The organism is Paenibacillus sp. HGH0039, from assembly GCF_000411255.1.
Taxonomy (GTDB): Bacteria; Bacillota; Bacilli; order Paenibacillales; family NBRC-103111; genus Paenibacillus_F.
In genome coordinates this window covers 2788457-2903799 of sequence record NZ_KE150413.1, presented here as the reverse complement: position 1 = coordinate 2903799, position 115343 = coordinate 2788457, and the positions used below count along the sequence as shown (strand labels likewise).

Sequence of the window (115343 nt, the reverse complement as noted above, 5' to 3'; positions counted from 1 at the left end):
TCCCGATATGCTAAATGATTATTTAAGTAAAGTCTTGGAGGAGCGGCTTACTCCTTATAGCAAAAAAGAAGACGCCTTTTTCGTATCCCAAAAGGGAAGACGACTCTCGATCAGACAGATCCAGAAGATCGCTAACCAAACGTTTTCAGCTTTTAAGGAGAAAAATCCAAAGGTAACGGACATGAATTTATCCTGCCATAAGCTGCGACACTCTTTTGCGACAATGATGCTAAAAAAAGGCCATGATATTCGAATCGTGAAGGAGCTTATGGGACATTCATCAATTGAAACCACCGCGCTCTATACGCATGTAAATGATGAGCAAAAGAAAAATGCGATGGCTTCTGTTAACATACCAATGGAGGCGATTGGATAGTGCATAATGGCAGCACTAGTATAGTAGTAGCAATGTCAACATATAGGATACTTAAAAGTCGCGTAATTGCGGCTTTTTTTATTTTGCTTAAAAAAATGAAGACAGAAGAACACAATGTACCTGTGCATCTTATCCAATCGCTTGCATAAAGAATAGTTTGGGACATAGCTTCACTTTACGGCATAGAAAGTGTTATTATAATAAGAATGATTCTCAATCTCAATTAGGAGGATGAAATGGGCTCACCCCCTATGTATAAATGTGATTGCTGGCCGCGGCAGTGGAGCGTGCAGTCACTTATAGTCATGGCCTTGATTGCAGGAGGTAAGGGAATATGGACATTAACAAGCTTGCAGAGCATTTTGCGCGTACCTCGTTTCGAGTAGAACAAGTCTGCCGATATATGCGGGATCCGGGGATGAGCTGTGATGATTATACGGAGCCTTTTCCGGGATTTGTTTTCCCGTTAAGAGGCAGGGCTGATTTTGATTTCAGCGGCAAAGTGTATACGCTGACTCCGGGTAACGCGGTTCACGGCGGGGCGCAAATGCCATTGAACCGCAGTGTTCTTGGCGATACGAAATGGGAATATTTGCTTGTTTTATATCGGATCTGCGCACCGGAGCCATCCAGTTTTTGCTTGTCCAACATGCATTTTCAACTGAACACGGGGCAAAGCCCCCGCCTCTTGGAATTGTTGGAGCTAATGTGGCGCTCATCGAGAGAACCCGGCGGAATCTCGACCTTTCAGACGGAGACGCTCTTCCGCTGCGTCCTGGAAGAATTGTTTGTTTGTGCCCGCAATCAAAGCAATGATGGAGAACAAGCGCTATTTGAGCAAGTATCGAAATACATACATGAGCACTATATGGATGGACTTAGCGTGCGTGCTTTGGCTGAACAAAATGACATCAATGAAAACCGTTTGTTCTATGTCTTCAAAAAGCATACGGGAATGGGACCAGGCAAGTATTTGATGGCCTATCGTCTGAATCGGGCAAAGGAGAGCTTGCTTGCGAATGACGCACCGATTGGCGAGATTGCGAAAAGTTTGGGCTATGAAGACGCGTTGTACTTCAGCCGTATTTTTAAAAAGCAGGTGGGTGTCTCTCCGGCCGAATTTCGCGGGAGGTTCAGGAATAATCCATATGAATTTCAGGATGGCCCCATTCCTATCTAAAATGCGTTTTGCTACACTGACCATAGTTTGATTAGTCAAGCAAAACTTACGTTACATAGGAGGAGTCAGAATGAAAACAGTCATAAGATTGGTTTTATCGTTTGTACTTTTGGCAGGCATTTTAGCGGGATGCGCTGGAACGCCGGAGCCTGGCAATAATCAAGCAGGGGCAGGAGCATCTGAAAAAGCTGAAGAAACCAAGAAAGAAGCAGGCCAATGGCCCAGAACGTACGTAGATACGCTTGGTCGTGAAATCGTGCTTGAAAAAAAACCGGAGAAAGTAGCACTCCTGTTCTTCCGTAACTTCGAGCATATGTTTTTGCTGGATGAAGCTCCTGCAGCGGCGACAGATTTGAATATTTTGGACGAATGGGAGTCATTGGCACCCTACAAATCGAGCCGAATAACGGATATCGGTTCTATGACAAACCCCAATCTAGAAAAGTTGCTGGAAGTCGGACCCGACCTGATTATTATGGTTTCGGCACGGTACGGCAGCTATGGAGACCAACTGGAGAAAATCGCCCCGGTCATTACGGTGGATAGCAATGAGAACAACTGGCAGGGAGCCCTGCGGGAATATGGAAAAATTTTCGGCAAAGAGCAAAAGGCTGAGACAGAAATTACACGGATTGAAGCATTGATCACGGATTCCAAAGAGCAGTTGAAGAAATTCAGTGACAAGACGTTTGGCGTCATTATGCTGGGAGACAAGCTATTTTGGGGCTTTACGACACAATTTGTTTTCAACAAGGAAAGCGGTCTTGCTTTACAGCCGCCAAGCCAATATGTCAATATGTCGACCAAAGGGGAACAGATTTCCCTGGAAGGGCTGGCAGCAATGAATCCCGATTATATGTTTGTAGCGGATATTGGCGGGTCTTCGAAAAAGCTGCAAGGCTATCTGAAAGATTTGGAAAGCAACTCCGCATGGAAATCGTTGAACGCAGTCAAGAACGAGCATATGTATGCGTTAGACAGCTCAATCGCAGCAGGTGGACCGCTCGGAATCGAGTTGGGGGTAAAGACCATTATCAAAAACATGTTGGCGCGATAGAAAACGACAAGAACATGTAGCATAAAGAAGTCGCATAGTTGCGGCTTTTTTGTTTTACCGATGAATACAAGCAAAAGGATAGTGCAGGAGAAATGGGCGACAGTCTACTGGGCTGCGGCTTCGAAATCACGCACAACCGGAATATGTTGACATTCCTTTTTTTCATCGCTATACTTTTAATTAGCCAGGGAAACTAATTGCTGAAGGAGCTTTTTTTGTGGAGAAACCATCTATTGCCATTCCCCCTAGCACAAGAGCGCAGTTAGGAGAAGTGCTGTTACAGATATCCGACGATATTCTAGATGCTATAAATGCTGCGCTGAATGAATTCCAAATTTCCGAAAGCAAATTCGCTTTACTCTTTATGCTATTCACTACAAGTAGAGACCAGCCCTTACAGCCTTCCGAAATTGCCGATCGGTTAGGAATCCGACGAGCATCTGTAACCAAGCAGTTAATTTGGCTGGAAGAACATCATTTGATTACAAGAACCATACATCCTGAAGATCAGAGAATGGTCCGTGTCACCATAACCGAAGAAGGTTATCGTCTTCTAGACCTCGCTTTACCCCAATATTGGCAGGCCTGCGCGAATCTCACTAACAAATTAACAGATGAAGAGACCGTTTGTTTGCTTAATTTGCTAAGAAAAATCGATGTATAAATTTTTTTGATCTATTAGTTAGCCTAGCTAATTAAAGATACCCAATTAAATGAAAGGTGGAAACACTATGAAAATGTCGGGCAACACAATCCTCATCACTGGTGGAGGTTCTGGAATCGGGTTGGCTTTTGCAGAACGCTTTATACAGGCGGGGAATCAAGTATTGATTTGCGGGCGGCGTGAAAACGTACTTCAAAAAGCCAAAGAACAATTTCCAGGCATCATTACGCGTACATGCGATTTGACGATAGAATCCGAGCGTATCGCATTATTTGATTGGGTCATCGCGAATTATCCGGAAGTAAATGTGTTAGTCAACAATGCAGGAATTCTACAGCATTTCAATGTGTTAAAAGTAGATGCGAAATACAATTGGAGCATCTTCAGTGAAGAAATTACAGCTAATCTTGAAGCGCCTATCCATCTTTCCATGTTGTTCGCACCATTCTTTGCTGAAAAAGGAGAAGCGGCGATGATTAACGTGACGTCCGGGCTGGCATTTACTCCGCTTGCGGTTACTCCGATTTATTCGGCCACAAAAGCGGCGCTTCACTCCTTTACGATGAGCCTGAGGCACCAGCTTTCAGCTACATCCATAGAGGTGATTGAAGTAGCTCCGCCGGCAGTAGATACGGATTTAAGCGCCTCATGGCTGCGTACGCATATAGAACCGTTAGATGCTTTCGCAGACGGTATTTTCAAAGGATTGGAAGAAGGCAAAACGGAAATTGGATACAGCACTTCCGCAGACCGCTTGCGGATGTCACGAGATCAAGTTGACGAGTACGCAGAAAAAATGTACAACGCAATGAAAGCTTCAATTGAATAGCTATAAAACTTGTCATGACCTTTAGTCTGCGTTAATCGCAGGCTATTTTTTTGTCGTTAAGCCCGTTGCGGTGAACCGTATCATAAGCCATATAGACAATTAGTTCAACTTCATGTATAGTTGGATACACGAGTAACCAACCGTTCAACGTAACAATCGTTCTTAGAGAAAAGAGGTCCTTGATGAAACCGACATTGGATGAATCTCAACCAATCTTTCAACAGATTGCCCAAATGATCATGGACGAGATTGTGGGGGGGGAATTAAACGAAGAGGAACAAATTCCTTCCGAAAATGAATTGTCGCGCTTCTATAACATCAACCGGGCGACAGTACGCAAGGGGCTTCAGGCTTTGGTGGATGCAGGGATAATTTATAAACAGCGGGGGATAGGCATGTTTGTAAAGAGCGGAGCGAAGCTGCAATTGTTGAAGGAACGTCAGCGTCACTATCGCGAACAGTTCGTCCTTCCCTTGTTGGAAGAAGCGAAAAGAATCGGATTAAGCAAGGAATCGGTCGTTCAGTTGATTCTGGAGGAGGAGTAACGATGATATACGTAAACGACGTGGCGTATTCATACGAGAACGTTCCCGTTCTCGAAAAAGTATCGTTCGAGGAGAAGGAGCCGGTGATCGCGGGGCTGTGGGGACGCAACGGGGCCGGCAAAACTACGCTGATGAGACTGCTGGCCGGTCATCAACGGCCTCACGGCGGAACGGTTCAAGTTATGGGCTCGGCACCTTACGGTAACCCGGAGGCAGTTCGGCATGTTTGCTACATGCAGGAGGATCATCCGTTCAACACGATATGGACGGTGCAGGATGCGCTTCGTTTCGGTCTATATTTCAATGCCAACTGGGATCAAGCTACGGCAGACCGCCTGGTCGAAACTTTCAGATTGGACCGCAAGAAGAAAGTAGCCAAACTGTCCAAAGGGATGAAGTCTGCGCTTCAGTTTATTATCGGGTTATCCAGCCACGCCGACGTAACGATATTCGATGAGCCGACGAACGGCCTGGATGCCGGGATGCGGAGAAAGCTGTATGAGGCATTAAGGGAAAGCCATGAGGAATCGCCTCGTCTTATTCTGATTTCGACGCATCATATTGAAGAAGTCCAAACGCTCTGCGAATCGTTGATCGTTATGCACAAGGGCAAGTTGCTGCATCATCAACCGATCGACGAGTTCCGCGAGCATGGCATATGGTTGGCTGGCGAACGGAGCGCGGTGACAAGCCTTATTGACGGTCATAAAGTGCTGGAGCAAAGCGCGTTGGGATCCAAAATCAGGGTGATGCTCGACGCCCCCTATTCGAAGCAATGGAAAGAGCAAGCGCAAGCCTGTGGACTTTCCATTGAGAAAGCGGACTTGCAAAATTATTTGCTGAATATAACGGAAGATGCGGAGGTAAACATATGAACGCACGGAGCGCGGTATTCCGATTGATCTACGAAGATGTGAGCTGGTATTTTGCCAAACTTATGCTGCTGTTCATTACCGTTCCGTTGACGATCGTATGGATCATCGTCGGCTTGGTCTTTGACCTCGATCGGCAAACGCTTGCCGCGATATCCGGGCCTGCGTACTTCTTTTTCGCCGGTTTCGGGCTCTTCGGGTTCAAGTCCCTTTTTCCGATATCGATCGGAATGGGAAGCACGCGCGAGCAATTCCTTAAAGCTTACTACGGCGTGGGGATAGGGGGCGTTATTTTCAGCGTCTTGTGTCTGAACATCTGCCAATACGCGCTAGTCACGATCTATCAACGGAATTCGGTAGAAGTCGGTATTCTGCATGCCGCAAGGTTGTTTCTGGAAGAGTACCATTTCTTCGCCTATTTGTGGATCGATCTGATGGTGGGCATGGCATGCTTCGGTCTTTCTTTTTTCGGCTATGCCACCGTGTATCGGCTAGGATTTATGCGCAGCGTCATCATGTTCATGATCGTAACGGTCACAGGCATCTTTCTTTATTATGGAGGCGCTATTTCCGCCTTGTTCGACTGGATGTCGAATTTCAAGATGAGTGCGATGGCGTTCGCTTCATGCGTCGGGGCGGTGAGTCTGGCCGCGTTATTCGCCACGTATCCGATGCTGCGCCATGCGCCATTGCATCCGATGCCGAGAAAAAGATAACCGGACCGCTCTCAAAAACACATAGCGTCCGGATCGGGGACACGAGCGGCATTCGAGAAGCGCAAACGGCAGAAATGCCGTTTTTTTTGCTTTTTAGGCAACTCCTAACAGAGTACAAGAACATATAACGTAAAGGAGTCGCATGGTTGCGGCTTTTTTTGTTTAAAAACTAACTCCCAAGAAAACCGCGCCCTGCGCGTTTTTTGCTGTGGATAGATGAATTATTTAAGACAAAGTATTTTATTTAAAACACTACCTTGACAGTCACAGTAATATGTCTTATCATACAAAGTGTGGAGGTGATTAAATGAGCGAGAACAAGATCACATCCGACCTGCTTCGCGGACATACCGATACAATGATTTTACGGCTCTTGTCCGAAGCTGATCATTACGGTTACGAGATTGTCAAACTGATTGCCGAGCGTTCGGACGGCGAGTATGAATTGAAGGAAGCCACGATGTACTCCAGTTTCCGGCGGCTTGAAGCAGACGGCGATATCGAGTGGTATTGGGGCGATGAATCGCAGGGCGGACGGCGCAAATATTTTAGGATTACCGAAAAGGGCAAGGATACTTACGCCCGCAACAAAAGCAATTGGGAGTATGCAAAGCGCGTGCTGGAAAACTTATTATAAGGAGTTTGATGGGATGAATCAGAAATTGACGGACTATTTGAACAGCGTTTTTACGCCATACGACGGGGTGAAAAGCGTCACCGAATTAAAAGCCGACCTGCTCACCGATTTGCAGGAGCGTTATAGTGAACTCAAAGCCGAGGGCAAGGACGATGAAACGGCGTTTAAGATGACGATTGAAAGCATCGGCGACATCGAGCAAACGATTCTGGAGGTCGCCAACCTCTCCCGCTCGCTGGAACGGCAAGTAGTGACAAACTTTAGCGCAAGCAACCTGGCGAAAAGCGACTTTGCAGGCGTTACGGCCCATAAAGGTCAGTTTAATGGCAGCGCGTTGCACGGTTCCGACTTTTCCGGCGCAGATTTGACCGGCAGTTCGTTTAAGAGCAGCGACGTACGTGAAGCCAATTTTGACGGCGCGAATTTGACGGACTGCGGCCTGTCCGCGCTTGACCTGGCAAATGCAAGCTTCAATAAGACGATCCTTGTACGAACCAATTTCAGCAAGTCGGGCCTTGCCGGAGCCAAATTCACAGGCGTAAGACTGACCGACGTCTCGCTATCGATGATCGATCTTAGAAAAACGATTTTTGAAGGTTGTTTATTTGACGGGGTTGACTTCAAGCACTCCGATCTGAGCGGGCAGTGCTTTGACGGACAGACGTTTATCGGCGTTAAGTTTGAAAAAGCGGCCTTAACCGAAGTTTCGTTCAAGGGAGCCACCTTTAAAAATGTTTCTTTCCAGCCTGGGTTTACCTTCACCAAAAAGTACTATCGTATGATCAAAACCATCTGCTTTGACGGTGCAACGATGGATAAACTGACCTATGCCGCTCTTAAAGGCATGGAAGCCGATTTATCAAAAGTTACAGTTATTTAAGGGAGGGAATCCGATGCAACCCGTGCAAACCAAGGCCATTGAAGTAAAAGGACTGCAAAAATCCTACAAGCAGCATGAGGTGCTGAAGGGCGTTGATTTCGAGGTGGAAAAGGGCAGTATTTTCGCCCTGCTCGGCTCTAACGGTGCGGGCAAGACAACGATTGTCAAAATCCTCGCCACGCTCCTCAAACCAGACGGCGGAACCGCGGCCATAAACGGGTTCGATGCTGTGTTCAGGCCCGATCATGTGCGGCAGGCGATCGGCCTGACCGGGCAATTCGCCGCTGTGGACGAAATATTGACCGGACGGGAAAATCTGATCATGATTGCCAAGCTGCGATACCTCGAAAATCCGCGACAGGTGGCGGATAACATGCTTAAACGCTTCGGCCTGACAGACGCCGCAGACCGCAAGGCATCTACTTATTCGGGCGGAATGCGCCGCAGGCTCGACATCGCCTTGAGCCTTGTGGGAAGTCCGCAGATCATTTTCCTCGACGAGCCGACTACCGGGCTTGACCCCGAGTCGCGCATCGAGGTTTGGAAGATCGTCAAGGAGCTGGCCGACGGCGGCACGACGATACTCTTGACCACGCAGTATTTGGAGGAAGCGGAGCAGCTTGCCGACCGGATAGCCATTTTGCATGAGGGCAAAATTATTGCTAACGGCACGCTTTCGGAGCTAAAAAAGCTGTTCCCATCCGCAAAGACGGAGTACGTTGAAAAACAGCCGACATTAGAGGAGATCTTCCTCGCAATCGTCGGCAAAAAGGAGAGGAAGTAAATGGAGGCGGTAAAGAAACATTATTTTAGCGATCTGGGCGTTATGCTTGGACGTTCCATGCGCCATATTTCCCGCAGTTTGGACACCATCGTCACAGTCACCATCATGCCGATCGCGATGATGCTGCTGTTTGTATACGTGTTCGGAGGCGCAATTCAATCCGGAACGGATAACTATGTAAATTACCTGCTGCCCGGTATACTACTGATTGCGATTGCCAGCGGTGTATCCTACACGTCTTTCCGCCTGTTTACCGATGTGCAGCGGGGCATATTTGAGCGGTTTCACTCCATGCCGATTTCACGTTCCACCTTACTGTGGGGGCATGTGCTGACCTCGTTGGTATCCAACGCCATATCGGTTGTCGTCATCGTTCTCGTAGCGTTGATTATGGGCTTTCGTTCGTCCGTGGGGATCCTGCCATGGCTTGCCGTAGCCGGCATACTCCTGTTGTTCACACTGGCGTTAAGTTGGGTTGCGGCGATTGCGGGACTGTCCGCCAAATCAGTGGATGGCGCAAGCGCATTTTCCTACCCGATTATCTTCCTGCCGTTTATCAGCTCGGCGTTTGTGCCGACCGGGTCGATGCCGACCGCCGTTCGCGTCTTTGCCGAGAACCAGCCGGTGACCGCGATCGTGGAAGCCATTCGGGCGCTGCTGGCAGATCAGCCGGTGGGCAATGATATATGGATCGCTCTTATGTGGTGTGTTGGGATTTTGTTCCTGGCTTATATCTTTGCAATGAGAGTGTATAAAAAGCGAGTGTAAAAAAAGATATTCAAGCAGGATAGACGGGGAAGGTCAATGGAGTAGTTATAACCCCTGAAAATGGTGAGCCTTGCCCATAAAAACGCTTCTACGGACGCATGTGGGCGGACAATAAAATGTATCGTTAAGAAGTCGCCGAATAGCGGCTTTTTTTGTTTTAACCATGCAAGTTCGTACCCTAATCGGGATTATGATCGCCGGAACTGTACTTGTGATCCTGGCCCTTATGTTGTCAGGCGGCGGAATTATACTCATCCTGCTCTCGCAAATGATTACAGGATTCGGTGTCGGCTTAGCCAACCCTACAACCGGGGCCATTGCTTTACAACATGCCGAGCCCGGGAAAGAGGGAGAAATGTCCGCGACTCTCCAATTCGTGGATTCCTTCTATATGGGAGTGAGCATTGGAGTATGCGGCGCTTTAATCGCCTTGGCCGAAACTTTACAGTGGGGCATATCTGCCGGGGTTTTGGTGGTGCTAACGCTCCAATTAGTCTTTGTCTTGATAAGTTTCTTAGCATCTTTAAGAATTACGGAACTCGTTCATCAAGAACATCAACCGATGAGCCATGCGAAGGACAAGCTTCCCATGTAACGCATAACGGATACGTCGTAATAAAACCATCATGAAGAGCGGGGGAATTTATTGAATTCGGAGGTGGAGTAGATGGCACGTGTGTTAGTTGTAATTACTCCGGCTGAAGGCCATGTGAATTCCGTCGTTAGGATTAGTCACTCAGTTGACGGACAATGGCGAGGAGGTTGTCTATGTGTGCACGGAGGAGTACCGTTCCCGAATTGAACAAACCGGAGCCCAGGTACTTACCTATCCATTTCCGCAAGATGCTTTCTCTCATGATCCGGTGTTAAAACCGCAGGAGTACAAACATCCTTATCCGTTCATTTATATGATGGTAGGCGGTATCATTCGGCGGATGATCCCCGAGGTGCTGCGAGTGATAGAAAATCAAAGGTTCGATTATTTGATCTTTGATTCCCTGATGGGATGGGGAGGGACTATTCTTGCAGAGAAGCTGGGAATTCCTGCGGTGTGTTCGATTGCCTCCTTTGCTTTCGTAGAGCCTTTGGGGACTGACCAAGGATTCAATGAGAAGGAGACGGATACGAAGGAGCTGTATGAGGCCACGATGAAGATAACCCGTGAGCTAGCCCAAGAGTTTCAAGTGAGTATTCCAGCCATGGAAGAGATTTCGGCACATGCAGGTCGGTTAAAGCTCGTGTATACAAGCCGTTATTTTCAACCGCAGGCGGAAAAGCTGGACGATAGTTTTATTTTCGCCGGTCCTTCGATCATACCGCGTCAAGATGCTCCGGACTTCCCGTTCGAGCTGCTACGTGAACGATTTCCGCAAACCGTGTACATTGCGATGGGAACTATTTTAAACAAAAACTTGGATTTCTACCGGCTTTGCTTTGAAGCATTAGGGAATTTGCCGGTGAATGTTGTTCTATCTTCGGGAAAATACACGGATATGGAGCCGCTGGCGGATCGAATTCCTACTAATTTTATCGTCAAAACATACGTTGCGCAGTTGGACATGCTGCAGCATACGGATGTTTTTATTACGCATGCCGGAATGAACAGTACCAGTGAAGCGCTCTATTACAACGTTCCGTTGGTGATGATTCCATTAACGTCGGATCAGCCTCTTGTCGCCAATCGGGTACAGGAGCTGGGAGCGGGTATCACTTTGGATAAGCATAACCTCAGCCCGACAGTTTTGAGAGAGGCATTGTCGGAAGTACTAAGCAATCCGCTTTATAAACAGCCGGCTTCCCCCGATAACAATAAACACGGGGACCAACAAGCGAAGCTTACGAATCCAGGTGAATGAATATTCTCTATAGATTATTGTGCTAACGGGGAACGATAGTTGAATCATCGATAATAAGGCCGCCGATTACTTCGGTGGCCTTCTGTGTATATTTATGGAAGTTCGATAATTATCTTGAATTAATCTTTGTTTAATTTAATGAGCAAAAACTGTTCGCAATCCTGTGCCGCGGCGCATTTCTCGCTGAAAGACCCGTTAAGCTGAACCGTATCATAAGCAGGGCGAAAAATAATGTGATGATTCGTGCAGATAAGGACGGTTTTTCATTGATGACTTGCGCTTAAGCTAAACTCAATTGGCCAGCGGTCGCAGCTTAATCTGCCCGAGGCAGATAGCCGACTGACAGATAGCTCCCGCTGTGCCACGGCACCAATCTTTCTATTTTACTCGGCAGAATGCACCTAATCCGGTGCCTGACGGCTTTCCACAGAAAATAAAGTAGTAGACTGGGGAATAAAACGTTAGACTAAGAACGAGAACGAGTAACTTACGTTACAGGCAGTTATACACTGATGTTGCTGTGAAGGAGGAAAGCTTTATGCTTTATATCTTTAGCGGGTTGCCAGGTACCGGGAAGTCCACGCTATCATCCGCTCTGGCTCGAGAGATACAGGCAACGTATCTGCGAGTCGATGTCGTGGAGCAGGCTATGCGGGTTGCCGGAACGTGGGACGATGGACCTGCGGGTTACATCGTATGTTATGCGATTGCATCGCAGAATCTCCGGCTGGGCCTTGACGTCATAGCAGATACAGTCAATCCTATCCATGAAACGCGTCAAGCTTGGCGCGATGTGGCGGAATCTCTTGAAACTCCGTTTGTGGAAATCGAAGTGATCTGCTCTGACGATCGTGAACACAGGCATCGGGTCGAATCGCGTGTAGCCGATATACCCGGTTTTGTGCTACCTACTTGGGAGAAGATCAGGAACCGGCAGTATGATGTTTGGGACCGAGATCACATCGTCATCGACACAGCTCATCAAACTGTGGCCGAAAGCTTGATGACGTTAAGTGAACTGTTGGATCGGGAACGCAGAAAAGGTTAATTGATTGAGCAAGCGAGGATATGAGAAGAAGACTTTGGGGTTCTAACAATGCAAGTTCTTGTCCCGCCAATCCGCTTCCTTTCGCCGCCTTACATTCATTATTTAATCGGTATCCAGATTTGGGGCGGATGATTAGGACCTGGATATACTTCGAGTTCGGGTATACCCGCATGCTCATAAGGATTCGAAGGGAACCATTCCGAAATAATCTGTTTCCATAGACTCTGCATACTCGCTGGCAGGGGACCTTCCACTTCAAATACACTCCATTTGGAAGAAGGAATCAGGAGTGTGGATAATCCTTCTGGTACTTCACCATCATAAGTCGTAGCAATCCAATATTCCATTTGTTTCTCTTGGATTTCGTTCTGATCCACACAGACTCCAAGTAATCCTTTAATAACACCATTATTCAGATGAAATAAACGATCTTCTGTACCGCTCGTATACACTTCTTGCCACATGTTCGGAATTCCTGATAAATGTTCTCCATCTACATAAGAGAAAGATTTCTTTATCCCCACTAACGAAAATCCAGCTTGTTCAACAATTTTATAATTCATCGGTTCTGCTCCTTTTAAACTTAATAGAATAACCAAACGATTATACGACTTGACAGAGGTAGTATTCTTGCGTGCCTCACTAGGTGTGATCCCGTGTTGCCTACGAAAAGCTTTGGAAAAAGATTCAGGAGTGTCATAACCATACCTGTGTGCCAAATCTATAATAAGGAGAAAATCGTCCTATCTTCGAGCAAATGGTCTTCCATATATTGAATGGCTGTTTGCAATGATTCGACCCAGTTCATACGGTTAATCACTCCTTGATTTCTATAATAGATGAATACGGATCCGAGAGCCTGTTATTTTGTGCTTTGATTTGTCCGGTAAAAACTAAAGTTTGCTAAGTAAGTATGGTTGTATAATAGAAACTAGGAAATTCCTGGCATGAAGGAAAATATGAGTTATTGTCTACATAAATGTTTTAGATGAGAATGAATAGGAGAGGTATATTTCTTGGCAAATCATTCATCCAAATACCAAATAAAGAAGAGCACTATGCTGGTAATGCTAGGATTGTTATTGATTCTTTTATCCGGTTCGCGCATTTTGTGGATGGAAATGTTTCGTGATCAAAAACATGAGCCGATTAAAAACGGGCAATTCGATTTGCGCAATTGGAATGCAGAAGACGGGGAAATTGTTTTACTTGATGGGGAATGGGAGTTTTATCCCTCACAACGGCTGATGGATGGCAGGCAGCTACAAGGATTTGGCGAGAGTAAGCCAAGGCTTATTCAGGTTCCGGGAAGATGGAATGAAGCTTTGCATGCCGGGAATTCAACTCCATACGGATTCGGTTCTTATCGCTTGCGAGTATATGTAAATCCGGAAAAGGACCTTAATTATAGTATTCGTGTGCCCAGCGTACGCACTGCATCAGAATTATATGTAAACGGTCGATTACTTACTAAATCCGGACAGGTGGCGACAATAAAGGATGAATACATTTCGAAGGATCTACCTTATTCTACAACCTTTACAGCAGATGACAACGGTGTAATCGAACTCGTCATTCAGGCGGCAAATTATGTGGATAGTCGAAGCGGGGGCATTGTCCGATCCATTAAATTTGGTTCAGAAGAAGCCATTGCCAAAGAGATGAAATCTTCCATTTTTATGCAGTTTTTGGCAGCGATTATATTTATTATGCATGCTGTCTATGCACTTATTTTGTATTTACTAGGAAATAAGGAAAAGAAGCTGCTTTATTTTAGTTTGCTTGCATTATGTGTAACGATCACGAGTGTCTTTAGTACGGATGAGAAGTTGTTCCATCAGTTATTTTACATTGGAAGTAATTGGGATTTCAGGCTGACTAATATTGCTTTCGTTATTGCAGCATATGCTTTGCTCCAGTGTACGAATCATCGCGAGCTTCCATATTGGCGTAGGATGTACCCTATCTATAAAGTAATGAATCTAGGGACTGCCGGCATCACTTTGTTTTTAGATCCAACTCAAGTGATTATGCTTTTTCCGGTTTATTATCTATTAGTTGGTATTGCTGGAGTTATCACGTTGATTACAATGTTTAAAAAAGTAATTAAAGATTTAAAGAGCAATCTTTTACTGCTTTTCTCTTTTCTTGCGTTGATGAACCATTCTCTTTGGTCGTTAATCTTGCTGGATAGCGGTTTAAGTCTTGTCTACTATCCGTTCGATATGATTATTGCCATGGGTTGTTTAGCCTCTGAATGGTTTAAGGGTTACTTTATCATGCATGCGAACACCAAAGAGCTTGCTGCAACCTTGCAAAGAATGAATGACCATAAGGATCAATTTCTGGCAAACACTTCGCATGAATTTAAAAATCCGCTTCATAGCATGCTTAATATGTCCCAATCCGTTTTAAAACGGGAACGGCATTTGTTGCAGGAAAGGAGTATCAAAGAGCTTGAAACTATTTTATCTGTAGGACGTCGAGTGACATTGATAATAAATGATTTGATTGATGTAATGAGTTTACGGGAGGGCAATCCACGGATACTGAAAAGAGTCCTATTTATTCAGCCGATTGTGACCGGCGTGCTTGATATGTTGCAATTAAATGCAGAAGTGAAGTCTGTACACATTGCAAATCAAATTCCTGAAGATTTTCCTCCCGTACATGCGGATGAGAACCGGGTTACTCAAATTATTTTCAATTTACTTCATAATGCAGTGAAATATACGAATGATGGGGACATTTCGATTCGAGCTTTTGTGAAAGAGGAGCGTGCCTATATCGTTATTGCGGATACCGGGATCGGAATGGATGAGAACATGCTTAAGCGCCTATTCCGTCCGTATGAGCAAGCCAGCACGAGTGAGACCATGATTGAAGGCGGCTTCGGGTTAGGTTTGAGTATAAGCAAACAGCTGGTTGAGCTTCATGGAGGTACGTTAGTTGTGTCCTCTGTTGTAGGAGAAGGCTCAACCTTTAAATTTTCATTAAAGCTAGCAGACTTGGAGGTGGAGGAAGAGAATGATAGGACGAGTTCACTTGAACCGTTCCCATTACGATCCATGCCGATTCAAGAAAATGCCTGGATAAACGGGGAAAAGGCGGATATCCCGTCGGCTGTGAAACCAACCATCTTATCAGAAGTGCATCGCGATCGTCCGCACTTATTAATTGTTGATGATGATCCTATCAACCTTCAAGTGCTTGAAACCATTCTACCGCCAGAAGAATATGAGGTGACGCTGGTAACGAGCGGTAAAGAAGCACTAGCAGTGCTGGATACCAAGGAATGGGATCTAGTCATCTCTGATATTATGATGCCGCAGATGTCCGGTTATGAGCTGACACGGATCATTCGTAAGCGATTTACACTCACTGAGCTCCCTATTCTGCTCCTTACCGCAAGAAGTCAACCGAAAGATATTCAGAGTGGATTTTTGGCGGGAGCCAACGATTATGTGACGAAGCCGGTGGAGGCCATAGAAATAAAATCACGGATCGAGGCACTAACAACGATTAAACAAGTCGTTCGTGAACAATTGCAATTAGAAGCTGCATGGCTCCAAGCGCAGATTCAGCCTCATTTTTTATTTAATGCATTAAATTCTGTAATAGCTTTAAGTGACATTAATTTAGAGAAGATGGGTAATCTGCTCCATGAGCTCAGCAATTTTTTGAGAAATAAATTTAAATTCGAAAATCCCAATGGACTTGTTCCGATTGAAGAGGAGCTAAGTCTAGTGCGCTCTTACTTATATATCGAAAAGATCCGTTTCGAAGACATGCTGCAGATCATTTGGGAGATAGATGACTATGGGGAATTAAAAATCCCATTTCTTACGATCCAGCCTCTCGTTGAAAATGCGATAAGACATGGAGTTATGAAGCGCACCCGCGGTGGGAAGATTGTTATTAGGGTTTCTGTCTATGACACGCATGCAGAGATAACCGTTGAAGACGACGGGATTGGAATGGACAAAGATCAATTACAAAGAATACTGGAAAGAAAAGCGGACAGCAGTTCGGGAGTCGGATTGATTAATACGGATCAGCGATTAAAACGGCACTTTGGAACAGGACTCGAAATACATAGTACGGTAGATACAGGGACAAAGGTAACTTTTCGTGTGCGTAACAGGACAAGTAGTGGAGATACGATAGACCCGTTAAACTGAAGGGTATCGCACATAGTTTCTATGCTTACGCTTATAACATAAAGGGAAGCTGCTTGCGGGAGAAAGTACGGTTCTCGGCGTTGCACGGCTGGCCAGCTTTAAAGCCATCACGGAGAGCAGTATGACAGGAAATATCGATACGAATATTGAGCTGAAAGCTAAACTGGTGATTGAAGAAATCACCCACAGTGATATGGTTTTGGTGCATTTTAAGGCGCCTGACCTGAACGGTCACGATAATGAACCGCTTGAAAAAGCATTGGCGGTACAATGAAATTGATTGTGCTTACAGAGGGTTAGGACATTTAACCGGAAATGAATTTGTCCGGGCGCTCCACGGTCTTATGGGCCTAGTGAAAAAGCTGGGGAATTAGCTATGTCACCATCCACATAGATGAGTCTACTTCGAAAGAACCTTAAACGTTATCCAAGAGAGGCCGGGAAATTTCCCAGCTTCTCTTTTTCATAAACAGTTTGAATAACGTACGATCTAGACGTGGAAACTTTTTCCTTGTTTATACGTAAGTAAAGCACGGATCCAAGAAATCGGCTTATCATATTCCCAGCAAATCATCCCACATCAGTAAGTTGTCTCTTGCAAATGCCTAAGTTCCGATAAGAACAATCATGCGAGAATAAAGTCGATAGATAAAGGGGATGGAGACTTGTTATGTTAGGCATTATCGTGATTGTACTGTTGTCATGGCTTTTGCTTCGCTTCACGATTAGGCAGCCGTTGTCCGTACTAGGGTACAATCCAATGGGTCTGCGCCTACGGCAATTTGGAATTGCTTTACTGATTGGACTGGTCGTTTGTGCGGTTGTCAAATGGACCGAGTCTTTGATTACGTCAGCGGGCTGGGAAGTAAACTCCGGCTATCGATGGACTGACTTATTCGCTGCCGGTTGGTGGAATTTTAAGTCTGTTTGGTTTGAAGAGCTGCTATTTCGGGGAGCACTGCTCGTTATACTGATCCGCTGGCTCGGTGCTCGGCCCGGAATTGTTCTTTCGGCAGCCGCGTTTGGGGCTTATCATTGGTTCTCGCATGGTTTGTTCGGCAACATCCCCGTCATGATCTTTATGTTTGCAGCTACTTTTGTGATGGGACTGGTATGGGCGTATGCGTACTCAAAATCGGATTCCATGGCGATCGCGGCGGGCAGCCATCTCGGTTGGAACGCAACTTCGGCAATCCTGTTCTCTGACAGTCCTATTGGTGATCAATTGTTTATTCCGTTTAAAGGTACCGAGTATGTGCCGCTTACAGGCTTGCCGTCGCTGCTGTTCTTTATCGCTTCGAACACAGCGTTGCCATTCATACTCTTTTTGTGGATCAAGTACAAGATACGAAAATCGACCCGCGGCGAAACTGCATTTTTTTCTGATAAGGAGTAGAACGGGAAAATAAAACATAAGACCCAGAACGAGAACGAGTACCTCCCGTTTTATAATGTTGCTGTGAAGGAGGAAAGCTTTTTGTTTTATATCTTTTGCGGGTTGCCAGGTACCGGGAAGTCCACGCTATCATCCGCTCTGGCTCGAGAGTTACAGACAACGTATCTGCGAGTCGATGTCGTAGAGCAGGCTATGCGGGTTGCCGGAACGTGGGACGATGGACCTGCGGGTTACATCGTGTGTTATGCGATTGCATCGCAGAATCTCCGGCTGGGCCTTGACGTCATAGCAGATACAGTCAATCCTATCCATGAAACGCGTGCAGCCGATATACCCGGTTTTGTTCCATCTACTGGGGAGAAGGTCAGGAACCGGCACTATGATGTTTGGGACCGAGAACACATCGTCATCGACACAGCTCATCAAACTGCGGCTGAAAGCTTGATGACGTTACGTGAACTGTTGGATCGGGAACGCAGCAAAATGGAATTGATTGAGCGAACGGACGTAAGCTGAATAACATGCTGAAACAGCAGCAGGTCAGGAGTTCTTCCTAAGGTTAATAAGAAGTTGTCGATGGACAATAAATTTATGCCTATGACATGGAGTGGATTAAGCTTAGAAGAACGGATTCAGTACCGTTCAAACATAAAGTGCGTGAGTGCGTTTTAATGACTTTACTCATTTAAAATAGGTATTTCTCCAAGCAGTTTCTTCAAGTTAATTGAATCCCAAGGTATATGCTCCGTTATCCCTAATCCAACTACATCTGTTTCTTCAGACAGCTCTTTAATCAGATTAAGGAGGCCGGACATTTGCATGGTTCCCGCAGCAGAAAATTCATAAGGGGCTTCAGGGTTGGCGAATAATAAAGAACGAAATGCTTTAGGGTCAAGCACATCTAAATCAAGGTGAATCGCTAGGTGCTTAATGTTACTTTGTTTAATCCATTCCTTTATAGATATAGTGCTGTTCATTAACTCTTGGGTTTCAGCAGTTTTAATACCTAGTCGTTGAATGATTTCTGTATCTAGATCTGTTTGTACATTTATACCCGCAATAAACACATTTTTAGGGTTTAAAGGAATTTTTACATGCTTGGCGAACTCTTCATCACCTTCTCCCAACAAATTCCCGAGAGGTAAGGTATGCCCATAATCATACCCGACAATTCTGCCTAAATCGCTGTGAGCATCAATCCAAACCAAACTTAATTCCCCATTGTATCGTTCGTTTAAATAGGCGAATGGGGCTTGTTCGACTAAGCAGTCACCCCCAAACATAACAATACGATCCGGTTTATGAGATTCAATGATATGATGAGCAGCCTCTAATTGCTCAAGCAGTTGTTGTCTTCCATACGTACCGTTCTCGTTTTCAAGCGGAATTCCGTCATAAGCCTGAACGGGGACATGAATAAGGGGCTGATCATTGTCAGGAGCTAGCCAAGCAAGGAGTTCGGCACCAAAAGAGTAGTTAGGGTTGTTTCCCCCTTGCCATTGCGGCATCAGTAGGCGTATGGTTTTTTTAGTCATTTTTTTCTCTCCTTTATTTAAAATAAAGCCAGTATAAAATGTAGACCCACAAAAAAACAGTACGCACTTTATAGATAGCTACTTCCAGAAAGGATAGTGTAAGCACTAAAACCGTGGCGATGCGATGAGTCCGGGGGATCCAGAAGGCCAAGAGCAAACGAACGGGCAATCTTCAGTCGCTGGCATTAAGCTTACGGGCAGTATAGTTGAAAAAGGAACTTAAATTTAAATCTCGAATATCTAAATGTAATCGGATTTAAAAATTTGATGAAAGACAGGAGTAGATACAATGATAAAAGGTTTCGGAGGCATCTTTTGGAGAACCAAGAATATGGAAGTTATAAAAAAATGGTACAGTGAAGTGTTGCAGATTGAAATAGCAAACTGGAATGGGACTGTGATAAAACCCCAATCAGGAAATAAGACTATCTTTTCTTTCTTTACCGAGAATGACGATTATTTTCCAACAGAACAACAAGTGATGTTAAATTTCGAAGTACATAGTCTAGACGAGACGATTAAGCATCTTGAACATATTGGTGTACCCCTTGCAAAGAAAAAAGAGGTTAGTGAATTCGGGAAATTTATTTGGATTGAAGATCCTGAAGGCCGACTGGTCGAGCTCTGGGAGAAATAACGAGTTTGGTTGGACAGAATGAATAGTGCCATGGAATAGATTAAAATAAACCTTCACCTGCTGAAGCTTGACGTAATAAAACATAATCGTTATTATAGACTTGTTAAGTCTGTGTTTGAGGTGATTATGAATGAAGTACTCCAAGGCTACCGATTATGCCCTCCATACGATGCTCTTTCTTACTGCGGCGACTCCCCAAAAACCAATTGGAGTGCAGCAGTTGGCGGAGCGGCAAAGTGTGTCTCCAACCTATTTGTCCAAAATACTGACCAAGTTGGTGAAAGCGGGCATGATTGAATCGATAACGGGAGTGAATGGCGGCTATCGGCTCAAACGTAATTGGGAAAATATTTCGTTCCTAGATATTATTCATGCGATTGAAGGCTCGGCCTCCTTGTTCGATTGCAGTTTCGAACATGGACCAGGATGCCCGATTCAAAAGGTGGTATTGTCGGCAGAAGAGAAGATGGAAGAACAGTTGAGAAGTCAGAAAATGTCTGATCTTGTGCGGGAACTGAATATAGTCATATAATCTTTCTTTTTTTAAGTTAATTAAAGATATTATTTATCTTTAATATCTTTAATATTGTTTTATAATGGCTAGGATTGAATCGATAAGGGGGTGAATGGCGCGGCTATTGACTTAAATGAAGTTAGGGAAATATTATTAGCCCGGTAAATGGGGAAGAGAGGAGACTATGAATATGAAAGCCATTGCGCTTGGACAATACGAGGGAGCGAAATATCATCCTTTCACGCATATCGATCACGAATTACAAACCATATTTGAACCTGTTATGGACGTTGAATGTACGGATGATTACGCCGTGCTTCAGGAGGATAAACTGAAGGGTTATGATCTGTTCATATCGTACACGGACTTTTCGGATCTGGAGATCCCCGAAGATCAGGTACAAGCGCTCCTATCCTATGTGAAAAACGGCGGGGGGCTGCTAGTTATTCACAACGGTATCTCTCTGCAGCGAAGCGAAGAGCTGGAAAAGTTAATCGGCGGAAGGGTTACGGGACATCCGGAATATACGTCACTACCAATTCGCTATCATCAAGGGAGTCACCCGATTGTGGAGAATTTAAGCGATTTTGCGATAGATGAAGAACCTTTCCGGTTCGAGCTGAGTCCGCATGAATCGGCGGTTATACTTGCCGAATATGACCATGATGGCCAGCGGTGGCCTGCAGCGTGGGCACATACCTATGGCTCTGGACGCGTGGTATATCTGATGCCGGGGCATCATCTTCCATCTTTCCGGGTAGAATCCGTGCGCAAGCTGATTCGGAATAGCGGAATGTGGGCTGCCCAGAGGTTCGTAGAGTAGTTAACCAGGGGGAGAAATCCCCCGTTTAACCCCTATTATCAAAAGGAGAGCGAGAAGATGGACGTACTCAGAAACCAGTATGAATTGATTCAACGCACAAGGGAATCATTATTTCGTTATTGCGAAACTTTTTCCCCCACAGATTATGTTAAAGAAGTTGAAACCTTAGGCGGGGTTTCTATTCGCAGTCTGCATGCTCATGTAGCCGATTGTTATCGGGTATGGTTGGGGAGTCGAGCCCTTGGTCAATCAATTCCCAAAATAAAACCGGAATCCGTTGACAATGTACAGGAAATGCGTGAAGTTTTTAAGAAAGCGGATGTCCTGGTCGATGAATTTCTGGGTGATTTTAAAAACAAATGGGACCCTTCCGTTCAAGCGCCCTGGCAGAGTGACAGCGTAGAATTAACCGAATTATGGCTATTTACGCACACCATCACCCACGAATTTCATCATAGAGGACAAATGTTAAAAATGGGCAGGCAGCTCGGGTATATCCCGCCGAAAATGAACCTCGCTAAACCTAAGTGATTTCATTGAACCGCGAACTGAGTATAGGTACATAACACTTTTTTTGAACCAATTAAAGATAACTAGTGTCTTTAAAGTCTAAAATATCGAATTTTAATTGGGAGAGTGGAGAGTATGCAAGCAGTGACGACAGAAGCACAGCATAGTGCGGTGCAAAAGTATAAAGTTATTCCAATCATGGTTTCCTTACTGCTAAGCGGATTTATTGGGATGTTTAACGAGACGGCTTTAAACGTAGCGCTCAGCGATTTAATCAACCTGTTTCATATCACCGCCGCAACGGCCCAATGGCTGACGACCGGTTACTTACTGACCCTGGGCATATTGGTTCCGGTAAGTTGTTTTCTACTCAATTTTAAGCCTGTATTATGAGAAAAAAGGGTGATAAATACGATGAGAAATGAACTATTTGATTCGGCGGTATGGGAAAAAGCCTGGAAGGAAGATCCGTATACGGGAGTAAACAAGATGAAGAGGGCTGGCATTGATCCGGCGCATTCACTTGATTCAGCGGCCAAGTCGTTCAATAAAGAAGTGTTCAGCGAAGAAGGCAGGCGAAGGACCAGACGGATTATGAACTGGCTAGAGGACCAAGGCGTTGAATTTCCGGGATCTTCTGTTCTGGATATAGGTGCGGCATCGGGTGGCTTTTCCGTACCTTTCGCGGAGCGGGGAGCGGATGTAACGGCGGTGGAAACTTCCCGCCCGTTGGTCGAGCTCCTGGAGCAAAATAGTTCGGGCTTGACGAATGGAACGGTCAAGGTGGTGAACGAACCTTTCGAAAACATCGATCTTGAGGCAAGGGGATGGGAGAGAGCCTTTGATCTCGTCTTTGTCTCCATGTGCCCGGTTCTAGTCGATTGGGCCAGTGTGGAGAGGGTGCTGAGCTGCGCGAAGGCATTCTGCTACATGAGCTTGTCGGTAGGTTCCAGGAAGCACAGCCTGGTTGACGAGGTATGGCCGCTTGTCACCGATCGCCCCCGAGAGACCGAGCATTTGGAGATGATTTACCTGACCCAATTACTGCTGCTAAAGGGATACTCTTATCAATCGCTGGTGACCCAAGAAATGAAAACAACGACAGTCTCCAAGGAGACGGCATTCAAGGATACGATCAATTGGCTGAACATGTACGGTATCGCGGCGGACGAGAGGGTTCGTCATATTGTCTCCCGTCATTTGGACACACGCTATCCCGGCGAACAAGTGGAAATCCGGCAAGGCGGCCGTTTCGGCAAAGTGCTTGTTCGTCTGCAAAGTCAGCATATGTACGACAGAGAAGACCGGATGTAGCCGCGGTCGCCATAAATATCGATAGCATACTAACGAGGAGGATTAAACAATCATGAACAAAGTGGATGTAGCGATTATCGGGGGAGGTCCCGCCGGTTTGAGCGCCGGACTTATGCTGGGACGCGCGAGGAAGCAGACGATTGTCATTGATGCGGGACGTCCCCGTAATGCCGTGACCCGGGAGGCGCACGGGTTTTTGACGCGGGACGGAATCAGCCCGGGTGAATTCCGACGTATTGCGCAGGAGCAGCTGCGCGTCTATCCGTCGGTTTCCCAGGCGGAAGATACCGTTGTGTCCATCTCGGGCGAGGACGGATCCTTCTTGCTGGAGACGGCCACAGGGATGAAGATCGCCAGCAAGAAGCTGCTTTTTGCCGCAGGCATGAAAGATCGCAAGCTCGAGATTCCGGGATTGGCCGAGGTCTACGGGAAGAGTGCGTTTGTTTGCCCGTATTGCGATGGTTGGGAATTAAGGGATGAGCCGCTGGTTGTCATTAGCAGAGGAGCGGCACTCATGCATTTCGCTCCATTGCTGTCGGGCTGGACGAAGCGGTTTGTCGTTTGCACGAATGGCCCCGATGAATTGAGCCAGGCTGAGCGCGATGAATTGCGGGATCATGGTATTCCGCTATTCGATACGCCGATTCGTGCCATTATATCCAGTGAGGGTATGGTGAATCATGTTGTGCTTGAGGATGGGACAGAAATTCCGTGCACGGGAATCTTCTTCAAGTCGGAACTGGTTCCGGGAACGGATTTGCCGCAGTCCCTAGGCTGCCGCATATCGGATGCGGGGGTGATTGCAGTCGACGAATTTGGAAAATCCAGTGTCCCCGGCGTTTACGCAGCGGGTGACGCATCTTCACTCATGCATCAATCCATTGCGGCAGCCGCATCGGGTGCTGTAGCCGCGGCAGCAATAAACGGAGAATTAAATCAGGAAGCTTGGCAGAAAACGCAATGAATGAAAGTAGGAGTTCAGTAAGAAACGATATAAATAGCCGCGCATGTCGCGGCTATTTACTATTTCCGGCACTGAAAACCTATTATTTAAAAAAGTAAGTGCCTGCTATTAGTAGGCACTTACGAGAGAATTTGGTCGGCTCTTTGGACGTCAAACAGAGTACGGCTTCTCAAACTGATCACCAAACTCGTAATGGCGGCGCCTGCCAGCGCCGCAAGCAGATCTACACCGTTGAAACACTGGAGATTAATTTGACGGTCTTCCGACCAAGGTTACAAGTGTCTCGAGAATGCTAGAATATAGCCCAATTGAGTCATTGTAACGAGAAACCGTATTGCTATAATAGGAAAAGGCTGAAAAGAAAAATGAAGGGAAATGATGATGGAGAAAACTAATTATACTCGTTTTTGGCGATGGCATTTTTACGCAGCATTATTTATTACGCCACTTCTTATTACACTAACATTAAGCGGTATTGGGTATTTGTTTTATACAAATGTAGAAAATAATTGGTACAAGAATGAATTTTTTAACAAAAGCAGCCAAACACAACAATTGACGATTGATCAAGGTATGGAGAAAGCAAAGCAAACATTCAAGGATTATTCGGTTTCAAAAGTTATTGTGTTAGAGGATCCGTACAATACGCGTTTAACGATGACAAATAAAGATGGCGATCAAAAATATGTATTTTTAGATTCGAATTATCAAATTGTCGGCAGCCAAAATCCAAAATATACATTTTCCAATGTGATGAGAGAGATCCATAGTTCACTCTTTGTGGGGGGAACGGTTGTTAACTACTTAGTTGAATTGGCCGCATGCTGGGCAATCTTCCTGCTTCTATCCGGTATTTATATGACTTTCAAAGGAAGGGCATTGAAGAAGGAGCCGAATCCAGGCAAGCGGCAAAAGAATCTGAAATGGCATGCGCTAACAGGTACAATCATTACAATTCCAATGGTTATCATTATTTTTACCGGATTGCCTTGGTCAGCTCTTATGGGTGATTTTATATACTCCGCAGCTCAAAAGTATCCGTCTATTGGAACTCCAGCATTAAAACAAAATCCGCCTACTTCGGATATAAACGAAATTCCTTGGGCTACTCGTAAAAATGAGGCGCCGGCTTCAACCGGAGGATCTCATGCTGAACACAACGGTATGGCTTCAATGGATAATACGTCCAACCCGAGCGGGATGATCACGGTCCAACAGTTGATGAACGAGGTTAAGCAAGCCGATATTTCTAAGCCATACTCCATTATTTACCCCAAAAATGAGCAAGGGGTATATACCGTTTCTAAAGGAAGTAATACGGGAGTGACCGGCTTAGACGTTAGCCCGTATGATGAAGTAACAACCTATTTTGATCAGTATAGCGGTAAAATGATTTCAAAGGTCGGTTTTGAAGATTATGGCATTCTAGCCAAATGGTTTACATGGGGCATCCCGCTGCATGAAGGTCACTTATTTGGCTGGCCTAATAAAGTATTGAACCTGGTTGTATGTCTTTCGTTCTTACTCGTTATTTTCTGGGGCTTTAGAACGTGGTTAACTCGAAAAAAGAAAAATTCCTTGTCGGCTCCGCCGAACCTATCAAGCAAGCTATCGGTTGGATTCATTATTTTTATGCTGTTATTAGGATGTATGATGCCGCTATTTGGCATTTCCTTAATTTTGGTAGTATTGATTGAAATTATTCTTTCTTTCAAAAAGAAATTTCAAAATGTGAATATTACCAAGTAGGCATTTCAAGTAGTACCTAGGAGCGGGAATTTTCCGGTCCTTTTTTATTATTCGATGAGCAAATATCAAATTGAAAATAAATGCGTTTTGCTATAATAAATGAACTGTTTTCTGGAATAGGATCGTTTGCCGGTTAAACAAGTGATGAAATTCAAGAGAATTCAGGGAGCAAGCCGATGAAACCTTGAGGAAATATAGTCTATGGACTTTTGGCGGAAAGAACGGGTTCGATTACGTTTCTGATATTCAAGGGTTTGGTAATCTTATGTACAGGCTTTAAACCAACATTCAAATGTGTCTTAATGACAAAGTAATATTAAATGATAAGTTTCGTTGACGAATCTATGAATCTACTGTATTTTCATACAGTGTTACACATCATATGTGGACATCCGTTTAAGAGGAACGGAAAGGTTCTCTTTTTTTTGTGAAAGGTTCCAGGGTACGCTGTAAACAGGAGGAATTGTTATGATATCTAACCGGGGCACCCAAATCGGTCCGCCGCGTTTCGGCGTTGCCGTGCATGCTTTGATTCTGCTTGCCCAATGCGAAGGAATGCTTTCCAGCGCGGTCATAGCCGGCTGTGTACAATCGCATGCTACCTTCCTCCGCAGAGTATTGGCGCAGCTCACTCACGCCGGTATTGTCGAAGCGAGGGAAGGGCGTGGCGGAGGCTACTACTTGAAGCGCCGGCCGGATCAAATTACGCTGGCGGATATATTTATGGCCCTCAAATCGGATTGCTGTGAACAGGGGGGTGAACCCGATTGCGCCGCGGGTCTGCAAATCGATGCGAAGCTCGAAGCGATTATGGGGGAAGTACAGAATCAGACTGTCGAACTGCTCAAGCAGCATACATTAGCCGATTTGATGTAAGGATAATTTCCGGATTGCAATGTGAGCCGGAACGTTATATACTGTAATAAAATACATTGCAGTTGTTCGTTCGGCTGCATTTTTATTTAAGATATACTGTGCCTATATTAAGCACAGTCATTATTGAGGAGGAGAGAACCATGTCCGTTTCACAACCATCTCTAACGGTGGAGCAGCAGTTTTTCGATGTTATTAAGGATCGCCGATCCGTCCGCAGCTATGATCCCGAAGTCAAGATTTCGCGGGAGCAAATAAACGAAATCTTGCAGCAAGCGACGCTGGCTCCTTCAAGCGCCAATTTGCAGCCGTGGAGGTTCCTCGTTATCGACTCGCCGGAGCTGAAGCAAAAGCTGCTTCCGATCGCGTATAATCAGCAGCAAGTGATCGAGGCTTCGGCCGTCATTGCCGTGTTAGGAGATAGGGAGACCTATAAATTGGCCGAAAAAATTTACGGAATGGCAGTTGATGCGGGCCACATGGATGCAGAGACGGCTAAATCGTTCGTGGAACGCTATCAAGGAATCTTTAAGAGCATGCCTCCGGAGAATATTCGCCGAATCGTTTCCATTGACGGTGGTTTGGTATCCATGCAGCTCATGCTTGTAGCCCGCGCCAAAGGCTACGATACGGTCCCGATGGCCGGCTATGACGAGGCCAAGTTCGTGGAAGCCTTCCATATTTCGGAACGGTACGCTCCTGTTATGCTTATCGCCATCGGCAAGGCTGCGAAGCCGGGGCATCCGACGGTCAGATTGCCGATCGAGGATGTCACTTTCTACAACGAAATGCCCAAGGCATAAAAATATTCAGTACGAAAAGACGCCAGAGAATTCAAAGGGATTGGCCATCCCCCGTCAAGTAGACGCGAATACAAAGACATGTCATTAAGCAGCAGCCGTTTCCCGGTATTCGACCGGGGAACGGTTGTTTATTTTTTCTGGAAACGACCATTAGTGTAAAACGAATTAGTGACCGTTCAGATGAAGTCAAATTTGATCAACCGCCGATTATCATGGATGGTCGAACACTTATTCCAATTCGTGCTGTTTGTGAGAAAATCGGCGCAACAGCTAAATGGATGGGATGATAGAACTAGAACAACGATTGTAAGTAAAGATAATCAGCCTTTAGCTTGATTTTGTTAAGAAAATAGCTATAATTACGTTTATATGTTTAAACCAATGAACTAAATAAGTGAACCGCATGAGCCAGCAAACCGAGGACCTTCTTCAACAATTTAAAGATTGCATCCCTCTGTTGGAAGTGCTGACCGATGAAAACCGCTATTATTATGCTGTTAGCACAGAACAAACCGGGATTCAATGTTAACCCAATAGCAGGCGATATAACTTTGTCCCGACCGGCTGTATCTCATCATTTAAAGGTGTTGAAACATAGAAAACTATTATGTATTGACTGTCCGTCAACCACTTGAACAAATCAAATCATTAATTACGTCCGTTGAAGACGAATGCAATGAACCTAAGTGAATGACCCAAATAACTAAGTGGATATTCTAATGAGATTTTATTCGGCCAATTTTTTCATATAGTTAAACCAATAATCATATTTGGAGTGATATTAAATGAAGGCTATGACCATCAAAAAGTACGGAAAAAATGTTCCCTTAATAATGACAGAACAACCCATGCCGAATATCGGTGAACAGGATGTGCTAGTGGAAATTCATGCAGCCAGCTTAAATCCTATTGACTATAAAATTAAGGAAGGGAAGATGAAATTACTATTGAATTATAGCTTTCCCCTAATTTTGGGGAATGATTTCTCCGGAGTTGTAGTCAAGGTCGGCAGCCGGGTGAAGACATTTAAACCCGGAGATGAGGTTTACGGAAGACCACGCAAGAACCGAATCGGAACGTTAGCTGAGTTTATTGCTGTTCATGAGGAAGATATTTGGCTGAAACCGCAGAATCTAACCTTTGAAGAGGCGGCATCGATACCCCTGATTGGACTTACGACTTACCAAGCATTTGTTGATATATTAAATCTCCAAAAAGGCCAAAAAATCTTGATTCACGCAGGTTCGGGAGGCGTAGGAACCTTCGCCATCCAACTGGCCAAGCTGATGGGCGCATACGTTGCCACAACTGCAAGCGAGAAAGGCTATGAATTGGTCAAATCGTTGGGGGCGGATCTAATTATTAATTATAAAAAAGAGAATTTTGAAGAAATGCTTACCGGATATGACGCTGTTTTTGATACTTTAGGTGGAGAAACTTTGGAAAAATCATTCCGCATACTGAAACCAGGCGGACAAATCGTATCCGTCTCCGGCATGCCAAACGCCAGATTTGGAAAGGAAGCAAAATTGGGTTGGTTAAAAACAACCATTTTGTCCATCGTGAGCCGTAAGATCAAAGTCCAAGAGAAGAAGAGCCAAACTAGGTATCACTTCCTTTTTATGAAACCGAGCGGAGAACAATTGAAGGTTATAAAGGAATTTATTGAAGGAGGCTTCATCAAGCCTACTATCGATAAGGTGTATCGTTTGGAAGATACCGGGCAAGCAATTGATTACTTGGAAAGCGGAAGGGCTAAGGGAAAAGTAGTCATCAGAATAAAGTGATTATGAGGAGAAAATCCAACCCGGACCTTTCTTAGGCCGGGTTAGATGCATGTATTAAATCTTCGCCGTTATGGTGATACGGCTAACCTTATCACAAGTAACGGCAAGTTTTTGGGTTGAAATGTAAAAAAGGACCGATTAAACTGTTTTGGAAAGATAACAGATTATGGTGAGAGCGAGTGATCTTTGATGATAATTAAATTGTACAGGGAAAAGGTGAAGGACAAATAACAGAGGAGGCAAATCTTTGTACAATCATAGTCTGGAAGGATCCCTTTATATAGTACATCGTGGGATAATTATTCTTCCCAGTCTATTGCAAAACGCCTCCGTTTTCACCTTTATGGAACGGACATTTCAATCTATTGAGGTGTGCATCAAAAAGAAAGGCCATCCCGCAAAGGGATGGCCTTAAAACTTTTAAAAGCGACAAAAACGTAACTCAAAAATGGAGAAAACAAGAGCTTAGATCGTTAAACGCAAAATGAGATTGGTTTTTGTGTAAATCATTACCTTGAATGGTAATGTGACGACCTTTTTAGGGTAATTAGATGACAGGATACATAGCTGTTCTTGAAATCGAAAAATTGTTATTGTATAATCAAATTGTAATATTTAGTAAATTATGAAATAAATGGTGGTGATGAGGATACGGTTGTTGCATCAAAATTTAATTCAGGTATTGGAGTAGTAAAGTTGTGGTAACTTATGAAATTCATTATGGATCCCTAAAAAAGGAGTGTTACAGAATGAAAAAAACTTTTTCAAAATTAGTGACTTCCGCAACTATCCTTTCTTCTGCTTTATTAATTTCCGTTGCACCTGCAAGCGCTACTACCGCATTTATTACTGGAGATTCTAGTGCTGTTTCGGCAAATGACAATTTAAAATCCATAGGGATTACTCCTCATGCAATCGGGAATACACTAACTTGGGATTTAAAAGGTAACGTAGTGGACCCAGTTAACAGTTTTAATGTGAAAAGTGGATATGGAAATGTTAAACTGTATGCAAAAAATACAGGAACAGCATCTTTTAGAGTCGAAGTAAAGTACAACGGCACTTCGAATAAGGTTATTTTTAATCAAACCGTTGAAAACGGTAAACCAGCAGTAGAAGTTATAAATAATAATAATAATCCATCTGTTCCCGCAGGCGATTATACAGTGACTATTTACGGTGGATCAGGTCTTCCAAAAGGAGAAGTTGTTCTTAAAAGTTCTGACACTCCGTGGTAATAAAAAAAGAGGTACGATAAAAGCGATACGATTTTGCAATGCAGATACGACATCCGTTGTATCTGCATTGTTTTTTTATGCAAAAGCTTCGCAGGACTGCGTGCTGAATCAGCTAGCTGTAAAAATAATAAAAGCGGAACGGCACGACAAACTGTACCCAATACAGTAGACACTTAAAGCAAAAGCAGCCCGCCCTCGGATGAGGAACGAGCTGTTTTTTTAGTTTTCACGATTTCATTCCCAATTCGAAAGGGGAGAGGAATGAGCCGAAGCTTGCGCTCACCGGGACGCCTACAAGCTCAGCTTCTCGAAACGGACTTTAATGTCCTCAACCAGCAGCTTGGCTGCGATGATGCCTCCCGATGTATTCCACACCGCTTCATCGACATTGAAAGTCCGTTGTTTTTTTACAACGTTCAGATTTTGTCCGAGAGGGCTTTTCAGCCATTCGTCCGCCGTTTTGGAGGCATCGGTTTCACCGTTGCGGTCGGAAGTAAAGTAGAAGAACACATCGCCATCAAGCACGTTCATTTGTTCCGTCGTAAGATCGTCGGTGAACTTATCTTTGTTTTGAGCCTCCGGGCGGGCAAAACCCAGCTGCTCAAGGACGACGCCGGCAAAATTGTTTTTGTAGTAAACGCGTACTTTTCCGGGCTGGAATCGGGCCAGCGAAACACGCATTTTCGTTTTATCGCCCAGGGCCGCCTTCGTTTGCTCAATGGCCTTGTTGTAGCTATCGAGAGCCGCTTTTCCTTCGGCTTCTTTGTTTAGCGCCTTCGCATACAGCTCGAAGTTTTCAATCATGCTATCGCCGAGATTTTCCGTAAAGACGGTGGGTGCGATAGCGGAAAGCTGCGGATATATTTTTTCGTGGCGGACCTTGGTTCCTAAAATAATATCCGGTTTCAGGCTGGCAATAAGCTCTAGATTGGGCTGCGTCTCGTCGCCGATAACTTTTACGCCGTCCATCTTATCTTTGATATGATCAAACCAGGGCTCGCCAATCCAAGACTTTACCGCAGCGACCGGTTTAATGCCAAGTTCCAGTAAAGATTCGGTGCCTTGGTTCGTCAACACGACGACGCGCTGCGGAGTTCCTGTAATGGGCGTGTCGCCCATCGCATGTTTAATCGTGCGGACCGGAGCTCCACTGTTCTTCTCTTCCTGCGGCTGGGATGCGTTCGGTTTGGCGCAGGCTGCGACAAGTAAGGATATGAGGAGGAGGAGAGACAACGCCATCCATTTTTTTGATTTTCCCAACAGTAATACCCCTTTCGGTTTCTAAAAATGATTATCATTCTCAATAGAAGTTTACAGACGACTCCCTTGATTTGAATGATGCGTCTTACCATGAAAACAGAAACGTTACAGCTGTAACACGTCTGATCCTTGTCTACCTTAATATAAAATCTTTTGGGATGCAATGCTTGTCGAGGAAATGAGAGTAAAAATAGACACTTAAGAGAATGTGTCACACTTTGAACGTTTACCTAACTTCGCGGATGGCCAGGTGTAACCTATGGTATAGTTGTATCGGTTACGATAATGCTTTTCATGCAGCGCCGGTTGAGTGAATAAGATCGAAATTTACACGATAAGAGGATGTGTCACACGTTGAACGCGCAGTCAGGCAAGCTTGCTCTACGATCGCAGGAATGGATTCAAACGGCTTTGTTTCAACTTATGGAAAAAAAAGAGTACTCCCACATATCGATAACCGAGATCGCGGATAGGGCCGGGCTTGCACGGCAAACCGTTTATCGAAATTTTCAAGACAAGGACGTCATTCTGCTAACCTATTTGGACGGATTTATGAAAGGGATGTGGCACGATTTGGGCGTCGGGATGAAGACCTCGTTCGACGAAGAGATGTTCGTCCTGCTGTTTCGCAATTGGAAACGCAATGCTCCTGCCGCCTTAATCCATAGTATCTTGACCAAAGACCGCAAGATCAGGCAGCTCATCTATAAAAGCATTTGTGACTACTTCGACGAGCTGCTCGCGAGCAGAAGAAATGAGCCGGGCGGAAACGGGGAGGGAGCGCTTCATTTCCATGGGCTGTACGCCGGCAAATCGCTATCCTCCATCGTGCATATGATGCTGATCGAATGGACTCTGAACGATTTTCATCTGACACCGGAACAAATCGGAAGTGTGGTTAGCGATTTGACCGCTTCGATCCGGGCGTACCTATAAAGCCGAAGCAGTCCTGATCGCTAGGAAGGGCAGGATCGGGGAGTGCCCTTATCCTGCCTTCTTGCGGTTGTATGTTTCTACTGTACTAAATGATCCAAATCCGGCTTCAATTTGTTCCGCAAAGCATACAGCATGATGGCACCGACAAGGAACGCGACGGCATCCGCAATAACGAGCGACCAGACCACCCCATGGAAGCCGTTCATACGATTGGCGATATAGAGCACTGGAATGAGAGTAATTCCTTGAATTACTGACATAATAAACGCGGCGGTTCCTTGCGCTGTTGCTTGGAAGATTCCCGTAAACAATGTGGTCATTCCCGTAATGAACAAGGATAAGAACGTCACATGCAGAATGTAGCTGCCCATTTCGATTAATTGCGGGTCATTCGTAAATAAACCGATCAAGTGGCCGGAAATCAAATAGACGATGATGCCGAACAGGACGGCTAACGCCACAATCACTTTGATCGTAAATCCAATCGTATGCTTCATGCGTAATTTATTCGCTGTAAAAGAGAAGGCAATGAGCGGCACGACACCCTCGCATAAGCCCATCAGAATAAACTCCGGGAATTGCAATAAACGGGATGAAATTCCGTAAGCCGCTACGGACTGATCCCCATATTCGACAAGGAAATGGTTAAAGATAAGCGACATGGCACCCAAAAAGATACTCATGATAAAGACGGGAACTCCGATTTTAATCACATTGCTCAAAATGTCCTTGGTAACCTTGAACCATTTTACGGAGACGGTTAAGAATGGGCTCTTATCTTTCATATGGAAGGCGTAGAATGCACTCGCAACCAAGTTAGAAATAACCGTAGCAGACGCAACGCCGATCACGTCCCAATGGAACACGAAGATGACTAACGCATCGAGAATAATATTTACGACAACACTAAGAATCATACCGATCATCGATGTGATGGCTGCCCCCTCCGAGCGCACGATATTCTCCAGCGTGAAAAATAATACGACGAATGGTGAACCCATAAGCATAATCGTGACATAGTCCTTCGTGAATCCGAAGGAATCAGGCGTTGCCCCCAGGCCATGAACGATCGGATCGATCAACGGGAGGCCGACGGCCATCACGATAACACCGAGAACCAAGCTGCTGTAAAAGGCGAATGAAGACACATGCTTTACATCCTCAACTTTTTTCTCTCCCAGCAAACGGGAGATGAATGTGCCGCTGCCCATGCCAATCAAGTTGCCCAGCGCCATAATGGCCGCGAATAACGGCAAGGTTAGTGCGAGTGCGGTTAACATGGCCGTATTGCCCAGTGTACCAAGGAAATAGGCATTCAAGATGGAATAGATGACACTCATTGACGTGCCTAGCATCATCGGTACAGCGAAGTGAGCTACGGCTTTTGCGATTGGCGCTTTTTCAAAGTAATGAAGGTTTTCTGCATCCATGCGGGTCACTACTTTCCTCATTTATTTTGGACCTTACTCTAACAGTGTTAGGTTGTGCCTTACAGTGTTAGATGATATCATGAAGCTATGAACCTGTAAAGTATAAACTTACACTGTTAGATAAAAGGGCGGATATCGATGAAAAAGCAGCAGCCTCAGATTTCGGAGGATAAAATTTTGGAAACCTCCTGGGAACTTCTAGGGGAAGGTGGCATCGAGAAATTCAGCATGAGACGATTGGCCGACCGGCTGGGGATTCAGGCTCCCTCTCTGTACTGGTACTTCAAGAGCAAGCAGGATCTTTACCAGCGTCTGGCCAACCAGGTATCGAAAATAATCCTGGAGGAGTTCCGTTCCGAGGGGGATTGGAAGGAGCAGCTGACGGGACTTGCGGTAACGGTACGGAGTGTACTCAGCCGGTATCCTTGCTCCACACAGCTCATGATGATGACGCTGCCCCACGAACCGGATATCATCCGGTTCACCAACCGTATGCTGCTCTGTGTGGAATCAACGCCGCTTGACCATGAGCAGAAGATGCAAGTAGTTCTCACCCTTGTAAACTATGTCTACTACTTCGTCCTGGACGATTATCAGCATGAGCGCAATGTCTCCGCTATCCTTAAGGACCAGGGAGCACTTCCGGGTGAGGAGATGATTCGCCTTCTGGACTCCATGAGCGAGAGCGAAGCGGGACTGTTCCGGAGGATGTTCACGAACGGGCTGTTCGAGCTGATGGGGACCGACGGAGCGTTTGAGTTCGGATTGAAGCTGATTCTGCTGGGGATTGAGCAGGTGATAAAGGAGCAGGAGAAGTAGGATGTACAAACGCTTATGCGTTTTCAATGAGATCAAAGAAAGGGCCATTCCGCAAAGGGTGGTCCTAAAACTTGCCGTTACAGATAGCGCGGTGAACCGTATCATAAGTGACGGCGAAAAATTTTGTTGTGGAAAGTTGGAGAGTGTTGTAGGGATGTGGAATAGTTCGACAGAGGGTGTCCCAAAAGTCATAAAATGACGGAGGGACACCCTCTTTTATTTTAATGAGGGAGCGAAGCGCGCAGGGAAGGAGCTGGAGATTGTGTTGGACGTACATGGCTATATCTCTTCCCTTGCAGAGGTCATTTCCAAAACTCAGGTGAAATGTAGGTAGACTCAGGACAAACAAACACTATAATGGAAATAAGAGACAAACATAGAACCAATCTATCGGTTATAAACAAGAATCAGGCTGAGTAAGAAAGTGATTAGAGGGGGCCATCTCGTGGGAAGATCATTCGCAAATTTGCATATCAAGTCGAAAAACCTGGAGAAGACTGTCGAAGCATTAAGAGAGCTAAGCGAAGCGCATGGCAACGTATTAGGCAAGCCAAATAATGAGGCTCAAGAGATCAAAGATGTCATGTACGTAAGCAAAAGCAACGAGAACTGGGTCAGCGTGCTCCACGACTATTTTGTATGGGGTACGGTGAAGGAGGTCGGCAAAACGTTGTCCCGGCTTATCGAGGGGCCAGTGATGACCGCCGCATATATGAATGAGGAAATATTCGAGTTGTCGTTTTTCGAGAATGGAGACATTGGGGGCGAAAGAATCTTTTGTGAACAGTGGACGAGGGATGAATATGAACAACTCAAAGAAGAGCGTCTTAATGACGACTACCTGCGGAAAGCGTTGGATATCCGTAATGAGGATTTTGACGGCTTCATTAGCATTACAAGTCCGGCACAAGCCGTAGATAAGCTGTCGGAACTCGTAAGAATGTCTTTATGGAGTGATTCGGAATGGATACCGCACGAAGAAACTCTCAGAGAACGATTTGAGAAATATGAATTTTGAAAGGCTGTGAAGGAGCAAAAGCCTTCTGTGCGTATAACCTATGATGCGATTCACGACTTGAGCGAATCGTGGATTTTCAGTAAATACGGACTTGTGATCTAGGCAACTAGGAGGATTTACGAATGCGCAAAATATGGAAAAGAAGGATTCTGATCAATAATCCTGTTGCGCTGGACCAGGCTCAGATCGAGCAGGACTTGCGCGGAGGCAACCAAGTCATTGTCCAGTTCTCTCACCCGGAGTTTTATGGCTCCATATTGGAAGAAGTGGATGAGCTTTGCGCGCGCTGGGATGAGGATTTCGGAGTCCGCTTCTACGCCCACTATTCCCTGTCTTTTGATTGTCATACTCTCTTGCGGGTTCCCCATGTCAAAATGCTGCAGCTCAATAGTCTCGTCCAGGCACATAATACCGAAGCATTGGCCAAGCTGGATAACCTGTCCAGTTTGAGCTTAGGCATATACGAGCTGGAGAATTCGGAAATTCTGGGGATTGATACGCTGCGCTCTCTAAAAATTTTAAACGTTATCTCGGATAAAAAGGTCCTCAACCTGCACTATTTTAAAGAGTTCTCTTATCTGGAAGAGCTGCATGTAGGGGGCAAGGTTAAAAACCTTGATGCTATAGGTTATCTGGAGGACTTGAATTATCTCGCGCTGCATTCGATCAGCAAACTGCCGTTACATTTTATTAACCGGCTGAGGAAGCTGAAGCACCTTCGCATTTTGCTTGGAGGCCGAGAGCATATTCAGGAAATTGAAGAGAATACAATCGAGAACCTGGAGATCAGTAGAGTGCGCGGCTTTCATGACCTGACCAATATTACGGCCTTTCAAGCGCTGAAGAGACTTGTTATTGAGGATCAAATCAAGCTGCAAGAAATCAGCTTTGACCAGGAAATGAAGGCACTGGAGGAGCTATCTATCAGGAATTGTAAAGGCTTGACTCGTTTGATGGGAATGGAGCAACTGCCTTTGCTGCACAAGCTTCGCATTTTCAAAACGGCAATCGATTTTGATTCCTTTATCAATCAGAAACTTCCAAGTTCTTTATCTTCAGTAGAGTTTGCAACTTTCAAAAGTAAAGCAGACCAGGAAATACAACAATCTTTATTAAAATTGGGTTTTCAATAAAAGGGAGTATTCTTGGCGGCCACTTCGTTTCTCCAGAATCCCTCTACCGCTCCATAAAAAATGTACGATGGTGAATAAAGCTTTTTGTTACATTTATCGATAGTTAATCACACAACCAGGCCGCCGATTCATTCGACGGCCTTCAGGCATATTGCGAAAACTTGATTGTAGCCATGGGGTTAGCCGTCAATAAAATCGGACTATCGTGCGGCAGAAGACCTGTTGACTTGAACTTATGTATAATTAAGGAAAACGGAGGAATGCCGAAATAATGTTGGCGTTAAAGTTTATCTGTACCTGGGTACTGCTCGTTGCATCATGTTCGGCGGTATGGTGGAGCTTCAAAACAGAAAAGCTTATAACCGTCTCTTGGCTGGCGTTTCTACTACCCGCCGTCTTCCAGCTCGCGGCCGCTTTCCGGATCGGCCCCGGCAAAGCGAAGTCGCTGATCGTGTTCGGCTGCATAAATCTTGTGTTCACTGCCCTTGTGGGTGTGGCTGTCTGGTATTTAGTCCAATTGGCTAATGCATATAAAAGAGGCAAATGATCGAAGCATTGTTCAGATATAGTGGGAAAAGCCCGCCATATCATTTGTAGAAGCAGTAGACTCATCCAAACTTACAATAAACCATGTATAGAGAGAGAGGATCGAACTCATGTATGAACGTTTGGCAGAAAAACTGAAAACGACTTCCGCTTTAAAATGGTTTCCTGGTCGTGGTGCGGAAGAGAGCTGGATAGCGGAAGCCGAAGAGGAATTAGGATTCCGCCTGCCGCCATCTTATCGCTGGTGGCTGGTTCATTACGGTAATGCCCTGTTGAGTGGCGGGAATATTCTAGTGATCGCTGCTCCGGAACACAGAGAGTATTACGACGGCGACCTTCTTTACATACACAGACTGAATAAAGCCGAGGAATGGTGGGTAGGGCGGTTTCCCCACAGACTGGACTTGTTCGTGCCGGATAGCGACGAACTTTATTTTTTTGATACGTCTACTAGAGATAAACAGGGAGAATTTCCGATCATGTGTTATGATCTCATGAATGATTTGATCGATGAGTATGCTTCAACGTTTGCGGAATTTCTAGAACGGCTGATTGACGAGCGTTCTTAAATAAGAATAAATGATAGGTAGGTTGGAAGCTTGCGCGCTGCGGCTGGATTTTGAGATCAGCCGCGCCCGGGTGATCTGGGCTCAATTGGAGACGAAATAAGACTGGAGCAAATAGAAGACGGCCTGAGCTGATCGACTAACGGAAAGGAGGACCATTGTCATGAAGCCGATGCAAGAAATAGAGACGCTGGCGATAGAGATCGCCGATGCGGCCAGAACGTCTTTTCGCGCTCTTTTTGAAAATGGCGAACGTTACTATTACTGTACACTATATACTACTGGCGAGGGACATGCGCCAAGCATCTCCGCCTGGTCGTGGGAAGCTTTGGAGATGGAATCGGCCAGGCAAGGAGACGAAAGTGACACACCGGGATCGACGATTGCGGAACTCATCAAATGGTCCTATGCCGATTCGCCCTATTGTTGTTTCGGGGATGAGAACTTCGATCACGTTAAACAACGATTTATCGAGCGTCCTTTCATTGCGGATCTTGATAATGACGAAGGGAATCGCGAGTTTGATTTGAGGCTGAAGGCCATGGAGCTGGCGATGAAAATGCTCGATGATGAAGGCGTGTTTGCCTTGAATCAACTGCGAGAGTCAGTATGCGTCCTTGTCGAAGTCATGCCGCCGGATGAGATCAATACCGAAATTGCCCTACGTTTGAATCGGGCGGAATCTCCGGCTATGCAAGTATGGTTGGCGGAAGCGGCGGAGTAGAAGCATCCGCTTTCGGGAACTCTGACCGTCTACTATGTTCCGATTTAACGGCGTATTTCAGGAACTTCCGGCGGACATTCATGAGGTGTTGATCGATGAAGTTTTTCTGGATATGGATGAGGAGGACACGGGCTTCCTTTTGCACGCTGGTGACCGTTATTGTAGAAGAGCGTTCCGTATTTAAAAAATAAATGAATCTCTCACGAGAGAGAAACCGCCGAAATGACTTGATATGTTTTAGAAGAAAGGATGATAGAAATGCCAAATGATAGCCAAGCTCGTCCTTCAACTGGTTCTGTTAGAGAAGTTGGTCGTTATTCTATCGACCTGACAGGACCACGCAGTCACACTCTTGTCATTCAGCCCGGTGTGGGCAGTCTATCCATTGGACCGTCGCAATTGGGGAAGAAGGCAGATCTTCATGTCGCGCCTGATGCGCACATCGATTGGACCGTATTCGATGCCTTTGCCACGCCGGCGGGCTCTCCCTGGCCGCGATTTCTGCATTATACAGGCAGTGACTCAGGCTTCTTTGACTGGGCGCAGAAACGTCCCATTGAAGAGATGACGTGGACTCCGATCCTGTCTGCAGACACGGTGGCGGACGCCAGTCAGTCCAATTTGCATGGCTTGCACATCGAGTTGGACCAGTCCGGCAAGTCTCTGCGCCTGAAGCTTCCGAAGCGGTATTTCCGCCTGAGTGTGTCCGGCGATCTATCACGCTTCTCGGCCACAGGCGATCTGCCATATTCTCTGACACTAGCACCGAGCACCGGTCGACGCAAAAATGATCCTCCTTTCTTGCTGCCCGACCTGGGTGAGCTGCATCAGGTAACGAGCTTGACGCTACAGAACACGCCGCTGGGACAGCCCATCTCGCTGGAGTGTCTAAATCGGTTCCCAAACCTTGACTCACTGAGCTTGTGGGGAAACTTCTGCGATCTGGACTTAATGACTCATCATGCCCAGTTAACGAACCTGGAGCTGCGCTTCATGCCTGATCTGGGGGACTTGCCGACCTTGAACGCATGGCCGTTACTTGACAGGTTTATCGCTTACAATGTGGAAGAGATCGCCGGCAAGCGTCTAAAACAGCAAATGAAAACACGCGCTGAAACCCGCCCTTGGACCGACCATGCTTCAGTGAGCCAATTACGAAAGCCTGAGTGGTGGACGACCGAGTTCGGCCGCCCGTTCTCGTCCTGGCCTAAACGTCTGGCCAAGCTGGCAAATGAAGCATACAACGTTGCACAGGCAACCTTGTCCGAGGCCCGCAGCTTTGCTGAAGCCGAGGCAGCCATTACCGCTTTCACTGTGCGCTTCAACAACCTCAAGGGCATCGAAACCACTGAACGAGAAGACCTTGGTGAAGCGGTATGGCAACTCAGCCAGTCTGACCACCTAATTGGCCAGCCTATAACAGAGGAGATGGCTCAACGCTGGTTCGATGCAGCGCGCGATTACTGAATGAAATGAGAAAATGAACGGGCACTAGGAAATTGGCAAATTGAAAATTGTCCTAGCACTCGATATCATGGACATATCTATAAAGCTTCGTAAAGGAGTGTTGACCGGTGAGCTTGTTGAATCTGCGCTCCTCCAATTATTAGCTGCTACATCTGCCGAACTGAACTGGGGGATTATTGAAAAATAATAGATTCAATCTGTAGGCATAATGATGATCTATCCGTTTGTACTAAGCGCCAACAAGTGTTTTAGGTTATCCTCAATAAATTGATTATCGGAATTGTTGATTCCGCGACCGGCAAAATGGCCCCAGATCGACTTGATAGGACTAAAAACAGCATTAGGTATACGTTTAGCCTCGTATTCGTTATCGTCCGCCGAGCAGAAAAGATCCGTGCTCCCTGGCATGATGCAGGCAAGCGCTTTAATGCTTTTGAGCGCCTTATCGAAATCTCCGTTATAAGAGGGGTTTGCACTAATATCTGCATTTTGTCCGGTCCATAACATGGCTAGGACATTGTGCGGATCCATCTTCATAAAGCTATCTTCCCAGACGCCAGCCACAAAATCTTCCAATGAGTCATATCCCAGCTCACAATAAAGTTCCTCTCTGTAAAACTCCTGCGATAATCCCCATCCCGCATAGACACGGCCAACAGCGCACATGTCGACAGAAGTCAGCTGGTTTAGTTTGCTTGGATCGAAGCGGACTGCAGCCATAAGTGCAGCTTTCATTCCGTCCAGGACCACATACGTGTGGGGCCAAGTCTTTGCAACACCGGCAAAAGGTGCAATTCGTTCCACCATGTCGGGATAACTTGCCCCCCATTGGAAAGATTGAATGCCTCCCATTGACCATCCGACTACGAGAGCGATCTTTTGAATGCCTAATTTTTCGGTCACCAGCCGATGCTGTAATTTAACGTTGTCATAGATGGTTACCTCCGGAAAATTAGCCCGGTCGAATGGGGGAGGCGTGTTGCTGGGAGACGAAGATAATCCGTTGCCCAGCAGATTTGGAACAATAATGAAATATTTCTGCGGATCCAGTGCCATGCCGTTTCCAATCAACCATTCATTCTGAACATGCTGGTCGCCAAACGCAGTCGGATAGACGATGACATTATCTTTCTTTTCATTCAATGTTCCATAAGTCTTATAAGCAAGAAAAGCGCTCGGCAACGTCACTCCTGATTGCAAGGTTACGTCACCCAACTCAAAAATCTCATAATCCATCGTATTGTCGCTCCCTTCAAGATGAACCCACACATTTAAAATGTATTTCTTGTACTTAGTATAGGCCTAAGGTATCATCAATAAAAGTGAATAGAATTCAAAGCAGTATTCAATAATATTGAAAGTAGAAGGGGGATAATAGGATGGAATTGCGCCAATTGATTACATTCCGCACGGTTGCGTTCACTTTAAATTTCAGCCGGGCTGCGGAAGTGCTGAACTACGTCCCCTCCAACGTCACGATGCAAATAAAAGCATTGGAGGAAGAGCTTGGCGTTCGTCTCTTTGACCGCTTGGGCAAGCAGCTCGTTCTCACAACGGCGGGTAAACGCTTTTTAACTCATATCCAAAGCGTTTTAGACAAATTGGACGAAGCGCGCAGCGTCGTTCATGACAATGAAGTTCTAAGCGGCACCCTAACGATAAGTGCCAATGAGGTTATTTGCGCCTATCGTCTTCCAGCTGTCTTTCAACGATTTCGTTCGCGCCATCCGGGAGTGCGTCTCATCTTCCGCTCCGTTCCCAATCAAGAGCTCAAGCAAACACTTTTTGAGGGAACCGCGGATGTCGTCTTTATGTTGGACGAGCCCATTCGCTCGACGGGACTTGCAGTGGAACCGTTGGTGGAAGAAACTTTCCGCTTGTTCGCTGCTCCGGATCACCCGCTCGCAAAACGAACTGTGATGCCGTTGGAAGATTTTCACGGAGAAGTGTTTCTGACGAATGAAAAGGGGTGTCCCTATCGAACCATGTTTGACCGGTCATTTGAGAAAGAGGGCATCGATAGTATTACCTATTTAGAGTTTCAAAGTGCCGAAGCCATTAAACAATGTGCAATTTCGGGAATCGGCATTGCCTTTCTTCCTGAAATCGTAGCGGGAGCCGAGGGTGAGCGGGGCGAACTTGTTGCTCTTCCATGGCAAATTTCGGGCTTGCACGTGCATACACAGATGTTATGGCATAAAGACAAGTGGCTTTCACCAATCCTATTATCTTTCATAGAGACAGCAAGGGAGGTTCTCGCTATAGAGGAGGAGAATAAATAGTGGTCATCTTGATCTTTCGAGCTCGTTATCCGTTTCACGGATCGACTTTATGACTAGTTCAGAAAAAGCTTTTACTGTTGGAGATAGCCACTTTTCTTTTTAATCAGCATATGGGAGTATATCGAATCGAACTCTTCGGAATGACTTACAATTTTAAGGTTTCCTCTATCCACGTCTTCTTTCCAAGTCCACTCATAACGGTTCGTTTAATCGCCTCTATACTCCATAACTCCATGGTTTGAAACGTGTGAATATCATGCTTAACAAGATATTTCTCAAACATGGTCCGATAACTACAGCCTTCTTCATTCGTAATAAAAAAATGGTTGGTGTTCTCTCGCTTAAATTCATCGAAATGGTCTGGGCCGTCATTGCTGCACACCAGGACAATGTTCTCCTGGGCCAAAGAATAATGATGAATGCATTTTTCCGGATGTATTTCCGGGTAGACCATCAAAGCCACATCCACACGTCCACTGATTTAGTCAACCTGGTTTTGTTCACATGTACCGTTGGTATCTGATAGTCTCTATCATTGAGAATGTGATGACCAACCCGTACAACTGATTACCGTCTTCAGAATACAGTGCCAGAGCTTGCGCTTCGTCTTTGATGAAAAGCGAGATTCCGAGTGAAAAACAGGAAACAATAAATCGGTATGGGGGAGGGGCATTTCTAGAGAAGAAGTATCCTTTTATGAAGGTAGTTTACCTATTTACATGCGTTCTCTTAGATAAAACGGGTATTGCCGCCGCTATAAGGATCATCCCCATAAAAGCGGGAGCGGCATGACCAAGTGATACATAGATTTGACCTCCAATGATAGGCCCAACCATTCTTGCCAAAGCCTGAATAGATTGGCTGCCTCCTTGAATCCTTCCTTGTTCACTGGAATCGACAGACTTGGAGAGCATCCCATTGAATGAGGGCCCAAAGATCGAATCGCCAAAACCGAATATAAACATGCCAGCGATAAGAAGAGGATAGAAGGAGAACAAAGCAGATAGCGCAAGCAGACTGTAGCCTATAATCTCCGAAACCATTCCAAGAATCGCTATTTGTTTATCATTAAGTTTTTTCAAAAGTTTCGGCATGATGAAACCTTGTGAAATGATGTCTTGGACGCCCATGATTGAAAACATAAGTCCGATCAGTGCAGGCTTCCAACTGAAAGTGTCCATTGTAAATTGTGAAAAAACGGCCTGCAAAGATCCGTTAGGTACCCAAAGTAAGAACGCTGAGACAAGCAGCCTTCTTAAGTTTTTCATGGAAAGCAGGTTTGCAAGCTGGGTAAACGGATTCAGTCTTACAAAGGTAATCTCTTTCAGTCTGTTATTCTTCTTAAGGCTCTCAGGCATAAAAAAGAATCCATAAATAACATTCACTAAAGTTATGACGGCTCCAAAATACATGGGTGCGGAATAACCAAACTTGGCAAGTAATCCGCCTAGAGTCGGGCCAATGACGGTGCCCACACCTACAACCGCACTCACCCATCCAAAGTACTTGGTTCTCTGTTCCGGAGGAATGATGTCTGCAAAATAGGCGAAGATGGTGCCTATGCTCCCGCCTGTTATCCCTTCTATTATACGCCCGGCAAATAGTACCCATAGAGCTCCTCCTATGCCAAAAACGAAGTACCCGATTGCGGAACCCAACAGGCACGCTAAGAGCAATGGACGACGGCCATATTTGTCGCTCAAGGCTCCAAGTACGGGGGCCGCAAAAAACACGCAGCACGCATAAACAGAGGTCAGCAGCGTAACAACTATAGCTTGTTCTCCCGGATGGCTTATATAAGGCTGCACTAAGAAGGGGACGACGGGCGTTAGGATACTGAAGCCTATTCCGCAAAGAAACACAGAGATAAGACCGAATGGTAAAGCGTGTTTATCTATAGTTTGTTCTGTGTTCCGTTCCTTGTGCGATCTACATTTAAACATCGCATTCTCCCCTCAAAAATCATGTTTTTGATTCCTAGGAAACAAACTTAGCTTATTACATTTTTGTTTCCTCGTCAACAAAATAAAAGCAATAAAAATGCAGCCCGTTCTCAATATAGCCCGGCTGCCTGTGGTTTCATTTTCATTATTCAAATTTATTCCGCCTTAATATCTAAACCCCGTTTCTTTATTTCTGCCTCCAAATGCCTGCTATACTTTTCCACGAAGCTGAGCATACTGTCAAATTGTTCCTCGGTCACCTGCTCGAATACGGCTTTATCCCGCTCTTGAAATTCTTTGTGCAGGTCCTCATGAATTTTATAAATAACTTTCCCTTGCTCAGTAAGCCTAAAATAAATTTCTTTCTTGTTATCCGGCTTCCGGTAACTTTCGATAAGGCCTTTTTTTAAGAGCTGCTTAGTTATTTTACTTATGGCGCCGCGAGTCATATAAAAGGACTCCGCAAGTTTTGTCACGTTGGAATCTACATTTCTTTCAATGTATTCGATGCAATGGACTTCAGAAGGCTTATAACCCTTAAGACTCTTTTCCATCTTACCCTTATTAAGCCAAACCAGCTTGTTAAATAAGTCCCTGAAACCCATTACGACCTGTTCTTCTTTGTTCATGGCCTGTCCTCCAACCCGTAGTGCATCAACAATAGTATATTCAAATTTTTGTTTCTATTTCAACACTATTAAAAAAATTATGTCAGGAACGGAGCCTTACATGAGCAGTTGATACCGGTCTTTCAAGGTTAAATGGGGGGGGCGGGAAGTACCTCATAAATTGCTTTTAGCCCCCGGTTGCGCGGGGGCTTCTTCTCTTTCACGATCGACGGGCTCCAGTTCGCCTCGCCAGCATCAATGCCAGTGGAAGGATGAGCGCAGTGGCGGCGGCCAGTACATATAAGCAAATGTTAAACGCATCGGGATAGGCGGAGATCGAGTCGGTATGGGCTCCAAGAGCGCTAAGCCAAACGATGCCGATCAAGGCGATTCCGATCGTAGAGGCAATTTGTATGCTGGTCGTCATGACACCGGATGCGGAGCCGATGTCCGTTGTGCGAATTTTCGCCAAAACGATATTCGTCAGCGGCGCGGCGACGAAGCCTTGACCGATGCCGAGCACAGCTAGAGCCGGGATCCACACGCCGATATCGGATGAACCCCCGGTCGTTCGTACCGCCCAGCTAAGCAGCAGGTAACCTGCTGTCGTCAAGATGGAACCGACGGTCAGCACATGGGCTCCAAGCTTCGCAGCGACTCGGGAAGAGAAGAGCGATGCGAGGAAGTAACCCATTCCCATCGACCCGATTACAAGACCTGCTTGCAGAGCCGAGAAATGAAGTCCAAGCTGAAGCATGTAGGCGGCGACAAGGAAGAAGGCGCCCTGCGTCGACATCAACAGCAGCACGACGAGAATGCCGGGCGTGAATACCTTATGTCTGAAGAGATCGACATTCATAAATGGGAGCCGGCCGCGGCGCAACAGCCGCCGTTCGTACCAGGCGAACAAAACCAACACAGGGGCCGACAAGAGCAAACTGACGACGAGGCCGGCGGGCCATCCTTGACGCTGTCCCTGCACGAGCGGATAGACGAGCATCAGCAAGCCGGCCGCGGCGAGTCCGGCTCCAATCCAATCCAGTCGGGCGCGATCCGGCGTGCCGGATTCCGGAATAAACGGAATCAGGGCCAATATGAGGGCCCCGAGCAGGACGCTGATCAGGAACACCGCTCTCCAATCCAGATCCCACAAATTCATGCGGAGAAGCAGACCGCCGATTATCTGCCCGGCCGTCGCCGCGATTCCCTGGGTCGCTCCATACATGCCGAAGATCGCACCTCGACGTTCCGAAGTATAATGGGCTTGAATGAGGGATAAAACCTGCGGCATAAACAGAGCGGCGCCGACGCCTTGCACAACGCGTGACGCAATGAGCAGAGTGACGTGGGCAGATAAGCCGCATAACAGAGAAGCGATCGTGAATAAGGCCACTCCGATGAATAGCATTCTCCGGCGTCCAAACCGATCGCCCAGCCGGGCGCCGATAATCAGCAGAACGGCGAACGTAAGAGTATACCCGGTAAGCATGAATTGTACATCGGCGAAGCTGGCCCCGAGCCCTTTCTGGATCGAAGGCGTGGCTACGTTCACGATGAACACGTTCGCCACTGCCATAAATACAGGCAAAAGCAGAGCCGGCAGCATCAGACGCGATCTGCGCCCGTCTCCTTTGGAGACGGGGTCGCGAGTCCGCGCCACCTGGGCGGAAGCGTCCGAAAGTGTATTGGGCATAGAAAGTTCCCCTTTCTCACTACTCGCTCGATTGACAGGAGGCGAGAGGATTTCATATAATGGAGTAGACAGGTCTGTCTCTTTACGATGAAAATGATACAGACAGATCTGTCTCATGTCAAACACTTTTTTCCAAACCTATAGAGACGGGGGTCGAATATGCAAAAAGAATCGGCTAGAGATCGTATACTGCGGGTCGCCTCCGAATTGTTTTACATGGAGGGAATACGGGCGGTCGGCATCGATCGGATTATTAAGGAGTCCGGCGTTGCCAAGGCAAGCTTCTATCGAAGTTTCGCGACTAAGGATGATCTGGCGGTTGCTTATCTCGAATCTAGGGATGAACTAAAAGTAGAAAAGCTGGAAAAACTGAGGCAGCTGTATCCGAACTCTCCTAAGGAACAGCTCGACACCCTCATTCGCGATGTGACCGAACAGATGGGGATGCCGGATTACCGGGGGTGTCCGTTCTTGAACGCGGCGGTCGAATTCCCGGATCCGGATCACCCCGCCCACATCAAGTTGCTGGGCATTCAGAGGAGTTTCTGGTCTCGGGTTCTAGAGCTTGCAAGGGAAGGCGGGGCACGACAGCCCGAGGAGCTGACTGCGCAGTTGAGAATGTTATATGACGGATTCGTCATGAAGAGCTACTTGGATAGGACCGAGTTTGATCCGGAGTATTTCCGGAAGGCAGCGGAGCTGCTCTTGGAGAAGCAGCTCGCTCCGGACAACCAGCGCGGGTAACGGACGATATTCAAAGAGCATTCCCTGTGAAAATCGAGTTACCGCATATTGACGTCGATGTATTCGAGTCGTCCGCGCAATTTGGCTGAAATTCCGGCCAATATGGTGGACGATGGAGATCCTTCGGTACCAACAAGGCTTTCGTATGAATCATGCGTAGGAGAAATATACCCCGAGTATTATCAAGGGGTACGTGGGCATGAGTACACAATTTCGGATATACGTACAACCTAAAGAGGACCGGAGGCAGCGCCTCCGGTTTTTCTTAAATAAAATGATTTCGCCGTTAAACCCGTTACAGTGAAAACTACTATTTGCAGGAAGAAGTCTTTACGTTTATGTCGGAAATTCTGAAAATGCTTAGAAAAATCCCAGCACTAAAGAGGACATGATGACGACAACCGGTAATTCGGATGACGTCAGAATGGTTCCCAACCCCGAACCGACATGCGGCATTCCAATCGAATACAGAAGGGGTGGGAGGACGCTCCCAAATATGCCCAGTGCCAGTCCATAAGGAATGATCCCCATGAATACATCCAAGTCCCCGCCATGACAATGTCAAGCGGTCCTGAAACAAGATATTGGCCGCCAAATCGGAACCAATTAAAAGCAACGCGATGGAAATAAGCTTCATTTTTGTGAGCTTTTTCTTCGAACATTGTCAACACAATATTTACCAGCCGACACGGATAATCAAGCCTTTCGGGTCGCTTACTTCAAGATAAGAGGATTGGCCGTTGACATCGTCATACGGAAACCCGTAGGCCAAGCGGTTAATGCTGTGATCGTGCCAAAATTTCGCGTAATAATTGGCCGGTGCCGCTTTATAGTAATTCGACACGTTATTCCAGTCGCCCGTCGTGTAAACATGACGATTAATGGCTGCACAAGTTGCCGCATTGGTTAAAGCGCCGTCGCACCGGAAAATATCCTGTGTATTGTAGGGAGCGTACCCGCCGAAATAGTTGGCATTAGCGCCACCCTGGGCGAAAGAACCGTGAATCGGCGCGACGATGCGATAAGGCGCTTGAACGGTGGCCAGCGATTTGAAAGCGGCAGGAACTTCAGCCTGGAATTTGGTGAAGATTCCGCTTCGGGTCTCGGATTCCAGTTCACCCGTGGTTCGATCGAAGGAACCGGATTTGTTGACCAGTCGATGCTGAATGGGGAAACCGAATCCATCGACGCGTGTCGTATTGCCATGATAGCCGGCTGCATCAATCGTGAATTCAGCGAAATCCAAATAGTTATCGCGGTTTGGATCGGTCGGGTTATTCAGATCGGGGCCGGCGAATCCATCGTTATAGGTTTTGATGTACAGTGGTGTACCGGCGCTAAGGAACATTCGGCCCCCCGTAATCTTGGGCAAGGTGGCCCAGGGAGCATCGCTGACCTTGTGGTAGATGTTGGCGTAATTGATGCCGTTTTTGGTTAAATGCCCCGGCGCATCGTTCAAGGCGGTGGAGATGGGGATCAGATTGCCGTTCAGGTCCAGATAGCTCCACTTATTGTTGGCGGGATTAATGCCGATAACGCCCCAGTATATCTGCTGGTCGGAGTAAGCGCCGTTGGTGCCGTTCATGACCTTGACTGAAACGGCGCCGCTTGCCGGTGAGGGAATCGAAGATGGAAGAATGTCATAAATAGAGCCGGAAGAAGAGGCAGGCGGCGTGGTACCCGCGGTGTAAGTAAAGACTTCGGTGTCGTAGGCTGGGGTTCCGTTATTGTAAGTGAACGAATACGTAATCACGGAGCCGGCGAAAATGTTTGAGATGGCTTTTTCATATCGGGATTTGCTGGCGTTGTAAGCCATTCTGAAATTTTGCTGTACGCCGCCGTTCACTTTGTAATGGACATCGACCCAACTCGAGTTGACGGCGGATTTGAACCATATGGTGGCTGCGCTTCCGGATAATTCGACGCCGCGCGTATAGTCCGCGGCTTCGGCTTTCGTAGCGAAGATGGAAAAACAGGTCAGAATTAACGACAGGATCAACAGGTAAGACATTCCCTTTCGCATGATCAGAGTTCCTCCTTTAAAAATGGGGATAAAATCAGCTCGCAATCGGGTTTAAAACGGCATCCCCCCTTTGATCTGACGGTATTTGGTTGTCTGAAGCCAAAACAAATGTATACGCTTACAAATATTATGAACCTAGGCATCCAAATATGGTAGACATTGGAATTTTGGAATATGGCCTACAATTTCGGATGCGCAGCAATGTCCTTGTATGTATCGAGCAAGCGAAGGACTTTTCGAACGAGACGACTTTGGGCTTCGGCACCCAAAATTCTTTCCCCTTTGAGTGGGCGGGCTGCCTTTTACTCAGAGGGGATTTTTTGATGGATACACTACGAAATCGCATGCATGCAGTTAATAGACAAAATCAAATTCCATTCCTTCAAAAATTTTGCTTAATAAGGCATGTAATTGGGTGCGCTGTTCTGCGGAAAACTTTTGCAAAATTTCATCCGAAATTTGCATTTGTACAGACCGAACACGAGAAATCTGATTCAGAGCTTCCTCGGTTAAATGCAGCAGCGTTGCCCGGCGATCATTCGGGTCAGGAGTTCGATGAAGAACACCATCACGTTCCAATGCATCAACCAATTCAGTCACGGTTCTGGGTTTCACGCCCAATTTGCTCGCTAATTCATTCATCCGAATTTTTTCTGCACGCCAAACCATAAGCAATAGGCGTAACCTAGGTCCTGAAAGCTGGAACGGTAAAGAAAGCGACTCCAGTTTCATTTCATATTCCTGTTGGATATGACGTGTGGCACGAAACAGCAGATCCAGAACTTCAACCGCTAAAACGGCATTTTCTTTTGAAAGACCCATCATTATTCTCCCTTGACAAAAAATAAATTCAGAAGTACGCTTGCTCTATATTAGTGTGGCGCCTCACTATTACATGGCTCATCATCAATCATTCTATCCAAAAACGGATGAGAGTCAAACGATATCGATATTAGTATAAGCCAAAGAGGAAGGAGAAAACATGGTTTTGGGCGATTTTTTTCCCCATCCCGGATGGATGACAGCAATAAAGCAGGAATGAACTTAAAGGAGAACATGGTGATGAGTGAAAAAAGCAGTCTTAACTTTAATAGAACCTTACTTGCATGTATTTTTTTAATAGGGACATTTGTAACCATCTTAAATCAAACGGTCTTGTTTACAGCTTTGCCCGAGATCATGATCGATTTTGGAATTAGTGCAGGTACAGGGCAATGGCTAACCACGGCTTACCTGATGGCTAATGGTATTCTTCTTCCGGTGACGGCATTCTTTATAAGCAAATATACGACTCGTCAATTAATGATCGTGGCTATGTCTTTATTTATTATAGGAACAACGCTTGCGGCTGTATCGCCAAACTTCACTTTACTTTTGATCGCACGCATCATCCAAGCCTGCGGAGCAAGCATAACTATGCTGCTTATGCAAACTGTATTTTTCATCATTTTCCCCAGAGAGAAGCGGGGGACGGCGATGGGGTTGGTTGGATTAGTCATTGCTTTTGCACCGGCGATCGGTCCGACGCTTTCAGGTTTGATTATGAACCATTTCTCGTGGAGATATATCTTTTTCATGGTGCTTCCTGTTGCCGTCATTGTGTTAATTCTTACCCTTGTCTACATGAAGAATGTCACAGAGGTAAACAAGCGGCAGAAGATAGATATTCCTTCTGTATTTTTATCCACGGTTGGTTTTGGCGCTTTATTGTATGGGATTAGCATTGCCGGCTCCGGTAGCGCTCTAAGCGCAGCGGTGTGTTGCATTGTTGGAGCAACAGGGTTAACTTTACTGATATTAAAGGGATTAAGGTCGGAAAAACCCATGCTTGAGTTTAGGGTATTTAAGTCGTATGCCTTTGTTTTATCGACAATAGCCGTGGTCATCTCATTTATTTGCTTAATGGGTCCACAAACGATGCTGCCCATTTATATTCAAAACATTAGGGGGATGACGGCTCTTGAATCCGGACTCATTCTGTTGCCCGGTGCGGTTGTAAACGGCATTGTTTCCATGATTGCCGGTAAAATTTACGATCGGATCGGTGGTAAATACTTGGGTGTAATCGGTTATATTCTGATTGCCGTCTCCGTAATTCCATTTATTTTCATGCATGCACAAACGGCACTTTGGATGATCGTATTGTTCTACGCGCTCATGATCGTGGGTATTTCTATGATCATGATGCCAATGACTACGGAAGGGTTAAATGCGCTGCCGGATCATTTAATCAATCATGGAACGGCAATGATTAATACGTTCCGACAGGTTGGCGGATCGATCGGGACTGCATTATTGATTACCATCTATACGGAAGTATCGAGTCACGCTGTTGAATCCGGACGATTTAACGAAGTTGCCCAGTCCCAGGTTCATGGAGTAAATTATGCTTTCATTGGAGTTTTTGTATTTGTGATCATCGGCTTAGTAGGTTCTTCTTTGTTAAAAAGCCGTAAGGGACAGGTAGCCTTAAGCAGCAAATAAACCGTTCAAAATTAGAAAGAAGAGAAGTAACGTGACAAAAAAACCGGATCCCGAAAAACGACGACACCCGTTACGATCGTTGGTGGTGGCTTGGGAGGCCTGACTCTCGCACGCGTTCTCCACGTCCACGGCATCCCCGCAACGATCTACGAGGCGGAGCCCTCGGCAGAGGCCCGCGCGCAGGGCGGGCAGCTCGACATCCACGAGTACAATGGACAACATGCGCTCCAGGCAGCAGGGCTGTTCGACGAGTTCCTCGGCCTGATCCACAAAGGCGGCCAAGCGGCGCGGGTACTTGATACGCACGGGAAGGTGCTCCTCGACAAACCCGATGATGGTAACAGAGGACGTCCCGAGGTGCTTCGCGGCGACCTGCGCCGCCTTCTCCTCGACTCGTTGCCGCCCGAAACGATTCAGTGGGGGAAAGAGCTCGTCGGAGCCGCCGCCCTCGGCGACGGCCGACATGAACTGAATTTTGCGGACGGCTCCACTGTGTCCGTACAGAACTCCTCGTGGGTGTGGACGGCGCTTGGTCGAAGATCCGCCCGTTGGTTTCCGGCGTGAAGCCTGAATATGTTGGCACGTCATACATCGAGACCTACCTGTACGGCGTCGATGAGCGGCACCCAGCCGCCGCCAAAACGGTCGGCGGCGGCTCGTTATATGCGCTCGTCCCGGGGAAGGGGATCCTCGTGCACCTCGAGCCGGGGAACATCCTTCACACGTACGTCCAATTAAACTGCACCGCCGAGTGAATCGCCGGCATCAACTTCACGGACGCCACCGCCACGACGGCCCGAATCGCGGCCGAGTTCGACGGGTGGGCGCCGGAGCTCACGGCGCTGATCACCGACGGCGATACCGCACCGGTCCTGCGCGTGATCCACGCACTCCCAATCGAACACCGATGGGACCGCGTACCCGGAGTGACGCTCCTCGGTGATGCCGCACACCTGATGTCGCCATTCGCCGGCGAGGGTGCGAACTTGGCCATGTTCGACGGCGCCGAGTTGGGGAAGGCGATCGCCGCGTACCCCGACGACGTCAAAGCGGCACTGAGCGCCTACGAAGAGGCGCTTTTCCCCCGCAGCGAGGCCGCCGCCACAATGACGCACCAAAACCACGAGGTATTCTGCTTCGACGACCGCGCACCTTTCGGACTCATCGACATCCTCGTTCAGAAGAAATGGTTCCTTCGTGAATTGAAGTGATCGTGAAAGGCATTGTGCTGCAGCGGAGCTAGATCAGCAACGCATGACGAAGGACAGTCCCGGCATAACAGGGCTGTCCTTTTTTCACGTGTAAGTGTGTGAGCACAGTGTAAAGCTGCTCAACCAAAGGTCGGTTTTTTTGTTTTGCTTAGCGATGGGCCGCATTACATAACTCATCTAATTGGAACTTCTCCGTAGGATTCAAGAAATCAATGTATCTCCTGAATTGTCTGGTTTAGTCGATAATACATCCCAGATTCGCATCAGTTGGGTGATGGCCGCGTCAATGCGTTCATACGGAACACCATCCCGGGCTTGTGTTGATATACCTTGAAGGAATGTATCAAATAAGGCAACCAGCACCGAAATATCCGCAGTAGGGGGCAATTCTTCATTTTCTACCGCCCGCAACAAACAATCTTTCAACCAGCCTCGCACCTTCTGCCGCTCCTTGGCAACCATCTCTCGTATATGATTTAGTTCAGGGGAACAGTTTACGGCCGACAAAACCAGTAGGCAGCCTAAAGGATGAGAACGGTCTGTCTGCATTCGTGCCGATCGTCGCAGCACTTGTTCGATTGCTGCTTTCGGAGTCAAACTTTTATCCCGGAAACTATCTGAAACCTGACCATATGTGGATTTATATAGCTTCATCGCCTCGTAAAACAGCGCCTCCTTGGATTCGAACGCCGCATAAAAACTCGCCGCCGATATACCTCCCATTGCTTCGCGGAGCTGTGTAAGCGAAGTCGATTCAAAACCGTATTCCCAAAATAAAAGCATGGCCGCAGCAACCGCCTCATCACGATTAAATGCGCGTGGACGTCCCGTTCGTGGCATAAGATGACCTCCTTCATTAATTCTATACTAATTGATCCACAAGTTATTGACAACTAAAGTTCGGATGGTTAACATATATGGAGTGATCGATCCATAAATCATATTCATGTAAAGGAGGAAGTTCATTTGTCACGACATTCATTATCTACAGGCACGGCTCAAGCGGCAGGCATGCCTGCCCGTCTTCCTTGGATGGCATTGCTGGCGCTGGCGATGACTGGATTTATATGCATTCTCACCGAAACCATTCCAGCCGGGCTGCTGCCGTTAATCGGAGATGGTCTGCATATTACAACCGCGATGGCAGGGCAGCTTGTCACCTTGTATGCGATAGGCTCGCTTGTGGCGGCAATTCCGTTCGCCATGCTAACCGGCGGAGTTCGGCGTCGTCCGCTGCTGCTTGCCATTATTGCGGGCTTTTTGGTGTTCAACACGATTACCGCCTTGTCGACCAGCTATGCGTTGACGCTCATTGCTCGATTTTTCGCCGGTGTTGCCGCTGGCGCGGCATGGGGAATGATCGCCGGTTACGCGCGGCGCATGGTTCCAGATGCCTTGAAAGGACGCGCTTTAGCCGTCGCAATGGTAGGAACGCCGATTGCTCTGACCTTCGGCGTACCTATCGGCACCTTGCTCGGTGACCTGATCGGCTGGCGCGCTGTATTCGTACTTATGTCTTTTCTCGCTCTTGTTTTAATCGGCTGGGTTCTGTGGGGAGTGCCTGATTACCCCGGGCAACCTACAAACCAAAGAATGAACGTAAAGCAGGTTTTCGTAATGCCCGGCATGCGTCCGATTCTCATCGTGGTGCTCACCTGGATGTTGGCGCACAATATTTTATACACATACATTGCGCCGTTCCTCGAGCGTTCCGGACTTGCCGGGCATGTTGATTTGGTTTTGCTGGTCTTTGGTTTAGCCGCTCTTGTGTCCATTTGGATTGTCGGTATCTTGATCGACCGAATACTGCGTATGCTTGTATTGATCAGCCTGAGTGGTTTTACACTGGTAGCCATTGCCCTATGGATCGGCGGCACCTCTGTGACGGTTGTCTACTCAGCTGTGGCGTTATGGGGATTCACCTTTGGCGGCGCAGCCACCCTGCTGCAATCCGCGCAAGCCAATGCAAGCGGTGAAGAAGGGGTAGATATCGCGATGCCGATTAATACGACCGTATGGAATCTGGCCATCGCATGCGGAGGAATTGTAGGCGGTTCCTTGCTGGAACTTTTTGGCGTTCAGTCGTTTCCGGGAGCGCTGCTGATCCTGCTCATCGTTGCGTTGATGGTCGCGTGGAGTGCGAGAAAGCATGGATTTCCTGGAAAGCAATGAATACCAGTCAGAATAATCCCCATTCTTAAACAGAATAGAAGAGCCAACGCCGAGATGAAAAGCCCTCGTTTGCTATATCACATACGAGTCATCAACGCTGATAACCCCACGGAATTCCGTGTTTGATCATGCAATCGACAAATTAGCCTGCTGAAATCAGCAGGCTGTCTTAAGGAGCAGCATAATAATTGCTGCAGTTATTTTTTATTGGAAAAATTATCGATTACATAGGAATTATGAAAATCCGAAACCATGAAGAATCGAAAGCTAAACTCGATGAAAAGCGAGGTAGAGTCCACGATACCGACTGCTAAAACTTTTAGGCAAGCTTCGTTAATTCTCCGGGAGCAGCTACCTGTAATTTGCAATACAGTCTGAGTTCACAACCGACAACACAGGACTGAGCTCCACAGTATCGTCATCTACTGGAGAACGTGAGTTAAGTCCTACCACAAGATCTCTCCACATATGACCTTCAACATTTAAGTCAACCATCATAGCCCCGCCACTACAACCAGGTCCTAAAAGATTCCCATCCATTGTCTTCCGAACAGCCAATTGTATGCATGGAATGCCCGTCTGGAGTGGGATCAGTGATAACGTCAGGCAAACTGGGCTGTGGGCCGGACGACCAGCTCGTTCACTTCGACGGCTGCGGGCTGCTCTATCGCATAAGTGATGGCACGGGCTATGGCGGAAGCCGGGAGAGCATCGCGCCGGTACGTTTTCATCATTTCCTTGGCCTCCTCGTCTGAAATGCTCTCAGCGAGCTCAGACTCCGTCACACCAGGAGAAACGAGCGTAACCCGGATATTGCTACCAACCTCCTGCCGTAAGCCTTCCGTGATGGCGCGAACGGCGTATTTGGTCGCACAATACACCGCTGCCGTCGGTGTGACCGCGTAGGCTCCTATGGAAGCCACGTTAATCATGTGACCGGATTGCTGCTCTTTCATGATGGGAAGACCCGCAGCAATGCCATGCAGAACCCCGCGGATATTGACGTCGATCATTCGGTTCCATTCGTCGATTTTCAAGGCTTCCAAAGGAGAGAGGGGCATCACACCGGCGTTGTTCACTACCACATCGACACGGCCAAACCGGTTCTGCGCCAAGCGGATGATCGCCTGCATCTGACCGATATTCGTAACGTCCAGTTGTTGATATAAGGCGGAACCTCCTTCGGCCTCAATTAGGGATGCCAGAGCTTCCAGCTTTTCCACGCGTCTGGCCCCAATGACGACATGTGCCCCTCGGCTGGCGAGAAGCTTCGCCGTTGCTTCGCCGATCCCGCTACTTGCTCCTGTAATCACAACTACTTTTCCATTGATTTCGGACATTGTACATTTCTCCTTTTGTATGGATTCATTCCAGTTGGTCTTAATAAATTAACACCATGATCAAAATGGTAATTCTTCCTATCTTTCACGGTAAAGAACCATGCCGGCGTGATAGAGCACCGAATCGCGGAAATCGCCGTCCGCTCTAAAGCCTGTATCATCCACATATTCGATATGATCGCCTACGACGGTATATCGGCCTTGATAAGCGCTCTTCCGTTTTCCGCGCGCTTCGTCATACCGGCCATTCGGCAGAAGTTCATGCCGTATGTAACCGTCTTTTGTCACCCACATTCCGACATAGGGATGAGGTTTTACGTTTTGAGTACTCATTCAAAATCTTCTCCTTCCATTAGTGAATCTAGGATTATGTCTACCTAGTCACCATCACCACGGTGTCGAACTTCGCACAGTGTAACGCGTCTGTTACATGTCCATTATCGTGCCAGCGGAAAGCTAGGCGGTAGCAGGATCATACGAGAAGATTGCCTAATCCTCCAGGAAAAGATAAAGTTTAATTAGTAGTGTGGATAAAAGCGAAGGGGGACGAAGAGAATGGATGAATGGTTCGAGAAACAAAGGAGAGAACTGTTGCAGATCATCGAGAAAAACACACCGGAAGACGGGGCCCATGACACGCAAGTTCCCGGTTTACGCTTGATTCGTGCTTCCCGGTTATCCGAGCCGGTTTACTCTGTCTATGAACCCTCCCTTTGCATCGTGGCGCAAGGTTCCAAAATGGTTATGTTGGGGCAAGAGGTTTACCAGTATGATCCAAGCAGCTATTTAACCGCTTCGGTACATTTGCCGATTACCGGACAAGTGATGGAAGCTTCGAGAGAAACGCCGTATTTAAGCCTCCAGATCCTATTCGATATGAACCAGATTCTTGATGTCATTCAGGTATTTGGAGAGGCCAAACGAGCAAGAAGTGAGGTCGGTCGGGGGTTGAAGGTGAGCCGGATGAACGATACGCTCTTGGATGCGGTGCTGCGGCTTGTGAAACTGGTCGAAACGCCGCAGGATATCCCGGTGCTTGCACCTTATGTCATTCGGGAAATCATTTACCGGGTGCTTCAAAGAGAAAACAATGCGTCTTTGAAGCAATTTGCTGCCATCGGAAGCCATGCGCAGCGAATCGCAGGGGTCGTCGAGAGGCTCAATCGCGATTTTGCCCAGCCCTTACGCGTAGACGAATTGGCAGCGGAGGCCCATATGAGCGCCTCGGTTTTGTACGATTATTTTAAGGAAGTCACGGGGATGAGTCCGATCCAGTTTCAAAAACATATCCGATTACAAGAGGCGCGTCGTCTGATTTTCTCCGGATCGATTAGCGCGGCTGAAGCTGCGTTTCAGGTCGGATACGAAAGCCCATCTCATTTTAGCCGGGAATATGCGCGGATGTTTGGACTGCCCCCAGTCAGGGACGTTAGCCGTTTACGCAGCTCCTTTAAGGAAATAACAGTTTCCGAGTAGATTAATGAAGGGAGACGTATTTATTGATTTTATAGACAAGGTAAGGAGGATTTGTGAGAAGGGTCAGCTTATGAAGAGGGCTCTATATCATATTTATCAAGTAATTTTTATTAAGGAAAGACTCCATATTCGATAATCAACTGAAGATAAAAACCTCCATCGCCACCGTAAGGAACAAAGTGGCTGTGGAGGTTTTAACGTTTAATTGTAGCCCAGATAGGCAATGACAGTGAAATCACCCGGCGAGTCTAAGACAAGTCTATACTGTCCGTCGGGTTGATTCGAAGCCAAAGGAATCTTGAGACGTGCAGATTGACCGGCCACAATGGTATTCGTCCAATTACTCCCTACCAGCACATCTTCGGTCGGGGTAACCCGGTACAGCTTAAAATTAACCCCGAGGCTGATCTGTCCGTCGTTTATGAAGTTGCCTTCGATATAAATGTTGCCATGGGCTTGGACCGGCGCCCAAGTATTGTTGCCTGTACCCGGTCCGCTAGAGGCCGCCAAACCAACGGAAGCAAAACTGAACAGCAGGACAAGCACGAAAGCGATAGACGCGATTTTTCTTTTCATACCATCTCAAGCTCCTTTTTTCATAGAGTGAACTCGACAAGCACTTTCTTTGTACCCGGCGGATGGTCTTTACCGTTGTGAATTCGCTTTCAATTTGAATGTCGTCGGTTTGCCGAACACCTCCCAATAGCAGAATAATTAGGATATTATGGGATGTTAGTTATAAATATACATCTCTTTTTATACCGGTGTCTATAAAATTTAACCCAGCTCATACGGTTAATGCAGCAGACGGGACATTTACAACGGGGAGGCGGAAGCAAATTTGACGGCCGTACTGACCGCATTAGTGCATCATTTTCCATCTTAAGCCAAATAGGGACTGAGGTCGTGCACGAGCGTCTTGGTGATTTTGTTCTTGTTTGCACTCGCTTTGACATGGGTCGCGTCGATGAACAGAATGTCCGGTTCCACGAAACCGTGCTGCATGGCTTCCTCCAAGATTCGCGCAAAGATCGATTCGAAGATGTCCGTGTCCCGAAACCGACGCACATAATTCTTACCGAAGGTCGTGAAATGAGGAATGGGCTGGGTAAAGTCGTAGCCGATAAACCAGCGGTAGGCGATATTTGTTACGATTTCTTTGATCGTCTGGCGCATGGAGCGAATACCAAACAGTTACTGGATAAGCACAATTTTGATGAGAACAACGGGATCTACGCTAGGACGTCCCGTCTGCGAGCTGTATGTATCTTGGACGAGTTCGTAAATGAAAGAGAAGTCGATGGCCTTTTCGATTTGACGAACCAGATGATTTTTGGGGACGAGTTCATCCAGTGAATGAACGGAGACCTGGAAACGGCCCTCGGAATTGTTTTTGCTCAGCATGTTTTTTCACCCCTCCTCACTACTTCCACAAAAAAGCCTGTAGACCCTGCTCCGAATGGAACTTTGTCTACAGGCTGACTCCGTGCTTTGGCACGGAGTTTTAGTTTTCATGGTACAGAGAGAGCGAATCTGATTATCCTAGTTGCTGCGAACCATTGAACCACACGGATTTGATCGACAAAGTATCCGAAATAGTAGTGGTCGGATCACCGTTTACGAGAATAAGATCAGCGCGCGCACCTTCGGTAATACGGCCGCGATCGTGAAGACCGAAGCAGCGGGCCGGTTTGCTAGTAGCCGACTGAAGAGCTTCGATCGGAGTGAACCCGGCCTTTACCAGCAGCTGCATTTCGTGGTGGACACTGGCCCCATGAGCAAGGCCGCCAAGGTTCGGAACGGGAACCGGCGCGACATCCGTCCCTACCAGAATATCAACTCCGGCACGGTGAAGGTCCATGACATTCTTAAAGCTGTTCTCCAAATTGCCTTGCGGGAACGTATTGAAGCTTGAGTTCAAAATATCGATCCAATCCGGACTTAATTTGGAATGAACACGCGGATCATTTGCCAATTCCGATGCCGGATTTCCAATAATCGATGAATTCAACACCAAGCACGGTGTAACAAAAGCGCCTGAGTCCGCTATGGATTTTACTAACTCGGACGTGTACTCGGGTCTGTCGATAAACAAGTGACCCAAACCGTCGACTCCAAAATCGATGGCTTCTTGCGATGAACGAGCCGTCAAGACGTGGGCGATGACCAGCTTATCGAACTTGTGGGCTTCTGTCACGGCTGTTTTTAGAATCTCGTCGCTTAGTACAGGCAGGCCAGGTGCACCCATGACCGTTCCTTCTTCAATCATGATCTTAATATAGTCGGCTCCATTCTCCACTTGGGTATGCACATGTTTAATCGCTTCTTCCACCGTCGTCACTTGCGGTATTTCTTCATGATCGTGAGCGTATGCGGCCAACATCGCTTCCCGGTCTTCCTCCGATAACTTCTCTAGTTCTTTTAAGACGAATTCCGGTATTTCATCTCCATCCGGCAGTAATTCATCTGGGTGTCCGCCCGGAGCGGTGATCGCTGTGCCGGCAGAACGGACGTCTGCGACGTCATTCACATTTTTCAACTGAATCTCGCGCCCTCTTTTAGTAAAATCGCCGTTCATTTCGAGTTCGGTTGTAACGCCGAATTTTAAGGCATCTCGTAATCCGCCGATTGAGGTGTGGACATGTGCATCAATCAGACCAGGCAGTAGAGTCGCATTTTCTCCATCGATAATCGTTGCATCGGTCGGAAGGTCTCCGCCCACTGAAATAATGGATTCCCCTTTAATGACAACATGTCTGGGCGCAATAATTTGAACTCCATCAAAGATACGTACATTTGTAATCGCCGTAACTTGTTCTAACGCAGCATTTTGAATTATCTTCTCCATTTGAATGCCTCCCAAGCGTTTGTTATTCAACAATTCGGAGTATAACTGTTAGATTTCTAACTGTCAATTAATTAATATTTGTTTGACAAGCCTATAGGATCACTGTATAGTTTATTTGCTTACAATTAGACTTCTATCAATCACAGGGGGGACGATCATGCAATCCCGAAAGGATACGCCTTATCTGGATTTGTTTCAGATTATCGGTCTTAAGTTAAAGAAAAGAGCGGACGAGAGTATAAAAGAGCTGGGGTTAAGCGCTCAACAAGGAAAAGTAATCGACTATATTTACGAGAACCAAAATAATCAACTTATTCAAAAGGACCTTGCAGATCGGTTTCATCTACGTGGGGCCAGCATTACAAGCATGCTTCAAGGTCTAGAGCAAAAAGGGTTCATCGAGCGCAAAATCCCGGCCAATAATGAACGGCAAAAAAATATATATGTATTGCCAAAAGCGATTGAATTGATCGAAGACTTTCAAGACTCATTCCAAAAGGTGGAGGAAGAAATCGTTCAAGTCCTTACCGACGAGGAGAAGCAAGTCTTAAAGAAATTGTTGATCAAAATCAATGAGCGCATATAAGGAAGACGATTCCCTATGAAATTATGGAGACATCTGCCAATGCGAACTGTGGCGCTCTGCCTAAATGAAGCGGAGGGCCTTTTGCGTTTCGGAAGGTTGAGAGCAAGCTGGCATATCCAGATTGGAATCAGGCACGTTTTTGACTCATAAGCAGGGCGTGCTTAAACCGCCGCATGCTTTTTGGACTTGACGGCTTCCTGCTTACGCATTTACACTCACGATGATTTAAGGCATCTATTTTGAAACGATTGGAGTGAAGCGAATGGAGCAGTTGATAAGCATTGTGATGCCAACGTATAATCGGGCGCAGATCATTTCCGGCGCGATCGAGTCCATCTTGCGCCAGTCTTACGCCAACTGGGAGCTGATCGTCGTTGATGACCGAAGCACGGATCATACGGAAGAGACGATCCGCGAGTGGACGCGCAAAGATGTGCGAATCCGCTATGTGTGCAATGAACGGGAAAAAGGACCGGGCGGCGCACGAAACACGGGGATGCTGGCGGCGCAAGGCGAATATTTGGCGTTTCTTGATTCCGATGACGAATGGTATCCAGGGCATTTGACCGACAGCATGAGGACGCTTGCGCTGACGAAAGCGGATATCAGCTTTGCGCTATGGGTGGAACGGCACGGGGATATTACTTCCTACAACTTCGACAATGAGGTTGAGCGGTATTGGCTGCATTCGATGCGAACAAAGTTCGAAACATGGAATGACGGAGAAACGATTGTATTCGAAAAAGGATTGTTCGAGGCGTTTTTGTCGCATACGCGCAATTTTTTTCAACTGAACACGATGGTATTCCGCCGGGAGCTGCTGGACGAAGTCGGCTTGATCAACGAACATTTTTATCTGGGGGAAGATACGACCTATCTGCTCCGCTTTTTCGACAAATACAGAATTGCGCTGCAAACCAAACCGCATTCCGTCTACCGGGAGTCTCCCGACAGCCTCTATTTCTTCTGCGACCGCTGGCAGCTTGATCCCGATACGCTTCATCTCAACGAGGAAATATATAAAAAAATCGAGGGACTTAGCTTCAAATCTATCAAGGTACGCGAGCATATCCGGGATTTGGTCGCTCAGTCCGATTCCGTCAGCAAGAAAGCGAAACAGCTCTCTTACATTGACATCGGCATCGCAAGCAAATACTATACGCTCAGCTATTTGAACCGCTGCGACCGCAAAAAGGCGCTCCGCTATTGCCGCCAATCCCTACATTACAAAGTTTCGATTTTTAATCTGTTTTTGTTTGTCAAGCTGCTGCTTTCAAGCAAGAGCGGAAACGTTTTTTTGCGTAAAGCTCTTAATATTTGGTAGTTTAAACCAAAATAAGTTAAAAAATAAAAGAATTTCCCCCTCTATTGTAAGATTATTACCCTATCGTAAGTAAAGGTTTAGCACTACTATAAAGATAGGTTGCAAGCGATTTCATGTTCATGAAGAAAGTGTTCATTTCGCTGCAATGCTTTAATTCATTACCACTACACCTGGTTATACATGATTTTCCCCTTCGCAGCACTGAACCGTCTGTATGATGAGCTGCTGCGATGTACAAGCCACGTTTTTCGTTTCTAGTGTCAGAATTTTCAATCAACTAGAACCCGCACAATAGCGTAACCTGCCTTATTAGAATGACCTCGTCCAAAGCATGAGCTTACCCAATCAACAAGATCCCACACAAAAGTATCGCTTGCCAGTCAACATGACTCCTCGCTATCGCACGAAATTCCCCATTCAGTTTTCCCACACATAAGCATGAACTTGCGTACTCCGTATGACAGCCACATCGGCACCCGTATGCCGCAGATTTTCTTTTTGATAACGGCTTGATTGCTCCGGCTTGTTCTTTTCGTTGAGACAGAGAAACCATGTAAGTTTGTTTGTGCTCTGAATTTCCGTAAAAGAAGAGTTGGACAATCATGTTCGTTATAAAAATTAGCACGTTTTAATTTTTCCAAACCACTCCATGAGGAGAGTGTATTCATGTTTAGAGAGATGCATAAGTCCAAAATTCACCGGGCTGTCGTGACAGAGGCCAATTTGAATTACGTAGGAAGCATAACCATCGCTCAGGATATTTTGGATGCATCGAACATCCTGGAGAACGAGAAAGTGCAAGTTGTCAATATAAATAACGGAGCCAGGCTGGAGACGTATGTCATTACCGGTCCAAGAGGCTCGGGTATGGTTTGCTTGAACGGCGCCGCTGCCAGACTGGTGCAGCCGGGCGACCGCGTCATTATTATTTCTTACGCGATGATGGAGGAGTCGGTAGCCCGCACGTATCGTCCGCATGTCGTCATTATGGACGAGCATAATCGCATCGTAACGGAGGATTATCAAGAACTGCATTCCACAACGGTGTGATAAAAGACAGAACGGAGGGCTGCCGACTATGAGAACCATCCGTAATTTGTCCGGCGTATTGCTGGCGCGCAAGGAAAACGATGCTGGAATTTTATTTTGCGAAAGAGGTGGGGAGCATTACTTGTCGTACGGCCAATTACTTGCATCGGCCGGAAGGACGCTCCATCTGCTGCGCGAGCGGGGCCTTGGGCCAGGCAACTTTGCCGTCATGCAGACAGAAGATAACGAACGGTTTATCCTTCTGTTCTGGGCTTGTGTGCTCGGCGGCATTGTCCCCGTACCTGTGACGGCGGCGCGTACGGACGAAGGACGCAAAAAGCTGATCCAGGTATGCAAGCAGTTGGAAGCGCCTACATTGCTCTGCGATGAAGAACTGTGGCCGGGAATTCAAGGCTATGCTTTGAAACACGGGGAGGCGGAGGCGCTGGCCCAGCTCCAGTCCGGTAGTGTGCCGATTGCGGAAGTGCTTGCGGCGGCTGCGGATGCCGGCCGTCCCGAAGCTGAGCCGTATGACGCAGCCGAGACGGACACCGCATTCATCCAGTTTACATCGGGCTCTACCGGAGACCCGAAGGGAGTCGTGCTGACTCACGGCAATCTTCTGTCGAACATGCGCGCCATTATCCATGGGGCGCAATCGACGGAGCGGGACTCTTCGCTAAGCTGGCTGCCGCTGACGCATGATATGGGGCTCATCGGCTTTCATCTCACGCCGCTGTTTTGCGGCATGAATCAGTTGCATTTGCCGACCTCGACGTTTGTGCTTCATCCGATGAAGTGGCTGGAACTTACGCACAAGCATCGGGTGACATGCCTCTCTTCGCCGAATTTCGGTTATGTGCATTTTCTGCAGCATTGGAAGCCGGAAGGAGCGGCGGCATGGGATTTGTCTTGCGTCAGGCTGATTTTTAACGGGGCCGAACCGATATCGGCCGCCCATTGCCGCGATTTTCTGGAGGCGATGAAGCCGTATGGGTTAAAGGGAAATTGCATTTTCCCGGTATACGGGCTTGCGGAAGCGAGTCTGGCCGTGACGTTCCCGGGGACGGAAGATCACCTGAATACCGTTAAACTTGAGCGCCAATCGCTCACTATCGGACAGCCTATACAAATAGCCGCCCACGTGGATCATACGGCGATCGAGATCGTCGAGCTGGGTTTCCCCGTACAAGAGTGCGAGGTGCGCATTTGCGACGAAGCGGGAAACCCTTCGGCAGCAGGCAGCGTAGGCTTGATTCATATTAAAGGCCGCAACGTTACACGCGGCTACTATAAGCGGCCCGATGTAAACAAGCAAACGATTTCCCCGGACGGCTGGCTGAATACGGGAGATTTGGGTTTCTTGCTGGAAGGGCGTTTATATGTGACCGGCCGCATGAAGGACGTCATTTTCGTCAACGGGCAAAATGTGTATCCGCATGACCTGGAGGCCTTGATCAGCGGCCTGAAAGGGGCCGAAATCGGGAAAACGGCGATTGCCGCCGTTCAGGATGCGACGACCAAACGGGATGCGATCGCAGTTTTTATTCAGCATCGCGGCAAAGCCGGCGGATTTGTACCGCTGATAGCCGAGGTGAAAAAGCTGCTGAACGGATCGGCCGGTCTGGACGTTGCTTTTGTTGTCCCCGTTCGGCGAATTCCGAAAACGACCTCCGGCAAAATTCAACGCTACGTATTGGCGGAAGCGCTGCGCGAAGGCGAGTTTGCCGAAGTGCTTGCCGAGCTGACGGAGCTGGAAGCGGCGGCCGCGCCTGTGCGGTGTGATGCGGAAGGCGGCGATGCCTTGCGCGGGGATGTCGGCTTGAAGCCGGCCACGGAGACGGAAGAGCGGATCATGTCCATCTGGCGCGAGGTATTGAAAAAGGATTACATAGGCCGGAAGGACGGCTTTCTCGAGCAAGGAGGCAATTCGCTCAAGGCGGCTTATGCCGCCGCCAGGCTGCAAGAGACGTTTGGCGTCGAGCTTACGCTTACCGAGCTGTTTTTGCATGATACGGTAAGTTCGCTGGCCGCTTTGCTGGAGCAAAAGGCGCTAGAGGGCGAAGGAACTGCCGCCGTCGTTGCGCCGCCTGTGGCCAAAGCGGAGGATCGGACGGTTTATCCGGCGACCTCGGCGCAAAAACGGCTGTTCATTTTGGAAGAGCTGAATCCGGGGCTGCTCAACTACCATCTGCCTTTTACGGCCCAGGTGAAGGGCCCGCTCGATATCGAACGATTCCGTGCGGCGTGGCGGGCACTGATAGAGCGGCATCCGGCGCTGCGGACGTCCTTTTATAGGGAAGAAGACAATGTGATGCAGCGCATCGAGCAGGAGGTTGAGCCGTCGCTTGCCGTCGTTGACGGAAGCGGCTGGACGGCGGCGGAGCTGGCGCTGCGGCAGCATAGCTTCCTGCAGCCGTTTCGTCTGGAGCAAGCGCCGCTGCTGCGCCTGGAGCTTGTGCGTCTGGAGCACGAGTCAAGTGTGCTGCTGCTGGATATGCATCATATCATTACGGACGGAACGTCGATGGGTATTTTGATGTCCGATCTTACGAGGTTTTACGAGGGGAACGCGCCGGAGCCGTTGTCCATTCATGGCGGGGATATGGCGCTGTGGGAGGAAGCGGGCAGAGACGGCGGCTGGCTGGAGCGCCAGAAGCTTTATTGGCGCGAAATCTTCCGGGATGGTGTGCCGTCTCCGTCGCTTCCGTCCCCCCGTCCAAGGCCGCAGACGCCAAGCTATCGCGGGGCTATTGAGCGCTTCGAGCTGGAGCCGGAGCTTACCGGATCGCTGCGGGCGTTGGCTAGACGCGAGGGCGTGACGTTATACACCGTCCTGCTTTCGATTTATTATGCGCTGCTTTCGAAATATACGGGCGAATCCGACATCGTTGTCGGCACGGCAGCCGCGAGACGGGTGCGGCCGGAGATGCAAAGCGTAGTCGGGATGTTCGTCAACATGGTTCCGATCCGCCTGCGCGGGCAAAGCGGTTTGCGCTTCGATCAATGGCTGAAGCAGGTCCATGGGGAGGCGCTGGCGGCTATCGGCAACGGGGATGTGCCTTATGAAGAAATAGCCGAGCTGGCGAATGTGAAACGTGAATACGGGCGGAATCCGCTGTTCGATTCGGTGTTTACGCTGCAAAATATGGAGCTGCCCGAATGGCGGAGCAAGGATGTCGTTTATACGCCCCAAGCGATGGACAGCGGCTCGGCCAAGTTCGACCTGACTTGGGAGTGCGCGGATACCGGCGCAGGCATCGCATTTACGCTGGAGTATGCGCTGGATTTGTACGATGAGTGGGCCGCCGCGCAATTGGCCCGGCATTATGTAGCGCTGGCCCGGGCAGTAGCCACGCAGCCGCATGCGGCGCTTGGCGAGCTTGATCCCGTCGATGCAGAGGAGCGGGAACGGCTGCTCCGGCTTTGCCGTTCATCTGCCACGCCTCCGCAGGAGCTGTCGCTGCACAGGCTGTTTGAACGGCAAGCGGTGGAGACACCGCAGCAGATTGCCGTTGAAATGGGCGAGCGGGCGTATACCTACAGCGAGCTGAACGAACGTGCCAACCGGTTCGCGCGCGCGCTTGCGCGGCGCGGCGTCGCGCCGGGGGCGAAGGTGGCGCTGCTGCTCTTGCGCTCGCCCGATATGATTGTGGCGATATTGGCTGTGCTGAAAGCGGGGGCCGTCTATGTGCCGATCGACCCGCAATATCCCGAAGAGCGGATTTTGTTTATGCTGCAGGATACGGAAACGCAGGCGATCGTGACTGCGGCTGCAACGATGGAGATGGGCACCCGGCTTGCCGGAGACAGAACAGATGTCATCGACATGGATGAACTCGATACGGGATGGGCCAGCGAGTACGGCCATGATCTGGACATCGACGGCTCGGCGGACGATCTCGCTTATATCATGTACACGTCCGGCTCTACGGGCAAGCCGAAAGGGATTATGACCTCGCATCGCAATGTGTCCCGGATTGCCGTCCAGACCGATTATGTAAGCATTTCGAAAAACGATGCGCTGTTGCAGCTTTCCAACTACGCCTTTGACGGTTCAACGTTCGATTTGTACGGAGCGCTGTTGAATGGCGCGAAGCTGACGCTGGTCAGCGAAGAAGAGGTTGCCGACGTTGTGCGGCTGACCGAGCTGATTGAGGACAGAGGCATTACCATATTCTTTGTGACGACGGCGCTGTTCAACACGCTGGTCGATCATGGGCTGGAGTCGCTGCGCGGCCTGCGCCATATTTTATTTGGCGGAGAGCGGGCTTCCGTGCCGCATATCCGCAAAGCGCTCCGCGCGCTTGGACCGGGCGTGCTGCTGCATGTCTACGGTCCTACGGAAACGACGGTGTTCGCTACCTGCTATCCGATCACGGAGACATGGGACGGACAAGGAACGGCCACCCTACCGATCGGCACGCCGATCGCGCGTTCGGAAACGCTGGTGCTGAATGAGCAGGGCCGATTGCAGCCCGACTGGGTGCCGGGCGAGCTGTGGATTGCGGGCGAAGGTGTCGCATCCGGCTATGTGAATTTGCCGGAACAGACGGCTTCGAAGTTTAGGCCGCATCCATTCCGGGAAGGCGAAACTGTGTACGGGACCGGCGACCTGGTGCGCCGCCTGCCTGACGGGAATTTGGAGTTTCTGGACCGGATCGACAGCCAGGTCAAGCTGCGGGGTTACCGGATTGAATTGGGCGAAATCGAAAGCAGGCTGCTGGATTGCGCGGGCGTCAAGGAAGCGTTTGTGGCGCTGATCGAGAATGACGGCGCGCCGTATTTATGCGCTTATATCGTTGCGGAGCAAACCGAAGGGCGGGCAAGCGTTCGGAGCCAACTGACTGGCAAGCTGCCGGCATTTATGATTCCCGCCGCGTTTGTGCAGTTAGAGAAACTGCCGCTAAACGCTAACGGCAAGGTGGACAAAAAACGTCTGCCTGCGCCGGAGCGCGCAATCTCTTATGAAGCGCCCGCCACAGAAACGGAGATCATCGTCGCAAGATTGTGGCAAGAAGTACTTCATGCGGAGCAAGTTGGCGCGCTTGACCATTTCTTTGAGCATGGCGGCCATTCCCTGAAGGCGGCCGCATTGACCTCGGCAATCTACAAGCAGTGCCGGGTGCGTATGCCGCTTCAGGAAATTTTCAAACTGCCGACGGTCAGAGAGCAAGCATCCTGGATTGACAGGGCTGCCAAGGAAGCGTACGAACCTGTTGCGGACGCGCCGAAAGCCGCATCCTATCCGCTCAGCCCGCCGCAGCGGCGCATGTTTTTGGCGGAAAGCATGGCTGATATCGGACTAACCTACCATATTCCGCTTGCGCTTAAACTGTCGGGCGCGGTGGGTGAGACCAGAATCGAACCGGCGCTTCGGAAGTTGATCGAACGGCATGAGCCGCTGCGGACCTCCTATCATTGGATCGACGGCGTTCCGGCCCAGATCGTGCACGATTCGGCCGCCTTTGTTCTGCAAACGGCGGAGCTCGCGGAGACGGCGCTTCCGGAATGCTTGAGCGAGTTTTTCCGGCCGCTCGAGCTTGCCGCAGCGCCGCTGCTCGCCGCATGTTATTGCCGGCCCGAATCGGAGGGAGCGGAGGCCTATCTCCTGCTCAACATCCACCATATCGCGGCGGACGGTATATCCGTCAAGCTGCTCTTGGAGGAGTTGACCGCTTTGATCGACGGCGCGGAACTTGCGCCTTTGGCTCTGCATTACAAGGATTATGCCGTTTGGCAGGAGCGACAGTCCGGCTCGGAGCGGGCCAGGGCAAGCCGAGCGTTTTGGACGGAGCAGCTTGCAGAGCCGCCGGCGCCCCTCGATATGCCGCTGGATTGGCTGCGCGGCGACCGTCAGACATTTGCGGGCGATACGTATACCTTCCACATTCCGGCGGCGCTCGCGGCACGGCTGAAAGAGACGGCCGCAAGCGCCGGAGCGAGCATGAACAGCCTGCTTTTTGCGGCTTACGCGCTGTTGCTAAAGGGAACGACGCATCAGTCGGAATTTGCAATCGGTTCATTGGCGGCAGGCCGGACGCATCCGGACACGGCCCGGATGATCGGCATGTTCAACCAGTTTCTGCCTATTCGGATGCGGGTGGCGGACGAGCTGCCGATCCTGGCGTTTGTCGGTGAGACACATGGGCGTCTGCTTGCCGCATACGAGCATGGCGATGTCAGCTTCGAGCAGATGATGGAAGCGGCTCGGTATCCGCATGACCCGTCGCGCAACCCGCTGTTCGATACGATGCTGATCGTTCACAACCAGTTTGAAGACGAGAAGCTGGCGGCGCGCGGCGACGGCTGGAGCATGGAGCCTTTGCCCGTCAGCCACGGAACATCCAAGCTGGACTTCAAGCTCGATCTGTACAGCGATGGCGAAGGCGGTCTGCGGGCGGAGCTGGAGTACAATACGGGATTGTTCCATAAAGACACGATGGAGCGATTGGCAGCGCGGCTGCTTTACATTTTGGAGCAAACGGCCGCCAGCCCCGACCTGATCTGTGGCGACGTCGCCATGGCGACGCCTGCCGAAGAAGCCGCCTTTGCGGCATGGAATGATACGGGACATTCGTACCCGGCGGAGAAGACGATTCACGGATGGTTCGCGGAGTCCGCCCGGCGGTGGCCGAATCGGACGGCGGTGCGGTCGGCCGAAGGCTCGCTGACGTACGGGGAGCTGAATGACCGCGCCGAACGCATGGCTGCCGTGCTAAGAGGCAAGGGGGTTGCGGTCGAAACGATTGTGCCGATTGCCGCTCAGCGCTCGTTGTCCATGATGATTGCGATCATGGCGGTGCTCAAGGCGGGAGGGGCCTATTTGCCGATCGACCCGGAACATCCGCCCGAGCGGATCCGCGGCATTCTGGAGGATAGCGGGGCTAAGCTGCTTCTGACGGGGGCCAAGTGGATTCATACGCTCCCGGCCTTCCTGGGAGAAACGCTCGATCTGGACGCGCTTGCGGCTGCCGCCGCATCGGAGCTGCCCAAGGGCGAAGAAGAAACGGACCTGACGCCTCAAGCGGGCCCCGAGCATTTGGCGTATGTCATTTATACGTCAGGCTCCACCGGCAAACCCAAAGGCGTTATGGTGGAGCACCGCGCGGCGATCAACCGGCTGAACTGGATGCAGACGGCTTATCCGCTGAATGAGCGCGACGTTATTTTACAAAAAACGCCGATTACGTTCGACGTGTCGGTCTGGGAGCTGTTCTGGTGGAGCTTTGCCGGCGCTTCGCTTTATTTGCTGGAGCCCAGCGGGGAGAAGGAGCCGTCGGTCATGCTGCGCGCGATTGAAGAGCAGGCGGTTACGGTTATGCATTTTGTGCCGTCCATGCTGGGCGTCTTTTTGCCCTATGCGGCGGACAGCGGCAGAGGCGGCGAGCTTTGTTCCCTGCGATACGTATTTGCGAGCGGCGAAGCGCTCAAGCCCGCGCATGTCGCAGGTTTTTACAGCCTGATGGAGCGCGGCGGCGGTAGGTGTCGGCTCATTAATCTGTACGGCCCGACGGAAGCGACGGTCGATGTCAGCTATTACGATTGCCCCGACGCTGGGGCGGGTACGATTCCGATCGGCAAGCCAATCCATAACATCCGGCTCTATATTGTGGACGAGCGGATGAGACCGCAGCCGATCGGCGTGTCCGGCGAGCTGTGCATCGCGGGCGCCGGTCTTGCGCGCGGATATCGCAACAGGCCGGATTTGACGGAGCAAAGCTTTGTTCCGAATCCGTTTGCCGCAGGAGAGAAGCTGTACCGTACCGGCGATCGCGCAAGGTGGCTGCCGGACGGCAATATTGAATATTTGGGACGCTTTGACCATCAGGTCAAGCTTCGCGGTCTCCGCATCGAATGCGGCGAGATCGAGCACGCGCTGCTCTTGCAGGCGGAAGTTCGCGATGCCGTGGTGACGGCGGTGACGGACCATGCGGGAGAGCCGGCGCTTTGCGCATATCTCGTGACGGTGGATGGAGAGACGCCGGAGGAAGCGAGCCTTCGGGCCGTACTTAAGGAATTCCTGCCGGAGTATATGATTCCTTCGTATTTTGTTGCTATGGGAGCGTTTCCGCTGAGTCCGAGCGGCAAAGCCGACCGCAGCCGCCTGCCGCAGCCCCGGTTCGCTGAACCGGCGGCTTGCGGCGAGGCTCCGGCTACGCCGACGGAGCAGCGGCTGGCCGAGCTTTGGCGGGAGGTACTCGGCCTGGCCTCCAGCGAGCCGAACGACCCGGCGGCGATCGGAAGAGAAGCCCATTTCTTCCAATTGGGCGGCCATTCCTTGCGCGCCGCGCAGCTTGCGGGCTTGATCGAGCAGCGTTATGGAGCGGCGTTTGCGATGAAGGATGTGTTCGACGTTCCCCTGCTGCGGGAAATGGCGGCCCGCATCGACAACGCGGCCCCCAAGCGGGCCACGGTTATTGCCCGGGCGGAAAGCCGGCCGTTCTACCCGTTGTCGCTCGCGCAGAACAGACTGTTTGTGCTGCAGCAGCTTTATCCGGGCAGCACGGCCTACAATCTTCCGCTCGCTCTGAACCTGACGGGCAAGCTTGATCAGGACAGGCTTCGCGAGGCGATTCAAAGGCTGATTGACCGCCATGAACCGCTGCGCACCAGCTTTGACTGGGCAGACGGTAAGCCGGTACAGCGTGTCCATGAGCGGGTTTCGTTTGAACTCGCCGAGCATGCCTTGATGGATGCGGCGGACTTGAATACATTTGCGCGCGCGGTCGTCCGCCCGTTCGATTTGCGAAAGGCTCCGTTAATTCGGGCGTTTCTCGCAACGGACGGCGAAAATCGGCATACGCTGCTGCTGGACATTCACCACATCGTCGCCGACGGCGTGTCCATGAATGTGATGGCGCGCGATTTCGAAGAGCTGTATCGCGGCGGCTCCTTGCAGCCGCTGCCCGTTCACTATAAGGATGCCGCCGTTTGGCAGCAGGAGTGGATGGCTTCGGAGGCGAGAGAGCAGCAAGAGCAATATTGGACGTTCCGGCTAGCGGGTACGCTTCCTGTGCTGCAACTGCCGACCGATTATCCGCGTCCGCCTGAACAAAGCTTCGAAGGCGCCAAGCTAGCGCTGCCGATTCCGGCGGAGCTTGCCGAGGGGATCGGAGCGGCGGCGGAGCAATGGGGCGTTACGCCGTTCCATATCTGGCTTGCCGCCTACCATACGTTATTGCATCTGATGACGGGGCAAGACGATCTTATTGTCGGCACGCCGATCGCCGGCCGCTTCCATCCCGCAACCGAGTCTCTGGTCGGCATGTTTGTCAATACGCTGCCGATTCGCAGCAGGCCATCCGGCGAACTGCCGTTCAGAGCGTTCGCCGAGCAGCTCAAAGAAACTGCGCTTGCGGCGCTGGACAACGGCTTGCTCCCGTTTGAGCATATGGTGACGATGCTGGATGTGCCGCGCGACCTGAGCCGCAATCCGCTGTTTGACACGATGTTTGTCATGCAGCATATGGAAGCCGGACAGGCGGCGGCGGACGCCTTGCAATTCGAGGCGCAAGTGCCGGACAATCGCGTATCGAAGCTGGACTTGACGTTTGAGATTGCGGATCAGGGTGCAAAAGGCGCAGCCTTGACGATCGAATATGCGACGGCGTTGTTTAAAGAAGACAGCATACACAGAATGGCGGAATGGTATTTCCGTATTGTCGGCCTTGCACTGGCTGAACCGGAACGGCCGCTTGGAGGGATCGGGCTGCAGGGCGCCGCGGCAGCGGAGAAGCAGTGCGAAGCGTTCAATCGCACGGCCGCGCCGTATGCAAGCGGCGATACGGTAGAGGTTTACCTCGAAAGACATGCGGCCGAAACGCCGCAAGCCGTTGCGGTTGCGGCGGAGGACGGAGCATTGACGTATGCGGAATTGAACCGCAGGTCGAACCGGCTGGCGCAGGCGCTCAGAAAGCAAGGCGTCAAGCGCGAGGAACGCGTGGCCGTCGTGATGGATCGCAGCCTGGAGATGATGATTGCAATGTTTGGCGTGCTGAAGGCGGGCGGAGCTTATGTGCCTGTTGCGCCGGGCTTGCCGCCGGAGCGAATCCGCTACATGCTGGACAATTCCGGAGCCAAGCTTGTCTTGACAAAGGGCAAAGCCCCGGAAGGGCTGGAGACGTTCCTGCCATTTATGGACGTTCATGAGGCGCTGGCGCAGGAGCGGGACGACTTCCCTATGGAGAAGCTGCATGATTCACGTTCGCTTGCTTATGTGCTGTATACTTCGGGATCGACCGGACAGCCGAAAGGGGTCATGATCGAGCATCGTTCCGTCGTCAACCGGATCGGCTGGATGCAGAAGCAATACGGACTGGACGCAAGCGGAGTCATTATGCAGAAAACGCCTATTACCTTCGACGTATCGGTCTGGGAGCTGTTCTGGTGGAGCTTTGCGGGAGCCAAACTGGTCCTGCTGCCTCCGGGCGGCGAAAAGGACCCCGCGCTTATGATGGATACGATAGCGCGGCATGGCGTAACGACGATGCATTTTGTGCCGTCCATGCTGCACCTGTTCCTTGAGTATCCCGGCTTGCTGCGCGGCGAGGCCAGGCTGGAGAGCCTGAGTCATGTGTTCGCCAGCGGCGAAGCGCTGACTGCGGATCAGGTGCGGCGGTTCCGCGAGCGGATTGGAGTTCCGTTCGATGCCAGGCTTGTGAACTTGTACGGCCCGACCGAGGCGACGGTTGACGTTTCCTATTACGATTGCTCTGACGGCGATATTCCGATCCAGGTGCCGATTGGTAAGCCGATCGACAACATCTCGCTTTATATCGTGAGCGAAGCGATGAAGCTCCAGCCCGTCGGCATCGCCGGGGAACTGTGCATATCCGGCGCGGGTCTGGCGCGGGGTTATATCGGCCGGCCCGATTTGACGGCAGAAAAATTCGTCGATAATCCGTTTGCGGCGGGCAGTCTGATGTATCGGACAGGAGACCTTGCCAGATGGCTGCCTGACGGAACGATCGAATATTTGGGCCGAATCGACCATCAAGTAAAAATAAGGGGCCAGCGCATCGAATGCGGGGAAATCGAGCATGTGCTGCTCGGTCATCCGGCGGTTTCAGAAGCGGTGGTCATGAAGCGGGACGCCGCAAGCGGAAGCGAATATTTATGCGCGTACATCGTTTGCTCCGAACCTGCGGACCATCAGGAACTGCGGGATTTTGCAGCGCTGCGCCTGCCGGATTATATGGTTCCGCAGGCCGTGGTGGAACTTCCAGCCATGCCCCTGTCTCCAAACGGCAAAATCGACCGGAAGGCGCTGCCGGAGCCGGAGCCTGCGGCGGATAGCGGCACTCCGTTTGTCGAAGCGGCAAGCGATATCGAACTGGCGATTGCCGCCGTATGGCGCGAAATCCTGCAAAGGAACGACTTCGGCATCCATCATCGTTTCTTCGATGTTGGGGGAGAATCGCTACTGCTGGTGCAGGCGCATCAACGGCTGGAGGAGTTGTATCCCGGCGCTCTCGGCGTAACGGATTTGTTCACCTATCCGACGATCGCATCGCTTGCGGCTTATCTGGAGTCTAGAAATCGCGAGCTCGCGATTTGGTGCTGGAGCGGTCTGCCTGTGGCAGACGACTGCGTCAGCAGCGGTTATGCCGCGGAGCGTATCGGCAGCGTTCAGTTCCAACTGGACCGGGCGGTTGCGGAAGGGCTTGCGGAACTTGCGGCATCCCGCTCGGTGACCGTTGAAGCCGTGGCTTATGCCGTATATCTGTACTTCTGGCGCGGCGAGTCCGGCATGGGCCGGCTTGTGCTTCCGGCAATGTCGCACAACGGGCTGATTGCCCCGAAGGAAATCGACTTTGCGGAGGTGCGCGAATTCGATACGCTGCTGCGGCATGCCGCCAAGCGGACGAGCGCGGGAGAATGTTATACCGCGCGGCAAATCAGAAAGCAGCCGCAAGCCGAAGCCGGATTTGCCTTGTTCCCGTTATTTGCGGGAGCAGCGCAGCACGGGTTCAAGGATCGGGAGGCGCTATTGGAACAATTCGATGTTGTGCTGTATATGGATGGCGCTGCCGCACCAAGCGAGGCAGAGGGACCAAAGCTTGGCGGGGTATGGACATACAACGCCCGGCGCCTCGGCAAGGAGGCGGTGCTGGATTGGGCTTCCGCTTATCTGGAGCTGCTGTCGAGCGTGGTCGAACAATATCGCGCCGCATCAGGCAGCGCCGTCTCGGGGGCGTAGCATGGGGCAAGCCCTGGTTGTGCCTGACCCTGAGAATACATCTGACGAAGGAAGAAAGGAGCTTTCCTGTGAAAAAAGTGTTGACCATGATAGGGAATATCGCGCTTTATCTCGGGGTCTTTTATGCGCTGCTCTATCTGCTTCGCTCAACTTACAATTACGAAGTGACGCTGTCCTTCGCCAAGTTTCTGGATCGGAACCCGGCCATGTTTATGGTCGTCCTGTTCACGCTGATTACGCTTGTGTACATGCTCATTTTTCGTATCAAAGGATGGATCTGGCCCCATGCGGAAAAAAATCTGTTCCGCGCGTCGGGCTTCAAACGGCTGAGCGCCTCGCGCGTCTTGCTGATGATTGGCCTGGGTCTTGCCGGAAGCTTGTTCAGCATCGGCCTTATCGTCATTGACGATATTGCGCGGCAATTTCCGTCCATTCCCGCGCTGGTCGACGATCTGATCAGGGGGGATTCGATCTGGTACGTCATACTGGGCGCCGGTTTGATCGGCCCGGCCTTTGAAGAAATATTGTTCAGGGGCCTCATTTTCAGCGAGCTGCGCAGGGTTATGCCGGTATATGCGGCCTTGTTGCTGCAAGCCGCGGCTTACGCCTACTTTCAGCCGAGCGCGGCGCTTTCGGTTATCAGCATCGGTTCGGGCCTGATTTACGGGTCGCTGTATTTACGCACCGGGTCGCTGTGGGCGCCTATTCTGGTACAGAATACGGCCATGGGCACAATCTTTCTATTTAAATATATCGGGTTCTACGAATGGTTTGACAAGTTGGACGATGTTTCGCTGTATATCATTACAGCGCTCTGTCTGGCTGCGTTGATTGGAGGTTCCGTCTATGTTTGGCGGACCTCCGGCAACGGCGGCATCGGCGCACGCGCCGGTCAAGCGCTGACGGCTGACGCGCCGTCGGCAGCACATAAGGGGGTCTGACCGCATGAAGGCGTGGGGAATGATGCTGGCTCGCGTGGCCGTTGTTATCGGCCTGTATTTTGCATGGTTTTTTACCGCAACGACATTATTTTTCGATTATGTATACCCGAAAAGCACGTGGTTTGAACAGAACACGGTAACCGTCATTATTTTGAACGATATGGTGGGTTTGCCGCTCATGCTGCTGGCCTGGAGGTTTATATTCAAAGAAAATCTGTTTAAAGCGGCCCAATTCCGCGTGATGGGCGGAAAATCGGTGGCAATCGCTTTATGGATCGGACTTGGAGCCGGCCTGTTTACGGTCGCTTTCTCCCGGCTTCCCGCCATAGCATCGGACAAATACCGGTTTCATGAATTGTTTGATTATCTGAACCGAGCGGAATGGTATGTATTTCTGGTTTTTCTGCTTCTCGGAAATATTTACAAAGAGACGTTGTTCAGAGGCATTCTGATGAATGAGTTCAGACGAGTGCTCCCCGTTTGGGTCGCAATTGTGATTCAGGGCGTGTTGTACGGGGCGTTGTTCTTTTTGGGAGACATTCCGCTGTCGCTGTACGGCTTTCTCGGCGCGGTTATTTTTGCACTCTTGTATGTCTGGTTTAAATCCATCTGGGCGCCGATTGCCGCGCAAGTCGCCTGTCAGGGCAGCCAATACCTGCTTTGGCATTACGGGCCGGAGACGACGGACGTCACCGTCATGTCCATCGTGATGGCTGTGGCGGCCGCCATAATTGCGGTTGGCATATTCCTTGCGGTCAAGCACCGTTCTTCGGTCTCCGCGCCGCTGTCTTCCAAGGCGGTGAAGTCGGCGTGAAGGGATTGCGAGTAGCGGGAAATACCGTCTTATATTTGGTCATTTATGCGGCGATCGTGATGCTTGTCAATCAAGCGCTCTACAACTGGATCAGCGATCCCGGGCTGAAAGACTGGATCGCCGACAATTCCGGCATTGTGCTGATTGTATCCAATATCATCGTGCTTGCCGTCTATCTTCCGCTGCTGCGTTGGCAAAAAATTTCGCTGAGCGATTTGGGGTTTGTTCCTGCGCGCGGCGGTTCGTTGCTGCTGTCCGCAGGGACGGGTGTCTGGCTCGGCTTGTTTATCGCCGCTTTTACCCGTCTTCCGTGGATAAAAGCGACCTTTCCGGCTATTTCGGATCTGGTCGCTTTTGTCGCCGGCGGCAGCCTGATCATTTTTGTGCTCGGCAGCTTGCTGCTGGGGTCTTTGCTGGAGGAATGGCTGTTCAGAGGAATGCTGTTCCATACGCTGCGTCAACGTCTTTCGGTTCCGTGGACGGTTCTGCTCCAGGCCGTATTGTTCGGCGCGGTATTTATGAATGTGACGATTGGCGCATTTGCGGCGCTGGGCGCGATCGTATACGGCGCCGTCCGCGCCGGCTCGCGTTCGCTTTGGGGGTCGCTTGCGGCCCATGTGTGCAGCACAGGCACCTTGTATATCGTGCTGCAATGGGCGGGCGATTGGCAGTCCGGTACACTTGGATTATTAGCCCTGGTCAGCGGACTCGGCATCGCGGCGCATGTGTTGCTGCTGCTGCGCGGGAGCGGCGGAAGGGCGGAAAAAGGACAGGCCGTCAGCGATTCCATTACTAACTAGGAGGGAAGGGCGCCATGTTTCAATTGGATTTGCTGGATACCAAAAAAGACACATCCGGGCGGAAGGGGCGGAGCGGAGGCTCCGTCTCCAATGTTTCCCTCAAGGATATTGCGATTGTCGGGATATCCGCCAAGCTGCCGCGCGCGGAATCGCACGAAGCCTTCTGGGAGCTTCTGCGGAGCGGCAAGGACCTGGTAGGCGGGTTTCCGGATTCCCGCAAGGAGGAATTGAAGCCGTATTTGCGCCGCATGGAGGCGCAATACGGCTCCGTTTCCTTTTTTGACGGGGCGTATATCGAAGATATTTCAGGTTTTGACTATTCTTTTTTCCGGCTTTCGCCCAAGGAAGCCTCGCTGATGAGTCCGGCGCAGCGCCTGTTCCTGCAGACGGCCTGGGGCGCGCTTGAGAATGCGGGGTACGGAGGAGATGCGCTGCATGGTTCGCGCACCGGCGTCTTTATCGGCTATAACGGGGACGCGCTCCATGATTACAAGCGAATCATAGAAGCGCTGGACCCGGACGCCTTGTCCATGGCGGCGCCCGGCAATCTGAGCTCCATGATACCGAGCCGGATTTCGTATTTGCTTAATTTGCGCGGACCGGCGATCAGCGTGGACACCGCCTGCTCCTCCTCGCTGGTAGCAGTCCATCTGGCATGCCAATCGATCCGCAGCGGCGAATGCGAGGCGGCGATTGCCGGCAGCGTCAAAATTAACGTACTGCCGCTGGATACCGGCATACGGCTTGGCATCGAGTCAAGCGACAACCGGGCCAGAACGTTCGACGACTCCGCGGACGGCACGGGCATCGGCGACGGCGTGATTGCGCTGCTGCTGAAGCCGCTGTCCCGCGCGCAGGAGGACGGCGACCCTATTTATGCCGTCATCAAAGGCAGCGCGATGAATCAGGACGGCAGCTCGGTCGGCATTACCGCCCCGAACGCCCTCGCGCAGGAGGACGTCATTGCGCGCGCCTGGCAGGATGCGGACATCGATCCCGAAACGGTGACGTATATGGAGGCGCACGGCACGGGAACCTCGCTGGGGGACCCGATCGAAATCGACGGGCTGACGCGCGCCTTCCGGAGATATACCGATAAACGGCAATTTTGCGCCATCGGCTCGCTGAAAACAAATATCGGCCATCTCGACCATGCCGCCGGCATTGCTGGGCTGCTCAAGGGGATCCTGTCGCTTGTCCACAAGCAGCTTCCGCCAACGCTTCATTACCGCTCGCCGAACCGCAACATTTCGTTCGTGGATTCGCCCGTTTATGTCAATGACGAATTGACGCCATGGGAGACGGACGGCGAAGCAAGAAGATGCGGAGTAAGCGCGTTCGGCATGAGCGGGACCAATTGCCATGTTGTGCTGGAGGAGGCTCCCGACGGATTGCCATCGGGTCGGTTGGACAGAGCGGAGCTGTTCTGCTTGTCCGCGCACAGCATGACGGCGCTGGAGCGGCTCGTGCTGCTGATGCGGGACTGGGCTCTGCAGCATCGCGGCGATGAGAGCCGCAGCCTGGCCGACCTTTGCTACACCTTGGCCGTCGGTCGGGGAGCCCATCGGTATCGCCTGGCGATTGCGGTAAGCGGCTGGGAAGAGCTTATCCAGACCTTGCATGCCGCAGCCGAAAGAGATCTTACCGGCCTTGCTCTGCCGAACGTCCGTTTCGGGGCGGCCGATTCGGCTGCGGCCGGGAATATGCGGCAGCAGCCCGTTCCAAACGAACGGGAAATGGACGCGATGGAGCTGGGCCAACGTTACGTGGGCGGATACGAGATCGACTGGAAGGCGATCTACCTAGGACAACGCCGAAAGCGGCTGCCGCTTCCGACGTATCCGTTCGATTCTCACCGTTGCTGGGTGGAGGAGGCGCGCGCCGGAGCGGCGCTTCATACACCATTTGCGGCCTGGAACGGATATTCGGTCGGTGGAGATATTCCCGAAGAGCTTGGGCAAGAAATGAACGAAACGTTTGCCAGATGGCAAGCCGCGCTGGAGCGGAGCGGCGGGATGACGAGTCAGCGCCGCCGCGGCGTTGCGTTAACCGGGGAGCGCTCCGGCCTGGAATGGGAGCAGCATGTCGCAGATGTCTGGGGAGACCTGCTCGGTTATGACGAATTGCCTTCGGATGCCGGTTTTTACGAGCTGGGTGGAGATTCCATTATTGCGCTCAAAATTGTAAACCGGCTCAGCGAGCTTGCGGGCGTCCGCATTCAGGCGGCGGATTTGCTGGGGCATGCGGATTTGCCTTCGTTCACGGCGCTCATCGAGCGGCGGCTCAGGGAGAGCGGCGCGGCGACAGCGCAAAGAACGAACGCTGGGCACGATGGACAAGGAGCGGACGTCGGGAACGGCGGGCACGAGGCGAACGGCGGTTATGACGGGCAAGCGGCGTCCGGCGGCCGTGACGAAGCAGGAGGGTCAGGCGGGCATGTCGGGCCGTTGACCGGCCAAGCGTCCGACTCTTTGTCCGGCGATACGCTGGAGCCGATTCCAAAGGCGGCCCCGCAAGAGCATTATCCGGTTTCATCGCCGCAGAAACGCATGTATTTGCAGCAGCAGGCGATGCCGGATGATCGCAGCTACAATCTGCCCGAATTGTTGCACTTGGAAGGAGCTATTGATGCAGACCGGCTGGAGGCCGTCCTGCAAGCCATCGTGGAGCGTCACGAGACGCTTCGCACCACCTTCCACGTCATCGACGGAGAGATCAGGCAGCGCATTCACGCCGCCATTCCTTTCCGCCTGATTCGCATGGAGGCCGATGAAGCGGAGGCGGACGGTGTGCTGCAAAGCTTGTTCCGGCCGTTCAGGCTCGATACGGCTCCGCTGCTCCGCGCAGCCTTGCTGACGCTGGGGCCGAAGAGACACGTGCTGTTTCTTGATATGCATCATATAGCATCCGACGGCATGTCGGCGGGCATTCTTTTGTCCGACCTGATGACTTTATATCTGGGCGGTTCGTTGCCGCCGCTGCCGCTGCAATACAAAGATTATGCGGTATGGCAGGAGAGCAGGCCGCTCTCCGGGAATGCCGAACGGTATTGGCGCGAGCAATGCCGGGGGGACTGGCCGCTGCTTTCGCTTCCGACCGATGCCCCGCGTCCGCCCGTCAAAGGAAATCACGGCGAAACGTTCGACGTGTACGTCGAGGCGGGTTTGACGGCGGCTGTGCGCAGCCTCGCGGCCGAATCGGGCGCGACTCCGTTTATGGTGCTGCTATCGGCGTATTACACTTTCCTCGCCCACTATACAGGGGCCGAGGACATTGCCGTCGGCACGCCGATTGCGGGAAGGGACAGGCGCGAGCTGGAAGCGATCGCGGGCATGTTCACCGGCACGCTGGCGCTGCGCGCTTATCCGCGCGCGGACAAGCCGTTCAGAGCCTTTTTGTCCGAAGTGAAAGAGATGGCGACCGGGGCTTACGCTCACGCCGATTATCCATTCGAGGAAATCGCGCAATGGATGGACAGAAGGGACGCCAGCCGGAGTCCGTTGTTTGACACGATGTTCATCATGCAAAACCTGGGTATTCCAAACGTTTCGTCTGCGGGATTGTCGTATCGCCACCAGCGCTTTGAGCATGGCACGGCCAAATACGATTTGATGATTCAGGCTGTGGAGAATGGGGCGGAATTGCGGCTTGTCGTGGAATATAATGCCGATTTGTTTCGCCGCTCGACAGCCGAGCGGTTCATGCGGCATTATGTGCAGCTGCTGCGCAGCGTGACGCTCCGTCCCGACGCCACGCTCGGCGAAGCGGAGATGCTGACGGAGGAGGAGCGCCTGCACATGCTGGCGCTGGGGAGACGCGAAGCGGACTTTCCGCCGCCGCGCTGTCTGCATCATTGCTTCAAGGAACAGGCGAAGGCCGTTCCGGGCCTCCCGGCTGTATCTTGCGGCGGTGAATCCATGACCTATCGGGAGCTGGATCGCCGCACCGATGCGCTGGCGCGAACCTTGCGCGCCAAAGGTGTGGGACGCGGCAGCGTCGTCGGCATTATGGCGGAGCGCTCCATCCCTATGCTAACCGCTATGCTCGCCGTTATGAAAGCCGGAGGCGCTTATATGCCTATAGATCCGCATTATCCGGGGGAGCGCATCCGCTATATGCTGGAGGACAGCGGGGCGGAGCTGGTATTCGCGGACGGCGCGCGTTCCGGAGCCGGGGCCGTCGTGCCAGCCTCCTTGCAGGTGCTGGACATTGCGGATGAGACGATGTTCTCCGGCGGAGACGATGCCGCCGCCGCATGGCCGCAGGACGCCGCCGATCCGATGTATGTCATCTATACCTCCGGTTCTACGGGGCAGCCGAAGGGCGTCATTGTGCCGCACCGCAGCTTTTACAATTTCGGACATTCGCTCCGGACGTTTTTCGATGGGCAATACGATGAGAGAGACAGATGCCTCAGCCTGACCAATATTTCGTTTGACGTCAGCGTAGCGGAGCTGTTTATGCCGCTTATGTTCGGGGCGTGCACGGTGCTTTACCCGGAGCCGAAATTGCTTGATCCGCGGCGAATTGCCGAAGTGATTACGGAAGAGCGGATTACATTCGCTTATTTGCCGCCGTCTTTGCTGAAAGAGGTTGCGCGGCTGCTGGAGCAATCGTCTTCCGCGATTACGCTAGACAAAATGCTCGTTGGGGTAGAGCCGATTAAAGACGAAACGCTGGAGCTGTATACGAAGCTTAATCCCGAGATTCGGATTATTAACGGCTACGGCCCGACGGAGGCGACGGTTTGCTCCAATATGTACGCATACAAGCCGGGCGCTTATCGCGGCGGCTATGTGCCGATTGGCGGGCCGATGCACAATGTCGAAATTTATATATTCGGCTATGGCGGCCAGCTTGCCCCTATCAATGCAGCCGGGGAGCTGTATATTGCCGGCAGCGGCCTTGCCGACGGTTATGTGAACAAGCCGGATATGACAGCCGAGCGCTTTTTGCCGCATCCGTACCGCGAGGGCCGCTTCATGTATCGCACCGGTGATATCGCAAAGTGGCTGCCGGACGGCAACGCGATGTATGTGGACCGGGCCGACCAACAGGTAAAAATCAGAGGTGTGCGGATTGAAATGAACGAGGTTCGCTCGCAATTGATTTCCCTTCCCGAGGTGGAGGATGCGGTTGTGGTCATCCGCGAGCAGGCAAGCGGGGACAAGGAGCTGTGCGCGTATGTGGTCGCTTCGGACAAGCTCCCTTCGCGGGAATGGCGAAGAAAGCTGAAAGACAAGCTGCCGGAGGCGATGATTCCGGCCTATATCGCGGCGATTGACGGGATACCGCTGACGCCGAACGGGAAAGTGGACCGGCGCGCCTTGCCGGAGCCGGAATTGGGGCTTCGGGAGCGGGGAAAGCCGGAGCTGCCGCGAGACGGGATGGAAGAGCGCGTCGCCGCCATTTGGGAAGAAGTGCTGGGCGATACGGCCGGGCCAATCGGCATTCACGACGACTTTTTCGAGCTTGGCGGTCACTCCTTGAAGGCTGCCGTGCTGGCGGGAAAGCTGCAGCAGGCGACGGGCGCCCTGGTTCCGCTCAGCCTGATATTCGAGCTTACCTCCGTTGCCGAAATAGCCGCCTGGCTCAAGGAGCGGGACGGCACCGCTGCGGCGGCCGAGCCGATCCCGAAGGCGGAGCGCCGCGAGTGGTATCCGATGTCGCGCGCCCAGCGCCGCCAATATATGATGCAGATGCTGGCCGGAGACGCCACCATGTATCATGTGCCGTTCGCGCTCCGCTTGCAGGGCAGGCTGGATGTAGCGCGGCTGGAAGACGCGTTTACGGCGCTGATCCGCCGCCACGAAAGCTTGCGGACGACCTTCCATATGACAAAGGACGAGTTCAGGCAAATGGTTCATCCGCCGTATGCGTTCAAGCTGGAGGCGCTGGATTACGCAGCGTTGACCGGAGATGAAGCGCTGCGGGGAGCGCCGCCGGACGGCGCAGAGGTGACGAGGCTGATGGAAGTCTTCCAGCGCCCGTTCCATCTGGACAAGCTGCCGCTGCTGCGGGCGGGGCTGCTTCGGTTGAACGAGGAAGATCATCTGCTGCTGCTGGATGTTCATCACATTATTACGGACGGCGTATCCTCCGGTTTGCTGGTGAATGAGCTGTCGCAGCTGTATGCCGGACAAGCGCTGCCGGAGCTGCACGTGCAATACAGCGATTATGCGGTGTGGCAAGAAGCCGGATTTGCAAATGCCGCTTATGCGGAGCATGAGCGATACTGGATGGAAGTCTTCGAAGGCAAGCTTGCTGTGCTGGAGCTGCCGACGGATCGGCCACGGCCGTCTCTGCCGAGCTATAAGGGCCTCCGCCATTCGTTCCGGCTGGACGCGCGGACAACGGCGGAGGCGCGAAAGCTGGCGCGGGAAGCGAAGACGACGCTGTATACGGTGCTGCTGGGCGCTTTTGCCGCGATGCTGGCCAAATACAGCGGGCAGGCTGAAGTGATTGTGGGCACCCCCACCGCCGGCAGGGATCATGCAGATACGCATGGCATGATCGGCATGTTCGTCAACACGCTGGCGCTGCGGACTAGGCCGGCAAGAGACAAGACCGTACGGGCCTATATGGCGGAGCTGCATAACCATGTCGTAGGGGCGCTTTCACGCCAGACGTATCCTTTCGAGGAGCTGGTCGAAGGGCTGAAGGCAGATAGCGACAGAAGCCGCAATCCTTTGTTTGACGCCATGTTTGTTTTGCAAAATATGGACCGGGCGGTGATGGAAGCAGACGGCCTCGTCTTTAGCGAAATACCGTTCGAGGCGGGGACCAGCAAATTCGACCTGACTCTGGAAGCCGTGGAACGGGAAGCGGAAATCGAGCTTCAACTGGAATACGCGACGGATTTGTTTCATGAGGAAACCGCACGCCGCATGGCGGAAAGCTATATCGTACTCGTGCGGGAGATGTGCAGATCGCAGGGTCGCACGGTCGGCGAGCTTGAGCTGATGAGTGAAAGCGAGCGAGAGCAATTGCTGGCTCTGTTGGCCGGAGGAGGCATGCCGGTACAGGCCGCGAGTAGAGAGGGGAGCAACGGTAGGATGGAAATTCGAGCTGAAAAGGGTTTGACGGACCGGCAAGAAGATGCGGCGGCTTCCACGCAAGCAACGGCGGAATGGACGGGGTTTGTGCAGAAAGTGGAGCGCCAAGCGGCGCGCACGCCGGATGCGGCGGCGATTCAGTTCGGCGCGGAGACGGTGACGTACGCCGAGCTGAACGAACGCGCGAATCGGCTTGCCCATTCCTTGCGGGCGAAGGGTGTGGGGCCCGAGCGCATTGTCGCGCTGATGGCGTCCCGCAGCCCGCTGCTGCTTGTCGGCATTTTGGGTGTTCTGAAAGCCGGAGGCGCATATGTCGCCATTGATCCCGCTTACCCGAAAGAGAGGATCGACTGGATGCTTGAGGATTGCGGCGAAGCGCTTCTGCTGACGGAAAAAGCATACGCTGGAGCCGTAACGAGAGCCGTTGCCGAGTGGTATCTGGACGATCCGGAGCTGTATGCGGCGGACAGAGGCAATCCGGAGTTTGTCCATAAGCCGGACCAATTGGCGTATGTGCTGTATACGTCGGGCTCGACCGGGCGCCCCAAAGGAGTGATGATTGAGCATCGCGGCCTGGCGCATTTCATCAGCGGCTTCCGAAACCGGATTCCGTTTGAGAAGGGCCAGAGCATCCTGGCGATGGCATCGGTATCCTTTGATATTTTTGTCGTTGAAAATCTGCTTCCGCTCACGCTGGGTATGCGGATTGTACTCGCGGGCGAAGAGGAACTGAGCGACGCCGCCTTACTGCAAGGCCTGATTGACGCGCACGGCGTCGATGTGCTGCAAATTACGCCGTCGCGCTTCAAATGGTGGATGAATCAGCGAGGCGAAACGGACGGTTTGCAAAAGCTGCGCATATTGATGATCGGGGCGGAGCCGCTGACGGCCGATGTGCTCGGCAGACTGCGCGCCGCTACCGGAGCCAGATTGTTTAATTTGTACGGTCCGACGGAGACGACGGTTTGGACCTCGATCCGGGAAGTGACCGAAGGCGAGCACATTTCGATCGGCACGCCGATCGAAGGGTCCGTCATGATGGTGCTTGACGAAGGGCTGAAGCTGCAGCCGACAGGCGTGACGGGCGAAATTTGCATCGGCGGGCCGGGCGTCGGGCGCGGGTATCTCAGCCATCCCGAATGGGATGTCGCTTTTGTGCCGAATCCGTACGCGCCGGGCGAACGCATGTATCGCACGGGCGACCTTGGGCGCAGGCTTGAAAATGGGGAGTTTGCCTATGCGGGACGCCGCGATTTCCAGGTGAAAATCAGGGGGCACCGGATTGAAATCGGTGAAATTGAGCAGTTGCTGCTTCGCCATGAGCAGGTGAAGGAAACGGTCGTCACCGCGTTTCAGGAAGAGGATGGGGAATATGCGCTTTGCGCGTATGTCGTCGTGCAGAACGCTGCGGATGCGGAGCCGGACGGCGCCGCGCCATCCGGCCGGTTGACCGGACAGTTGCGCGAATATCTCGGGGACAAACTGCCTTCTTATATGGTTCCGGCCTTCATGGTCGTTCTGGAAGCGATTCCGCTTACGCCAACGGGCAAAATCGACAGAAGGGCGCTGCCAAAGCCGGGACCGGCCGACGCGGGCAAACGCGAGCTTGTTCCGCTGTCGACGGATACCGAGCGCAAGCTGGCGGAGATTTGGAAGGAGCTGCTCGGTATGGATGCGATCAGCGCCAAGGACAGCTTTTTCGATCTGGGTGGCCATTCCCTGAAGGCGGCGGGCATGGTCAGCCGCATTGCGGAACGCTTTGGCATCCAAATGCCGCTGCGCGACATTTTTATGAACCCTACGCTTGAAGGTTTAGCGGCTCATCTGGACACTAGCGGAACCGTGGCGGCCGCGCGCATTCCGAAGCAACCGGAGCGCGAGCATTACCCGATGTCGAGGCCGCAGCGCCGCCAATTTATGATGGGGCTGATCTCGGACGAGGCAACGATGTACCATGTGCCGTTCGCCGTGCATATGCAAGGCAAGCTCGATGTGGAGCGGCTGGAGGAAGCTTTCCTTGCGATAATGCGCCGCCATGAATCGCTCAGAACGACGTTCCATCACGAGGAGGACGAGTTCCGCCAGCGCGTGCATGCGGAGCCGGTATTTACGCTGGAGCGCAATGCCAGGCTGAGAATGGCGGCGGGCAAGCTGCTCGCGGAAGGCGGAGACGAAGGATTATTCGGCGGCATCAGCGCACTGATGGAGCGCTTTATCCGTCCGTTTGATCTCGGCAGTCTCCCGCTGTTCCGGGCCGGATTGATTCCGCTTGGCGAGGAGCGCCATCTGCTGCTGCTGGACTTTCATCATATTATTACCGACGGCGTCTCCGTCAGCGTCCTGCTGCAGGAACTGACCACTTTGTACGGGGGCGGCGAGCTGCCGACGCTGGATATCCAGTACCGGGATTACACGGTATGGCAAGAAGAACAAATCGGCAGCGAGGCCTATATGGGGCACGAGCGCTACTGGCTGGAGGCGTTCGAAGGGGAGCTGCCGACGCTGGATCTCAAGACAGCCTTGTCAAGACCGGAACTGCAAAACTTCGAGGGCAGTCTGATCAACTTCAGACTGGATGAGGAGCTGACGCTCAAGATCAAGGCATTTGCGCGCGAGCGCGGCACGACGCTGTATACGGTGCTGCTCGGGGCTTATTCGATGCTGCTGAGCAAATGGAGCGACGAGGAGGATATCATTATCGGCACGCCGGTAGCAGGCCGCAATCATGCGCAACTGGAAGGGCTGATCGGGATGTTCGTCAATACGGTCGCGATTCGCAGCTTCCCGGAATCGTACCGGACAGTTGGCGACTATTTGTCCGAGCTGCATGAGGATGTGCTGCGGGCACTGGAGCATCAGAATTATCCGTTCGAGGATTTGGTGCAAAAGCTGGGAATCGAACAGGACCGCAGCCGCAATCCGCTGTTCGATACGATGTTTATTTTGCAAAATATCGATCGCGTCGCTTACCGTTCGGGCGGCATTGAATTCGATCCCAAGGAATTCGATCCGGGCGTCAGCAAATTCGATTTGACGCTTGAAGCGGCGGAGCGGGACGGCAGGATCGGCTTTACGCTGGAATATGCGACAAGTCTTTTCCGCGAAGAGAACGCCTGGGCGCTGGCGGATGATTATACGGCGATCCTACATGCGCTAGTCGAAGACGGAGCAAAGAAAAAAATCAGTGCTGTGCTTGCGGCAAGCAAGCTTGCTTGAACCAACACTATGAGCCTAAGGAGGCGGCGAACCATGAAGCTGTCGATGGAAAGGAAACCGTTTAACGAGTTTTGGATGAACTGCATGCTGAACCAGGCGTTTTCTATTGCGGTGTCGGAGGAGCCCAGCTACAGGGATGCGGCGTATTTGAACATTTACCGGTACTATCCTTGGGAGGCAGCAACGGACAAGGACTTCCGCTATCCGACAATTGACACGCTGTATTATATGGACGATCCGGCCAGATTCCCGCTGTCGCAGGTGATCCGCTATATCGAGCCCGGTCATTTCCGCAGCATGGAGACGGTGCCGGATGAAATCAGGGCGATGCTGGAGGGCGGACGCAACTTGAGCGTAAACGTCGATTTGTATGACTGGCTGCCGGGCAGCATGGCCTGGAAAAAGTTTCATTGGTATCATTATTCGCTGTTTAACGGATACGACAAGGAGCGCGGCACCTTCTACGTCATTGACGATACGCTTGCCGGCTACGAGGAGCACGAGGTGCCCGAGGAAAGGCTGCTCAAGGCGTACGGCAACTCGGAATACAACGTGAACCCGAGCTATTTGGGGCCTGCCTTCTACGTATATAACCTGCAGGAAAAGATTCAGCCTTACGAGTTGAAGTTGACTGAAGTGGTGGAAAATGCGGAGCGGCTGGCGAGGGAGCTTGGCGAGTTCTCAATAGAGGGTATGTGGAATGTAGATTCCGACCCGGAGAAGAAGCAAGCTCATTTGACCTATGGCCTTGTCGGCGTCAACATCATTTGCAACCGGCATATCGCCAACATGTCGCTGCTCCGCTCCATGCGGGAGAAGAGGCTGATCGGCGAAGCGCTGCATGAGTCGCTGTCCGGTCAGCTTGGCGCAGTGAGGGACGGATGGGATCTGGTGAAGGACCGCTTTGTGACGGGGGACTTCGAACGCGGCAGAGAGCTGGCGCTCGCGGACGATATGTTCGCGAAGGAAAAAGCGTTCTGGTCCACGCTTGTCGCCGGCGCTTAAAGGCCGCTTGCGTCAACATGTTACCCGGGAGGCGAGCGTTATGACGATATCTTTAATTTGTTTGCCCTATGCAGGAGGCTCCGCACAAGTGTATAAGCGCTGGACGAACCGGCTGCATCCTGGCGTGCGTCTGGTGCCGGCCGAACTGGCGGGCAGAGGAAGCCGCATGGACGAGCCGTTCTATGCCGACGCGGCGGAGGCCGTGCGGGATTTGCTGCCGCTGGTGCGGGAGACGGCGCTTGGCTCCGATTCATATGCTTTATTCGGCCACAGCATGGGCAGCCTGCTTGGGTATGAGGTGCTGCATGCGCTGCGGGAAGAAGGATTCCCGCTGCCTGCGGCAGTCTTCCTCTCCGGCAGAGGGGCGCCGCATTGCGAGCAGAAGGAGACTCGCCGGACCCATATGCTTCCGGATGACGAATTTCTCGAGGAACTGAAACGGCTCGGTGGCATGCCGGGCGAGCTGTTCCGGCATCGGGAGCTGCTGGATATGTTTATGCCGATCCTAAGAGCCGACTTCAAGCTTGTCGGCGAATACGAGCATCGAATGCGGCCGCAGCTGCCGCTCCGGCTCACCATCTTGAGCGGCAAGGATGACGGCAGCGTCAAAGGCCCGCTCGGTGAATGGGAGCGTTATGCGACGGGAGGCTGCGAGCTGATGCCGTTTGAAGGCGGACATTTTTTCCTGCATGAGCGGGAACGCGATGTTGTAGCGGCGATAAACAAAATGCTGACCGAGGCGCCTGCCCCGATCTGACCCTGAGGAGCGTGATGGAAGATGCTGAACAAACATGCGATATGGTTTCCCGGTCAGGGCTCGCAGCGCGTCGGAATGGGAAAAACGCTGAGCGAGCGGCTTGCGGTTGTCAAAGCGACGATGGAGGAAGCGAACGAAGCGCTGGGCATGCGTCTTGACAGCCTGATGTATGAGGGACCGATAACGGAGCTGACTCGGACAGACAATGCCCAGCCCGCCATTCTTGCGCTTGGCGTGGCGATGTACCGCGTCTACAGCCGGGAATGGGGATACCTACCTGCGATGGCCGCCGGCCACAGCCTGGGCGAGATTACCGCTTTAACCTGCGCGGGAGCCATAACGTTCCCGGATGCGCTCAGGCTCGTACGCCGCCGCGGCGAGTTGATGCAAGGGGCAGCCGCTGCCGGAATCGGCGCGATGGCCGCCGTGAACGGTCCGAGTCCCGATGTTGTCGCCAAAGTATGCTTGGAAACCAGCGCAGGCTTCACGGACGGAAGCCGTATTGTCGTGGTATCGAATATGAATTCAGCGCGGCAAACGGTGATTTCGGGCCACAAAGAGGCCGTCCATGAAGCGTCCGAAAGACTGTCCGCCCAGGGGGCCGCAGTCATTCCGCTGCAGGTAAGCGCACCGTTCCATAGTCCGTTAATGGCGCCGGCGGCAGCGCAATTTGCCGAAGTGCTAAGCCGCGTCTCGTTTGGAGAAATGGATTTTCCCGTAGTTTCCTCCTTGACGGGGCAGCCGTACGGAAATTCGGCGGAGATCGCGGGTATGCTGGCAAGGGGATTGACGGACCCCGTCAATTGGCCGGCGGTCCTTGCATTTCAGAAGAGCATTGGCGTTGCCGCTGCCGTGGAACTGGGTCCGGGCAATGTATTGAAACGGCTGGCTCCACCCTACGGACTGCGCGTATTCGCTTTTGACGACAAGGAGGATGAGGCGCATTTGGTTGACGCAAGCCGGCAAACGGACGCTTATTCGATTGAACTGCTGAATCGTTGTCTGGCTATCGCCACTTGCGTCCGCAACCGCAACTGGAACGCGGCTGAGTATGAACAAGGCGTCGCTTTGCCTTACCGCGGCGTGCAGCAGTTGGTCGATCGGCTGCGGGAAACGGGAGAGCAAGTGGAAGAGGCGCATGTTCGGCAAGCGCTGGCGATGCTGGAATCGATGTTTCGCACCAAAGGCACGTCCGCCGAAGAGCAGGAGCGTCGGCTTGCAAGACTGCAGGGTGAGTTCGGCCTGCGCGGCTTGCCGGGCGTTTCTCCTGCCGACCGACCATACGCGGGCAGTCTATTATAGAAAGGAGCGGGGGCATGGGTATCCGGCTGGCTAATGACGAGTTGGATCAGGATGGAGTCGAACGCCCCGCGGAGCTGCCGTCTCCCGTGGAGATTTTGCAGACATTGATCCGCTTCAATACAACAAATCCGCCGGGCGAGGAAGCCGCAAGCATCATGTATATCCGGCAACAGCTTGAGGATGCGGGCATTGAGACACGGATCTGTGCGCTTGATCCGGCCCGGCCCAATCTGCTGGCCAGGATGAAGGGCAGCGGGGAGGCACCGCCGCTGCTGCTGTACGGGCATGTCGACGTCGTTGGCGTCGACAAGCAAGCCTGGAGCCGCGACCCGTTCGGGGGCGAGATCCATGACGGCTTCGTCTGGGGGCGGGGCGCGCTTGATATGAAAGGCGGCGTGGCAATGCTCGTATCGGCTTTCCTACGCGCGCATGTCCGCAAGCTGCCGCTGCGCGGCGATCTCATTCTGGCGATTGTCAGCGACGAGGAAGCAGGGGGCGAATACGGGGCTTCCTTCCTGGTAGAGCGGCATGCCGATTATTTTGCGGGCGTAAAGTATGCGCTCGGCGAATTCGGCGGCTTCGCGTTTCATGCGCTGGGGAAAACCTTTTATCCGATTATGGTGGCGGAGAAGCAGCTATGTTGGCTCAAAGCGACGATTCGAGGAGACGGAGGCCACGGCTCCATGGGCAAGTCGGGAGCCGACTGTATGGCGCAATTGGGGAACATGCTTCAAACGCTTAGCAGGAATAAGCTGCCAATACGTGTGGTACCAGCGGCCCGGTTGATGATTGAAGGCATGGCCGCCACGCTGCCGCTGCTACCGGGACTGCTGTTGAGAGGGCTGCTGCGTCCCCGGCTGGGCGGCCTCATCCTGAAGCTGCTGGGGGAAAAGGGCGGGACGTTCGCCCCGCTTCTGCGTAATACGGTCAGCGCGACCGTCGTTCGCGGCGGCGAGAAAATCAACGTTCATCCAAGCGAAATTACGGTCGAGCTGGACGGCCGAACGCTGCCGGGCGTCACTCCGCAGCAATTTATGGACGAGCTGCGCAGATTCGCGATTCATGATTCGATCGGGCTGGAAGTGCTGCGCCATGACCCATGCGCCGCGGCTCCAGACATGGGGATGTTCGGTTTGCTGTCCGATGTGCTGAAAGAAGCGGATAAGGAGGCCGTTCCGGTGCCGATGCTGCTGCCCGGAGGAACGGACGGAAGATTGTTTGCGAGGCTCGGCATCCAAACCTATGGTTTCCTGCCCATGCCGCTGCCCAAGGACATGCAGTTTACCAAACTGATTCATGCGGCGGATGAACGTATTCCCGTAGAAGCGGTGGGGTTCGGCACGGATGCGATTTACCGGGTGCTGGAGCGGTACGGAGCGCAGCCGCTGTCATCGGATGGTTAGAGCAGCTTGCCATGCACATGCCGTTATCGTTGATCGATGCAAGGAACATGCAAATTGTGCATAGAAGAGAAGCGCAAGTTCAAGGCGACTCTCGCTGGGGACTGATCCCATAGCGGGAGACAAATAAAAGCACCTTCAAGAAAAAGCTTCCATGTCGTAAGATGTGGAGGACAATTTTGGAGGTGTTTTTGTATGGGGAACAAGAGTGAGCTATCCGTTGGAAGTGAAGATGCAAGCGATACAAATGCGATTGGAGGGTGTCACCGGGGGCGAGGTTATGGGAGCGGTTAAACATCCGAAACAGGTCCCAATTAACAAACAGGATCAAATCAACGGGAAGAGTGATGACTCTTACGGGAATGCTTGATAATAAAACATCCCCCCCTTGCCTCAGCTTGCTCTAGAATCGTTTTATCGCTTTTGATAGTTCATCTTCATTTTTTGAACTCATTGAAAAAAATATAGTTTACATAATATATGTTATGTTTTCTATAGGTCCAGGAGATACTCACGCATGATTTTTTAAAAAGTAGAGAGCATTTCCACAACATTTTAATGTGAATACTTGTTACCATTTCCAAAACACGATATTCGTTTAATAGAATCTTACATTCGCTACAGTCAAATGCGCTGGGCGATCAGGGGATAGTCCCGTTGCTGGAGAAGGAAGGATTTAAAGTGGAAAGGCAGTAGCATTAAGATCATTCACCGCTCACGCTTGGCGCGGCTTTTATTACGCACATATTTGTGAAAAACCATCTAACCTAGCAATGGTTTTTGATATGCTCTGAGATCCGGAATAGAATCATGTACTTGCCATCCGAGGTGTTGCATGAAAGTAAGTATGTTCTCATTTTTCAGTTGGGATCATCAATCGATATTCCCTTCAAAAGCAGTTTGATCGCCTTGACATGAAGGGCTGCATATTCTTCCCCGCTTAATTTCGGCATCGTTAGGCAGAGCTGCGTTGCGCCGGCTATTGTGGACATTACACCGAAACTCAATGTTTCGATATCTTCATTAATAAAAACGCCCTGGTCGATCCCTTTTTGGAGCACCTGTTTTATTGCACGATAGGCTGCATCTGTGATCTCTCTCAATGTAGCCAATGCTTCGGATTCACTGGAAAGTGTTCTGGCATACTCTTCGAGCGCGTGGAGTAATGGACTTTCACAATCTCTTCCGAATAAATCAGCCATTTCAAGCAACTGCTGGCTGGGAGAGTTGGATTGCTCGGCCAAATGAAGCCACTTTTGTGACATTTGTTCCGAATGCTGGGTAAGCAATTGGAGAAGGAGCACCTCTTTGTTTTTAAAATGATGGTATAAATTTCCTTTGCTCATCTGTGTCAAGGCACATAAGTCGTCCATTGTAGCCCGATCATAACCTTTTTCAATAAATAACAACTTCGCATGGTTTAAAATAATCGTTTTTGCTTCTTCTGCCGGCAACCGTCTTCTGCTCATAAGCTCCTCCAGGGAACCTTACAAACGGTTCCTCTTCTGTTTGAAAAATTGAAAAGCGCTATATGAAATAACGATAGCAAAAATCCCAAAGAATGCAAACCTCATATCTAACGCGTGGCGGTAAACAATACTTTGCAATCCCATGTTATCCAAAGCCGATGATCCATATCCCCAAATAGATGTATTGAAAATGTTCGTGGCAAAATGAATCCCGACGGGAGCGGCCAGCCCATTGGTGTGGTAAGCAACGACTCCCAGAAAGAATGCTCCTTGCAGGTAATACAACGGTCCAAAAATTCCGTAGTTTAGCATTTCGGGGTTTAGTCCATGGATCAGGGCAAATGTCAGGGAAGTGAGGAGGATGGACCAGAATACACCGCCTCTTAATGATCTGAACATACGGTACATATATCCTCTGAACAAAATCTCTTCAGCAGCACTTTGAATCAAAATCAAAGGTGCAGTAACAAGCAGTACGCCTAACCACGGAAGCGGATTGAAATGAAGCGTAAAGGCTTGAGGATGCACGGCGATATCGACAAGTAAATACAGGATAAGTGCCATTACGTACAGTGAAAAATAATTCACAAACTTTCGGTAATTAGGCCTTTTACCTTCAAACAAAAATGCTTTAAAACGAATTTTGAAAAAATATCTGGTAACGATGCAGACTCCGAGAATCAGGAAAAAAAAGGACAAATAGAGCGTGATCAAACTAGGTAATCCTGAGCGAGTAGCGGGAAGTAAAGCATTCATTAGATCTAACCATAATAAAGTGCCTCCTTGCCAAATAATGAAAATGACGATAAGCCCTGCTAAAGATTTGAAGCTGAATGGTATCGGCGGTTGGAGCCCATAATTTTTTTCCATGAGATGCACCCCATTCTCATTGCACTTACCGACTACACAGTCGGTAAGTACAATATACTTATCCGCGATAGGTCTGTCAACCCAATGACAACAACTCATATTTCATCACTTAGCGCTTGCAGAGAAGATGGACAGAAAAGTATCATCCTCGAAACCAGTAAAAAAGCACTCATCAGAGTGCTTTTTTACCTATATATTGCATGAAAAGAATATCCAAGTATTAGTAGGGAGATATTCGGCGAGCTTACCCCGTTAACTGGCAGGGATCGGGGAACCGGATTCTATAGAGTATCACACGCGGCTATACGGAGGATCTATGAGTACCGCGTATTCGTATAAGCAAAATTAAAAAGCTGGTGGAGTCACCGAAAAAAGTATCGCAGCCTGTTCATTAAAATTATTTTCCCATTTATGCTTCATTTGTGCTGGTATTTTTACACTATCACCAGGTTCCAATATGTATTCTTCATCGTCTAAAAACACTTTAATTTTCCCCTCCAATACAAAAGCAACTTCTTCTCCTTTATGCTCCATCTGTTTCTCAGATGAAGCAGTGTTCGGTGGAAAATTCATAATGGCTGTTGCCAGGTTTCCAGTAAAATCAGGCGAAACTAGCTCATAAGATAAGTTTTCAATGACCATTTTCTTTCGGTTATTAGATCTAACCACTAAATCAACCGTGTTTGTTTCCTCAATGAAAAAACTAAATGTAGGAACTTCTAGAGATTTCGCTAAAACCTTAATAGTCTGAATAGAAGGGTTTGCCAAGCCGCGTTCGATTTGGCTCAACATGGAAGGCGTTATTTCAGCTAACCTTGCTAATTCTCTAGCACTAAAGCCTTTAGCTTTTCTATATTTTTCAACCTTTTTACCGATATCTATATTTTCCATTCCAATGCACCCCTTGACAATCAGTCGTTAATCATGATTAAACAATATTAATTCTGACTTAACAGCAGAAGTCATCTGTGTTAAACTGTACTTAACATATATTAAATTTTATTTTACCTGGTTTTGATGACTATAATCAAGTCAATGAGGGGGATCGCCAAAGTGAAAGAGTTTGAATTCAGAGAGCTGCAAACATGGAAAGCACACTATCCTTTACTAAACAAACTCATTTCGACGAAAGAATTAGTGTGGTTAAATCCTAATCTTGAAAAGTTTGAAACAGGAATTAAAAAATCCCCCCTTACTCAAGATGATGTAAGGGATGCAGAGGAAAGATTGAAACGTTTTGCTCCCTATATTGCCAAGGTTTTCCCGGAAACAAAAACAATGAATGGGATAATAGAATCTCCTTTAAAGAGAATTCCTTCCATGAAACAATCCTTAGAGCAGAATTATCAACAACCTATATTAGGTGAATTATTGCTTAAGTGTGATAGTCACCTTCCTATATCGGGGTCTATAAAAGCAAGAGGCGGAATTTATGAAGTTCTCAAACATGCAGAAGGATTAGCTCTTCAACATCAATTGTTGACGATTCATGATGATTATTCCATTTTAGATAGTGATAAGTTTCGAACATTCTTCTCGCAATATTCAATCGCGGTAGGCTCGACTGGAAATTTAGGACTTAGCATAGGCATAATGAGTGCGAAGTTAGGCTTTAATGTAACCGTTCATATGTCGGCTGATGCAAAACAATGGAAAAAAGACCTGCTTCGAAACAAAAATGTTCATGTAATTGAATATGAATCGGATTATAGTAAAGCAGTAGAGGAAGGTCGGCTCCAAGCAGACGGTGACCCTTCCTGTTATTTTGTAGATGATGAAAATTCTCATGATCTGTTTTTAGGATACGCAGTAGCAGCATCTCGATTAAAAAAACAATTGGAAGAGTTAGAGATAACAATTGATGAAAATCATCCTTTGTTTGTTTACCTTCCATGTGGAGTAGGTGGTGGTCCTGGCGGTATAGCTTTTGGATTGAAGTTATTGTATCAAGATCATGTTCACTGTTTCTTTGCAGAACCTACCCACTCTCCATGTATGTTACTTGGTTTAATGACTGGACTTCACGATAAAATTTCCGTACAAGATATTGGGATTGATAATGTAACAGATGCTGATGGGCTTGCTGTCGGAAGACCATCCGGATTTGTGGGTAAAACCATAGAACCGTTTCTAAGCGGTAATTATACGGTGAGCGATGAACAATTGTATACGTTATTAAAGGAACTAATTGATACAGAGGGAATTCATTTAGAACCTTCAGCACTCGCAGGTATGATAGGACCCATTAAATTAAGTAAAGAAGGAACCGATTATTTACTCAAGCATAATTTAACGAAAAAAATGAGTAAGGGTGCTCACATTATTTGGGGGACTGGCGGAAATATGGTTCCTGAAGAAATGATGAGGTACTATTATCAAAAAGGATTGAATTTAACACAAACAAAAAAGAACCCCTAATTGGGACTCTTTTTTGTTATAGGTTATCTATGGAAGAGCAACCTAGGTTGGAACTTTTTGGGGCTAAAATTTGTCATTATGGTAAATGTTCCTTGAAATACACAATTCCCGAATGTTACATTTTGATAGGGCCGTATAGTCACTACTAAAAATGGAAAGAAGGCTGACAACATGGGAATGCGTGGATATTACTTTGCAATGGACGACAACCTGGTGCAGCAAATCGCAGCAGGCGACATTGCATTGAAGAGTTTGAAAATAGACGATTATCCCGGACTGGACATTGATAGATCCTGGGAGGCGATTCACTACTTGCTTTGTGGAGATATTTCCGATGGAGAGCCCCCTCTTGGCTATGTTGTTCCGCTGACGTCAGACAAAGGCATCGACTTTGGCTCATTCGGGGCGTTTTCCTTACGCGCCGAGCAAGTTGCAGAAGCGCTTCAGGCTATGTCTGAGCTGGATGAAGCGCAGCTCCGCTTGCGGTATGATTTCCCGGTCATGCTCAAGGAAGAGGTATATCCTCTTGAGGCTGGCATTGTTTCAGACGAGGATGAGGAAGAGTTCTTTGCCTACATGCTTCAGCATTTTAACGAAATCCGGCGTTTCTACAGCCAAACTGCAGCCGAGGGCAAAGGTCTCATCTTCTATATTTTCTGATTCCAATCCTTTGAATCATCGCAAGCGGCAAATAAAATCATTACATAGGTTCATGGGATTCCTCACCTAACTTCATATTGTTGGACATAAGAAACGACCCCGAACTGGGAAGCCAGCCGCTTATATGAAGAACGGCAAAAGTATTTGCTTGATGAAGCTTCCATGATTGAGTGGGCGACGGAAAAGGGTATAGTGAATGGAATTGCCGTGGACGAGCAAAAGAAAGCCATCGAAATTGCGAAAAATAGGCTGAACATGGGGATTCAAGTTCCAGACATCGCTAAAGCGAGCGAACTTTCAGAAGCGGAAACGGAATCTCTGAAATAAACTTGATAAGTTAGGACAGACCGAACCCGCGAAGCTTGGAGATGCTGGTTCCAGCAAAAAAAGCACTCATCAGAGTGCTTTTTTTCTTATATATTGCATTAAAAGAAGTACGAATTTCTAATTCAAGCGGCTGATGAAGCGAACCAGGCGGAGTATTTTAGGTTCGAACGCAGACTTCTATTCGGAAGCAAGGCGGCGTAAGCAGATCGAGACCTGAGGGAGATGATTCTACATACGCTCAACGATCCACAGCAGATCCGAAGAGCTCGGGTCAACCCTCTGGCAGCGAGCTTCGGTACCGCCAAATTGATGGCGGCGACAAGGCCCACGACCAAGATAGCACACGCGCACACGTAAGGGTAGAACCAGCCCCGGTTGCCGTGATGGGTTCACGGCACCAAGGGACATTGTCTGTGGGGCGATCATTATTGCCCGGCTTCCTTGTACGCACCGGCCAAGATGTCATCAATTAGAGTCGGCCCGGCGGGCGTCCATGCGAGCAGTTCACGGGTGCGTTCGCTGGAGCCGTTCATGGATAGTTTGAAGAACCTGCCGACAAAACCGAAGTGCGCAGCTGCATCCTCCGGCGCGATCGTGGTCACCGGGATATCGAGGGCGCGTCCGATGGCTTCGGCGATCGCCCGGGTGGAGATGGTTTCCTCTGCGACCGCATGCAGGCGTGATCCGGCCGGCGCCTTCTCGATTCCAAGCCGGATGAGCTTGGCGGCATCCGAACGGTGCACCGCGGACCATGCGTGGGAGCCGTCATCGATGTACCGGACACGCCATGCTTGCGTGCAGCGCTCACCAGGAAATTGACAAAGCCCCAGTCTCCGGCCCCGTGAACTGTCGGTGCGAAGCGGATGATGATAGTCCGTACTCCGCGACCGACGTAGTCGAGAGCGAGGTTCTCAGCGCCGCCTCGGTGAGAGTCCGGGCTCACGTCAGGCGACGGGTCCGTCTCCAGTACCGGCCGCCCCTGAAACAGACCGGACATTCCAGTCGCGACCATGAAAGGCCGGTTGGTACCGACCAGCGCCTCGGCAAGGGTTTCGACTGCAGCCCGCTCAGCTCGGTCAGACTCCGCCGGATTTGCAAAGTCGTGCTTGTTCGCCAGGTGAACGACAGCCTCCGCCTCGGCCGCCCCGCGGCGTAGGGAGTCGAGGTCATCGAGGTCCCCGCGCAGAACCTTCGCGCCTTTCGCCTCGAGCGACGCAGCAGAGACGTCCGACCGGACCAACCCGACGACCTTGTGTCCAGCTTTCAGCAGCTCATCTACGGTGGCCGATCCGATCCACCCTGTTGCTCCAGTGACAAATACATTCATTCGTGTTACCTCCTTGCAGCCCTTCTGTGGGCTACGGCATATTTTTTGCGGTTACTCGCATCATCAGAATACAAGACGACATCCGTCCTCTTTGATTACGAGACAACGTGTAACTTAATATACTATAAACGGTACATGGTGTCCAGTATTTCATTGACGCAAGACGTGTGTGAATGCCGTCTTAGCGACATGATTTGGAAAGCGGCCGGTCGATGTCGTAATGTTATACTTTCGAGACACTATGCACCGAAAATATAACATATACGAGACATCGTGTCTATATATAAAATGGACAAGAAGCAACGTCCCCTTGTATAATTGAGACATGGACAAAGAACACAATCCCGTCGGCCGTCCCCGAAACGAGCAAGCGAGGACGGCTATTCTAAATGCAGTTGACGACCTCTTGATCGAGGTCGGGTATGCGGCAATGACGATGAAGGGCATCTCCGAGAGGGCCGGAGTGTCCAGGCAGACCGTGTATCGATGGTGGTCACACAAAGCGGAGATCCTGTTTGAGGCCAGCGCAGCCGATGCGGAGGAGGAGCTTGAGATTAGTCTCTCAGGAGATCCTTTGGACGACATCACGGCCTACCTGGAAGCACTCCTGCGCTTCCTCGCGCACTCACTGGCCGGTGCCGCTTATCGGGCACTCCTCGGTGAAGCGCAGCATGACTCCGTCGTGGCGGAGCTGCTCTCCGCGAAAGATCCGCTCGGCGATAGCGCTCGTGTCGTGATCGAGCGCGCGCTCGGGAAGGATACGCTGCCAGTCCCGCTCGACCAGGCTACTGCCTTGCTGATCGGGCCGAGCTTCTTCTGGATCTTGAGCGGACGCGATCCCGCTCAACTTGTCCCGCGGGAGCTGGCCGAGAATTTTATTCGCGACCTCCAGGCGCGACAATCCCGGTGAACGAAGGCTCATCCCGGCGACGGCGCCTCCAAAATTTCATAGCCGAACTTTAAACGATGAAAGTCGCACGATGAGAGATCGCTGCGAAACCCTTGTTTTTTTGTTAAACAGGGGCTTTAGAGAACCGACTACATGAGTTTATAAGTAAAATGCAGCGCGTATCCATTAGGATTCGGGCTGCATTTTACTTGTCAGCATCGTCATTCGTTTGGCATTCACCTCTTAATTGTATTTGACGATTCCAAAGAGGCAGATGCATTGTAAGATTCGTGGAGGAGATGGGCGCGAAGGCATTTATTTAACGAGTAAATGTTCCAAAACCGCCCCCTCATGTAGAAACAACCGAATGGGAGTTTCTTAAAAATGTCTGGGTAGCGTTAGGAGTACCTTCAGAATCATTACTTAGAAGAAGATAAAGCTACTAATACCTTTGAAAATGCACGTTTCTCCTTGGAAGTGTTACAGCAACAAGGAATTCACCCAGAAAAGGTTGTTTTCGTTCATTCAAATGATTAAACTAACGGATAACAGTAGGTTCAAGTAATCGATGAGACGAAGAGGGGGAAACCGAAATGAAGACGATCAAGTGCATGATGGACCATCTCTACTGGGCGGACGGACGCATCTTGGACGCGCTCGAGGAGAGTGAGACGAAGAACAAGGACCTTCTGAAGCTGGTTCGGCACGTCGCGGTCGCGGAACGAGTTTGGCTGTCCCGATTGCAGGGCAAGGGCAGCGCGCAATATTCGTTGTGGGAGGAAGCCGAAGACCTGACGGCGATCCGGACGATGTTCGAAGAAAACGCCGAGCAATATCGCGTCTATATCGAAGGGCTCGAGGACTCCGAGTTGGACGAGATGATCGACTATGCGAACCAGAGCGGGGTTCCGTTCCGAACGTCCGTCCGGGACATCCTGTCGCAGGTCCTCTTACATGGGCAATATCACCGGGGACAGATCAACCGGGCACTTCGGATCGAATCGGCAGAGCCTGCCCAAGTCGATTACATCACGTTCGCAAGGCTCTAACAAGGCCTAATAATCACCATTACTCGGAATGGGATTGGCATTGAATTAACGCGAAACGTTAGTTCAATAAAACAGCGACAGTCTTATAAAATAAAAAATCCCTCCGAATACATGAGATAGCCGCCCCCTTAGCGTACTGCTAAAGGACCGGCTTATTTATTTTCCCATAAAGAGTGAAATGTCGAACAAGGATAGTATTAATCTTGACTTCAGGTGAGGACCATATTTGATTTACTACAATACGGATAAAAACAATTCACTGTATGAAAATCGTAGAAATAATGAATCGAAGGAAGGATCGTTTATTGGAAACCGTTTTACAAGTCCTCCAATACCGCAAGATCGAATTACAAAATTGTAAGGTAGATGTAAGGCAAATAGATAGCTTAGGCCAGCCTGTCAGGATAAAATTGGGGCAAAAGAAAATAAAAGGAGAATCGAGATGAGGCTGTTTGAACTGCTGCTTTTTTTGTCAAACATCGGCTTGTTTGCATTAACAGTCCTATTAAAAAAAGGACGGCGTAGAATTCCAGTATTCGTTGCCAGCGGGATCGCCACACTTTTACTGGTCATTCATTGGACGGTGGAAGGATACAGAGTTCAGCTATTTTTCCCATATTGCATAACGATCATTTTTTTAGCGGTTTCAGGTTATAGCTATTTCAAAAAAACCGGCCAAAAAAAAATCCCACGATTCATGGTGGGTTCAGTTTATACCGCTATAGTGATAATGCTGGTCGTAACAGCGGGCCTCGTGTATGCTTTTCCTGTATTTAAACTACCTGAACCGACAGGTAAATTTAAGGTAGGAACGCAAACTTATCATTTTGTGGATACAAATAGGGAAGAGATTTTCGACGAAGCTAAAGATAGTAAGAGAGAATTGATGGTTCAGGTATGGTATCCGGCTCAAGCTGGCACCGGCAAGTACGCTCCCCTTATTCCCGATACCCAGATTTTACGTTATATGGCCGCGAACTACGGCCTTCCCGGGTTTACTTTGCAACACCTGAAGTACGTATCCGGTCATGCTTATTCGGGGGCCGAAGTCTCTTCGGCACAGACTTCATACCCGCTGATCCTTGCGAATCCCGGTTTCGGCTCTTCCAGGTTCCTCCACACGTCGCAAGCCGAAAATCTCGCGAGTCACGGATATATCGTGGCAGTGATCGACCACACCTACAATACATTTGCAACCGAGTTTCCGGACGGTCGAATCACGACCATCAATACCAACGACTTATTCTCGCCCGACCATGATTACCGGACGGAAAGCGGAAATCGCGACAAGTTGGGAAAAGTTTTAACCGACGATGTGGCGTTTACGCTGAATCAATTCGAGCTCATCCAATCGGGGCAGATTCCAAGTTATCTAAAAGGGAGGATTGATCTCGGTCATGTCGGGGTGTTCGGTCATTCCATCGGCGGAGCGACGGCCTATGACGCTTCTTATGATCCGCGAATCGCGGTTGGAATAGACTTGGATGGAGCGCTTTATCGACTGCGTGACAGAGAGGGTCTGCGAAAGCCGTTTTTGTTCATGAACTCGGAAAGCGAATTCGAAAGATTAAAGATGGTGACGGATAACCACGCCTACACGGAGGCAGAGCTTAAACGCATGGGCAACACAAGAGAGTGGATGGATCAAGTAACGGAAGATAAAAAGTTAGAGCTTGAACGGATGCGCGAAACGGTTGCTTCAGGGGGGCAATTCCTCTATATCGACAATACGGAGCATTTGAATTTTACCGACGTACAGTTCATTTCTCCGATTTTCAACATGCTGGGCATTACAGGAAAGATTGCGCCCGAAAGAGCGAACTCCGTTATCAATGCCTATATGCTGGATTTCTTCGATATGTATCTGAAAAATCAAGGCGGAATCTTAATGAAAGGACCGGAGAGCCGCTTTCCGGAGGTGAAGTTCGAAACCTCGCTATTATAAATTACGGAGCAGGCTACCGATTTTGATAGGCTCCCCTTCAAGTAGACAGGTTTAACAAAGGGTATGTTTGTGTCATTGGACAAGACATGTCGGAGGACAAGAACATACAACGTTAAGGAGCCGCATGGTTGCGGCTTTTTTTTATTTTAACGATACATGTTCTTGTCTTTTGCTCTGGATAAGAACATATATCCTTACCCGTATTTGAACAAGAAGATGTATTCATTGCCGAGCACAGGAGCATCTCGTACGTCCTTCTTACGATTCCATAACGGGCCGGTAAGGGTCCCGGATTTCATAGAAATGATCCAATAATGAAACAAGTTGTTTGGCCGCAGGAGAAAGATGTTTTTGGCGATGATAAACATAACAGATCCCTCTAATGAAGGTAACTCCTCTTATGGGTATTTTGACGATTAATCCGTTTTTAACTTCTTGTTGAATGGCAAAATTAGAAACAATCGATACGCCAAGTTCATGGATGACCGCTTGTTTAATTCCTTCCAAGTTGCTGATTTCCAGATATTTAGGCGGAGTAAACCCTAATTCCTCAAATTTTCCTTCCAAATAACTTCGCGTGGCCGATTTATCAGGTTTTATTATGAACGTTTCGTTGGCCAATTCCTGTAGGGTACAATCCGGCTTTGCGGCAAGCGGGTGCAAAGGATTGACAATAAGAACAAGCTCGTCATCGTAAAAAGTTTTACTTTCAAAACGGGATTCATCCATCAAAACTCGATCAGACAGAACAAGAAATTCAACTTTATTAGAATCCAACATGTGAATAAGATGGCTAGAAGAAGTAATGCTCATGTTGATTTTAATATTTGGAAACGTTTTGGAGTAATTGCGCAGGATCATGGGGAGCAGATAGACACCCACAAAATTGCTCGCACCGAACGATAATGTACCATAGGATAAGTCCTCCAACTGCCTGATATGATCTTTAGCTGAATGCAGCAGGTTGATCATTTGCTCCGCATAAGGCTTGAAGTGCTCGCCTTGTTTGGTCAGGTAAAGCTTTTTGCCGATCCGGTCAAAAAGTAATACCCCCAACTCCGCTTCCATGCTTTGAATTTGCATGCTTACGGACGGTTGGGAGCAATAGAGCAATTCGGCCGCTTCCGTAAAGTTCAAGCACTCGGATAGAGTGAGGAACGTTTGCAGTTTGCTGAAGTTCATAAACAGGTCACCTTTCATGGGAATTGTATTATAATGATTTGTTATTGTTTATAAAAGATAATCAAATTGATTGATGCAACTATCGTTACTATACTAAAAGTGCAAATAAAAATAAATAGAAGGATGGGGATTCAATGTATGAATGATGGTTGCCAGAGAGGCGGGAACGATAACAAGATGTGATGATTACAAGAATAAAATCAAATGGATTCAAGCAAAAATATTGTTTATTATGAAAGCGTTATCATTAGACGGGGAGGGCACAAGATGTCTGAGGTCAAAGAGAGCGTAGAAAGTGATAACAAACAGCCGCCGATCAAGAAAAAAAGCAAGATGGAGGAAAGGTTGAAGAAGTGGGGGATTCCCCTGGCCATTACGGTCGTATTGCTACTTTTCTTTATGCCGACGCCTGAAGGCATGAGCGCTCAAGCCCAAAGTTCGATCGCCATATTCACCGGAGCGCTCATTCTTTGGATTACCACCCCGATTCCTATTTATTTGACATCCATTATTGCGATTTTACTGCTTCCTCTAGTTGGAGCTGTTAAGGATCAATCGGTCGCGTTCGAAACTTTAGGGTATGACGTCATCTGGCTGATGGTCTCCGCGTTTATTCTCACCGCTGCCATGATCAAGTCGAATTTGGGCAGAAGATTATCGTTATGGATGGTCACAAAGTTCGGTAAGACGCCGAAAACGACGTTGTTCTTATTGATTGTGATCAATTTTATTCTCGCCTTCTTCGTTCCTTCCACTACGGCTAGAGCTACACTTATGGTGCCGATTTGCCTAATTTTGTTGGAAGTCTACAAAGCGATACCGGGTAAAAGCAACCTTGGAAAGACGATGATGCTCCAGGGGATTCAAGCCGACGCGATTGCGACATCGGGTGTCATGACGGCTACTTCGGGAAACATCATTGCAGTCGGATTCATTAATGATCAAGCAGGGGGCGACATCGGCTACATGGATTGGCTTCTGGCCTCTATGCCCACTGCGATCGTTACGATGCTCATCACATTCTTCGTCGGATTAAAGCTGTTTTCATTCAAGGATGAAAACAATTTCACAAACGCAATGGATACTCTTAGGGATGAGTTAAAGAAGTTGGGTTCGTTCTCCCTGGATGAAAAGAAGGCTGTGGCGATCTTTATTTTTACTGTAATTCTATGGGCGACCGGTGACTATCACAAGGCTTGGTTTGGTTTCGAGATCAGCACGGAACAAACGGCCGTGCTCTCTGCGCTCCTGTGTCTCTTGCCCCGAGTCGGTTTGCTGACATGGAAAGAGACCAACATCAAATGGGAGCTGATGATTTTCGCGGCAGGTGCCTACGCGGTCGGTAATGCGCTGGATAAATCGAAAGGCGCAGAATGGATCATTAGCAAGGTCGTAGGAGCGCTGGGCTTAGAGCAGATGAACCATGCTCTGGTTTATATCGTGGTAGTGTTCCTCAGCATGTACAGCCATCTTATCTTTACAAGCAAAACCGTCCGGGTGACGATATTGATACCAGCATTCATCGCACTGGCCAAAACGCTCGGAATGGACCCGGTCCCGCTAGCTTTAGCCGCAGCCATGACCATGACGTACACCATTACGCTTCCCCCGCATTCCAAGGTGAATACCATCTATTTCGGAACAGGCTATTTTACCGTATTGGATCAAGTGAAATATGCGGTCGTTACATGCTTTATCGGTGCTTGCGTGATCAGCTTGGCCATATTCACCTGGTTTAAAGTAATCGGAATATAGAATAGTAGGAGGATACCATGCTGCAGAGAAAAGTTATTTTAGCCATTGCTGACGGGGTAGGGGACCGCCCCCACCCATTGCTTAATCATGAAACGCCGTTGGAATTCGCGAAGACGCCTCATTTGGACAAGCTAGCTTTGATGGGCATTTCAGGCATGATGGATTTGATCGGTTCGGGCATTCCCGTGGGAACGGATATGGGGCATATGATTTTATTCGGCTACCAGCCGCATCATTATCCCGGACGGGGACCGATCGAAGCTTTGGGAATCGGAATGGATGTTCAAGAGGGAGATGTCGTGCTTCGGTGCAATTTCGCCACGGTGGACGAATACGGAATCGTTGTCGATCGCAGAGCGGGACGGATACGAGAGGGAACGGATGAAATCGCGAATGCAATCGACGGTTTGGAGCTTCAAGGGGTAAAGGTGTATTTTAAGCCGGCAACGGAGCATCGAGCTGTACTTATCCTGCGGGGATCCGGATTGAGCGAAAATGTCAGCGATTCGGACCCTAAAGCACCGAACGATGGATGTCCCTATGAAGAGGTACAGCCGCTGGACGATTCCGAGGAATCCAAGAGAACGGCATCGATACTAAATAGGCTTCTTTCTAAATTTCACGCCATCTTATCGGATCATCCAGTCAATGCCAAACGTATCGAACAGGGCAAACTGCCTGCTAATTTTATTCTTACGAGGGGAGCCGGGAAGATGGCTCGGCTTGAGCCCGTCACGGATGAACTAAATATAAAGGGAAGCTGCATCGCGGGAGAAAGTACGGTTCTCGGTGTTGCACGGCTGGCCGGCTTTAAAGCCATCACGGATAGCAGTATGACAGGAAATATCGATACGAATATTGAGCTGAAAGCTAAACTGGCGATCGAAGAAATCGCCCACAGTGACATGGTTTTGGTCCATTTCAAGGCGCCTGACCTAAAAGGTCATGATAATGAACCGCTTGAAAAAGCAAAAGCGATCGAGCAGTTCGATAAAATGGTGGGGCTTATCGCTCAGGGACTGCCTGAAAACACGTATCTCGCATTGGCTGCCGATCACTCAACGCCTTGTGAGGTTGGAGAACATACCGGCGACCCCGTTCCGATTCTGATCTACGGGCCTAGCATCCGAAGAGACCGGAATTGGCGGTACAATGAAATTGATTGTGCTTCTGGAGGGTTAGGACATTTAACCGGAAATGAATTTGTCCGAACACTCCACGGTTTTATGGGCCGAGTGAAAAAACTGGGGAATTAGCTATTGCACAATCCTTTTGATAAGAAAAGTGATAAATGATAAGGAGAAAGCAGTTATAGGGGAGCTAGCTTGGTCTACTTCAACAGTACCTAAATAGTTATTCAAGAGAGGCTAGGAATTTTCCCGGTCTCTCTTTTTTTGCAAATGTGAATCGACCATCAAACGTGTAATGCATGATCCCCCTGGATTACGCTAAACCAGCTAATATTTTGTCAAGATAATTCAAGAAAAGTTTAAAAAGATGATGCTATAATAGAATCTGTGCATGCCAAATAACCCTCCAATGTGTGGTTGGAAAGTTTTTCTCTCCATTATTGGATGTGAAACGAAGGTAGGAGGAAAGGATCTTATATGGGAAACCGGACGTTCCTGAGCGTTACAAACGCCGATACAGATTCAGTCGATTATGAGAATATAGCTTTCGAGACGAATAATTTTCTCGCTCCAGTATGGTTTTGTCTGGTCAGCCAAGAGCAGTTCCAGCGCTATAGCGGGCAGCTTATGCATGCATGGAGCAAGATTCAACCCCATATGGACCAACCGGATGTGGAGGATCTGCCGGAGTGGGAAGGCTTTTCCGAGGCATTCCAATGGCAGATTCCATGGGCGGATGCTGCAGAGCAGTTGCGCCTGAGTTTACCCGGCATGCTGGCCCATTTCCCTTCGCTTGCCGCTCCTGTACATGAGTGGCTGGAAACCTTATCGACCCATGTACAGCGGTATTCTGCTGCCGTTATTCATCTGGAGCTTTCGCAATATTTCTCGTTCACGGGCGATCCCGCCCTCTATCTGAAAGACATTCAAGAATACGTTACCCTCTGGCAGTCGCCGCATCCCTCGCAGGAGAAGGTCTGGCAGGGAGCAGCCGATAACTTCTATATGCTGAATGGGGAGCATTTGCCATGGAGAGAACGTACGGTAACTCAGACGGAGCAAGCTCCGGAAATTCCGGAAATTCAGCCGGCACAGTCCATTCCTCCAGCATCTGGGAAGCGCCAGCCCAAATGGCGGCAGGAGCTCTACATATGGTTGCTTGCGATTCTGTCCGCAGCCCTCTTTCTTACCGTCTATGTCAAGACTTCCAGTGGTTGGTTGGCGGTGTTCGGCTTCCTCATCCCCTCTCTGTTTATCGTTTTGTGGCATGTGATTATCGCTCCTAAAAGAACCTCCCGCCATCGGCTGGAGGAGGCCACGACCTTGAAGTGGAACAGTACCCCCTCTTATGCTGTGCTCCGGATTGAGTATTTCGATGGGCATTCACCTATTGGGGTGGATGGCATGGAAACCGGCCCTTCGGAGGATAAATCATTACCCGATCTTGTCCCCTGGCTGCAAATCATGCAAGCGAAGGTGCTTTCATCTCATGAGGTTGAGCTCATGATTTCTACTAAAAATCCACCAGTCTCTACCTTACAACTTCATTTGAAGCTGGATGAACAGCTGGTAGCCAAGGATACCGTGTCAGCGGTAAATGCCATTGTGTTGGCTCATAAAATGTCCATTTAACTGCAATGACTTCGACCTCAACAAGAAAGCCGTTCTTACAGTAATTGCGCAGGCGTGATAATGTAAATTATTTTTGAAAGATAAAGTATGAAAAAAATTATGGTTCACAAGATAAACCCATATTTTTAAATATCCATCTGTGCAAATGGGGGTTGCACAATCTCCCTAGCAATTTAAGTATGGAGCCTGCAGAAAATAGCAGCTACGGAACCAGACTATAAAATATAGTGGAGGTAAAACGCTTACGCTTGAGAAAATGAAGGTATCGGAATCGCCCCGTTTGATTAAAATTTGGTCTGATCCAGATGAATACTAATTGTTTTACTGATGAAAATCAGGCAAAAGAAATGATTAAACTCCTTGATGAACTTTTAAGTCTCTAGAAAAGGGGTGGATGGGCATGCCACTCCTACTCATAATCACATATCTGACAGGGCGTCCGTTGTTATGAAGCGTATAAATGAGATAGAGGCGATGGATGTTGGCACTGATTTCAGTATTTATTATGTGATACAATAAGTACAAAAGGTATAATTTGGAAATTAGGAACGGAGGGAAACCTTGCTTAAGTGGAATAGCGATGTATGGGGAAAGCTGACAGGACCGTACAGTTCTGCAGAAAACGTATCTGTGTTATTGCAGCAGTTAATGCGGCAATATAGTCAGGAGATTTTTGATGAAATCTTTCAAGAGTACTTGTACCATCAAAATACGATATATACGGCTACATATGCAGCAATGCCGTTTTTGGCACAAATAGCATGTTCTACATCAGATGCTGAAGTGCGCAAAGAGCTCTTTGTAAATTGCGGTATAATCGAGGCAAGCCGTGATGGGCACGATGAGGAGCCATTTCCAGAATCTTGGGCTGAACTGGCTGAAGATGTAGGCAGCTCTGTCTGTACTGAATTGTATCGTGAATATTTAGAGGCCATTGGTAAACTCAAGGCGCTTACAAAGGAAGTATTCACCTATACAGCCCGTCATTCCATCGATGAGACGGAGAAACGTTTTATTCTTGTTGCGGATGCCGCTTATCGAGGTTCGTATATGCTTGCCGATATGTTGATGACTTTTATTAACGGGGATGAGTATGTGGCCGTGTGTCCGGCCTGCGAAAATGATGTATTCATCTGGCCTCATGAAGATAATTCTGTAGAAATCGAAATACTTCAAGCCTATGAACAAGATCCCGTCTTTCACACTGATCAGGAATCCCATGTGATCGTCCCGGTCACGTCATTTGCAGATGAAGAAATACGAACATTAGCGGAGCGGGCGGAAGCGATCGGGGAGCAAACATTGGTCAGGCATCTGTATTATTTAGCGGGGGAAACATTATGTCCATCCTGCCGTGAGAAAATTTCCGTATGGCCGTCTTTACTTAGCACATTTTCAAAGTAGACGCAAGTTAAGGAGACGGCGAAAAAAGAATATGGTTTATGTTAACCAATTGGATCTCTAGGAGCTGTCACGCTGCGACAAGCTCCTTCTTATTTTTCGCCGATAGCCCCGTTGAGGTGAACCTTATCATAAGTTGGGCGAAAAAATCTACATTTTATGTCGTTAGGAAGATGTTTATTGTATCATCCCAACATGCTAGCATAGAAACTATTGATAGGAACTATGACACTTTTTTAAAAGATCAAAATCTGATCGAATTGTAGTTTGTTACTATATCGCTTTGACGTTGTAGGATGGGAGGGCCGGTTCCATTCACTATCCTTAACCACGGGAAAGCTAGCTTTCGTGCAGTGCCTTTACGTCAGGCCACCGAACGGCAACGTGACAGTATCTGCTCCACTCTCAATGAGCGACTCAGCAAGTTCGACAATCAGCGACGTCAATCGGAGCGGGAACACACTCCGGCGAGACGCTTTACGCTTGGGGCAAGCAATATTCACGGTTTGCTAACTACACCGATCTTCAAACCTGTCTGACTACGAATGTTCTATGCGCACTGAACGCTGCGCTTGTACGTGGCGTGACCGTGGCGGGTAAGCGCTTCAAGCTTGAAAAATTGAAATAAGGAAGTGGCGAAATGTCAAAAGAATTGTTGGACAAGCTGCAAAGCTGGTATGACGATGATCAGCACGACAAAATTGTTGAAGCGATCGAGCAACTACCTGAATCGGAGCGGGACTACGAATTGGTGGGTCATTATGGCCGAGCGCTTAACAACTTGGGGCGCTACACGGAAGCGTTGCAACAGCTGCTGTCGGTAGAACAGCAAGGAAGACAGGATGCAACGTGGAACTGGCGCATCGGCTATTCTTATTTCTACATGCATCAATGGGAAAAGGCGCTCTCCGCATTCGAGCAGTTCGATCGTCTGGAGCCTGGCAATGCAGATGTGGATAAGTACATAGAGGCTTGCCACGATATTATGGGGAGACAAGCTGTGGCGATCAGGGAGATTACTCGTGTGCCTTTCCGCGAGCGCGACTTCAGTCAGTTCTGGGAGATGAGCGATTATGCGGACAAGAGTTATGTAGAGGCGCCGCCTACTGCCGAGATGATTGCTTCTATTGAAGAGGAGCTTGGATACAAGCTTCCGGCAGATTATATTTGGCTGATGCAGCAGCAGAATGGCGGCATACCGGTCAATACTTGTTTTCCGACTGCCGTCTCGACCTCCTGGGCGGAGGATCATGTAGCCATTACGGGTATTATGGGGATCGGGCGCGAGAAAGCTTATAGTCTGGGCGGCAGTTTGGGCAGCAATTTTATGCAGGAAGAATGGGGCTATCCGGACATCGGGGTTGTCCTGTGCGATTGCCCGTCGGCAGGGCATGATGTCATTATGCTGGATTATCGCGCATGCGGCCGGGACGGCGAGCCTGCAGTTGTACATGTGGATCAAGAGGCTGGTTATTGGGTTACCTTCCTTGCGCCTAACTTTGCGACTTTTATCGCAGGACTGGTCAATGAGGAAGTATTCGACACCTCGGAGCAGGACAAGCTCGATGATTTGGACAAGGTGGAGTATGCGCAATTCTCATCTTTATTGCAATCTTTATGCGAGAAAGCCGACGGAATAGATCGGATTGAAGCGGTCATTCGCAATATTTGCACCCAGATCGTAGAGGACAAAGGCTATTTCGCTTTTCATGCGGACGAGTTGTCCATGCTCATGTATGATATCCAGTTCTGGTTGTACGCCGGGGCAAACCCGGGAGTGACGCGAGCGCAGTATTTGGCGGAGTACGAAAAGATGATCGCCTTTGCGCAAGGCTTCAGCACCGGAGGATACGCGCCAGATTTTGTTTCCAGTTGGCTGGATGAACGGATCAAGCAGGGAGATATCGTAAACAAGGGAGGCGTGTTGAGCTTTACGGCGGCTGCAACGGAGCGGTTAGTGGGTAAGCTGATAGCGATCGAATCTGGCTTGGGTGATGAAAGGTGAGTAACTACAGATGACAGAAACCAAAAATAATGAAACATTGCATCATGCTTGTTTATAACCAAAATGTGGATATGGTGCGGGAGTATGTAATTAACGCGAAAGCGAATAGTCTAAATAAAAAGCTAACTGATTATTCAAATCCGATAAATGGAACACCATGCAAATAGCGTGTAGAGTAGGGAATCTGGATATAGTGAAGCTTTTAATCGAAGCAGGGGCAGATGTCCATTCGAAAGGTCCGAACAATCTGCAACCGATACATTTTGCATGTGATTATTTTCGGGAAGCCTTGCGACGCTTGATTTTGAATAAAAAAACCGCCGTCTGTCGATGCGACAGGCGGCTTTTTCATTTAGGCAGTGGGGACGGCGAGGAACGAGCGATAACGGTATTTCAAAAAAATTTGTCTGATGCCATCGCTTCATTTCCACCTGCGACAATTAATTTAAGCCCTGTCATGAAATTTTCGTCATCCGTACCGCCGACATTAATAGCTTCCATAATGTTTGTTAATTCGCCGCTGTTTATTGTACGCTCGGCCAGCGTTTCCCAGTTTTGCTCGTCCGCCTGTTCCTCAATCACACAGCCAAATGTATAACGAATAACGGTGAGCATAACAATTCTGGCTGTTCGTATATCCATTCCTGCACTGCGAAGGGAGGCAAAAGAAATTTCCAAAAACTTCGCTAAAGTTCCATTGGGAAAAGGATGCGCGCCGGCTATCACACGCCCGCCATCAGGATAAGAGAGCATAGCCTTACGAAACAGTGTGATATGCTCAAGCAGCCAATCCTGCCAGGACTGCTCCCTTTCCCTTGGAACGAAATTTCCCATCTTTTTTTGTAAGATATGCTCGGCCATGTAGTCCACAATCATAGCTTTGTTTTTTAAATGCCAGTAAATGGCCGGGGCTTTGACACCTAGCTTTTTTCCAATATCACGAATAGATAATTCGTCATATCCTTTTTCAGCCAGTAATTCAAGCGCCGCTTCGACGATTTCCTGTTGTCTTTCGCTTAGTTTCAAATGATCTTCCATGTTCGCACCTCTTTTAATTAATTATAAGACATAACAAGCGAATTTAACAGTGTTACATTAGTTTTGTAAACTCGCTTGACAAATGTTCTTTAACACCGTTATAGTAAAAATCAATATAACACCGTTAAGGAGGAGGACGAAGATTTGCTGGTGATAGAAGTACATGGTTTAGTCAAAACAATTGGAGAGAATAAGACAGAAAGGATGGATTGGATATGATGTCTAAAAAAATCACTACTGTTCCTGTACTGATTGTCGGAGGGGGATTGGCCGGTCTTTCCGCAGCGTTATTCTTGTCGCGGCATAGCGTACCCTATGTACTTATTGAACGTCATCAAAAAACGAACATTCATCCACGGGCACGGGGCTTAAACTTTCGGACAATGGAATTATATCGAGAACTGGGGTTGGCTAAAGCAATCGAAGAGATCGGTACGCAATTGGCCAAAGGCAAAGGGTGGTACACGGCCCATACATTAAGAGAGGCAGAGTTTGATCCGGAAAAAATGGATATCCCCAAAATACTGCCAGAGTCTGTGAAATCGTATTTTGCTAC

93 protein-coding genes and 6 pseudogenes (2 of these 99 running past the window's edge) are annotated in these 115343 nt (G+C 49.6%); 74 read left to right on the top strand and 25 right to left on the bottom strand.

All coding sequences use genetic code 11. The annotated features are described in order from the left end of the window. The 15 genes from HMPREF1207_RS27505 to HMPREF1207_RS27435 form a co-directional block, all read left to right on the top strand. Positions 1–376, top strand: partial view of a tyrosine-type recombinase/integrase gene (locus HMPREF1207_RS27505; protein WP_016424217.1) — the end only. Its footprint begins 545 nt before the window's first position; the window shows 376 of its 921 coding nt (coding positions 546–921); its start codon lies beyond the left edge, outside the window; it ends in the stop codon at positions 374–376. A 334-nt stretch (positions 377–710) separates the two neighbouring features. Beyond that, on the top strand, positions 711–1556 hold the full coding sequence (locus HMPREF1207_RS27500) for a helix-turn-helix domain-containing protein (RefSeq protein ID WP_009674155.1): 846 nt from the start codon (positions 711–713) through the stop codon (positions 1554–1556). 70 nt (positions 1557–1626) lie between these two features. Continuing rightward, on the top strand, positions 1627–2613 hold the full coding sequence (locus tag HMPREF1207_RS27495; RefSeq protein WP_009674147.1) for an ABC transporter substrate-binding protein: 987 nt from the start codon (positions 1627–1629) through the stop codon (positions 2611–2613). Positions 2614–2830: 217 nt separating this feature from the next. Beyond that, positions 2831–3277, top strand: a complete 447-nt coding sequence (locus HMPREF1207_RS27490; RefSeq protein WP_016424216.1) for a MarR family winged helix-turn-helix transcriptional regulator — start codon at positions 2831–2833, stop codon at positions 3275–3277. Positions 3278–3344: 67 nt separating this feature from the next. Next, positions 3345–4106, top strand: a complete 762-nt coding sequence (locus HMPREF1207_RS27485) for an SDR family oxidoreductase (RefSeq protein ID WP_009674143.1) — start codon at positions 3345–3347, stop codon at positions 4104–4106. Positions 4107–4288: 182 nt separating this feature from the next. Then, the gene (locus tag HMPREF1207_RS27480; protein WP_009674166.1) at positions 4289–4651 is read left to right on the top strand and encodes a GntR family transcriptional regulator; all 363 of its coding nucleotides are present in this window, start codon (positions 4289–4291) and stop codon (positions 4649–4651) included. A 2-nt stretch (positions 4652–4653) separates the two neighbouring features. Further along, positions 4654–5526, top strand: coding sequence for an ABC transporter ATP-binding protein (locus HMPREF1207_RS27475; RefSeq protein WP_009674159.1), 873 nt, complete (start codon positions 4654–4656; stop codon positions 5524–5526). Continuing rightward, a complete protein-coding gene (locus HMPREF1207_RS27470; RefSeq protein ID WP_009674145.1) occupies positions 5523–6239 on the top strand; it encodes a hypothetical protein in 717 nt (238 codons plus the stop codon). The genes HMPREF1207_RS27475 and HMPREF1207_RS27470 overlap by 4 nt, the downstream gene beginning before the upstream one ends. A gap of 307 nt (positions 6240–6546) precedes the next feature. Continuing rightward, on the top strand, positions 6547–6876 hold the full coding sequence (locus tag HMPREF1207_RS27465; RefSeq protein ID WP_009674170.1) for a PadR family transcriptional regulator: 330 nt from the start codon (positions 6547–6549) through the stop codon (positions 6874–6876). A 13-nt stretch (positions 6877–6889) separates the two neighbouring features. After that, positions 6890–7756: a pentapeptide repeat-containing protein gene (locus HMPREF1207_RS27460; RefSeq protein ID WP_009674148.1), complete on the top strand. Its 867-nt coding sequence runs from the start codon at positions 6890–6892 to the stop codon at positions 7754–7756. 13 nt (positions 7757–7769) lie between these two features. After that, positions 7770–8540, top strand: a complete 771-nt coding sequence (locus tag HMPREF1207_RS27455; protein ID WP_009674168.1) for an ABC transporter ATP-binding protein — start codon at positions 7770–7772, stop codon at positions 8538–8540. Further along, positions 8541–9308, top strand: a complete 768-nt coding sequence (locus HMPREF1207_RS27450; RefSeq protein ID WP_009674173.1) for an ABC transporter permease — start codon at positions 8541–8543, stop codon at positions 9306–9308. It begins immediately after the preceding gene. A gap of 190 nt (positions 9309–9498) precedes the next feature. Continuing rightward, positions 9499–9903, top strand: a complete 405-nt coding sequence (locus HMPREF1207_RS27445; RefSeq protein WP_196809682.1) for a hypothetical protein — start codon at positions 9499–9501, stop codon at positions 9901–9903. A gap of 175 nt (positions 9904–10078) precedes the next feature. Next, a complete protein-coding gene (locus tag HMPREF1207_RS27440; RefSeq protein ID WP_016424214.1) occupies positions 10079–11164 on the top strand; it encodes a macrolide family glycosyltransferase in 1086 nt (361 codons plus the stop codon). A gap of 538 nt (positions 11165–11702) precedes the next feature. Beyond that, a complete protein-coding gene (locus HMPREF1207_RS27435; protein ID WP_009674161.1) occupies positions 11703–12212 on the top strand; it encodes an AAA family ATPase in 510 nt (169 codons plus the stop codon). A gap of 98 nt (positions 12213–12310) precedes the next feature. Here the strand turns inward: HMPREF1207_RS27435 and HMPREF1207_RS27430 are convergent, their stop codons facing one another. Beyond that, a complete protein-coding gene (locus HMPREF1207_RS27430) occupies positions 12311–12775 on the bottom strand; it encodes a GyrI-like domain-containing protein (RefSeq protein WP_016424213.1) in 465 nt (154 codons plus the stop codon). Positions 12776–13228: 453 nt separating this feature from the next. On the opposite strand from HMPREF1207_RS27430, the gene HMPREF1207_RS27425 reads away from it, so the two are divergent. The 4 genes from HMPREF1207_RS27425 to HMPREF1207_RS27415 all read left to right on the top strand — a co-directional run bounded on the left by HMPREF1207_RS27425 (position 13229) and on the right by HMPREF1207_RS27415 (position 18305). Continuing rightward, entirely contained in the window at positions 13229–16393 is a 3165-nt protein-coding gene (locus HMPREF1207_RS27425) for a hybrid sensor histidine kinase/response regulator (RefSeq protein ID WP_009674149.1), read from the top strand. Positions 16394–16514: 121 nt separating this feature from the next. After that, positions 16515–16667: a conserved domain protein gene (locus HMPREF1207_RS30470; RefSeq protein WP_009674164.1), complete on the top strand. Its 153-nt coding sequence runs from the start codon at positions 16515–16517 to the stop codon at positions 16665–16667. A gap of 396 nt (positions 16668–17063) precedes the next feature. Continuing rightward, positions 17064–17789 (top strand): CPBP family intramembrane glutamic endopeptidase, encoded by a 726-nt coding sequence (locus HMPREF1207_RS27420; protein WP_016424212.1) that lies wholly within the window; start codon positions 17064–17066, stop codon positions 17787–17789. Between the two features lie 81 nt (positions 17790–17870). Beyond that, positions 17871–18305, top strand: a complete 435-nt coding sequence (locus HMPREF1207_RS27415) for an AAA family ATPase (RefSeq protein WP_016424211.1) — start codon at positions 17871–17873, stop codon at positions 18303–18305. A gap of 161 nt (positions 18306–18466) precedes the next feature. Here HMPREF1207_RS27415 and HMPREF1207_RS27410 read toward each other — a convergent pair whose 3' ends face one another. Then, positions 18467–19324, bottom strand: coding sequence for an arginase family protein (locus HMPREF1207_RS27410; RefSeq protein ID WP_009674178.1), 858 nt, complete (start codon positions 19322–19324; stop codon positions 18467–18469). Between the two features lie 289 nt (positions 19325–19613). Here HMPREF1207_RS27410 and HMPREF1207_RS27405 point away from each other — a divergent pair, with 289 nt between their 5' ends. The 14 genes and pseudogenes from HMPREF1207_RS27405 to HMPREF1207_RS28985 all read left to right on the top strand — a co-directional run bounded on the left by HMPREF1207_RS27405 (position 19614) and on the right by HMPREF1207_RS28985 (position 30536). After that, complete coding sequence (locus tag HMPREF1207_RS27405) at positions 19614–19961, top strand: VOC family protein (RefSeq protein ID WP_009674138.1); 348 nt, start codon at positions 19614–19616, stop codon at positions 19959–19961. 130 nt (positions 19962–20091) lie between these two features. After that, positions 20092–20493 carry an Rrf2 family transcriptional regulator gene (locus tag HMPREF1207_RS27400; RefSeq protein WP_009674151.1) on the top strand — a complete coding sequence of 134 codons (402 nt, stop codon included), beginning with the start codon at positions 20092–20094 and terminating at the stop codon, positions 20491–20493. 172 nt (positions 20494–20665) lie between these two features. After that, positions 20666–21298 carry a ThuA domain-containing protein gene (locus HMPREF1207_RS27395; protein ID WP_009674176.1) on the top strand — a complete coding sequence of 211 codons (633 nt, stop codon included), beginning with the start codon at positions 20666–20668 and terminating at the stop codon, positions 21296–21298. A 57-nt stretch (positions 21299–21355) separates the two neighbouring features. Next, positions 21356–21829 carry a DinB family protein gene (locus HMPREF1207_RS27390; protein WP_016424210.1) on the top strand — a complete coding sequence of 158 codons (474 nt, stop codon included), beginning with the start codon at positions 21356–21358 and terminating at the stop codon, positions 21827–21829. 114 nt (positions 21830–21943) lie between these two features. Next, positions 21944–22186, top strand: a pseudogene (locus HMPREF1207_RS27385) (hypothetical protein); the annotation flags it as partial. A 36-nt stretch (positions 22187–22222) separates the two neighbouring features. Next, on the top strand, positions 22223–23122 hold the full coding sequence (locus HMPREF1207_RS27380) for a class I SAM-dependent methyltransferase (protein ID WP_016424209.1): 900 nt from the start codon (positions 22223–22225) through the stop codon (positions 23120–23122). A 52-nt stretch (positions 23123–23174) separates the two neighbouring features. Continuing rightward, entirely contained in the window at positions 23175–24086 is a 912-nt protein-coding gene (locus HMPREF1207_RS27375; protein ID WP_009674146.1) for an NAD(P)/FAD-dependent oxidoreductase, read from the top strand. A 381-nt stretch (positions 24087–24467) separates the two neighbouring features. Next, positions 24468–25835: a PepSY-associated TM helix domain-containing protein gene (locus HMPREF1207_RS27370; RefSeq protein ID WP_036740606.1), complete on the top strand. Its 1368-nt coding sequence runs from the start codon at positions 24468–24470 to the stop codon at positions 25833–25835. Between the two features lie 468 nt (positions 25836–26303). Further along, positions 26304–26711: an RrF2 family transcriptional regulator gene (locus HMPREF1207_RS27365; RefSeq protein ID WP_009674162.1), complete on the top strand. Its 408-nt coding sequence runs from the start codon at positions 26304–26306 to the stop codon at positions 26709–26711. Positions 26712–26851: 140 nt separating this feature from the next. Continuing rightward, positions 26852–27511, top strand: coding sequence for a nitroreductase family protein (locus tag HMPREF1207_RS27360; protein ID WP_009674169.1), 660 nt, complete (start codon positions 26852–26854; stop codon positions 27509–27511). A 68-nt stretch (positions 27512–27579) separates the two neighbouring features. Further along, positions 27580–27798 carry a stalk domain-containing protein gene (locus tag HMPREF1207_RS30840; RefSeq protein WP_138918182.1) on the top strand — a complete coding sequence of 73 codons (219 nt, stop codon included), beginning with the start codon at positions 27580–27582 and terminating at the stop codon, positions 27796–27798. A 186-nt stretch (positions 27799–27984) separates the two neighbouring features. After that, positions 27985–28146: an ArsR family transcriptional regulator gene (locus HMPREF1207_RS30465; RefSeq protein ID WP_331271716.1), complete on the top strand. Its 162-nt coding sequence runs from the start codon at positions 27985–27987 to the stop codon at positions 28144–28146. Positions 28147–28296: 150 nt separating this feature from the next. Then, positions 28297–29298 (top strand): NADP-dependent oxidoreductase, encoded by a 1002-nt coding sequence (locus HMPREF1207_RS27355; RefSeq protein WP_009674167.1) that lies wholly within the window; start codon positions 28297–28299, stop codon positions 29296–29298. Positions 29299–30047: 749 nt separating this feature from the next. Continuing rightward, complete coding sequence (locus HMPREF1207_RS28985; protein WP_082211346.1) at positions 30048–30536, top strand: hypothetical protein; 489 nt, start codon at positions 30048–30050, stop codon at positions 30534–30536. Positions 30537–30827: 291 nt separating this feature from the next. On the opposite strand, the gene HMPREF1207_RS27350 is transcribed toward HMPREF1207_RS28985, so the two are convergent. Next, on the bottom strand, positions 30828–31796 hold the full coding sequence (locus tag HMPREF1207_RS27350) for an ABC transporter substrate-binding protein (RefSeq protein ID WP_009674139.1): 969 nt from the start codon (positions 31794–31796) through the stop codon (positions 30828–30830). A gap of 354 nt (positions 31797–32150) precedes the next feature. Between HMPREF1207_RS27350 and HMPREF1207_RS27345 the strand changes: the two genes are divergently transcribed. Next, a complete protein-coding gene (locus tag HMPREF1207_RS27345) occupies positions 32151–32732 on the top strand; it encodes a TetR/AcrR family transcriptional regulator (protein ID WP_016424206.1) in 582 nt (193 codons plus the stop codon). A 77-nt stretch (positions 32733–32809) separates the two neighbouring features. Here the strand turns inward: HMPREF1207_RS27345 and HMPREF1207_RS27340 are convergent, their stop codons facing one another. Further along, positions 32810–34162, bottom strand: a complete 1353-nt coding sequence (locus tag HMPREF1207_RS27340) for an MATE family efflux transporter (RefSeq protein WP_036740409.1) — start codon at positions 34160–34162, stop codon at positions 32810–32812. Between the two features lie 138 nt (positions 34163–34300). Here HMPREF1207_RS27340 and HMPREF1207_RS27335 point away from each other — a divergent pair, with 138 nt between their 5' ends. From HMPREF1207_RS27335 to HMPREF1207_RS29525, 8 genes are all read left to right on the top strand, one after another. Beyond that, complete coding sequence (locus tag HMPREF1207_RS27335) at positions 34301–34981, top strand: TetR/AcrR family transcriptional regulator (protein WP_009674152.1); 681 nt, start codon at positions 34301–34303, stop codon at positions 34979–34981. Between the two features lie 445 nt (positions 34982–35426). Then, positions 35427–35999 (top strand): hypothetical protein, encoded by a 573-nt coding sequence (locus HMPREF1207_RS27325; protein ID WP_009674142.1) that lies wholly within the window; start codon positions 35427–35429, stop codon positions 35997–35999. Between the two features lie 122 nt (positions 36000–36121). Continuing rightward, entirely contained in the window at positions 36122–37132 is a 1011-nt protein-coding gene (locus tag HMPREF1207_RS27320) for a hypothetical protein (protein ID WP_009674150.1), read from the top strand. Positions 37133–37403: 271 nt separating this feature from the next. Then, on the top strand, positions 37404–37679 hold the full coding sequence (locus HMPREF1207_RS27315; protein ID WP_016424204.1) for a hypothetical protein: 276 nt from the start codon (positions 37404–37406) through the stop codon (positions 37677–37679). Positions 37680–37788: 109 nt separating this feature from the next. Continuing rightward, a complete protein-coding gene (locus HMPREF1207_RS27310) occupies positions 37789–38247 on the top strand; it encodes an SMI1/KNR4 family protein (RefSeq protein WP_009673989.1) in 459 nt (152 codons plus the stop codon). Between the two features lie 160 nt (positions 38248–38407). Next, positions 38408–38968, top strand: coding sequence for a DUF4303 domain-containing protein (locus HMPREF1207_RS27305; RefSeq protein WP_009673985.1), 561 nt, complete (start codon positions 38408–38410; stop codon positions 38966–38968). A gap of 258 nt (positions 38969–39226) precedes the next feature. After that, a complete protein-coding gene (locus HMPREF1207_RS27300; RefSeq protein WP_009673990.1) occupies positions 39227–40435 on the top strand; it encodes a hypothetical protein in 1209 nt (402 codons plus the stop codon). 40 nt (positions 40436–40475) lie between these two features. After that, positions 40476–40622, top strand: coding sequence for a hypothetical protein (locus tag HMPREF1207_RS29525; RefSeq protein WP_009673988.1), 147 nt, complete (start codon positions 40476–40478; stop codon positions 40620–40622). A gap of 29 nt (positions 40623–40651) precedes the next feature. Here the strand turns inward: HMPREF1207_RS29525 and HMPREF1207_RS27295 are convergent, their stop codons facing one another. Continuing rightward, positions 40652–41671: an alpha/beta fold hydrolase gene (locus HMPREF1207_RS27295; RefSeq protein WP_016424203.1), complete on the bottom strand. Its 1020-nt coding sequence runs from the start codon at positions 41669–41671 to the stop codon at positions 40652–40654. Between the two features lie 143 nt (positions 41672–41814). Between HMPREF1207_RS27295 and HMPREF1207_RS27290 the strand changes: the two genes are divergently transcribed. Next, positions 41815–42717 carry a LysR family transcriptional regulator gene (locus HMPREF1207_RS27290; protein WP_009673991.1) on the top strand — a complete coding sequence of 301 codons (903 nt, stop codon included), beginning with the start codon at positions 41815–41817 and terminating at the stop codon, positions 42715–42717. 3 nt (positions 42718–42720) lie between these two features. On the opposite strand, the pseudogene HMPREF1207_RS28560 reads toward HMPREF1207_RS27290, so the two are convergent. The 4 genes and pseudogenes from HMPREF1207_RS28560 to HMPREF1207_RS27270 all read right to left on the bottom strand — a co-directional run. Further along, positions 42721–43234: pseudogene (locus tag HMPREF1207_RS28560) on the bottom strand (LysR family transcriptional regulator substrate-binding protein); the annotation flags it as partial. Between the two features lie 190 nt (positions 43235–43424). Beyond that, positions 43425–44660, bottom strand: coding sequence for an MFS transporter (locus HMPREF1207_RS27280; RefSeq protein ID WP_016424201.1), 1236 nt, complete (start codon positions 44658–44660; stop codon positions 43425–43427). A 155-nt stretch (positions 44661–44815) separates the two neighbouring features. Beyond that, positions 44816–45289 carry a MarR family transcriptional regulator gene (locus HMPREF1207_RS27275; protein ID WP_009676746.1) on the bottom strand — a complete coding sequence of 158 codons (474 nt, stop codon included), beginning with the start codon at positions 45287–45289 and terminating at the stop codon, positions 44816–44818. 199 nt (positions 45290–45488) lie between these two features. After that, positions 45489–46961, bottom strand: a complete 1473-nt coding sequence (locus tag HMPREF1207_RS27270; protein ID WP_016424200.1) for an MFS transporter — start codon at positions 46959–46961, stop codon at positions 45489–45491. Positions 46962–47120: 159 nt separating this feature from the next. Here HMPREF1207_RS27270 and HMPREF1207_RS27265 point away from each other — a divergent pair, with 159 nt between their 5' ends. Further along, positions 47121–47705 carry a TetR/AcrR family transcriptional regulator gene (locus tag HMPREF1207_RS27265; protein ID WP_009676792.1) on the top strand — a complete coding sequence of 195 codons (585 nt, stop codon included), beginning with the start codon at positions 47121–47123 and terminating at the stop codon, positions 47703–47705. Positions 47706–48074: 369 nt separating this feature from the next. Here HMPREF1207_RS27265 and HMPREF1207_RS30460 read toward each other — a convergent pair. From HMPREF1207_RS30460 to HMPREF1207_RS27255, 3 genes and pseudogenes are all read right to left on the bottom strand, one after another. Further along, positions 48075–48360, bottom strand: a pseudogene (locus HMPREF1207_RS30460) (EamA family transporter); the annotation flags it as partial. Between the two features lie 21 nt (positions 48361–48381). Continuing rightward, positions 48382–49728, bottom strand: a complete 1347-nt coding sequence (locus tag HMPREF1207_RS27260) for a glycoside hydrolase family 64 protein (protein WP_009674826.1) — start codon at positions 49726–49728, stop codon at positions 48382–48384. Between the two features lie 354 nt (positions 49729–50082). Continuing rightward, a complete protein-coding gene (locus HMPREF1207_RS27255) occupies positions 50083–50550 on the bottom strand; it encodes a MarR family winged helix-turn-helix transcriptional regulator (RefSeq protein WP_009674855.1) in 468 nt (155 codons plus the stop codon). A 240-nt stretch (positions 50551–50790) separates the two neighbouring features. Between HMPREF1207_RS27255 and HMPREF1207_RS27250 the strand changes: the two genes are divergently transcribed. The 3 genes from HMPREF1207_RS27250 to HMPREF1207_RS30450 all read left to right on the top strand — a co-directional run bounded on the left by HMPREF1207_RS27250 (position 50791) and on the right by HMPREF1207_RS30450 (position 53423). After that, positions 50791–52212, top strand: coding sequence for an MDR family MFS transporter (locus tag HMPREF1207_RS27250; protein ID WP_016424198.1), 1422 nt, complete (start codon positions 50791–50793; stop codon positions 52210–52212). A gap of 90 nt (positions 52213–52302) precedes the next feature. Then, positions 52303–52776, top strand: a complete 474-nt coding sequence (locus tag HMPREF1207_RS30455; protein ID WP_009674818.1) for an FAD-dependent oxidoreductase — start codon at positions 52303–52305, stop codon at positions 52774–52776. A 392-nt stretch (positions 52777–53168) separates the two neighbouring features. Further along, the gene (locus HMPREF1207_RS30450) at positions 53169–53423 is read left to right on the top strand and encodes an FAD-dependent oxidoreductase (RefSeq protein WP_231392188.1); all 255 of its coding nucleotides are present in this window, start codon (positions 53169–53171) and stop codon (positions 53421–53423) included. 201 nt (positions 53424–53624) lie between these two features. Here the strand turns inward: HMPREF1207_RS30450 and HMPREF1207_RS27230 are convergent, their stop codons facing one another. Then, positions 53625–54263 (bottom strand): TetR/AcrR family transcriptional regulator, encoded by a 639-nt coding sequence (locus HMPREF1207_RS27230; protein ID WP_009674822.1) that lies wholly within the window; start codon positions 54261–54263, stop codon positions 53625–53627. A gap of 126 nt (positions 54264–54389) precedes the next feature. Here HMPREF1207_RS27230 and HMPREF1207_RS27225 point away from each other — a divergent pair, with 126 nt between their 5' ends. Beyond that, positions 54390–55595, top strand: a complete 1206-nt coding sequence (locus HMPREF1207_RS27225) for an MFS transporter (protein ID WP_009674837.1) — start codon at positions 54390–54392, stop codon at positions 55593–55595. 602 nt (positions 55596–56197) lie between these two features. Here the strand turns inward: HMPREF1207_RS27225 and HMPREF1207_RS27220 are convergent. Together HMPREF1207_RS27220 and HMPREF1207_RS27215 are read right to left on the bottom strand one after the other, a co-directional pair. Further along, entirely contained in the window at positions 56198–56935 is a 738-nt protein-coding gene (locus HMPREF1207_RS27220) for an SDR family oxidoreductase (RefSeq protein WP_009674843.1), read from the bottom strand. Between the two features lie 78 nt (positions 56936–57013). Next, positions 57014–57268, bottom strand: coding sequence for an Atu4866 domain-containing protein (locus HMPREF1207_RS27215; protein WP_009674819.1), 255 nt, complete (start codon positions 57266–57268; stop codon positions 57014–57016). Between the two features lie 222 nt (positions 57269–57490). On the opposite strand from HMPREF1207_RS27215, the gene HMPREF1207_RS27210 reads away from it, so the two are divergent. Beyond that, on the top strand, positions 57491–58411 hold the full coding sequence (locus HMPREF1207_RS27210) for an AraC family transcriptional regulator (RefSeq protein ID WP_009674835.1): 921 nt from the start codon (positions 57491–57493) through the stop codon (positions 58409–58411). Between the two features lie 201 nt (positions 58412–58612). Here the strand turns inward: HMPREF1207_RS27210 and HMPREF1207_RS27205 are convergent, their stop codons facing one another. The 3 genes and pseudogenes from HMPREF1207_RS27205 to HMPREF1207_RS27190 all read right to left on the bottom strand — a co-directional run bounded on the left by HMPREF1207_RS27205 (position 58613) and on the right by HMPREF1207_RS27190 (position 61259). Then, positions 58613–58987: a hypothetical protein gene (locus HMPREF1207_RS27205; protein WP_009674852.1), complete on the bottom strand. Its 375-nt coding sequence runs from the start codon at positions 58985–58987 to the stop codon at positions 58613–58615. Between the two features lie 333 nt (positions 58988–59320). Next, positions 59321–59815: pseudogene (locus HMPREF1207_RS28975) on the bottom strand (transposase); the annotation flags it as partial. Positions 59816–59948: 133 nt separating this feature from the next. Then, positions 59949–61259 carry an amidohydrolase family protein gene (locus HMPREF1207_RS27190; protein ID WP_009674839.1) on the bottom strand — a complete coding sequence of 437 codons (1311 nt, stop codon included), beginning with the start codon at positions 61257–61259 and terminating at the stop codon, positions 59949–59951. A gap of 157 nt (positions 61260–61416) precedes the next feature. Between HMPREF1207_RS27190 and HMPREF1207_RS27185 the strand changes: the two genes are divergently transcribed. The 12 genes from HMPREF1207_RS27185 to HMPREF1207_RS27130 all read left to right on the top strand — a co-directional run bounded on the left by HMPREF1207_RS27185 (position 61417) and on the right by HMPREF1207_RS27130 (position 93693). Further along, the gene (locus HMPREF1207_RS27185; RefSeq protein WP_016424195.1) at positions 61417–61845 is read left to right on the top strand and encodes a MarR family winged helix-turn-helix transcriptional regulator; all 429 of its coding nucleotides are present in this window, start codon (positions 61417–61419) and stop codon (positions 61843–61845) included. Between the two features lie 262 nt (positions 61846–62107). Then, positions 62108–63169, top strand: a complete 1062-nt coding sequence (locus HMPREF1207_RS27180; RefSeq protein ID WP_009674844.1) for a glycosyltransferase family 2 protein — start codon at positions 62108–62110, stop codon at positions 63167–63169. A 666-nt stretch (positions 63170–63835) separates the two neighbouring features. Beyond that, positions 63836–64219 carry an aspartate 1-decarboxylase gene (gene panD, locus HMPREF1207_RS27175; RefSeq protein WP_009674847.1) on the top strand — a complete coding sequence of 128 codons (384 nt, stop codon included), beginning with the start codon at positions 63836–63838 and terminating at the stop codon, positions 64217–64219. A gap of 28 nt (positions 64220–64247) precedes the next feature. Then, entirely contained in the window at positions 64248–76400 is a 12153-nt protein-coding gene (locus tag HMPREF1207_RS27170) for a non-ribosomal peptide synthetase (RefSeq protein WP_009674825.1), read from the top strand. A gap of 68 nt (positions 76401–76468) precedes the next feature. Next, complete coding sequence (locus HMPREF1207_RS27165; protein WP_009674848.1) at positions 76469–77341, top strand: CPBP family intramembrane glutamic endopeptidase; 873 nt, start codon at positions 76469–76471, stop codon at positions 77339–77341. 4 nt (positions 77342–77345) lie between these two features. Continuing rightward, a complete protein-coding gene (locus HMPREF1207_RS27160; RefSeq protein WP_009674830.1) occupies positions 77346–78155 on the top strand; it encodes a CPBP family intramembrane glutamic endopeptidase in 810 nt (269 codons plus the stop codon). Beyond that, positions 78152–78955 carry a CPBP family intramembrane glutamic endopeptidase gene (locus tag HMPREF1207_RS27155; protein WP_009674850.1) on the top strand — a complete coding sequence of 268 codons (804 nt, stop codon included), beginning with the start codon at positions 78152–78154 and terminating at the stop codon, positions 78953–78955. Before HMPREF1207_RS27160 ends, HMPREF1207_RS27155 begins: the two co-directional genes overlap by 4 nt. Positions 78956–78969: 14 nt before the next feature. Continuing rightward, positions 78970–89226, top strand: coding sequence for a non-ribosomal peptide synthetase (locus tag HMPREF1207_RS27150; RefSeq protein ID WP_009674840.1), 10257 nt, complete (start codon positions 78970–78972; stop codon positions 89224–89226). Positions 89227–89259: 33 nt separating this feature from the next. Further along, a complete protein-coding gene (locus tag HMPREF1207_RS27145; RefSeq protein ID WP_009674849.1) occupies positions 89260–90231 on the top strand; it encodes a hypothetical protein in 972 nt (323 codons plus the stop codon). A 40-nt stretch (positions 90232–90271) separates the two neighbouring features. After that, positions 90272–90988, top strand: a complete 717-nt coding sequence (locus HMPREF1207_RS27140) for a thioesterase II family protein (protein WP_082211344.1) — start codon at positions 90272–90274, stop codon at positions 90986–90988. Positions 90989–91009: 21 nt separating this feature from the next. Continuing rightward, on the top strand, positions 91010–92290 hold the full coding sequence (fabD, locus tag HMPREF1207_RS27135; protein ID WP_009674832.1) for an ACP S-malonyltransferase: 1281 nt from the start codon (positions 91010–91012) through the stop codon (positions 92288–92290). Positions 92291–92304: 14 nt separating this feature from the next. Beyond that, positions 92305–93693, top strand: coding sequence for a M20/M25/M40 family metallo-hydrolase (locus HMPREF1207_RS27130; RefSeq protein ID WP_009674821.1), 1389 nt, complete (start codon positions 92305–92307; stop codon positions 93691–93693). Between the two features lie 857 nt (positions 93694–94550). Here HMPREF1207_RS27130 and HMPREF1207_RS27125 read toward each other — a convergent pair. From HMPREF1207_RS27125 to HMPREF1207_RS27115, 3 genes are all read right to left on the bottom strand, one after another. Beyond that, positions 94551–95159 carry a TetR/AcrR family transcriptional regulator gene (locus HMPREF1207_RS27125; RefSeq protein WP_009674838.1) on the bottom strand — a complete coding sequence of 203 codons (609 nt, stop codon included), beginning with the start codon at positions 95157–95159 and terminating at the stop codon, positions 94551–94553. A gap of 18 nt (positions 95160–95177) precedes the next feature. Then, positions 95178–96029 carry a CPBP family intramembrane glutamic endopeptidase gene (locus HMPREF1207_RS27120; RefSeq protein WP_036740404.1) on the bottom strand — a complete coding sequence of 284 codons (852 nt, stop codon included), beginning with the start codon at positions 96027–96029 and terminating at the stop codon, positions 95178–95180. 345 nt (positions 96030–96374) lie between these two features. Then, a complete protein-coding gene (locus tag HMPREF1207_RS27115; RefSeq protein ID WP_009674841.1) occupies positions 96375–96920 on the bottom strand; it encodes a cupin domain-containing protein in 546 nt (181 codons plus the stop codon). A gap of 162 nt (positions 96921–97082) precedes the next feature. Here HMPREF1207_RS27115 and HMPREF1207_RS27110 point away from each other — a divergent pair, with 162 nt between their 5' ends. The 3 genes from HMPREF1207_RS27110 to HMPREF1207_RS27100 all read left to right on the top strand — a co-directional run bounded on the left by HMPREF1207_RS27110 (position 97083) and on the right by HMPREF1207_RS27100 (position 99434). Then, complete coding sequence (locus HMPREF1207_RS27110; protein WP_016424192.1) at positions 97083–98447, top strand: D-serine ammonia-lyase; 1365 nt, start codon at positions 97083–97085, stop codon at positions 98445–98447. A 171-nt stretch (positions 98448–98618) separates the two neighbouring features. Next, complete coding sequence (locus tag HMPREF1207_RS27105; protein WP_009674827.1) at positions 98619–99107, top strand: YfbM family protein; 489 nt, start codon at positions 98619–98621, stop codon at positions 99105–99107. 162 nt (positions 99108–99269) lie between these two features. Next, positions 99270–99434 (top strand): hypothetical protein, encoded by a 165-nt coding sequence (locus HMPREF1207_RS27100; protein ID WP_009674851.1) that lies wholly within the window; start codon positions 99270–99272, stop codon positions 99432–99434. A gap of 425 nt (positions 99435–99859) precedes the next feature. Here HMPREF1207_RS27100 and HMPREF1207_RS30445 read toward each other — a convergent pair whose 3' ends face one another. Together HMPREF1207_RS30445 and HMPREF1207_RS30690 are read right to left on the bottom strand one after the other, a co-directional pair. Next, positions 99860–100177, bottom strand: a complete 318-nt coding sequence (locus HMPREF1207_RS30445; protein WP_009674834.1) for a hypothetical protein — start codon at positions 100175–100177, stop codon at positions 99860–99862. Positions 100178–100530: 353 nt separating this feature from the next. Continuing rightward, a pseudogene (locus HMPREF1207_RS30690) lies at positions 100531–100761 on the bottom strand (NAD-dependent epimerase/dehydratase family protein); the annotation flags it as partial. A gap of 325 nt (positions 100762–101086) precedes the next feature. On the opposite strand from HMPREF1207_RS30690, the gene HMPREF1207_RS27090 reads away from it, so the two are divergent. The 3 genes from HMPREF1207_RS27090 to HMPREF1207_RS27080 all read left to right on the top strand — a co-directional run bounded on the left by HMPREF1207_RS27090 (position 101087) and on the right by HMPREF1207_RS27080 (position 104644). Continuing rightward, the gene (locus HMPREF1207_RS27090) at positions 101087–101671 is read left to right on the top strand and encodes a TetR/AcrR family transcriptional regulator (protein ID WP_009674828.1); all 585 of its coding nucleotides are present in this window, start codon (positions 101087–101089) and stop codon (positions 101669–101671) included. A gap of 572 nt (positions 101672–102243) precedes the next feature. Continuing rightward, on the top strand, positions 102244–102699 hold the full coding sequence (locus HMPREF1207_RS27085) for a DinB family protein (protein ID WP_009674542.1): 456 nt from the start codon (positions 102244–102246) through the stop codon (positions 102697–102699). A gap of 442 nt (positions 102700–103141) precedes the next feature. Beyond that, on the top strand, positions 103142–104644 hold the full coding sequence (locus tag HMPREF1207_RS27080) for an alpha/beta hydrolase family protein (RefSeq protein WP_009674551.1): 1503 nt from the start codon (positions 103142–103144) through the stop codon (positions 104642–104644). 258 nt (positions 104645–104902) lie between these two features. On the opposite strand, the gene HMPREF1207_RS27075 is transcribed toward HMPREF1207_RS27080, so the two are convergent. Further along, the gene (locus HMPREF1207_RS27075) at positions 104903–105826 is read right to left on the bottom strand and encodes a LysR family transcriptional regulator (protein ID WP_009674540.1); all 924 of its coding nucleotides are present in this window, start codon (positions 105824–105826) and stop codon (positions 104903–104905) included. 267 nt (positions 105827–106093) lie between these two features. Between HMPREF1207_RS27075 and HMPREF1207_RS27070 the strand changes: the two genes are divergently transcribed. The 6 genes and pseudogenes from HMPREF1207_RS27070 to HMPREF1207_RS30835 all read left to right on the top strand — a co-directional run. Beyond that, positions 106094–107581 (top strand): SLC13 family permease, encoded by a 1488-nt coding sequence (locus tag HMPREF1207_RS27070; protein ID WP_009674557.1) that lies wholly within the window; start codon positions 106094–106096, stop codon positions 107579–107581. A gap of 17 nt (positions 107582–107598) precedes the next feature. Further along, the gene (locus HMPREF1207_RS27065) at positions 107599–108837 is read left to right on the top strand and encodes a 2,3-bisphosphoglycerate-independent phosphoglycerate mutase (RefSeq protein ID WP_009674539.1); all 1239 of its coding nucleotides are present in this window, start codon (positions 107599–107601) and stop codon (positions 108835–108837) included. Between the two features lie 351 nt (positions 108838–109188). Beyond that, positions 109189–110343 (top strand): hypothetical protein, encoded by a 1155-nt coding sequence (locus tag HMPREF1207_RS27060; protein WP_009674553.1) that lies wholly within the window; start codon positions 109189–109191, stop codon positions 110341–110343. A 561-nt stretch (positions 110344–110904) separates the two neighbouring features. Beyond that, complete coding sequence (locus HMPREF1207_RS27055; protein WP_009674552.1) at positions 110905–111747, top strand: hypothetical protein; 843 nt, start codon at positions 110905–110907, stop codon at positions 111745–111747. A 637-nt stretch (positions 111748–112384) separates the two neighbouring features. Further along, positions 112385–113749, top strand: a complete 1365-nt coding sequence (locus HMPREF1207_RS27045) for an SMI1/KNR4 family protein (protein WP_016424190.1) — start codon at positions 112385–112387, stop codon at positions 113747–113749. A 154-nt stretch (positions 113750–113903) separates the two neighbouring features. Next, positions 113904–114047: pseudogene (locus HMPREF1207_RS30835) on the top strand (ankyrin repeat domain-containing protein); the annotation flags it as partial. Between the two features lie 95 nt (positions 114048–114142). Here the strand turns inward: HMPREF1207_RS30835 and HMPREF1207_RS27040 are convergent. After that, on the bottom strand, positions 114143–114787 hold the full coding sequence (locus tag HMPREF1207_RS27040) for a TetR family transcriptional regulator (protein WP_009674549.1): 645 nt from the start codon (positions 114785–114787) through the stop codon (positions 114143–114145). Positions 114788–115002: 215 nt separating this feature from the next. On the opposite strand from HMPREF1207_RS27040, the gene HMPREF1207_RS27035 reads away from it, so the two are divergent. Further along, positions 115003–115343, top strand: partial view of an FAD-dependent oxidoreductase gene (locus HMPREF1207_RS27035; protein ID WP_009674555.1) — the 5' end (the start) only. 1309 nt of this gene lie beyond the right edge of the window; 341 of the gene's 1650 nt are visible here — the first part of the coding sequence; the start codon lies at positions 115003–115005; its stop codon lies off the right edge, out of view.

What these genes read in the sequence shown, in the direction of transcription:
- HMPREF1207_RS27500 (WP_009674155.1), top strand. Translation starts at nt 711, where the DNA reads ATGGACATTAACAAGCTTGCAGAGCATTTTGCGCGTACCTCGTTTCGA.
- HMPREF1207_RS27495 (WP_009674147.1), top strand. Translation starts at nt 1,627, where the DNA reads ATGAAAACAGTCATAAGATTGGTTTTATCGTTTGTACTTTTGGCAGGC.
- HMPREF1207_RS27485 (WP_009674143.1), top strand. Translation starts at nt 3,345, where the DNA reads ATGAAAATGTCGGGCAACACAATCCTCATCACTGGTGGAGGTTCTGGA.
- HMPREF1207_RS27480 (WP_009674166.1), top strand. Translation starts at nt 4,289, where the DNA reads ATGAAACCGACATTGGATGAATCTCAACCAATCTTTCAACAGATTGCC.
- HMPREF1207_RS27475 (WP_009674159.1), top strand. Translation starts at nt 4,654, where the DNA reads ATGATATACGTAAACGACGTGGCGTATTCATACGAGAACGTTCCCGTT.
- HMPREF1207_RS27470 (WP_009674145.1), top strand. Translation starts at nt 5,523, where the DNA reads ATGAACGCACGGAGCGCGGTATTCCGATTGATCTACGAAGATGTGAGC.
- HMPREF1207_RS27465 (WP_009674170.1), top strand. Translation starts at nt 6,547, where the DNA reads ATGAGCGAGAACAAGATCACATCCGACCTGCTTCGCGGACATACCGAT.
- HMPREF1207_RS27460 (WP_009674148.1), top strand. Translation starts at nt 6,890, where the DNA reads ATGAATCAGAAATTGACGGACTATTTGAACAGCGTTTTTACGCCATAC.
- HMPREF1207_RS27455 (WP_009674168.1), top strand. Translation starts at nt 7,770, where the DNA reads ATGCAACCCGTGCAAACCAAGGCCATTGAAGTAAAAGGACTGCAAAAA.
- HMPREF1207_RS27450 (WP_009674173.1), top strand. Translation starts at nt 8,541, where the DNA reads ATGGAGGCGGTAAAGAAACATTATTTTAGCGATCTGGGCGTTATGCTT.
- HMPREF1207_RS27445 (WP_196809682.1), top strand. Translation starts at nt 9,499, where the DNA reads ATGATCGCCGGAACTGTACTTGTGATCCTGGCCCTTATGTTGTCAGGC.
- HMPREF1207_RS27435 (WP_009674161.1), top strand. Translation starts at nt 11,703, where the DNA reads ATGCTTTATATCTTTAGCGGGTTGCCAGGTACCGGGAAGTCCACGCTA.
- HMPREF1207_RS27430 (WP_016424213.1), bottom strand. Translation starts at nt 12,775, where the DNA reads ATGAATTATAAAATTGTTGAACAAGCTGGATTTTCGTTAGTGGGGATA.
- HMPREF1207_RS30470 (WP_009674164.1), top strand. Translation starts at nt 16,515, where the DNA reads ATGACAGGAAATATCGATACGAATATTGAGCTGAAAGCTAAACTGGTG.
- HMPREF1207_RS27420 (WP_016424212.1), top strand. Translation starts at nt 17,064, where the DNA reads ATGTTAGGCATTATCGTGATTGTACTGTTGTCATGGCTTTTGCTTCGC.
- HMPREF1207_RS27410 (WP_009674178.1), bottom strand. Translation starts at nt 19,324, where the DNA reads ATGACTAAAAAAACCATACGCCTACTGATGCCGCAATGGCAAGGGGGA.
- HMPREF1207_RS27405 (WP_009674138.1), top strand. Translation starts at nt 19,614, where the DNA reads ATGATAAAAGGTTTCGGAGGCATCTTTTGGAGAACCAAGAATATGGAA.
- HMPREF1207_RS27400 (WP_009674151.1), top strand. Translation starts at nt 20,092, where the DNA reads ATGAAGTACTCCAAGGCTACCGATTATGCCCTCCATACGATGCTCTTT.
- HMPREF1207_RS27395 (WP_009674176.1), top strand. Translation starts at nt 20,666, where the DNA reads ATGAAAGCCATTGCGCTTGGACAATACGAGGGAGCGAAATATCATCCT.
- HMPREF1207_RS27390 (WP_016424210.1), top strand. Translation starts at nt 21,356, where the DNA reads ATGGACGTACTCAGAAACCAGTATGAATTGATTCAACGCACAAGGGAA.
- HMPREF1207_RS27380 (WP_016424209.1), top strand. Translation starts at nt 22,223, where the DNA reads ATGAGAAATGAACTATTTGATTCGGCGGTATGGGAAAAAGCCTGGAAG.
- HMPREF1207_RS27375 (WP_009674146.1), top strand. Translation starts at nt 23,175, where the DNA reads ATGAACAAAGTGGATGTAGCGATTATCGGGGGAGGTCCCGCCGGTTTG.
- HMPREF1207_RS27370 (WP_036740606.1), top strand. Translation starts at nt 24,468, where the DNA reads ATGGAGAAAACTAATTATACTCGTTTTTGGCGATGGCATTTTTACGCA.
- HMPREF1207_RS27365 (WP_009674162.1), top strand. Translation starts at nt 26,304, where the DNA reads ATGATATCTAACCGGGGCACCCAAATCGGTCCGCCGCGTTTCGGCGTT.
- HMPREF1207_RS27360 (WP_009674169.1), top strand. Translation starts at nt 26,852, where the DNA reads ATGTCCGTTTCACAACCATCTCTAACGGTGGAGCAGCAGTTTTTCGAT.
- HMPREF1207_RS30465 (WP_331271716.1), top strand. Translation starts at nt 27,985, where the DNA reads ATGAAAACCGCTATTATTATGCTGTTAGCACAGAACAAACCGGGATTC.
- HMPREF1207_RS27355 (WP_009674167.1), top strand. Translation starts at nt 28,297, where the DNA reads ATGAAGGCTATGACCATCAAAAAGTACGGAAAAAATGTTCCCTTAATA.
- HMPREF1207_RS28985 (WP_082211346.1), top strand. Translation starts at nt 30,048, where the DNA reads ATGAAAAAAACTTTTTCAAAATTAGTGACTTCCGCAACTATCCTTTCT.
- HMPREF1207_RS27340 (WP_036740409.1), bottom strand. Translation starts at nt 34,162, where the DNA reads ATGGATGCAGAAAACCTTCATTACTTTGAAAAAGCGCCAATCGCAAAA.
- HMPREF1207_RS27335 (WP_009674152.1), top strand. Translation starts at nt 34,301, where the DNA reads ATGAAAAAGCAGCAGCCTCAGATTTCGGAGGATAAAATTTTGGAAACC.
- HMPREF1207_RS27320 (WP_009674150.1), top strand. Translation starts at nt 36,122, where the DNA reads ATGCGCAAAATATGGAAAAGAAGGATTCTGATCAATAATCCTGTTGCG.
- HMPREF1207_RS27315 (WP_016424204.1), top strand. Translation starts at nt 37,404, where the DNA reads ATGTTGGCGTTAAAGTTTATCTGTACCTGGGTACTGCTCGTTGCATCA.
- HMPREF1207_RS27310 (WP_009673989.1), top strand. Translation starts at nt 37,789, where the DNA reads ATGTATGAACGTTTGGCAGAAAAACTGAAAACGACTTCCGCTTTAAAA.
- HMPREF1207_RS27305 (WP_009673985.1), top strand. Translation starts at nt 38,408, where the DNA reads ATGAAGCCGATGCAAGAAATAGAGACGCTGGCGATAGAGATCGCCGAT.
- HMPREF1207_RS27300 (WP_009673990.1), top strand. Translation starts at nt 39,227, where the DNA reads ATGCCAAATGATAGCCAAGCTCGTCCTTCAACTGGTTCTGTTAGAGAA.
- HMPREF1207_RS27295 (WP_016424203.1), bottom strand. Translation starts at nt 41,671, where the DNA reads ATGGATTATGAGATTTTTGAGTTGGGTGACGTAACCTTGCAATCAGGA.
- HMPREF1207_RS27290 (WP_009673991.1), top strand. Translation starts at nt 41,815, where the DNA reads ATGGAATTGCGCCAATTGATTACATTCCGCACGGTTGCGTTCACTTTA.
- HMPREF1207_RS27280 (WP_016424201.1), bottom strand. Translation starts at nt 44,660, where the DNA reads ATGTTTAAATGTAGATCGCACAAGGAACGGAACACAGAACAAACTATA.
- HMPREF1207_RS27275 (WP_009676746.1), bottom strand. Translation starts at nt 45,289, where the DNA reads ATGAACAAAGAAGAACAGGTCGTAATGGGTTTCAGGGACTTATTTAAC.
- HMPREF1207_RS27270 (WP_016424200.1), bottom strand. Translation starts at nt 46,961, where the DNA reads ATGCCCAATACACTTTCGGACGCTTCCGCCCAGGTGGCGCGGACTCGC.
- HMPREF1207_RS27265 (WP_009676792.1), top strand. Translation starts at nt 47,121, where the DNA reads ATGCAAAAAGAATCGGCTAGAGATCGTATACTGCGGGTCGCCTCCGAA.
- HMPREF1207_RS27260 (WP_009674826.1), bottom strand. Translation starts at nt 49,728, where the DNA reads ATGCGAAAGGGAATGTCTTACCTGTTGATCCTGTCGTTAATTCTGACC.
- HMPREF1207_RS27255 (WP_009674855.1), bottom strand. Translation starts at nt 50,550, where the DNA reads ATGGGTCTTTCAAAAGAAAATGCCGTTTTAGCGGTTGAAGTTCTGGAT.
- HMPREF1207_RS27250 (WP_016424198.1), top strand. Translation starts at nt 50,791, where the DNA reads ATGAGTGAAAAAAGCAGTCTTAACTTTAATAGAACCTTACTTGCATGT.
- HMPREF1207_RS30450 (WP_231392188.1), top strand. Translation starts at nt 53,169, where the DNA reads ATGTCGCCATTCGCCGGCGAGGGTGCGAACTTGGCCATGTTCGACGGC.
- HMPREF1207_RS27230 (WP_009674822.1), bottom strand. Translation starts at nt 54,263, where the DNA reads ATGCCACGAACGGGACGTCCACGCGCATTTAATCGTGATGAGGCGGTT.
- HMPREF1207_RS27220 (WP_009674843.1), bottom strand. Translation starts at nt 56,935, where the DNA reads ATGTCCGAAATCAATGGAAAAGTAGTTGTGATTACAGGAGCAAGTAGC.
- HMPREF1207_RS27215 (WP_009674819.1), bottom strand. Translation starts at nt 57,268, where the DNA reads ATGAGTACTCAAAACGTAAAACCTCATCCCTATGTCGGAATGTGGGTG.
- HMPREF1207_RS27210 (WP_009674835.1), top strand. Translation starts at nt 57,491, where the DNA reads ATGGATGAATGGTTCGAGAAACAAAGGAGAGAACTGTTGCAGATCATC.
- HMPREF1207_RS27205 (WP_009674852.1), bottom strand. Translation starts at nt 58,987, where the DNA reads ATGAAAAGAAAAATCGCGTCTATCGCTTTCGTGCTTGTCCTGCTGTTC.
- HMPREF1207_RS27190 (WP_009674839.1), bottom strand. Translation starts at nt 61,259, where the DNA reads ATGGAGAAGATAATTCAAAATGCTGCGTTAGAACAAGTTACGGCGATT.
- HMPREF1207_RS27185 (WP_016424195.1), top strand. Translation starts at nt 61,417, where the DNA reads ATGCAATCCCGAAAGGATACGCCTTATCTGGATTTGTTTCAGATTATC.
- HMPREF1207_RS27180 (WP_009674844.1), top strand. Translation starts at nt 62,108, where the DNA reads ATGGAGCAGTTGATAAGCATTGTGATGCCAACGTATAATCGGGCGCAG.
- panD (WP_009674847.1), top strand. Translation starts at nt 63,836, where the DNA reads ATGTTTAGAGAGATGCATAAGTCCAAAATTCACCGGGCTGTCGTGACA.
- HMPREF1207_RS27170 (WP_009674825.1), top strand. Translation starts at nt 64,248, where the DNA reads ATGAGAACCATCCGTAATTTGTCCGGCGTATTGCTGGCGCGCAAGGAA.
- HMPREF1207_RS27160 (WP_009674830.1), top strand. Translation starts at nt 77,346, where the DNA reads ATGAAGGCGTGGGGAATGATGCTGGCTCGCGTGGCCGTTGTTATCGGC.
- HMPREF1207_RS27150 (WP_009674840.1), top strand. Translation starts at nt 78,970, where the DNA reads ATGTTTCAATTGGATTTGCTGGATACCAAAAAAGACACATCCGGGCGG.
- HMPREF1207_RS27145 (WP_009674849.1), top strand. Translation starts at nt 89,260, where the DNA reads ATGAAGCTGTCGATGGAAAGGAAACCGTTTAACGAGTTTTGGATGAAC.
- HMPREF1207_RS27140 (WP_082211344.1), top strand. Translation starts at nt 90,272, where the DNA reads ATGACGATATCTTTAATTTGTTTGCCCTATGCAGGAGGCTCCGCACAA.
- fabD (WP_009674832.1), top strand. Translation starts at nt 91,010, where the DNA reads ATGCTGAACAAACATGCGATATGGTTTCCCGGTCAGGGCTCGCAGCGC.
- HMPREF1207_RS27130 (WP_009674821.1), top strand. Translation starts at nt 92,305, where the DNA reads ATGGGTATCCGGCTGGCTAATGACGAGTTGGATCAGGATGGAGTCGAA.
- HMPREF1207_RS27125 (WP_009674838.1), bottom strand. Translation starts at nt 95,159, where the DNA reads ATGAGCAGAAGACGGTTGCCGGCAGAAGAAGCAAAAACGATTATTTTA.
- HMPREF1207_RS27120 (WP_036740404.1), bottom strand. Translation starts at nt 96,029, where the DNA reads ATGGAAAAAAATTATGGGCTCCAACCGCCGATACCATTCAGCTTCAAA.
- HMPREF1207_RS27115 (WP_009674841.1), bottom strand. Translation starts at nt 96,920, where the DNA reads ATGGAAAATATAGATATCGGTAAAAAGGTTGAAAAATATAGAAAAGCT.
- HMPREF1207_RS27105 (WP_009674827.1), top strand. Translation starts at nt 98,619, where the DNA reads ATGGGAATGCGTGGATATTACTTTGCAATGGACGACAACCTGGTGCAG.
- HMPREF1207_RS27100 (WP_009674851.1), top strand. Translation starts at nt 99,270, where the DNA reads ATGATTGAGTGGGCGACGGAAAAGGGTATAGTGAATGGAATTGCCGTG.
- HMPREF1207_RS27090 (WP_009674828.1), top strand. Translation starts at nt 101,087, where the DNA reads ATGGACAAAGAACACAATCCCGTCGGCCGTCCCCGAAACGAGCAAGCG.
- HMPREF1207_RS27085 (WP_009674542.1), top strand. Translation starts at nt 102,244, where the DNA reads ATGAAGACGATCAAGTGCATGATGGACCATCTCTACTGGGCGGACGGA.
- HMPREF1207_RS27080 (WP_009674551.1), top strand. Translation starts at nt 103,142, where the DNA reads ATGAGGCTGTTTGAACTGCTGCTTTTTTTGTCAAACATCGGCTTGTTT.
- HMPREF1207_RS27075 (WP_009674540.1), bottom strand. Translation starts at nt 105,826, where the DNA reads ATGAACTTCAGCAAACTGCAAACGTTCCTCACTCTATCCGAGTGCTTG.
- HMPREF1207_RS27070 (WP_009674557.1), top strand. Translation starts at nt 106,094, where the DNA reads ATGTCTGAGGTCAAAGAGAGCGTAGAAAGTGATAACAAACAGCCGCCG.
- HMPREF1207_RS27065 (WP_009674539.1), top strand. Translation starts at nt 107,599, where the DNA reads ATGCTGCAGAGAAAAGTTATTTTAGCCATTGCTGACGGGGTAGGGGAC.
- HMPREF1207_RS27060 (WP_009674553.1), top strand. Translation starts at nt 109,189, where the DNA reads ATGGGAAACCGGACGTTCCTGAGCGTTACAAACGCCGATACAGATTCA.
- HMPREF1207_RS27045 (WP_016424190.1), top strand. Translation starts at nt 112,385, where the DNA reads ATGTCAAAAGAATTGTTGGACAAGCTGCAAAGCTGGTATGACGATGAT.
- HMPREF1207_RS27040 (WP_009674549.1), bottom strand. Translation starts at nt 114,787, where the DNA reads ATGGAAGATCATTTGAAACTAAGCGAAAGACAACAGGAAATCGTCGAA.